Below are 107,953 nucleotides of genomic sequence, written 5' to 3'. Positions count from 1 at the left end.
GTCGTATGCCGAAGTGATCGGCGACCCGATCGCCCATTCCAAATCGCCGCTGATCCACGGCTTCTGGCTCGACGCGCTGGGCATCGACGCCGAATATCGGCGCTGCCACGTCCGCCCCGATGAATTGGCCGGCTATTTCGAATCGCGCAGGACGGACCCGAGCTGGCGCGGCTGCAATGTCACCGTGCCGCACAAGGAAGCGGCGCTCGCGCATGTGCCCGATCCCGGCGGAATTCGCGCGACGATCGGCGCGATCAATACGGTGTTCCGCGACGAATCGGGCGGCATTGCCGGCACCAACACGGACGCGGCGGGATTCTGGTCGCCGATCTCTGCGCTCGACCTTTCCGGCAAGCCCGTCGTCGTGGTCGGCGCGGGCGGCGCGGCGCGCGCGGTGCTGTTCGCGCTGTCGCGAGTCGGCGTCGGCCCGGTCACGATCCTCAATCGCACGCCGCTGAAAGCCGCGGGCCTGCTGGCCGGCTTCGGGCTGAAGGGCGCTGTCGCCCCGCTCGACAGCCCGCTTCCGCCGGCGGCCCTGCTGGTCAATGCGAGCGTCCTAGGAATGACGGGGCAGCCTCCGCTTGAGCTCGACTTGTCGCCGCTGCCGGATGACGCGATCGTCTACGACATCGTCTATGCGCCGCTGCAGACCGCATTGCTGCGCGCGGCCGAGGATCGCGCGCTCGAGACGGTCGACGGGCTGGAGATGCTGATCGGCCAGGCGGCGCTCGCGTTCGAGCTGTTCTTCGATGCCGAACCGCCGCGCGACCGCGACGACGAATTGCGCGCGCTGCTGACCGCATGACGATCCTTGGCCTCACAGGATCGATCGGCATGGGCAAGTCGACCGTCGCGGCGATGTTCGAGGAAGCCGGCGTCCCCGTGTTCGACGCCGACGCCGCGGTGCACGCGCTGCAAGGACCGGGCGGGGCGCTGGTCGAGAGCATCGAAGCCGCGTTTCCGGGCACCACCGGTCCGCAAGGCGTGGATCGTGCCAGGCTGGGCGCGCACGTGCTCGGCGACGCGGACGCGCTCGCCCGGCTGGAATCGATCGTGCATCCCGCCGTGTCGGCGATGCGCCAGCGTTTCCTTGAAGCACATCAGGATGCGCCGTTGATTGTGTTCGATATCCCGCTGCTGTTCGAAAAGGGCGGTGGTGCCGGGCTCGACGCGGTCGCCGTCGTGTCCGCTCCGCCGGAAGTGCAGCGCGAACGCGTGCTTGCCCGGCCGGGCATGACCCTGGAGAAGTTCGAGCGCATCCGCGCGCTGCAAATGCCGGACGCAGAAAAGCGCGCCCGCGCCGACTTCGTAATCGACACCGGAGTCCCGCGCGAGGACACGCGCACCCAGGTGCGGCAACTCGTGTCTTGTCTCTTGGAGCGCAAAGGCCGATAGTCCGGCGCATAATGCGCGAAGTCGTTTTCGATACCGAAACCACCGGAATCCAGGTCTCAGAAGGTCACCGCATGGTCGAGATCGGCTGCGTCGAGCTGATCAACCGTGTCGAGAGCGGCCGCGAATTCCACGCCTATTTCAACCCCGAACGGTCGATGCCGCCCGAAGCCCAGGCGGTGCATGGGCTGTCGGAAGCCTTCCTCTCCGGTCAGCGCCTGTTCCGCGATTGCTGCGAGGAGCTGCTCGATTTCATCGAAGACAGTCCGCTGGTGGCGCACAATGCCGCCTTCGACTTCGCGTTCCTGAATTTCGAGCTCGGCGAGGCCGGGCGGCTGCACATCCCGCGCTCGCGGATGGTCGACACGCTCGCGCTGTCGCGGAGCAAGCATCCCGGCGCGAAGCACAGCCTTGACGCCATGTGCACGCGTTACGGCGTCGATCGCAGCCATCGGATCAAGCATGGCGCGCTGCTCGATGCGCAATTGCTGGCACAATGCTATGTCGAGCTGACCGGCGGTCGCCAGATCGGCCTGTCGCTGGCCGATGCTCCGGCGGCTGCCGAAGCCGCCAGGCAGGACGCGATCGTCTACGACATCACCCGGCCCATCCGGCCGGCGCGACCCCATGCCGCTTCGGCCGAAGAATTGGAGCGTCACGCGCGATTCCTCGCTCAGATCACCGATCCTGTCTGGACGATGGGAACGGCTGCCCCGGCGGCAGGTTGACGCTCGTAGGGGCGCATCCCTAAACGCCCCGCCCTGACGAAGGAGGTTGGGATGGACGTGCGCGTTTCCGGACATCAGGTCGACGTTGGCGAGGCGCTTCGCGCCCATGCGGAAGATCGCGTTCGATCGCTTTCCGACAAGTACGACGCGCGCGCAATCTCCTCGACCGTGACCGTCGGCAAGGGCCCTCATGACCACCGCTTCGACTGCGAGATCGTTCTGTACGTGCCGAACGGCGTGGTCCTGAAGGGCGGCAGCCGCGGCATCGAGGCGCAGCCGGCGTTCGAAGACGCGCTCGGCAAGATCGAAAAGCAGATGCGGCGCTACATGCGCCGGCTGCGGGGCCGCGGCGGTCAACCGGCGGCGGCCGATCTGGCGTTCGACAATGCGGGCTACACGGTCTTCAGCCTGCCGGAGGCGGAAGACGAGGAGATCGAGCCGACCGACAATCCGCCGGTCGTCGCCGAGACCCGGGTCGATGTGCCGGATGCCAGCGTCTCCGATGCGGTGATGATGCTCGATCTTCGGAATACGAACGCGCTGATGTTCAAGAACAGCGCCACCGGCACGCTCAACATGGTCTACCGACGAGGCGACGGCACGATCGGCTGGGTCGAACCGCAACGCGCCTGATCCCGACTGTCTCTGTTTCTCTGGCGCGCGGACAGCTCTCGCGCGCCGCATCGGACCTGCACGAATGGATTTGACTCAATTTCTAGGGGGGGACGCGATCGTCGCGGACCTTGCCGTCGCAAACAAAAAGGCCCTGTTTCAGGCGCTGGGCGGCATCGCCGAACGGAGCATGGGGCTGAACGCGAAGGAGGTGGTCGATCGCCTCGCCGAACGCGAACGGCTCGGCACGACCGGCTTCGGCGGCGGCGTCGCCATCCCGCACGGCCGTCTGGCGGAGCTCGACGGGATCAGGGCGGCGTTCGTGCGGCTCGAACGGCCGATCGATTATGGCGCGATCGACGATTTGCCGATCGATCTGGTGTTCATGTTGCTCTCCCCTGCCGACGCCGGCGCCGACCATCTGAAGGCGCTGGCCCAGGTGAGCCGGCGGCTGCGCGACCGTGCTTTCGTTGCGAACCTGCGCGGGGCGGTCTCTCCGGACGCGCTCTATGCCCTGTTCGCCAGCGCCGAAACGCGCGATGCCGCCTGAAACGGGCGCCGAGGCCCATTTCCGGGCGCTCGAATCGCTCTACGCCTCGGCTCCGATCAACCGACTGTTCGTTTCGCGGCTCGAAATCCCGGAGGAGGGGTTCGCACGAATCCGGTTCGAGATCGGCCCGGAGCATCACCACGCCGCCGGCGCCGCGCACGGCACCAGCTATTTCAAGATGCTGGATGATGCGGCCTTCTATGCTGCCAACAGCCTGGTCACCGACCGTTTCCTGCTGACGACCGCGTTCAACCTGCTGTTCACCCGGCCGATTGTCGCCGGACCGGTCATTGCCGAAGGGCGTTGGGTGAGCGGCCGGCGCCGCGTATTCGTCGCCGACGCGCGCCTGATCGGGCCGGACGGCGAGGAAGCGGCGCGCGGCACCGGCACCTTCATGCGATCGCGAATCCCGCTGTCGTCGCTGAAGGGCTATGCGCCTGCCCTCCCATGACTCCCCGTCTCACCAGCCGGATGACGATCGACGCGCTGATGCGGCGCGTGCAGGCGGCGGGCGGGTTCGCGACGGTGCTGGCGAAAGGCGACGAGACCGCGGGTGCAATCCTGCTCCTTTGCAGCGAGCGCGGCGAGCCGCAGGTGTTGCTGGAGCGTACGATCGACCTGGACGGACATTACCGCTGGACGCCCTGCGGCCCCCAAGATGTTGAGTCTGATGGAAGCCGCGACTCCTACATGCGGCGGCGGCGGGATTCCGATCCGGACTTATGGTTAATAGAACTGGACGTCGCGGACGCTGAACGGTTCGCCGCTGAAACGACCGGGTTCGATTGACTCATTCGCCGCCGGCTCGGAAAGCGTGCGCACCAGCCACGCGCCGGATCGTCGTGAAGCGGAAGCACCGCCACGGGCGATAGCGCAGTCGGGGGGAAGATCAGGGGGAAGCGCGGGTGTTTTGGCGCTCCTTCCATCGATCGACTCACCGCATAGTACGAATGAAGAATGAGCCGCATCTACCGCGCCGCGAGCCTCGCGGCTGTGACGTTTTGCACTGCGTTCGGGATCGCCTTCAGCGCCCCATCCTTCGCGGAAACGGTGTCCAATGCCGTGTCCGTGATCTCCAACGATCAGAATTCTCAACCGGTTCCGGCAGTTGCCGTCGAGCCGCTCCCCGAAGTTCCCGCCACCAGCAGCGACAGCGCCATTTCGGCAGCGCCTGCCGGCGACGATGAGTCGGGACGTATCCAGGCCAAGAGCCTCGACCAGCTCGTTTCCCAGCAGGACATGCCGGAAACGCTCGATCGCGAGACCGAGTGCTTGGCGGCATCCGTCTATTTCGAATCGAAGGGCGAGCCGCTGGAAGGCCAGCTTGCGGTCGCCGAAGTCGTGCTCAATCGCGCCAAGGCCGGCGGCCATTTCCCGCCGTCGGTTTGCTCGGTCGTGTTCCAGAAGGGCCAATTCTCCTTCGTGCACCACGGCCATTTCCCGCCGATCAAGCGGGGCGGCGCGTTCTGGAAGACCGCGGTCGCCATCGCCCAGATCGCGATGGACGACGAATGGGACAGCCGCGCGTCGAAGGCGCTCTACTTCCACGCCGCGCGCGTCTCGCCGGGCTGGAACAAGGTCCGCGTCGCCCAGCTCGGCAACCACGTCTTCTATCGCTGATCCGCTTTTCAGCGTTCTTATGATGTTCTAGAAGGGCGGGGTGGCGAGCCATCCTGCCCTTTTACCGTCCGCAATGACCGCGGCCGACGTCGCCCGCGGCGTATCGCGGCTGCTGCTGCGGCACGATTATGTCGCGCTGTGCGAAGTGCCGCTCGCCAATGGCCGGCGCGCCGACCTGATGGCGGTCGATGCGCGCGGGCGGATTCTGATCGTCGAGATCAAGGTGTCGCGCGCCGACCTGCTCGGCGACGGGAAGTGGCGCGACTATCTCGGCTTTTGCGACCGCTTCTTCTGGGCCGTGCCGCAGGGATTCGACCTGTCGCCGTTCGAGACCGAGGCCTTTCAGCCCGATATCGCGGGCCTGATCGTCGCCGACCGGTATGATGCCGCGATTGCGCGGGAAGCCGGCATCGCCTCCGTGCCTGCACCCCGGCGCAAGGCCGCGACGCTCGATTTCGCCCGCCGCGCCGCCCGGCGGCTGCTCGGAGTCGTGGATCCCGAGTGCGACCTGCTCGGCTAGTTACTTCGGGCCTGAGATTCCGCGCTTCGGCGCCGGCTTGATCTCGTCCATCAGCCGCAGGATCGCGTCTGACCGCCCGTCGCGCACTGCGTAATCGCGCGCCGACATGCCGCTGCTCGTATCCTTCTTCGCCGGATCGGCCCCTTCGGTCAGCAGCAGCCGCGTCATCGGCACGTCGCGCTTCTGGACGGCGATGATCAGCGGCGTCTCGCCGAGCGAGTTGCTGGCATTCACCTGCGCGCCCTTGGCGATCAGCACCCGCACGCCGTCCATGAAGCCCGACCGCACCGCGTCCATCAGCGGCGTATTGCCCTGATTGTCCTTCACGTCGAGGCGCGCGCCCTTCTGGATCAGGAAGGCGAGCCAGCTCAGGTCCGCATCCTTCGCGACCAGATGAATCGCGCGTTCGTTGGTCGAGAAATCGGGCGTGTCGATCAGGTTGGGGCCGCCCTTGCCGAGCAATTCGGTGGCCTTGGCGCCGTCGCGATCCTTGACCGCTTTCAGGAAATTGTAGCTGTCGGAGAATTGAGCGGCGGCCGGAGCCGCGATCGCGACCAGCAACAGGGATAAAAACGCGCTTCGAAGCTTCACTTGCATCCACCTGCACTTGATCGGAACGGGTTAGCACAGCATTTCTGCATGCGCGATGACCTTCCGTTCCTTTCTGCTCGCCCTGCCGCTCCTCCTTGCCGGTTGCGGCCAGAGCGCCGCGCCGCCCGAAGCCCCGCTTGCCGGGGCTTCGATCGGCGGACCCTTCACGCTCGTCAACCAGGACGGTCGCCAGGTCAGCGACCGCGATTTCGCCGGCCGGTACCGCCTGATGTATTTCGGCTACACCTATTGTCCGGACGTCTGCCCGGTCGACCTGCAGAAGCTGATGGCCGGCTACAAGAAGCTGGAAGGCTCCGATCCCGCGCTGGCGGCGAAGATCGCGCCGATCTTCGTCACGATCGATCCCGCGCGCGATACGCCGCCGGTGCTGAAGCAATATGTGACCGCTTTCTCGCCCAAGCTGATCGGCCTGACCGGCACGCCCGACCAGATCGCCAAAGTCGCGAAGGAATATGCGATCACTTACTCCAAGCAGCAGCGGCCGGGCGCGACCGACTATCTGATGAACCACAGCCGCGTCGCCTATCTGTTCGGGCCGAAGGGCGACCCGATCGCGCTGATCCCGCAGGACGGCACGCCCGATGAGATCGCGGCGGAGCTGAAGAAGTGGGTGCGGTGAGCAGCGGACGGTTCTGGGAGGATCTGCCGCTCGAAGCGCTCGACCGCGCGCAATGGGAAGCGCTGTGCGACGGCTGCGGCAAATGCTGCGTCCACAAGCTCGAGGACGATGTGACCGGAGAGCTGTTCCCGACCAACGTCGCCTGCAAGCTGCTCGACCGGCACAGCGGCCGCTGCAGCAATTATCGCCACCGCCGCGCGTTCGTGCCCGAATGCGTGCGGTTGACGCCCAAGCTCGCCGCGACGCTCGACTGGCTGCCCGGCACCTGCGCCTATCGGCTGCGCGCCGAGGGCAAGCCGCTCGCTGACTGGCATCCGCTCAACAGCGGCGATCCGGATTCGGTGCACAAGGCGGGCATGTCGGTGCGCGGCTGGACGATCTCCGAGGTCGATGCGGGCGAACTTGAAGACCATATTCTCGAAGGCTGAACCGCGCTTCGACGGCCGGCCGGTGCAGGTCGTGCGCCACGCCGGCGCGCGCGTGATGCGGCTGCGCGTCGATCCGCGCGACGGTGCCGTCCGGCTGACGCTTCCCCGCCGCGCATCGCTGCGCCACGCCTATGCCTGGGTGGAGGAGCAGCGGCCCTGGGTGGAAGCCCAGCTTGCTGAGCGCCCGTCGGGCCGGCGCTTCGAGCCCGGCCTGAGCATCGCGGTCGGGGGTGAGCCGCTGGTGCTGGTTGCCGCGCCCGGATCGCGCGGCGTCCACCGTCGATCTGCGGAGCTTTGCGTCGGCGGCGACCCCGAGCTGTTCGAAGCACGGGTGCTGCGCTGGCTGAAGGGGGAGGCACGGCGCGTGCTGGACGCGGAGACGCGCGCGCTTGCCGTGCAAGCCGGAGTCAGCATCGGCCGCGTGACCGTCGGCGACACACGCTCGCGCTGGGGCAGCTGCTCAGCGAACGGCGATATCCGCTACAGCTGGCGCCTGATCCTCGCGCCGGCGTTCGTGCGACGGTCAACCGTGGCGCACGAAGTCGCGCATCGCGTGCACATGAATCACGGGCCCGCGTTCAAGGCACTGGAAGAGCAATTGCTCGGCGAAAGTCCGTCTGCCGCACGTGCGTGGCTTCGCGCCAACGGCGCCTCGCTTCACGGATACGGCCGGCCCTGATCCTGCGGCGGGAGGTCGCGCGGGCGGCCTCGAAACTCGCCCGGCGACGGTGGCGGCGGATAGGCGCGGGGATCGCGCGGAGGATAGCGGCCGTCCCGCGGGTCGCCCGGATAACGCGGATCCCGCTGCTGCTGCGGCGGTGGCGCAGAACGATCGCGGCCGAGCGCTCGGTCGAGGAATGCATCGTCGAGCCGTTCCTGGCCGCCCTGACCGGGCTGACCGGCCTGATCGGGCGGAATCCCCTGATTGTCATAGGGCCGCACGTCGGGCGGAATCGGGTTGCCCTGCTCGTCATAGAGCTGTTGTTGCTGCTGCTGAGGCGCCGGCTGGTCGCTGTTGCCGTAATAGGCCTCGGCGTCGGGCTCGAGCTGCCATTGGGGCAGCTTCACTTGCGTTTCGAACGGCTCGACGGGCCTGTCGGCGACGGCGACGCGCATATAGGCTGCGAACGCCCGCGCCGGCGCGGTGCCGCCCTGCAGTCCCGGTACGGGTCGCGCGTCGTCGCGGCCCATCCACACGCCGGTCGTCAGTCCGCTCGAAAAGCCGAGGAACCAGCCATCCTTGTTGCTGCTCGTCGTGCCGGTCTTGCCGGCAACGGGGCGGCCGATCTGCGCAGCACGCCCGGTGCCGGCCGACACCGCGCTCTGCATCAGGTCGGTCATCTCCGCCGCCACCCAGGGCGCGACCAGCACGCGCGAGGTGTCGGTCTCATGCTTGTAGAGCACGCGGCCGCCGGTCGTGGTCACCTTGGTGATGCCGTAAGGCACGATCGCGATGCCCTTGGACCCGACCGAGGCGAAGGCGCGGGTCATGTCGATCAGCCGCACGTCGGACGTGCCGAGCACCATCGACGGCTGGGTGTTGATCGGCGTCGTGATGCCGAACCGCCGCGCCATGTCGGCGATCGTCGTGGTGCCGACGTCCTGACCGATCTTCGCCGCGATCGTGTTGACGGAATAGGTGAAGGCGGTGCGCAGGTTGATCGCGCCGGTATAGCGGCCGTTGCTGTTGCGCGGGCTCCAGCCGCCGATCGTCACCGGCTCGTCGACGACGGTGTCGTCGGGCTTGTAGCCGGCCTCGAGCGCGGAGAGATAGACGAACAGCTTGAACGACGATCCCGGCTGCCGCGTCGCCTGCGTCGCGCGGTTGTAGATCGACTTCACATAATCCTTGCCGCCGATCATCGCGCGGACGGCGCCGTCGCGATCGAGCGAGACGAGCGCGCCCTGCGCCCCGTTCGGCACGTTGGCGCGGATCGCTTCCTGCGCCGCCTTCTGCATGTCGGGGTCAAGCGTGGTCCAGACGTCCAGCGGCTCGACGGTTTCGTCGATCAGCGTTTCGAGCTGCGGCAACGCCCAGTCGGTGAAATAGCGGGCGCTGTTCTCGTTCACGTCCTCGTTGAGCTTCACCTTCGCGCTTTCGGCGTTGGCGGCTTCGGCCGGCGTGATCACGCCGTTTTCGACCATCGAGTTCAGCACGACGCCCGACCGGCCGATCGCGGCCTCTGCATCGGCAGTCGGGGAATAGCGCGAGGGCGCCTTCACCAGGCCGGCGATCACCGCGGCTTCGGACAGGCTGAGATTGCTCGCCGAATGGCCGAAGAAACGGCGCGATGCGGCGTCGATCCCGTAGGAGCCGCCGCCGAAATAGACCTTGTTCAGATAGAGCTCGAGGATCTGGTCCTTGGTGAATTTCCGCTCGAGCGCCAGCGCCAGCAGCCATTCGCGCGCCTTGCGGGCGAAGGTGCGGTTGTTGGTCAGGAAGATGTTGCGCGCGAGCTGCTGGGTGATCGTCGATCCGCCCTGGGCCCAATAGCCGCGCTTCGCCCGCACATAGAGCGACCGCGCAATGCCGATCGGATCCACGCCCAGGTGCGAACGGAAGCGCTTGTCCTCGACCGAGGTCATCGCATCCTTCATCACCTGCGGGATCTGGTCGTAGCTCAGCCATTCGCCATAGCTCGGCCCCAGCGACACCAGCACCGATCCGTCCGCGGCATGGACGCGGATCATCTGCCCGTTGGGCGAGGATTTGAGCTCGGAATAAGTCGGCAGCGTCGACGCCTGCAGATAGACCGCAACGATAAGGGCGATGATCGCGACCAGCGCGCCGGCGCCGCCGATCTTCAGAATGCGGCCAAGCGTGCGCCGACCTTTCGACGGACCGGGTTTGGGCTGGGGAGGGCGCGAAGGGCGCGGAGGAGAAGCCATCGGGGTACGCCGGGTCTACTGGCTAAGCCCGCCTGTCACAAGGATGAACGAATGCCCCTTTCTGGCTTGCATGACCCGTTCACGTGTTCTTTTTCGCTCAGAATTTAGGCGGTCACCCTTGGTTAAAAGGAGAATTTGAAACCTCCGGTATTCGAGATCGTTAGAGTGCCGATTGATAACACGTCCATACCTAGAAGCACGTCGAACTCGGCATCCACCCCGCAATCGAACTCCGGACCTTCAATTTCCCGGTCCAGCAGATGGAAGAAAGGTTGATGATAGCCTAGCTCGCTTTGCTTCAAATCCACAAAGCCAAGCTTGAATATATAGGAATTGTGATAGCTTGGGCCGCCGAACCCTTGGATCCCCACGATCCCAGAAGGTTCGAGATTGAGCTTCTGAGCCGCCTTTTCAGTGATGCTGGTGACCTGCGCACCTGTATCCACGAGCGCACATAGAACCTGCATATTAAGGGATCGTCCGAGTGCGCCCGGTCCGATCGTATCCTCAAACCGAGTAATCGGCAGGAGAACAACGGAGACGAAAACTTGGGACCCGTTATGCGACCCGACAATATCTGGCATACGAGAAGTAGCCCAAGCTAACCGCGCCCTCTTTGATCTTCTGGACCGAAAACAGGCCGTCGTCAAAGCTCCGATGCCCCGTTGCTTGGGCTTCGGCAGCAGTTTGATAAGTTCCAACCAGGGCTTGATCCCTTAAGAGAGCATATTGCCCAGGCGCCTCCAGAAGAAGCCTAGGCAACATTCTTTCGAAAGCTTCGTAGTTGGCTACGAGCGTCTGTGTTTTTTCGATCGTCGCCATCGCTGTCTCCGTTCCCCCGACGAACGAATCGTATCAGGCGAACGATTCGCTGTCACGACGAGCTGAGTAGTTGGCGCGACGAACGGACTCGAAAGCGGGACGGACTCCCGTGCGGCTTTCCTATTGCGGCTTAAAATCCAGCGACACGCTGTTGATGCAGTAGCGCAGCCCGTCGGGGCCGGGGCCGTCGGGGAAAACATGGCCCAGATGCCCGTCGCACTTCGCGCAGCGCACTTCGACGCGGCGCATACCGTGGCTGACGTCCTCGTGCTCGGTCACCGCCCCGGGCGCGAACGGGTGGGTGAAGCTCGGCCAGCCCGATCCCGAATCATATTTGGTGTCGCTCGCGAACAGGTCCGCGCCGCACGCCGCGCAGCGGTACGTGCCTTGCGCCTTATTGTCATACAGCGCGCCGGCGAAGGCGCGTTCGGTGCCGGCTTCGCGCAGCACATGATATTGCTCGGGCGTCAGGCGCTTGCGCCACTCGGATTCGGGAAGGTCGAGCTTTTCCATGGCGGCAATGTGGGCCAATGGGCGCGGCGCTTCAATGGCCGACGCGGGTCGCGCGGGCGAGCAGGGTCGCGAGGCCCGGCGCCAGTCGCATCGTGCGGACCAGCAGTGGCGCTCTGGGCGGCCGCTCCGCAAACGCCAGGATCGCACGCGCGACGGCGATCGGCCGGCCCGTGCGGCGCGCCAGGTCGCGCTGGAACGCCTCGGCCGGGCGACCGGCCAGCACCGCTTCGCCGGCCAGCAGGCCGCTCGTCAGCGCGATCCCCATGCCTTCGCCCGCCAGTGACGGCATGACGCCAGCCTGATCGCCGAGCCGGTAGACGCCCGGCGTGGTTCCGGTCGCGCGCCAGCCATAGGGAACGGAGGCGATCGCATCGATGGCGGCTTGGTCTGCCAGCCAGGCCAGCCGCTCGCCGAGCGCGGGCACGTCGCGACCGATCGCGTGCAGCAGCGCGCGGGGGCCGCCCGCCTCGTTCAGCCGGGACTTGCGCACCGCCAGGCACAGGTTTGCGCTGCCGTCTTCCTGCAGCACCAGCCCGGCATAGCCGCGGTCGAACAGGTGCAGCTCGATCGCGCCGTCGACAAGCCGCGTCAGCGCCGGCGCGGGCCCGAGCCGCACGCGCAGCCCCAGCGCCGGGTCGCCGTCCGGCTTTGGCCGGCCGCCGCCACGCACGTCGTGCTTTCCGGTCGCCAGCAGCAGCCGGTCGGGCGCGAAGGTCTCGCCGTCGGTCCGGATCGTGCAGCCGTCCAGCGCGCGCGCCGTCACCTCGCGTTCGACCCGCGCGCCCAGCGCTTCGGCGTGTGCGAGCAGGCGCGAATCGAGCTGCCGCCGGGAGAGGCCGAGCGCGGGGCGCGGCAGTCGCGCGCTCGCAGAGCCGTTTGGTGAAAACAGCCGCACATGATCGACAGTCGCGCCGCGCAACTTTTCGATGCCCAGCCGCTCCAGCAGCGCCAGGCTATGCCAGCTCAGGAATCCGCCGCACAAGGCGTCGCCGGTTTCGCGCTGGCGTTCGAGCACCAACGGCCGCTCCCCGGCCTTCGCGAGCGTGATCGCGGCGGCCGAGCCGGCCGGCCCGCCGCCCAGGATTATCGTATCTTCTCGACGCACAGCCGGAACGGAAACGCGCGATAGACCCGCGCGCTGACGCCCGCCTCGGCCAGGATCGGCGGCCACTCGGCGGGGCGGTAGGACCGCGCGATCGACAAGGTACCGTCCTCACGGACGACGCGGTGCCAGCGCATCAGGCGGGCGAGGATCGGAAAGCCGAAATGCGGCAAGGCGTGGCGGTGCAGGTCGTTGACCAGCCAGCCCATTTGCGCGGTCGCGTCCATGAAGCGCAGGAACGCGACCAGCTGCGCGTGCGTCATGTGATGCGCGACCAGGCTCGAGACGATCAGGTCCCACGGCTGGCCGGCCAGCTCGACATAGTCGCCGGTCACATAGCGGATCGGGAGAGTGGACGGCGTCGCCGCGCGCGCCGCCGGCTCGCTGCGCGGGTTGAGGTCGATGCCGACCAGCTCGCATGTCTGGGCGCGCCGCTCGGCCCAGCGGGCGATCGTGCGCAGCATGTCGCCATGCCCGAAGCCGACATCGAGCAGGCGGAATGGCCGGCCCTTGGTCGCACGCTCGACGAATGAGAGCGTCGGCCGCGCCGCCATCGTCCACCAATTCGCCTTGGCCAGGTCGCCGATGATCGCCGCATAATCCGATGCGGACAGCTCCTCCGCATCCATCTGCTCATCGGCAAGGCTGCGGACTGCGAGGGTCATGCGCTGCGGAACCGAAATCCCTCGGCGGCGAGGCCGGGCCCGAAGGCGATCGCGACGCCGCGCTCGATCGGCCGGTCGAACAGCCGCGCCAGCACGAACATCAGCGTGGAAGACGACATGTTCCCGAAATCGCGCAGCACCGCGCGCGACTCGGCGAGCGAATCGGGCGGCAGCTGCAGCGAATTCTCGACCGCATCGAGAATCGAGCGGCCGCCGGCGTGCACCGCCCATTGATCGACACCGCCATCGACGATTGCTTCGCGCAGCTCCGGTTCGGCGAGCGCGGCTCCGATTCGGCCCGGCACTTCGCCCGACAGGTGCATCGCGAACCCCTCGTCGGTGATGTCCCAGCGGATCAGCCGGTCGGATTCGGCGAGCGTCGTCGCGAACGGCGTGTCGATCTCGATCCCGTCCGGCTCGGCCGTGACCAGCGCCGCGGCCGCTCCGTCGCCGAACTGCAGGCCGGCCAGCAGCGACTCGACTTCGTGCATCTCGTGCAGGTGCAGCGAGCAGATCTCGACGGTGACGACCAGCACCTTCGCGCTCGGGTCCGACCGCACGATGTGCCGCGCGCTCCTGAGCGCCACCACGGCGGCATAGCAGCCCATATAGCCGACCAGCAGCCGCTCGACCGACGGGCGCAGCCCCAGCCGGCGCGCGACGATCTGGTCGACGCCGGGCGCGACAAAGCCGGTGCAGCTCGCGACCACGATATGGGTGATCTCGGCAGGATCGAATTCGAGGCCGCCGATCGCCTTCAGCGCCAGCGCCGGCGCGACCTCGCCGTAAAGCCGCATCCGGGGCGCCGTGCTCGGCAGCATGTCGCCATGATAGAAGCCGCCGGGCTCGATCGGCGTTCCGCCATTGTCGGCGCGGGGCAGCACCGACCAGCGATGCTCGATCCCGCTGCGCCCGACCATCCGATCGAACAATTTGCGCTGGCGCGGGTCCGGAATCCTGTCCAGCGCCCAGCCGATAAAGGCCTGGTGAATGTCGTGGTCGGGCACGGCAGTCCCGATCGCATTGATGAACGCCTGGGCCACCCGGCTCTTTCTTTCTGTGGATTGCGACTGTGACCGATAACGCACCCGTTGGAAAGCCGGGCGCCGAACGCTAATCGAACCAACATGAACAGCGCCCCAACGCCGATGATGGCGCAATATCTGCGCCTCAAGGCGGAAGCGGACGATTGCCTGCTCTTCTATCGGATGGGCGATTTCTTCGAGCTGTTCTTCGACGATGCGAAAGCCGCCGCCGCCGCGCTCGACATCGCGCTGACGTCGCGGGGGGAACATGACGGCGCGCCGATCCCGATGTGCGGCGTGCCGGTCCATGCCGCCGAATCCTATCTCGCCCGGCTGATCAGGGCTGGCTTCCGGGTTGCCATCGCCGAGCAGACCGAGTCCCCTGCCGAGGCAAAGGCGCGCGGCTCCAAGGCGCTGGTCGAGCGCGCGATCGTCCGCTTCGTGACGGCGGGCACGCTGACCGAAGAGACGCTGCTCGACGCGCGCCGTTCGAACTGGCTGGTGGCGCTCGCGGAGATCGGCGGCATGCTCGGCCTCGCTGCCGCCGACATTTCGACCGGCAGTTTCGAGATCGCGGAGATCGCGCCGGACCTGCTCGATGCCGAGCTCGCCCATTACGCCGCCGCCGAAGTGATCGCGCCTGAAGGCTGGGGCCGAGCGACGGTCGAGCGGCCCCGCGCGTCGTTCGAGAGCACCGGGGCCGAGCGCCGGCTGTGTGGCTTGTTCGGCGTCGCAACGCTTGACGGGCTCGGCCAGTTCGGCCGGCCAGGCATAGCCGCGGCGGGCGGACTGGTCGCGTATCTGGAGCATGTCGGCAAGGGCGCGCTGCCGTTCCTGCAGCGGCCGCAGCATCGCTCCGCTTCGGAGCACATGCTGATCGACGCCGCCACGCGGGAGAGCCTGGAGCTGACTCAGGCGCAGGGCGGCGGCCGCAGCGGCAGCCTGCTCGACGCGATCGACCGCACCGTCACCGGCGCCGGCGCACGGCTGCTTGCCGGCGACCTCGGCGCGCCGCTCACCGATCGCCCCCGCATCCAGGCGCGGCTCGACCTCGTCGCGCTCTTTCACGAAGATGGTCTTCGCCACGCCACCCGCGCCGCGCTGCGGGCGATGCCGGACATCGGCCGCGCGCTCGGGCGGCTGGTCGCGAAGCGCGGCGGCCCGCGCGATCTCGCCCAGCTGCGCGACGGACTGATCGAGGCGCGCCAGCTGCGCGACCGGCTCGCCCGGATCGACCAGCCGCCGGCGCTTCTCGCGCAATTGCTTCCCGCTCTCGAAGGTCATGCCGCGTTCACAGACGTGTTGAGCCGCGCGCTTATTCCGAACCCGCCGCTCGATCCGTCGCAAGGCGGCTATATCGCCGAAGGCTATGATGCGGCGCTCGACGAGCTCCGCAGCCTCGGCGGCGAGGGACGGCGGGCGATCGCCGCGCTGGAGGCGCGCTACCGCGACCAGACCGGGATTCCGGCGCTCAAGATCCGCCACAACGGCGTGCTCGGCTACCATGTCGAAGTGCCCGCGCGCGCCGCCGACAAATTGATGGCGGCGGAATCCGGCTTCACCCACCGGCAGACGCTCGCCGGCGTCGTCCGCTTCAACGCGCCCGAGCTCCACGAGCAGGCGCTGCGCGTGACCCAGGCCGGCGCCCACGCGCTCGCCGCCGAAGCGGCGCATCTTGAGGATTTGAGCGAGCAGGCGCTCGCCCGCCGCGACGCCATTGCAGCCGCCGCGGACGCGATTGCCCGGCTCGACGTCGCCGCCGGCCTCGCCGAACGCGCGGTGGAAGGCGGCTGGTGCCGCCCGACGCTGGTCGAGCATCCGTGCCTGGAGATCGAGGCCGGACGTCACCCGGTCGTCGAGGCCGCGGTCGCCAAGGCCGGCGCGCGCTTCGTCGCCAACGATTGCCGGCTGTCGGAAGACGCGCGCCTGTGGCTGGTCACCGGGCCGAACATGGGTGGCAAGTCGACCTTTCTGCGCCAGAACGCGCTGATCGCCGTGCTGGCCCAGACCGGCAGCTACGTTCCCGCCGCTTCGGCCACGCTGGGCCTGGTCGATCGTCTGTTCAGCCGGGTCGGCGCGTCGGACAATCTGGCGCGCGGTCGCTCGACCTTCATGGTCGAAATGGTCGAGACCGCGGCGATCCTGGCGCAGGCGACCCCGCACAGCTTCGTGATCCTCGACGAAGTCGGCCGCGGCACCTCGACCTATGATGGCCTCGCCATCGCTTGGGCGGTGGTCGAGGCGGTGCACGACCTCAATCGGTGCCGCTGCCTGTTCGCGACCCATTATCACGAACTGACGCGCCTCGCCGGCACGCTCGACGCGCTCTCGCTCCATCACGTCCGCGCGCGCGAATGGAAAGGCGATCTCGTCCTGCTCCACGAAGTGGCGGAAGGCGCCGCCGACCGCAGCTATGGCCTGGCCGTCGCCAAGCTCGCCGGCCTGCCGCCGCCCGTGCTCGGGCGCGCGCGCGACGTGCTGAAGAAGCTGGAATCCGGCCGCGAAAAGACCGGCGGCATCGCCGCGGGCCTGGACGACCTCCCCCTGTTCGCGGCCACGGCGCAGGCCGACGACGCCGAATGCGACGCGATCCGCGCCGAGGTGGAAGGACTGGACGTCGACGCCCTCACGCCACGCGAGGCGCTGGAGGTGCTGTACCGGCTGAAGAGCATGGCGCGGGAATAAGCTCCTCCCCTTAGAGGGGAGGTGGCGCGCGAAGCGCGACGGAGGGGTGTCAGCGCTTCAGACTAGAACTCGGGCTGTGACACCCCTCCACCACTCGCTTCGCGAGCGGTCCCCCTCCCCTTGCAGGGGAGGATCAAGCCTTCGCCAGAACCGTAAACATCATTTCCGCCCGCAGCCGGAACCCCAGCGCTTCGTAAAGCCCGATCGCCCCTGCATTATCCGGGTAAACGTGCAGGAACGCGGCATCGCCTTCGCGCACGATCCGCTCGATCAGCACGCGCATCAGCTTGCCGGCATAGCCGCGGCCGCGAAACTCCGGATGGGTGCACACCGCGCTCACTTCGGTGAACCCGGGCACGCGCATCCGCTGGCCTGCCATCGCGACCAGACGCCCGCCTTCGCGCACGCCGATGAAATATCCCATCCGGTGCGTCTCGGCAAAGAACGGGCCTGGCGCGGTCAGCGTCGCCAGCGCCAGCATCTCCGCCGCATCGGCACCGCCCAGCACCAGATAGTCGAACGCTTCCGCCACGCCCGGGGATGCCGTCGCGACCATCTGGTTGACGATGGCCTGCTTCTCCACGCGCCCGCCCGGGATCGCAGGGAAGGGCGCCGCCTCAACCAGCCCGATCGGCCCGCCATCAGCCAGAAAGCGCCCGATCGCCTCGGCGCAGGCCTCGGAGGGCTCTGCCCCCGCGGCGAACAGATTGATCTCCGGACGATACCGCCGAGCGCGACCATCGCCGACGCTAAGCGCCGCCTGCCGCGTCGTTAGCGCATTCCACACGGGACGGTCGAGTGGATGATCGGTCACAACTCCCCCTTTCGCATCTGTGCTCCTATGTAGTCTGGATGGCCGGCCGCCTCGACTCCGTTCCCAACCGACGCGCGATCATCGATCGGCGGGCGCTGTCGGACTCGATCGCGGCGCTGGAGGGGGACGAAGCGGCCCTGCGGCAACAGGTGGTCGCGCTTTTGAAGGCTGCGCTCGAGGCGGGCCGCGCCGAGATCGCCGACCGGCTGACGCTTAATCCGTCGCGCGGGCTGGAGGCGGCGAGCGCGCAGGCGTTCCTGGTCGACCAGATCCTCCGCCTCACCTTCGATTTCACGACGCAGCGGCTGTACCGGCTCGGCAATCCCACGGCCGGCGAGCGGATCGCGCTGCTGGGCGTCGGCGGCTACGGGCGCGGCGAAATGGCGCCCTATTCGGACGTCGACTTGATGTTTCTGACGCCCTGGAAGCAGACCGGCTGGGTCGAGCAGGTCATCGAGTCGATGCTCTACACCCTCTGGGACCTGGGGCTGAAAGTCGGCCATTCCAGCCGTTCGCTCGACGACATGGTGCGGATGGCGCAAAACGATCTGACCGTCCGCACCGCGCTGCTGGAGAGCCGCTTCATCTGGGGCGACCAGGCGCTCAACGACGAAGGCATTGCGCGCTTCCACCGCGAGGTGGTCGCCGGCACCGACAAGGCATTCGTCGCGGCAAAGCTCGAGGAGCGGAATGAGCGGCACCGGCGCATGGGCGACAGCCGCTACGTCGTCGAGCCGAACGTGAAGGAAGGCAAGGGCGGCCTGCGCGACCTCCACACCCTGTTCTGGATCGGCAAATACGTCCACCGCGTCGATTCGGTCGCCGGCCTTGTCGATGCGGGGCTGCTGACCCGGGAAGAGCTGCATCAATTCCAGCGCGCCGAGAATTTCCTCTGGGCGGTGCGCTGCCACCTGCACATGGTCGCCGGGCGCGCCGAGGAACGGCTGACCTTCGACTATCAGCGCGAGATCGCCGAGCGAATGAGTTACGCGAACCGACCCGGAAAATCGGCGGTCGAGCGGTTCATGCACTATTATTTCCTGCAGGCGAAAACGGTCGGCGATCTGACCGGCCTGTTCCTTGACCATCTCGACGAGCAGTTCGCCCGGCCGGGACGCCGCTTCACGCTCGCCGCGATCCCGCGCCGCCCGCGCAAGCTGAACGGATTCAAGCTGGTCCGGGGCCGGCTGGCCTTGCCGTCCGACGATTTCCTGGAACAGGATCCGGTGCGGCTGATCGAGATGTTTGCGCTGGCGGACAAGCATGGGCTGGAACTCCACCCGGCCGCGGTCCGTGCCGCCCGGCGCGACGCCCGGCTGATCGATGCGAAGGTCCGCCGCGATCCGCGCGCGAACGCGCTGTTCCTCGACGTGCTGACCTCCCCGCGCGATCCGGAGACGGTGCTCAGGTGGATGAACGAGGCCGGGGTGTTCGGCCGCTTCGTGCCGGACTTCGGCCGGGTCGTCGCCCAGACCCAGTTCGATATGTATCATCACTATACGGTCGACGAGCATACGATCCGCGCGATCGGCCTGCTCGCGCAGATCGACCGCGGCGCGCTGAAAGCCGAACATCCGATTTCCACCGCGATCATCCGCCACATCGTCTCGCGGCGCGTGCTCTATGTCGCCGTGCTGCTGCACGACATCGCCAAGGGCCGGGGCGGCGATCACAGCGTGCTGGGGGCGGAGATCGCGCAGCAGCTCTGCCCGAGGCTCGGGCTTTCCCCGGCCGAGACCGAGACCGTCGCCTGGCTGGTGCGTCATCACCTGCTGATGTCGGCGACGGCGTTCAAGCGCGATCTCTCGGACTTCAAGACGATCCTCGATTTCGCCGAGGCGGTGCAGAGTCCGGAACGGCTGAAGCTGCTGCTGGTGCTGACGATCGTCGATATCCGCGCGGTCGGTCCCGGCGTCTGGAACAGCTGGAAGCGCCAGCTGCTGACCGACATCTTCGAGGGCGCAGAGGAAGTGCTGCGGCTCGGCCACAAGCAGACCGGGCGCAAGGAACGGGTCGAGGCGAAGCAGCGCGCGGTGGCGGAAGGGCTCGGCTGGCCGGATGCCGACTTCGCGGCCCTCGCGCGCCGGCTGCCCGAGGCCTATTGGATCGCAGAACCGATCGACATCCTCGAAGCCAACGCCCGGCACGTCGCCGCTGCCGGCGACCAGCAGCTGTCGATTGCCGCCTCCGTCTACCCCGAACGCGGCGCGACGCTGGTGACTGTCTATGCGAGCGACCATCCGGGGCTGTTCTACCGCATCGCCGGCGCCATTCATCTGGCCGGCGGCAGCATCATCGACGCGCGCATTCACACGACGCAGGACGGCATGGCGCTCGACAACTTCCTGGTCCAGGACCCGTTCGGCCGCCCGTTTGACGAAGCCAGCCGGCTGGAGCGGCTGAAGGCGGCGATCGAGGACGCGCTCGCCAACCGCACGCGCCTGCCGGAGCGGCTGGCGGCCAAGCCCTTACCGCGCGTGCGGGCGGAGGCGTTCCCGATCGCGCCCAACGTGCTGATCGACAACCGCGCGTCGAACCGCTTCACGGTCGTCGAGGTCAATGCCCGCGACCGCCCCGCGCTGCTCCACGCGCTCGCCTACGGGCTGTTCCAGTCGAAGATGACGATCCACTCCGCCCATATCGCCACGTATGGCGAGCGCGCGGTCGATACCTTTTACGTCACCGACCTGATCGGCGCTAAGATCACTTCGCCTGCGCGGCTGAAGAGCCTGGAGAAAAGGCTGCTGGAGGCGGCGGAAGGCACCGCGGGAGAGAAAGCGGCGGCGTAAGCAAATCCTCCCCAAGCTCGCTTGGGGAGGGGGACCATGCGAAGCATGGTGGAGGGGCCCGGAGCGAAGCGGAGGGTGTTTCCGCCCGTGCCGCGGTCGGCCCCTCCACCACTCGGCTGGGCCGAGCGGTCCCCCTCCCCTCAGCAGAGCTGAGGGGAGGACCTGATCAGAACCGCGTGCGGACCGTCACGCCGTAGGTGCGCGGCTCCGCCAGGAAGGCCGAGAAAATCTGGGCGGCGCCCGGATATTCCGCGGTCGTGAAGGGCGCGATCGTGCGCCCCGCCTGGAACGGCGTATTGAACGCGACCTGGGCATAGTTCTTGTTGAACATGTTCTGCACGAACACCTCGACCGCCCAGCGCTCATGCGGGCCGCGGATGCCGATGCGGCCGTTGAACACCGCAAAGCCATCCTGGCCTTTCTGCGGGAAGAGGTCGGACCCGGTGTTGTAGTCGCTGGTGACGCGGCCATCGACATAGAGCAGGCCGGTAATGCCGCCGTCGCCGATCGGCGGCGTCCAGGTGAACGAGCCGGTCGCGACCGCTTCCGGTGCGTTCGACAATTTGCGGCCGGGCAGCTCGCGCAGCGCCGGGTCGAGCGGCACGCCGCTCGCATTGCCGACCAGGTTCTGGCGATAGTGCGTATTCGCGACCGTCAGGCCCAGGCCGATCGACACGTCGCGCGTCGGCCGGATCGCGCTTTCGATCTCGACGCCCGTCGACAGCACGCCGGGGCCGACGTCGTTGGCCGGGCAGCTGCCGGTTGCCTTCGCGGCCGCATTGAAGTTGGGCAGCAGCGGCGAGACATCCTGGTCGCGGTCTGCCCCGCCCAGATCCTGGCTGCAGCCGTTGACGTTCTGGACCAGGAAGACCGAGCCGTTGAACGTGTTCAGCTGGAAGTTGGAGAAGCGCTGGTGGAACGCCGCTACGTTCAGCGAGAACATGCGGCTCGAATATTTGAAGCCGAGCTCATAGGCGTCGTTGGTTTCCTGCGCGAACTGCAGGTTGCCGACCAGGGACTGGGCACCGCCCGCCGCGGCGAACGTGGTGGTGGGCACGCCGTTCACGAGGAAGATCGGCGGCTTCAGCGCCGAGCGGTCGAGATTGAACCCGCCCGCCTTGTAGCCGCGCGAATAGCTCGCATACACCAGCCAGTCGGGCGACGGCTTCCATGAAACGACCGCAGTGCCGGTGAACTCGCTCTCGCCGCGCCGGTCGCTGATCGACACGCCGTTAAGCTCGGACGTCGCGTTGCCCTGGCAGCTGAGGTTGATCAGCGCGCCCGCGGCCGCGGACAGCGGCGTCGTCAGCAGCGGCGTCAGGTTGGCCTGCTGCACGGGGCAGATGGTATTGTTGTTATTGAAGGTCGCCCCGAACTTCTTGCGGTCGTGCGTGTATCGCGCGCCCAGGGTGATGTCGAAGGTGTCGGTCAGGTGGAAGATGTTGTGCGTGAAAAACGCGAAATTGGTGTCGCGCTGGCGATAAAGGGCATTGTTATCGCCGACATTGTTGATCGCGTCGAGCCGGTCGAAGCCCGCCACGATCGCCGGGCCGCCGGCGCCGAACGGTGACGGAATGCCCTGGGCGGCCAGCTGTCCGCTCAGGACGGCGCGGCCGGTCGGGCTCAGACACGCCGCGCTGCCCGGGCTGAAGAAGCTGCTCGGAAAGCCGAACGCGCCGACCAGCCGGCATGTCGCGAAGCGGCCATATTGGGTGCCGAATTTCAGATTGTCGGTCAGGTCGAGCTTTTCGTTGGCGAAATAGCCGCCGATCAGCCAGTCGAGCTTCTTGTCGAATGCCGAGCCTTGCAGCCGCAGCTCCTGGCTGAACGTGCGGAATTCACGCTGATAGGCCGCATTGCCGGGCGCGCGGTACAGGATGTCGACGAACGAATAGTCGGTGTCCGATCCCTGGTTCGACTTGTAGTCGCGATAGGCGGTGATCGAGGTCAGGTTCGCCTCGCCAAGCTTCCAATTGACCTCGCCGGAGACGCCCCAATCCTTGGTGATGCCCCGATAGCTGCGGCCCGGCGACGGATAGATGTTGCGCGAAAAGGGATTGCTGAACGCCGCCGCCGGCTCGCCCAGGCCCAGCAGCGCCTGGATGATCGTGTTCTTGGTCGGATCGAGCAGGTTCCGATTGGCGGGGTTCACCGTCTGGTCGATATAGACGGCGCCGCAGCATTTCTCGTCGCGGTGGGTGTAGTCGCCGATGATCCGCACCGACAGGTCATCGCTCGGCTCGTAGAGCAATTGGCCGCGCACGAAATAGCGATCGCGGTCGTTGACGTCGGTGTTGTTGGTGACGTCGTGATAGAAGCCGTCGCGCTTCACATAAACGGCGTCCAATCGCGCAGCGAGCGTCTTGGTGATCGGGCCCGTCACTGCTCCCGCGGCGCGGATGGAGTTATAATTCCCGTAATTGAACTCGCCATAGCCGCCGAAATCGAAGCTCGGCTTCTTGGTGATGATGTGGATCAGGCCGGCCGAGGCGTTGCGGCCGAACAGCGTGCCCTGCGGCCCGCGCAGCACTTCGATGCGGTCGACTTCGCCGAGCTCGTTCAGGCCGATGCCGGAGCGCGAGCGATAGACGCCGTCGACGAACACCGCGACCGAGCTTTCGAGGCCCGGATTGTCACCGACCGTGCCGATGCCGCGGATGCGGGCCGACCCGTTCGCTTCGGAGCCGGTCGACGACACCAGCAGCGACGGCGCGAGCTGGTTCAGCTGGCGGATATCGTTGGCGCCGGAGTTCTGCAGCGATTCCGCCGACACGGCCGAAACCGCGATCGGCACGTCCGACAGCGCCTCGGCGCGGCGGGTGGCGGTGACGATAATGTCGCCGGCATTGGCGACCTGGTCCGAGGCATCGCTCGCGGCCGGTCCGGCCGTCGACGACGCGCTCTGCGTGTCCTGCGCAAATCCCGGCGCCGCGAATGTAAAAAAGGCCGCACCCAGCAGCCAAGCCGACTTCGTCATCCCATCCTCCCCACGAACGTCATGCTCCCGGGGCGGAGTGTAGAGTCACGGCACCGTAACATCCACAACACTGCCGCGCACCGGGAGATTTCCCGACGCGTTGCGGCGTTTTTGCAACAGTCTCTGGACGATGTGACATTGACGCTACGGCATGCTAGCCACGCGTCGGGCGACATGGAGATCGATGATGCCGGTCTTGGGAATCGGGGGCCTGTTCTTCCGTGCAGAAGACCCGGCCGCGCTCAATAGCTGGTATCGCGAGCATCTGGGGGTGGGCGCGGGCTGCTCCGCCGATTCCGGTCCGGCCGACGAATGGACGTGGCGAACCCAGGGCGGCCCGACCGTGTTCGCGCCGTTCAATCACGACACGGACTATTTCGCAGCCGACAAGCAATGGATGCTGAACCTGCGCGTGTCACAGATCGACGCGTTGCTGGGTCGATTGCGCGCCGCCGGGATCGAGGTGATCACCAACGCCGAATGGGATGCGCCGGAAACCGGCCGCTTCGCCCGTATCCACGACCCCGAAGGCAACGCAATCGAACTGTGGGAACCGCCCGTGTGACCCACCTCAGCGTCCGCGCGGCCCGGTTGGCCGATAGCGGACGGATCGGGGAAATCCATGTCGCTGCGTGGCGGGAGGCTTATGCCGATCTGATGCCGCCGGCTCGACTTGCGGCCCTCAACGTCGGCGAGCGAGCAGCGCAATGGCACGGCCAACTGGCGGCAGGAACCGCGCGCGGCATCGCCGTGGCCGAGATGGACGGCGCCATCGTGGGATTTGCCTCCTGCACCCGCCAGCGTGCCGTGGAGCTGGCCGCGGCCGGCTTTTCGGGCGAGGTCGCGGCGATCTACGTGCTTCGCGTGGCGCAGCGACGCGGCGCCGGCCGGCTGCTCATGCAGGCCATGGCCCGCCGCCTGATCGCAGAGGGTTGCCGCAGCATGGCTTTGGGTGCTGACCGCCAACGCTCCGGCCCGCCGCTTTTACGAGCGGCTGGGCGGCGATGTCGTTGCGGAAAGGTCGGACGGAGGCGATGACGAGCTGGCCTATGGCTGGCGCAATCTCACGCCTCTGCTGGGGCCGGCGCGGAAGGGCGCGGCGTAAATACGCGCCGCCGAGCCGCGGATGAGCGCGCGCTCATCCGCTGCGGCTCACTTCGGCGCGAGCACCATCAGCATCTGCCGGCCTTCCATCCGCGGATGGGCTTCGACCTTGGCGATTTCGGCGGTCTGTTCGGCGACTCGCTGCAGCACCGCCATGCCGAGCTGGCCATGGCTCAGCTCGCGGCCGCGGAACCGCATCGTGACCTTCACCTTGTCGCCCTCTTCGATGAACTCGACGACCTTCTTCATCTTGGTGTCGTAATCATGGTCGTCGATGTTCGGACGCATCTTGATCTCCTTGATCTCCTGCGTCTTCTGCGACTTGCGGGCGAGGTTGGCCTTTTTCTGGGCCTCGTATTTGAATTTGCCGACATCGAGGAATTTGGCGACCGGCGGATCGGCGTTGGGCGACACTTCGACAAGGTCGAGACCGACCTCGCGCGCCTGCTCCATCGCTTCGCGGGTGTACATCACGCCGAGATTCTCGCCATTCTCGTCGATCACCCGAACCTTCTGGCTCTGGATGAACTCGTTGAATCGCGGGCCGGAAAGGGCCGGAGGCGCCAGCGGGCGCCGCATCATGGGGGGACGGATAGGTTAGGCTCCTGTTGGTTGTTGCCTGCGCTATATAGTCACGCGGCCCCTGCAACGGAAGCGGGGCCGCGCGGTTCCGTGCCGCCTGTGGCGCGAATGCGTCAGTCGGTCGGTTTCGGCACCGGCCAGAGCGCGTCGGCTGGCCGTTCCAGCACCCGCGCGGCGGCCGGATGAAGCACCGCGGGCGCCAGCCGGCCGGCCCTGGTCGCGGCGCCCAGCCAGGCCTCGATCGAGCCGCCCTTCTCCGCCCAGCCGTCCTGCCGCAACAGCCCGTAGAGTCCCGCCGCCAGCACATGCATGCCGTCATCGGCCTTACGCCAGCGGTCGGCCGGATTGCGCGCGACGCCCAGCGCCTCGCTGATCATCTGGTCGAGCGCTTCGCACATATCCTCGTTCAGCAGGCCCTCCAGCGTGGTGTAGCCCCATTTCGGGTCGTGCTCGCGGACGATGCGGGTGATCAGCGGATCCTTGCCGAGCGTCGCGAGCGCCGCCTTGGCGACAGGCCCATCCATGGGGACGGGCGGGTGCAGCATCTCGTGCGCGGCGATTCTGACCGTCGTCGCGACGTCATAGTCCGCGGCCTGGAGGAACGCCTGGCCCTGCACCTTCACCCCGTGCGGCTTGGAAAATTGCAGCAGGTAGATGTCGATCGCCGGATCGAAGGTGCGGCCGGTCAGCTTGCGCTGCCATTTGATCACGTCATAGCCGGCCAGAGCGCGCTGGACCTCGCCGATCCGCGGCCCGAGCTCGCCGGTGCGCGCCTTGCGGAAGCCGCTGAAGTCCGCTGCCCGCATCGCCTCGAACACTCGGCGGATGCGGGGAGCCGTCTTCGCGAACCAGGCCCAGTTGTCGGCGTCCCAATAGCTGCTCGCCTGGTAGGAGGGCCGCACGGTCCGTTCCGGATCGGCGAGCGCCGCGATCACCGCGTCGATGCTGGTGAGCGGGATTCCGGACAGGAATGTCGTGAGACTCGGCCAGAACAGCCCCACCGCCGGCTCCGCCTCCTGCCACAGCGCGACGATGTCGGTGCGGATGTCCGCCGGCAGCTTGGCGGCGAACGCATCGGCGTCGGCCGCGTAATATCTGCGGTAAAGGTCGCGTCCGGACAGCGGGCCCAGAAAGGCGATCGCGTCGAACCCTTCGGATTCGCGCACGCGCCAGTCGGTCGCGGAGGCGGGCTGGGCCCAGAGCGGGCGAAGGGGGAGGGCAAGGCCCGCGGCAGTGGCGGCGGCAAGGAAGGTGCGACGGTTCATGACCGCCAAGCTAGGCGGACGGCCGCGTCCCGGATTGAACGGACTGCACCTTCAGCCGCTGCGGCGAGGTGCCGGTCATGTCGGAAACAGCGCGCGTGAAATGCGCCTGGTCGGCAAAGCCCGCCTCCGCAGCCAGGCCCGCAAGCGTGCCGTTCCAGCCCGCCATGCGCCTCAGCGCCGCCTGCGTCCGCTGCTCCAGCCGGTAGCGTTTCGGGCTGACGCCAAAGGCCTGGCGGAAACCGCGGCTCAACGATTGCGGGGCAATGCCGATCCGGTTGGCCCAGTCGCCCAGCGCGATCTCCTCATCGCCGGATAGGGCGTCGGCGAGCAGGTCGGGCCAGTCCGTTGGCTGCGCATCCAGCACCGTCATCCTCGCTGCAACCAGCGAGGCCGCCGCGACGGGATCGCGTTCCGCCATCCGGGCGACCAGGTCAGGGTCGTCGACGCGCCCATACCGCGCGATTCCGCCCGTCAGCGGCAGGTTCAGCACGGTGGCACCCGCGCGGCCGAAATCGTCCTGATGGGCGTCATAGCTGCCGTGCAAGATCACGTCGCCGGGCCTGGCGGCGATCCGCGCCCCGGCGCCCGCCTCGACATAGCTCCCCGCCAGCACCAGCGCGACATAGCCTTCGGCATGGCGATGCCGCGCCAGCCGCTCGCCAGCTGCGTGGCGGGTGAGCGAGGTCACCCCCTCCGCAAATCCGGCGGCACCGCTTCGGCGGAAAGCCAGGCGACGGCCTCGTCGAGCGTCATGATCCGCTGGCCTTCCTGGCCAAGCGTGCGGATCGCGACCTTGCCTTCCTCGGCCTCGCGCTTGCCGACGACCAGCAAGTGCGGGACCTTGGCCAGGCTGTGCTCGCGCACCTTGTAGTTGATCTTCTCGTTGCGCAGATCGGCCTCGGCGCGGATGCCGGCTTTCTGCAGCGCATCCAGCACCTGCTGCGCATAATCGTCCGCGTCGGACACGATCGTCGCCACCACCGCCTGCACCGGCGCGAGCCATAGTGGAAAGCGCCCGGCATAATGCTCGATCAGGATGCCGATGAAGCGTTCGAAGCTGCCCAGGATCGCGCGGTGCAGCATCACCGGCCGGTGGCGGTTGCCGTCCTCGCCGACATAGCTCGCGTCCAGCCGCTCGGGCAGCACCGTGTCGGTCTGCATCGTGCCGACCTGCCAGGTCCGTCCGATCGCATCGGTCAGGTGGAACTCAAGCTTCGGCGCGTAAAATGCGCCTTCGCCCGGCAGTTCCTCCCAGCCGAATTCCGGCGTGTTGCGACCGGTGACGGCGACCGCGTCGCGCAGGCTCTGCTCAGACCAGTCCCACATCGCGTCGCTGCCGAAGCGCTTGTCGGGCCTCAGCGCCAGCTTGATCGCGTAATCGGGAAAGCCGAGGTCCTTGTACACGCTGTCGAGCAGGTCGCAGAACAGCGCGACTTCCTCGATCAGCTGATCCTCGCGGCAGAAGATGTGCGCATCGTCCTGCGTGAACTGCCGGACCCGCATCAGGCCGTGCAGCGCGCCGTGCGGTTCGTTCCGGTGGCAGCAGCCGAACTCCGCCATGCGGATCGGCAGGTCGCGGTAGCTCTTGATGCCCTGGCGGAAGATCAGCACGTGCGCCGGGCAGTTCATCGGCTTCAGCGCCATCATGTCGGCATCGCCGGACAGGATCGGCGCGTCGTCCTCGGTGCCCGGAATCTCGTCGGGCACCACGAACATGTTCTCGCGATACTTGCCCCAATGGCCGGACTGCTCCCATTGGCGCGCGTCCATCAGCTGCGGAGTCTTGACCTCGCGATAGCCGGCCGCGTCGAGCCGGCGGCGCATATAGGCCTCCAGCTGCCGCCAGATGATATAGCCCTTGGGATGCCAGAAGATGCTGCCCTGCGCCTCGGGCTGCAGGTGGAACAGGTCCATTTCCTGCCCGATCTTGCGGTGATCGCGCTTGGCGGCTTCCTCCAGCCGGGTCAGATGCTCCTGCAGCTGCTTCTTGTTCAGCCAGCCGGTGCCGTAGATGCGGCTCAGCATCGCGTTCTTCTGGTCGCCGCGCCAATAGGCGCCGGAAACGCGCGTCAGCTTGAACGCCTGCGGGTCGAGCTTGCCCGTCGAGGCCAGATGCGGCCCACGGCACATATCGAGCCACTCGCCCTGGCGATAGACGGTCAGCTCCTCGCCCTCGGGCAGCTCGCCCGCCCATTCCGCCTTGAACGTCTCGCCGTGCGCGCGGAAATGCTGGATCAGCTGGTCGCGCGTCCAGACCTCGCGGACAAGCTTTTCGTCGCGCGCGATCACGCGGCGCATCTCTTCCTCGATCGCCGGCAGATCTTCCTCGGTGAACGGGCCATGCTCCGCGCTCGGCGCGAAATCGTAGTAGAATCCGTCCTCGGTCGCCGGACCGAAGGTGATCTGCGTACCCGGGAACAGGTTCTGCACCGCCTCGGCCAGCACGTGCGCATAATCGTGCCGCACCAGCTCCAGCGCGTCCGCCTCGTCGCGCGCGGTGATCAGCGCCAGTTCGGCGTCGTAATCGATCGGCCGGTTGAGGTCGCGCACCTCGCCGTTCACCTTGGCCGCCAGCGCCGCCTTGGCCAGCCCGGGTCCGATCGCCGCGGCGATGTCGCCCGCGGTCGTCCCCAACGCAACCTCGCGCGCGGAACCGTCGGGAAGGGTGATGCGGATCATCTCGGACATAGAGCGCGCATGTAGCGACGCCGGGGGCGCGCCTCAAGAAGCACCTCTCCCGTGGGGAGAGGTCGAGTCAGCGCGCCAGCGCTGACCGGGTGAGGGGATCGTGAGTATCCGGCAACGGCCGATCCCCTCACTCCGCTCGCGCTGTCGCGCGAGTCGCCCTCTCCGGATGGGGGGGGTCCGTTACTTAACCCATTGCCAGTAAATCCAAATGCAGACAGGATGCCGGCAAACGGGGGAGGGGCATCATGAATATCGAACGGCAGGGCTTCGACGCGGCCGCGCCTGACAGCGCATTCCGGTTCACCGGCACCTGGCGCGAGTTCGCGCCGATCGCCTTCACCAACCTGCTGCTGACCATCGTCACATTGGGCATCTACCGCTTCTGGGCGCGGGCGAGAGAGCGGCGTTACCTATGGAGCCGCACCGAGTTCATCGACGACACGCTCGAATGGACCGGCACCGGCGGCGAGATGTTCAAGGGCTTCGTCGTCGTGATGGCGCTGCTGCTCCCCGGCATCCTGTTCCTGCGCTTCGGCATGCAGGCGATGATCCTGCGCGGTCAGGCCGAAATGGCCGGGCTGATCGCGGCTGTCCTATATATCGGCTTCTTCTATCTGATGGGCGTCGCCCGCTACCGCGCGCTCCGCTATCGCCTGTCCCGCACCTATTGGCACGGCATCCGCGGCGGTGGCGATCCCGGCGGCTGGGGCTATGGCTGGTCCTATCTGTGGAAGAGCGTGGCCGGCTGGTTCGCGCTTGCACTACTCGTGCCCTGGTCGATGACCCAGTTGTGGAACGAGCGTTGGAACCGGATGAGCTTCGGTCCTCACCGGTTCGAGTCCTTCGCCGATACCGACGGCTTGATCGGCCGCTGGATTTTGATCCTGCTGAGCCCCTTTCTGGTAATGCTGGCCATGATCCCGGTGGTTGTTGCGCTGATCTTCCTCGGTGCCCTGGCCGGGTTTGCGGCCGGAGGGTCGGCCGCGAATCCCGGCCTAATGACCTATGTTGCCGTGCTGGCGATCGTCGTTGCCACTTACGGCCTGCTCGCTTTCATCGGTGTCGGCTATTTCGCCGCCTATGCGCGCAAGGTGATTGATCGGTTGGAGCTCGGCGATCTGCGCTTTGCCTTTACGGCAGGCTCGAAGGACTGGCTGAAGCTGTTCCTCGGCCATGTCGCGGTCGTCGTCGGGACGCTCGGGATCGGCTTCGTTTTCCTGTCCTACCGGAATTGGTCGTTCTTCATCCGGCATCTGGAAGCGAGCGGGGACGTGGAACTCGAGTCCCTGACCCAGTCGCCCGATACCAGCGCGACCGACGCAGAGGGGCTTGCCAGCGCGTTCGACATCGGCGCGATCTGAACCATGGCCCGCGCCTATCTCTATGACGGCGCGACCGCGATCCGGCACAAGGTTCGGATCGAACCGGACGAAGAGGGGCTCCTCCTGTCGCAAGAGGATGGCTGGTCCGATGCTGTGCCGCTCGGCCGCCTTGCGGTGTCGGACCACAGCGGATCGGGCTTGTCGTTGGTTCGATCGGACGTGGAGGGGTGGCGGCTGCGCGTCCCCGCGCCGGTGCCGGCGGAGATCGACCGGCTGTTTCCGCGGCGTCAGGGCTATGGCCGCTGGATCGACCGGATCGGTCTGTGGCGGGCGGCCGGGGCATTCGGCCTGATCTCGGCGGTGGTGCTGGCGTCCGGCTATTTCGCACCGACTCTGCTCGCGCCGCTGGTGCCGCCATCGATCGAGCGGGCCTATGGCGAGGCGTTGGTCGGCGATTTCGGCGGCAAATACTGTTCCTCGCCGGCCGGAGACGCTGCCCTCCGCAAGCTGACAGCCGAGCTCGATTCCGATCCGCGGGACCTGAACGTCCGCGTCGTCGACGTGCCGGTCGTCAACGCGGCGGCGTTGCCGGCGGGCAATATCGTGATTTTCGACAAGCTGTTTGAGGAAGTGGACAGCCCTGACCAGCTTGCCGGCATCCTCGCGCACGAGATCGCGCACGTCCGCCGCCGCCACGTCACCGCGGCGATGCTGCGCGAGTTCGGGCTGGGCATGTTCGCCACCGCGCTCGGCGGCAGCACGGCGGGGCGGGTCGACGGATTCGTGTCGCTCAGCTTCACCCGCCGTGCCGAGGCGGAGGCCGATCAGGGTGCGATCGACATGCTCAGGCGCGCGCGCATTTCGCCCGCGCCGACGGCCGCATTCTTCCGCAAGCTGAAGGCCGTCGAAGGGGATGAAAGCCGCCTCGCGCCTGCCCTCGCCTATCTTTCCTCGCATCCGCTGTCGTCAGCGCGAGAGAAGAAGTTCGAACGGGCGGCGCTCAGGAACGCCTCCTATCGTTCCGCCCTCACTCCGCGGGAATGGACCGCGCTCCGCGCGATCTGCTCGGATCGTGCGCCGACCGACGACTGAGGCTGTCCTACAGGCCCGGCCCTGTGTTAGGGCATGGCTGCGCGCCTTCGGGCGCCGCGGCGAGGACGGGAATTTTCGGGATTCCATGTGAATGTCGTCCATGTTGTCCGCGTCGACCAGGTGGATGCTGAGGGAGAGACGATGTTCGCCAAGCTGTTCCGCGATCACCCCGCCGAGGTCGGCGAGACCTATGGCGAACATTTTGCGGCCGCCGGCGGCTTTGGGCTGAAGATGATCGCGGGCGGCGCCGCCTGCGTCGTCCACGCGCTGGTGCCGGGTCTGTTCGTCACCACCGGCAGCGGGACCGTCAAGAAGCTCTACGACCAGATGGTCGCCAAGCGGGCGGCCAAGCGCGCCGCGAATATCGAGATGCGCTCGATCGAATGGGTGATCTGAGCCGATGCGGCCTTGGGAACACGGTTTGGCCTGAGCTTGTCGAAGGCCTCCCTTGTTTTTGAAAATCGCAAAGAATGGAAGGGAGGGCTTCGACAAGCTCAGCCCAAACCGTGTTGGATGAGGCCCGTTGAACACTCCCACACTCCTTGAACGCCCCGATCGCCCGCGCCTGGCCTATCACCTACGCGAAGGCCGCGGTCCCACCTTCGTCTTCCTGCCCGGCTATGCGTCGGACATGGCGGGCACCAAGGCGGTCGCGCTCGATGCCTGGGCGGAAGCGGAGGGCCGGGCCATGCTCCGCTTCGACTATTCGGGGTGCGGCGAGAGCGAGGGCCGTTTCGAGGACGGCACGCTCGCCGTCTGGCGCGACGACGCGCTGGCGCTGATCGACGGCGTGACCGAGGGCCCGCTGGTGCTGGTCGGGTCGTCGATGGGCGGATGGATCACCCTGCTCGTTGCCGAGGCGCGGCCGCATCGCATCGCCGCGTTCATCGGCATCGCCGCCGCCCCCGATTTCACCGACTGGGGCTTTTCCCAGGATGAGAAGATGGCGCTGCTCGCCGAGGGCCGGCTGGAACGCCCGTCCGACTATGGCCCGCCGCTCGTCACTACCCGCGTCTTCTGGCAGTCGGGCGAGGGCTTGCGGATGCTGCACCGGGAGGTCGCGATCGACTGTCCCGTGCGCCTGCTCCATGGCCAGCGCGACCCGGACGTGCCTTGGCATCATTCGACGCATCTTGCCGGCCAGCTTCGTTCAGCCGACGTCCAGACGATCCTGGTCAAGGACGGCGATCATCGCCTGTCGCGTCCGCAGGACCTCGACCTGTTGATCCGGGTGGCCGCCTCGATCGTTGAGATGACGCCATGATCCTGCTCCCTCTCCTGCTCCAGGCCGCTGCGCCCGCGCTGGACTGCGCCCAGCTGCTGAAGACCGATCCCGCCAAGGCGCTCGAAGTCGCGAACGGCCGCATCCTCCAGGGCGGCGGCTTTTCGGCCAAGCAATGCGCCGCGCTCGCCTTTGCGGCGATGGAGAAATGGCCGGCCGCGGCCGTCGCGTTCGAGCAGGCGGCCCGCGAAGCGGAGCATGACAGGATCGCGGTCGCGGCCGATCTGTGGGTGCAGGCCGCAAATGCTCATCTCGCGGCGAACCAGCCGAAAGAGGCGGTCGGCGCGCTCGATGCGGCGCTGCTGACCGGGTCGCTGTCGGGCCAGGCCAGCGGCGAAGCGCATCTGGATCGCGCCCGCGCCGAAGTCGCGCTCGGCAAGCTGCCCGAAGCGCGCAGCGACATGGACGACGCACTGAAACTGGTGCCGGAGGACCCGCTCGCCTGGCTGCTGTCGGCGTCGCTGGCGCGGCGGATGGGCGTGCTCGATCGCGCCCAGGCCGATATCGATCACGCGGCGCAGTTGTCGCCCGACGACTCCTCGGTTGCGCTTGAGGCGGGGCGGATCGCGCTCGCGGCCGGCGCGCCTGCGGCAGCGCGCGTGGCGTTCGAAGGCGCGGTCAAGAACCAGCCCGGCAGCGTCGCGGCTCGTGCCGCCCAGGCAGAGCTTGACCAGCTCGGGCCCGCGGCGCAGCGGAAATGACGCCATGAAATATCTGCACACGATGATCCGCGTCAGCGATCCGCAAGCGACGATCCGCTTCTTCGAGCTGATCGGGCTGAAGGAAGTCCGCCGCTTCGACAATGAGGGCGGCCGGTTCACGCTGATCTTCCTCGCCGCGCCCGGCCAGGAAGGCGTCGCCGAAGTCGAGCTGACTCATAATTGGGACCCGGAGGACTATGGGGGCGGCCGCAATTTCGGCCACCTCGCCTACCGCGTCGACAATATCTACGAGACGTGCCAGCGGCTGATGGACGCCGGCGTGACGATAAACCGCCCGCCGCGCGACGGCCATATGGCCTTCGTGAAGACGCCGGACGGCATTTCGGTCGAGCTGCTGCAGGACGGCCGGCTCGATCCCGCCAAGCCCTGGGCGTCGATGCCGAACGTAGGGACCTGGTGAACGGCTGGCCCGCCAGTCCGCTGCGGGACCGGCTGGGCGTCGCCCACCCCATCATCCTCGCGCCGATGGCCGGCGCTGGCGGCGCGGAGCTGGCTGTCGCCGTCGCGCGCGCCGGCGGGCTTGGATCGCTCCCCTGCGGCATGGCCTCCCTCGATCAGATCGAACGGGAGGTCGCGCAGTTCCGGGAGGCCGTCTCAGCGCCGCTCAACCTCAATTTCTTCTGCCACACCCTCGACGAACAGGTCGACGACGGCACCTGGCGCGCGCTGCTCCAGCCTTATTATGCAGAGTTCGGCGCCCAACCCGCCGCTCCGCCGCCGCTCCGCCGGCCCTTTTCCGCCGAATGGGCCGATCTGGTCGAGCGGCTGCGGCCGGAGGTGGTGAGCTTCCATTTCGGCCTGCCCGCCCCGGACCTGCTCGACCGGGTGCGCGCGACCGGTGCGTTCGTGATCGGCAATGCGACGAGCCTCACGGAGGGGCGCTGGCTGACGGAGCGCGGCGTCGATGCCGTCATCGCGCAGGGCTGGGAGGCAGGCGGTCATAGCGGCTATTTCCTGACCGACGCGCCCGAGCAGATCGGCACCTTCGCGCTGGTCCGCACGCTCGCCGCGTCGCTGGACGCGCCGGTGATCGCCGCGGGCGGCATCGTGGACGGGCGTGGCATCGCCGCCGCTCTGACGCTCGGCGCGTCGGCCGTGCAGCTCGGCACCGCCTTCCTCCGCGCGCCCGAAACCCTGATCGCCGAACCTTATCGCCGGGCTCTGGCGAGCGACCGCGCCGAGCATACGGTGATGACGAACCTCATTTCCGGCCGGCTCGCGCGGGGAATTCCCAATCGGCTGATCGCGGAGCTTGGCGCCGTCCGTGCTGAAGCTCCCGCCTATCCGCACGCCTCCTCGGCGCTTGCCCCGCTCCGGCGCGCGGCAGAGGCGGCGGGTCGAGACGATTTCACCCCGCTCTGGGCCGGACAGGGGGCGCTGCTGACCCGGACTGAAGCTGCCCGTGCGACGGTGGAGCGGCTGGCGGGAGACGCGTTGCAGGAGCTCACTCGATGACGCTGGAGATCGTCCGCATCCCTGTCCTCAGCGACAATTATGTCTGGCTGGTCCACGAGCCCGAATCGGGCGAGACGATGGTCGTCGACCCGGCCGTGGCGGCGCCGGTGCTGGATGCGGCCGATGCGCGCGGCTGGCGCATCACCCAGATCTGGAACACGCATTGGCACCCCGATCACACCGGCGGCAATGCCGAGATCAAGGCGGCGACCGGCTGCACGATCACCGGCCCGGCTGCAGAGGCTGCGCGGATTCCGACGCTGGACCGGCAGGTGCGCGAAGGCGATCGCGTCCGCCTCGGCACGCTCGAGGCCGACGTGCTGGAGATGCCGGCCCACACCGCCGGCCACATCGCCTACCGCTTCGCGCCGGAGCATGTGATCTTCGTCGGCGATACGCTGTTCGCGATGGGGTGCGGCCGGCTGTTCGAAGGCACGGCCGAGCAGATGTTCGCGAACATGCAACGCCTGTCCGCCTTGCCGGAGGATACCCGGGTTTATTGCGCCCACGAATATACGCTGTCGAACGGCCGCTACGCGCTCGTCGCCGAACCGGACAATGAGGCGATCGCCGCGCGCATGGCCGAGGTCTCGGCCGCCCGCCAGCGGGGGGAAGCGACGGTGCCGACGACGATCGCGCAGGAGCGCGCGACCAATCCGTTCATGCGCGCCCGCGACGCCGTTCAGCTTGCCGAAAGGCGCGCCGCCAAAGATACTTTCCGGGGGTGAGGCGTTCTGCTGTTCGACAAGGCAAGGAGGCCCGTCATGCGCAACCTTATCGGTATCGTTCTGATCGGAACCAGCGCGGCCCTGCTGGGCACCGCCGCGCTCAGCCAGACCGGAGACCACGCGGTCGAGCGCGACCTGAAGATCATGGACCAGTGGCTCGCCGGCAAGCAGCCCGGAGAACCAGTCAGCTGCATCCCGCAGCGCCAGATCCGCTCGACCTATTACGTCGGCGGACAGACGATCCTCTACAAGATCAGCAACAATCTGGTCTATCGCAACGACCCGCCGGGCGGCTGCCCGGGGCTCAACAGCAACCTTGCGCTCGAGACGCACACGCCCACCGGCATGCTGTGCAGCGGCGATATCGCGCAGGTGAGGGATTACACGGCGGGCTATTCTCCCGGCGGCTGCGCGCTTGGCCAGTTCGTGCCGTACCGGACGGCCAAATAGCCCTCAGCCCTTGTACAGCGCGTCCAGCCGCGCGCCGTACACGTCCTTCAGCACGTGGCGGCGGATCTTCATCGACGGGGTCAGCTGCTCGTTGTCGATCGCGAACGGCGCGTCCGCGATAACGATGCGGCGGACCTTCTCGATCACCGACAGGTCCTTGTTGACCCGATCGACCGCCGCCATCAGCGCCGCCTTGAACATCGGGTTGTCCGACAGCGCCGCGAAATCGCACTTATAGTCGTTGGCGATCGCCCATTCCGTGCTCCATTCGGGATCGGGCACGATCAGCCCGACCAGATAGGGCCGGCGGTCGCCATAGACCATCGCCTGCAGGATTTCCGGCTGCAGGGTCAGCATGCCCTCGACCTTCTGGGGCGAGACATTGTCGCCCTTGTCGTTGACGATCAGGTCCTTCTTGCGGTCGGTGATGACGATCCGGCCCTTCTGGTCGAGATGGCCGATATCCCCGGTATGCAGCCAGCCGTCCTTCAGCGCGCGCGCGGTTTCGGCCGCATTGTGCCAATAGCCGTGCATCACCAGCTCGCCGCGGACCAGGATTTCGCCATCGTCGGCGATGCGCACTTCGGTCTCGGCGAGCGGCGGCCCCACCGTGTCCATCTTGAGCCCTGCGCTCGGGCGGTTGCACGAAATCACCGGCCCCGCCTCGGTCTGGCCATAGCCTTGCAGCAGCGTGAGCCCGAGAGAGTGGAAGAACACGCCGATTTCCGGATTGAGCGGCGCGCCGCCCGAGACCATCGCCTTCATCCGTCCGCCGAAGCGCTGGCGGATCTTGGGACGGAAAATGCGCTCGAGGAGCAGATCGGCGGGCTTGTCCCAGGCGCGCAGGCCGCCGGCGAGCTGCTTCGCGCCCAGCGCTTCTGCGCGGCGCAACAGTCCTGGCGCGATGCCGCCCTGCTTCTCGATGTTCTTGACGATCCGCGCCCGCAGCACTTCGAACAGGCGGGGAACCACGACCATGATCGTGGGCCGCGTCTCCTCGATATTGCTGGCGAGCTTGTCGAGCCCCTCCGCATAGTAGATCTGCGCGCCCAGCCCGATCGGGAAATGCTGGCCGCCGGTATGCTCATAGGCATGGCTCAAGGGCAGGAACGACAGGAACACCTCGTCGTCCCAGCCGAAATCCTCGGCGATCACGCGGATGCAGCCGTTCACATTGTGCAGGATCGCGCCGTGATGCTGCGGCACGCCGCGCGGGGCGCCGCCGGTCCCGCTCGTGTAGATGATGCAGGCGATGTCCTCGCGCGCGAAGTCGGCGCCCGCCTCGACGGTGGCGAGATCGGCTTCGGTTGCGACCAGGGACGACCAGTCGTGGAATGCGATCGTCCCCGCCTGCTGGATGCGCAGCGGCTCCATCGCTATCACGTGCCGCGCGTCGTTCGATCGCAGCACCGCCGGCAGCAGGGTCCGGGCGAGCTTTTCGGTCGAGACGATCACGGCGGCCGCGCCGCTATTCTCCAGGATATGGAGGTGATCGCGTTCGGTGTTGGTGATGTAGGTCGGCACGGTCACGCAGCCCGCAGCCATGATGCCCAGGTCTGCGATGCACCATTCGGGGCGGTTTTCGGAGACCAGCATCACCCGGTCGCCGCGCTTCAGCCCGAGCCGCTTCAGTCCTTCCGCGACAGCGGCGACCTGCCGGGCCGTCTCCGCCCAGCTGATCGGCTGCCATTCGGCCTCCACCTTGCGCCACAGGAACGGCTTGTCGCCGCCCTGGCGCGCGCGCGTGAAGAACATCGTCACCAGGTTTGGGAAACGTTCGAACTGGCGCATTCTCTCTCCCGCTTCTAGTTTTTGGCGCGCCTCATTCCGGCGGGCGCGCTTCGGTCCTGCGGCGGATGACAGTCACGTGACCGTCTTCGTCGATCGCGACACCCTCGCTGCGCGGATCGGCCGCACCGACCCACTTGCCACCGACCCACTCGATCGCGTTGGCCTTGAGGCCGAGCGGCACGACCCGAACGCGGCCGCCGAGCTGCCGGAGGGCCGGCTCCATATCCTCCGCCTGTGTTCCTTTCTCCAGATAAGCGACCGGTCCCGGCGCGAAGATCAGGCCCAGGCCGATCGCGTCCTGCGCGCTCATCTTCCAGTCGACCACCGCAATGATCGCCTTTGCAACCTGGGCGATGATCGTCGGACCGCCCGCCGCGCCCAGCGCGAGCCGGACGTGCCCGGAGGGGTCGTAGACGATCGTGGGCGCCATCGAGCTGCGCGGCCGTTTGCCGCCCTCGACGCGGTTCGCGACCAGATAGCCGTCCTTCTTCGGCATGATGTCGAAGTCGGTCAGCTCGTTGTTGAGCATGATGCCGTCGACCGACAGGCCCGATCCGAACACGCTCTCGATTGTCGTCGTGACCTCGACGACGTTGCCGGCCCGGTCCACCGCGACCAGGTCGGTCGTTCCGGGCACTTCGCTGGCTGGCACGCGGATGCGCTTCGGCGCACCGGGCGGGACGCCGGGCTCGATCCGGTCCAGGCTCTTGTCGGGCGAGATCAGCGCCGAACGGCTGGCGAGATAGGCCGGGTCGAGCAGGCCCTTGATCGGAACCTGCACGTAATCCGGATCGCCGGTGTACATGTCGCGATCGGCATAGGCGAGGCGCGAGGACTCGGCGAACAGGTGCCAGGCGACCGGGTTCGCGACCCCCAGCTTCGCCATGTCGAAGCGCTCCAGCTGTTTCAGGATCATCAGCACCGTGATGCCGCCTGACGAAGGCGGTCCCATGCTGCAGATGCGGTAGGTGCGATACGTACTGCAGAGCGGCGGCCGCTCCTTCGCTTCGTAGCTGGCGAGGTCGCCGGTCGTCATTTGCGACGGATTGCGCGCCGCACCGTTCACCGTCGCGACCAGCTTCGCGGCCTGAGGCCCCACATAGAACGAGTCCGGCCCCAGCCGTGCGATGCGCTCGAACAAGGCTGCCTGCTCCGGATTGCGCACGGTCGTGCCCGCAGGCAGGATCTTGCCGTCGGGACCGAGGAAGAGGCGCGCCGCGCCCGGATCCAGCTTTCGTGTCGCACCACCGGCCACCTGCGCGAACCGTGCAGAGAGCTGCCATCCATCGCGCGCGGTGCGGATCGCCGGCTCAAACAAGGTGGCCCAGGGCAGCTTGCCCGATTTCGCGTGCGCGAGCGCCATGGCCCTGAGCGCACCCGGCACGCCGACGCTGCGGCCTCCCGGAATCGCCTCTCCGTGACTGAGCGGTTTGCCGTCCGGGCCGTAGAACCACTCCGGTCCCGCCGCATGCGGCGCAGCCTCGCGGCCGTCGATCGTCGTGACTTTCCCCGTCTTCGCGTCATGACTGACGAAGAAGGAGCCGCCGCCGATGCCGGAACTTTGCGGCTCGACCACGTTCAGAACCAGCATGGTCGCGATCGCCGCGTCGGTCGCGGTTCCACCCTTTTTCAGCATCTCGACGCCAGCCGCGGCGGCCCGTGGATCAGCTGCGGAAACCATCCCCTGGGCCGCCAGTGATTGGGGCAGGACGACCAGGAGAAGAGCGAGGAAAAAGCGTGTCATGGCGCGCGACCCTAGTGAGCGGTATCAATTGGGCAAGTGCGACTTCACGCCGGCCCCATAGCCTCCGCGACAGAGACGAAGCCGTCGCGCCGCATCCGGTTCGCCACCCCGCGCGCGATCCGCCGCGCGAGGCCGGGGCCTTCATAGACCAAGGCCGAATAGAGCTGGACCAGCGACGCGCCTGCGCGGATTCGCGCATAGGCCTCGTCGGCACTGTCGATGCCCCCCGCGGAGATCAGCGGCAGCGCACCGCCAGTCGCGGAGCGAAAATCGTGCAGCCGCTCGCGGGCCAGCGCTGCCAGTGGAGCGCCGGACAGGCCCCCCGTCTCTGCGGCGCACGCGGACCTGAGCGGCGGACGCGACACGGTCGTGTTTGCGACGATCAGGGCCGCGACACCGCCGTCGATCGCGACGCGGGCGATCGGGTCGATCTCGTCCCGCTCCAGGTCCGGCGCGACTTTCAGGAACACGGGCTTCGGCGCCGCCAGCGCGCCCATGACGCCATGCAGCAGCTCCTTGAGCGCCGTGGCGCTTTGGAGCGCGCGCAGTCCCGGCGTGTTCGGGGAACTGATGTTGATCGTCAGATAGTCGGCAACCTCGGCCATCGCCCGCGCACCGGTCGCATAGTCCGCGATGCGGTCGGCGGAATCCTTGTTCGCGCCGATGTTCACGCCGATCGGTCCCGCCCGGTGCCGGAGCTTTCTCAGGCGCGAGAGTGCATCCACTTGGCCGCCATTGTTGAATCCCATCCGGTTGATGACGGCGTGGTCCTCGGTCAGCCGGAACAGGCGTGGGCGCGGATTGCCGGCCTGGGGCAGCGGCGTCAGCGTTCCTACCTCGACGAACCCAAAGCCGAAGCCAAGCATCTGCGCCGGTACTTCGGCATCCTTGTCGAACCCGGCGGCGAGTCCGACCGGGTTGGTAAAATGCAGCCCTGCCACTTTGGACGTGAGGACCGGGTCCGCCTCTGGCGTCCCGAGCGGCGGCAGGTGCTTCAGCGTGGCGATGGTCAACCGGTGCGCCTGCTCGGCATCGAGGGCGTGAATCAGCGGGCGGAACAGCGGATAAAGCGGCACGCTTGCGCGATAGCACGTGCAGGCGCACTGGAAAGCCTGAGCATCGGCCTCTAGGGAAGACAAAATGCCGAGCCGTGAGGGGGACAAGCCGATGAGTGAAGGTGCGAACGTTCAATTCTCGGAACGCGAAGCGCTGTTGTTTCACTCGGCCGGCCGACCCGGCAAGATCGAGATCGTCGCCTCCAAGCCGATGGCCACCCAGCGCGATCTGAGCCTCGCTTACTCGCCGGGGGTCGCCGTCCCCGTACGCGCGATCGCCGAGGATCCGGCCACTGCCTACGATTATACCGCCAAGGGAAATCTGGTCGCGGTGATCTCGAACGGCACGGCGATCCTGGGCCTCGGCAATCTGGGCGCGCTCGCCTCCAAGCCGGTGATGGAAGGCAAGGCGGTGCTGTTCAAGCGCTTCGCCGATGTCGATTCGATCGACCTCGAGGTCGCGACCGAGGACGCGGAAGCCTTCATCAACGCCGTCGCCCTGCTCGAACCGAGCTTCGGCGGCATCAATCTCGAGGACATCGCCGCGCCGGCCTGCTTCATCATCGAGCAGGCGCTTAAGGAGCGGATGAAGATCCCGGTCATGCACGACGATCAGCACGGCACCGCGATCATCACCGCGGCCGGGCTGATCAACGCCTGCTATCTGACCGGGCGCGACCTGAAGGACGTGAAGGTGGTCGTGAACGGCGCGGGCGCCGCGGCGATCGCCTGCACGGCGCTGATCAAGGCGATGGGCGTGCGCCACGATCATGTGATCATGTGCGACCGCAAGGGCGTGATCTACCAGGGCCGCACCGAAAGCATGGACCAGTGGAAGTCCGCACACGCGGCGAAGACCGATCGGCGCACGCTCGCCGAAGCGCTGGAGGGCGCCGATATTTTCCTGGGCCTTTCGGCCGCCGGCGCGCTGAAGCCCGAAATGGTGATGGCGATGGCGCCCAAGCCGATCATCTTCGCGATGGCCAATCCCGATCCCGAAATCACTCCGCCCGAGGCCAAGGCCGCGCGGCCCGACGCAATCGTCGCCACCGGCCGGTCGGATTATCCGAACCAGGTCAACAACGTGCTCGGCTTTCCGTTCATCTTCCGCGGGGCGCTCGACGTGCGGGCGACCGCGATCAACGACGAGATGAAGATCGCCGCTGCCCAGGCACTGGCCGAATTGGCGCGGGAGGCCGTGCCGGAGGAAGTCGCGGCGGCCTATGGCGGCAAGGCGCACAGCTTCGGCGCCGACTATATCATTCCCGCCCCATTCGATCCGCGGCTGATGGAGGTCGTTCCCGCCGCGGTCGCCAAGGCCGCTATGGATTCGGGCGTTGCGACCCGGCCTATCCTGGACCTCGACAGCTATCGGCAGGCGCTGAAGGGGCGGCTGAACCCGACCACGTCGGTGTTGACGCTCGCCTATGAAGCCGCGCGCGCGAACCCGAAGCGCGTGCTGTTCGCGGAAGGCGAGGAGGAAGTCGTGCTGCGCGCGGCGATCCAGTTCCGCGACGGCGGTTACGGCATCCCCGTGCTGGTCGGCCGCGACGACGTTTACGACCGGCTGAAGGCGCTGGGCGTCGACGATCCGCAGTCGTTCGAGGTGCACAACAGCCGTAACTCGCCGCTCGTGCCGCAGATGGTCGATCGGCTTTACGAGCGGCTGCAGCGCCGCGGCTATCTGCGCCGCGAATGCGAGCGGATGGTCAATCAGGAGCGGAACATCTTCGGTTCGCTGCTGCTGGATCTCGGCGAGGTCGACGCGATGATTACCGGCGTCACCCGCACCTATGCGCAGTCGATGCGCGAGCTTCGCCGCGTGCTCGATCCGGTCGAGGGCACGATCCCGTTCGGGATTCACGTGCTCGTCGGCCAGACCCATACCGTCTTCATGGCCGACACCACCGTGAACGAGCGGCCCTCGGCGTCCGAACTCGCCGACATCGCCGAACAGACGGCGGCTGTCGCGCGCCGGATGGGGCAGGAGCCGCGAGTCGCCTTCCTGAGCTATTCGACGTTCGGCAATCCGGCCGGCGATTTCCTCGACAATATCCGCGGCGCGGTCGCACTGCTCGATCAGCGCGGCGTCAGCTTCGAATATGAAGGCGAGATGTCGCCCGACGTCGCGCTGAACCCGCGCGTGATGGCCAGCTATCCGTTCAGCCGCCTGTCCGGGCCAGCCAACGTGCTGGTGATGCCGGGCCTCCAGTCGGCCAACATCTCCGCCAAGCTGCTACGCGAGCTCGGCGGCGATTCGGTGATCGGGCCGATGCTGGTCGGCATGGCGAAGCCGGTCCAGGTGGCGACGATGGCGAGTCGCGCGACGGAGCTGGTGACGCTGGCAGTGCTCGCCGCGAGCGGAATCGCGCGGTGACTGAAACACCTCTCCCATAAGGAGAGGGGATCAACCGCCCGTGTTGTCGCTCGGGCCCGTGCCGCCGGGCAAAGTGCCGACGCGGCCGATATTGCCGAACAGATCCTCGAAGAAGCCGTGCTTGCGGCCAAGCGTCGGCGTCTTGTCCTTGATCGGATCGATGCGCGCGACTCGCTCGAGGCCCGTCTGCTCGACCTGCGTGACGTTGCCGGCATCATCGAAGCGGACGTGGAGCACCGTTTCGTCGGTCGGCTTCGGCAATCCGAAGGCGAGCTGCTTCGTCTGGCGCGAGACATAATACCAGTCATTGTCGGTGAACTGGCCGGTGAAGCTGGGCAGCCCCAGCACCTTCTGCACCGACTGTTTGTTGTCGATGCCGGGCTGGACCGTCGCCACCAATTGTTTGTCGACCAGATATCCCTGGTGTCCGACGATGCGCGTGCAACCGGTCGACAGGACCATCGCGCCTGCAAGCGCGGCGCCGGTAATCACGCGCCGCTTCAACGAACTCATTCGACTCTCCCGGACGCCAGACGAGCATTGCGCTCGCCGTCCGCCGCCTCAATATGCTTCGCAAGGCGCGGGCACAAGCGCGTGCGCCTCGGAGTCCCATGTCCTTCATCGACCGGCTGTTCGGCCGACCCAATGCAAACGAAGCGGTGCGGCCGCTTTATAACGAAGTGGTGGCGCAGGGCCGCGCGCCGCACTGGTACCGCGAAGGCGGCGTGCCCGACACGATCGACGGGCGGTTCGAGATGATCGCCGCGATCCTGGCGCTGGTGATCGCACGGCTGGAGCTGGAAGCGGAGCAACGGCAGAATGTCGCCTGGCTGGTCGAGCTGTTCGTCCACGACATGGACAGCCAGCTGCGCGAGATCGGCGTTGGCGACATGGTCGTCGGCAAGCATGTCGGCAAGATGATGGGCGCGCTGGGCGGGCGAATCGGTGCCTATCGCGAAGGGCTGCGTGCCGGCGAGTTCGAGGCGGCGCTGGTGCGCAACCTGTATCGCGGGGTCGAGCCGCCGGCCGCCGCCCTCGAGCACACCGCCGAGCGACTGCGCGCCCTCTACCTTGGCCTGCATGCGGCACCGGCCGAGTCGATCGTCGCCGGGATGTTGCCGTGACCCCGGAGTTCTCTCGCACCGTCGACGCGGACACGATTTCCGAAGCGCCGCGGCAGGTCGAGATTTCGGCCGACGAGGCCGAGCGCCGGCGGCTTGCGGGCCGGTTCGGGCTGAAGGCGATCGACAGCCTGTCGGCCGACGTGCGGCTGGTTCGGCGCGCCGGCATCCTCCACGCCGACGGGCATGTCCGGGCCGATGTGGTGCAAAGCTGCGTCGTGACCGACGAGCCGCTGCCGGCCCATGTCGACGCGCCCTTCAATGTGCGTTTCGTGCCGGATGCCTATGCGCACGCGGCCGACGAGGAGCTGGAGCTGAGCGCTGAGGATTGCGACACGTTGCCCCTCGAAGGCGGTCGGATCGACCTGGGCGAGCTGGCCGCGGAAACGCTGGCGCTGGCGCTCGATCCGTTTCCGCGCTCCGCAAGGGCCGATGCCGCATTGCAGGAGGCCGGAATGGGCGGCGAGGCCGACATGGGGCCGTTCGCCGCGCTGAGAGCGCTCAAGGAGCGGATGCAGAAGGACGATTAGGCGCGGGTGCTGCGCTTCCGCTGCACGTCCGGCCGCGGCCTTGCGACCGTCCAGCCATAGGAGCGTTGCCGCGCCATCACCACCGGGTCGATCCCCAGCCGCTTGTAAAGCCGCCGCCGCTCGGCGGGGGTGAGCTGGCCCGGAGGGCCGGGGGGCTCGGCACGCCGCTTGCGGCCCGCCAGCAGCCAGATCGCCGCCCACATGCTGATCGCAAACAGGGCAGTGATGACGATTCCGGCCATGGGGTCTCTCGCAAGCAAACGACTGCCTGTGAGACGCCCGAATCGGGCCTGCTGTTCCGCGGTTGACCGTCTTAGAAGGGGACGTCGTCGTCCAGATCGCTGTCGAACGGGCTTGGGCCGCCGCGGCCGCCTCCGCCGGCGCCGCCGCTGCTGCCGCGACCGCCGCCGAAACCGCCCGACGGAGTCTGGCCGCCGCCGCCGAAATTGCCGCGATCCTGGCTGCCCCAGTCGCCACCGCCCGAACCGCCGCCTTCACGGCCGCCGAGCAGCACCAGCTCGCCGCGGAAGCGCTGCAGCACCACCTCGGTCGTGTATTTGTCCTGGCCGTTCTGGTCGGTCCATTTGCGGGTCTGCAGCTGGCCTTCCAGATAGACGCTGGAGCCCTTGCGCAGATACTGCTTGGCGACGCGGCCGAGATTTTCGTTGAAGATCACGACGCGGTGCCACTCGGTCTTTTCCTGTTGGTTGCCGTCGCGGTCCTTCCAGCGCTCGCTGGTGGCGACGTTGAAGTTCACCACCTCGCCGCCGCTGTTCATCGCCCGCGATTCCGGATCGGCGCCGAGATTGCCGACCAGAATCACCTTGTTCACGCTGCCTGCCACGTCCTGCTCCTGACTGGGGTTCGGAGTTCTTTAGAGGCCGAGCGCGGTTGCGGTCCAGTAGGTGAGGCCGGCCGCGACATAGGCCACCGCAAAAAGATAGGCGACCATGAAGCCGGGCCATTTCCAGCCGTTGGTCTCCCGCCTGGTGACGGCGATCGTTGAGATGCACTGCGGCGCGAACACGAACCAGGCGAGGAAGGCGAGCGCGGTCGGCAGCGGCCAGGCAGCACCGAGGCGGGTCTCGAGCTGCTGGCTGGCGGCCGCATCGCCATTGGCGTCGATCGCGTAGACGGTCGCGATCGCCGACACCGCCACTTCGCGCGCCGCCATCGCCGGGATCAGGGCGAGGGCGATGTCGTGGTTGAAGCCGATCGGTCTGACCACCGTCTCGACGCCGCTCGCGATGCGTCCGGCAACTGAATATTCGCTTTGCTTTACTCCCGCCGGCGCCTGCGGGAAGGATGCGAGCGCCCAGAGCAGCACGGTCGTGAACAGGATGATGGTGCCGGCGCGCTTCAGGAAGATCTGTGCGCGGGTGACAAGGCCCAGCGCCACGTCCTGCCAGCGCGGCCATTGATATTTGGGCATTTCCATCATGAAGCCCGAGCCGCGGCCTTTGGTGACCGTCCGGCGCAGCACCAGGGCAGCAACGAACGCGCCGCTGACGCCGGCGATGTAGAGGCAGAACAGCACCAGCCCCTGCAGCCCGACGCCGGGAACCACCGCGCGCTCTGGAATGAAGGCGGAGATGATCAGCGTGTAGACCGGAAGCCGCGCCGAGCAGGTCATCAGCGGCGCGATCAGGATCGTCGTCAGCCGGTCCTTCGGATCGTCGATCGTGCGCGTCGCCATGATGCCCGGCACCGCGCAGGCGAAGGACGAGAGGAGCGGGATGAACGCACGGCCCGACAGGCCCACGCGCGCCATCATGCGGTCCATCAGGAACGCGGCGCGAACCATGTAGCCGCTCGCCTCCAGGATCAGGATGAACAGGAACAGGATCAGGATCTGGGGCAGAAAGACGACGACCGCGCCGACGCCGGCGATCACGCCTTCGACCAGCAACGAACGGACAAAGCCTGCCGGCAGCGTCGCGCTGATCCATCCTCCGAGCGCGTCGAATTGCGCCTGCAGCCAATCGGCGGGCACCTGGCTCCAGCTGAACACCGCCTGGAACATCACGAACAGCAGGCCGGCCAGGATCAGCGGCCCGAACACCGGGTGCAGCGCGATGCCGTCGAGCGAATGAGTGATGCGCCGCGCCGGGCTTTCCGACACGATCGCCTTGACGGCGAGCGCGCGCGCGCGGCGCTGCACGGTCGCCAGATCCTCATGGACAAAGCCGTGCCCGGCACGCAGCTTCAGCGTGCCGTCGCCGACCGCTTCGGCAAGCGCAGCCTTCAGCTCCTCGAGCCCGCGGCGGCGCACTGCGACCGTTTCGATCACCGGCACGCCAAGTTCTCTGGCGAGCACGGCGGTGTCGATCTCCAGCCCGTCGCGCTTGGCAAGATCGATCATGTTCAGGGCGATCACGATCGGCAGGCCAAGGCCGATCAGCTGCATCGCAAAGCGCAGATGGTTGTCCAGATTCGACGCGTCGAGCACCACGATCAGCGCGGCGGGCAGGCGTTCGCCGGCCTGCTGGCCCAGGATCACGTCGCGGGTCACCGCCTCGTCGGGGCTGGCGGGCTCGAGGCTATAGGCGCCGGGCAGGTCGACCAGCTCGACCGGGCGGCCATCCTGAAGCGCGAACCGGCCGGAATGGCGCTCAACGGTGACGCCGGGATAATTGCCGACCTTCTGGCGCGCGCCGGTCAATGCGTTGAACAGCGAGGACTTGCCGGCATTGGGATTGCCGACCAGCGCGACCAGCGGCGCGGGGTTCATGCGAGCGCGACGCGGATCGCGCTTGCCTGGGCGCGGCGAATCGCAACCGTCATGCGGCCGACGCGAAAGGCGATCGGATCGCGGCTGAAGAAGCTGCCGCTGTGCAGGGCCTCGATCGCCACGCCCTCGTCGAAGCCGAGCTCGCGCAGCCGCTTTGCCTCGGCCTCGCCGAGCGACGACCAGTCGATCTCGCTGATGTGCGCGGCCTTGCGCAGCGGAAGGTCACTGAGACGCATGAGCCTTCAATAAGCTTGCTGCGATTGATTATCAATAACGCTAAATAGCGGGATAGCGCAGCCGGCCGATGAACCGGGAGAGGCTGGGCCGATGCTCGGCGCGGGCCTTGAAATCCGCCTTGAAGCGCTCGAACCGCATGACGTTCTCGATCCGGCGCTCAAGGAATGCACGGGTGTCGCTCAGGTCCGCCGTTTCATCGTCGAGCAGCGCGAGCACGGTCGAGGCGTAGACCGCGCCCAGCGTGACGCGCTTGGTATAGTGATTAAAGTCGGTCGCCTTGTCGCCGGCCAGCTGCCACATCAGGTCGACCGCCCGCCAGCCCATCCGTGCCGCCCTGGACGCGTTTTGCGGCATCGCCAGAATCGCGAGCGCGCGCCGCAGCGCTTCGCGATCGGGCGCGACAATCGCTATCCGTGCCCAGACCAGCTCCGTGATCCGTTCGCGGATTTTCATCGCGGCGAGCGTCTCGGCCGGAAGCTTCTCGGCCATGCGGTGATCGATCGATCGAAACCAGGCGTCGATCATCTGGACCGCGCCGTCCTTGAAGGCGAGGCGGGCAATGTCCGGATCGACCCCGGCCTGCCCGGCCGCGAGCGTCACCGCCTCCGGGCTCCAGCCGTCAAAGGCGGCGTGGGCAGGCAGCAGCGGCGCGAGATGGGCGCGCACTTCGTCAAGGGTCGGATCGGCGTGCAGATCGGCCATGGGTCTCATCTAGGCCTTCCAGTCGCCGGGGCCAAGCCTGTCCCGAGCGACGCCGCGGCCGTCGAACGGGGCGGTGACAGGATTCGCCGCCCATGCTAATCGTTTCGCGCCATCAACGACATAAGAGGGGCTCGTCATGGCTAAATTCTTTGCCAACCTGAAAGCAGTCATCGCCGTCAGCGTCGTGTTGCTCGTCATCGTCATGTTCGTCCTGCACCGCGACAAGATGGTCGGCGATTATTGGCGAAGCTTTTTCCTGTTCCTGCATGTGCTGGGCGGGATCATGTGGATCGGCCTGCTCTATTATTTCAACTTCGTGCAGACGCCGATCATGCCGAGGGTGCCGGCAGAGCTGAAGCCGGGCGTTTCCAAATATATCGCGCCGGAAGCTTTGTTCTGGTTCCGCTGGGGAGCGATCTGGACGCTGGTCACCGGCCTGATCGTCGCGGGCACGCCCTGGCCGGGGCGCGATCCCTACGTCGCCGAGGCATTGACGTTCCAGCCGCCCTATCGCGTGATCGGCACCGGCATGTGGCTGGCGATCATCATGGCCGCCAATGTCTGGTTCGTGATCTGGCCCAACCAGAAGCGCGTGCTCGGCCTGGTCGCCGCTGATGACGCAAGCAAGGCGCGCTCCGCCACGATCGGGCTGATCGCATCGCGGACCAACACCCTGCTGTCGATCCCGATGCTCTATTGCATGGTGACGCAGGCCTATCTGGCCGTGTGATCCTGGGCGGCCGGCGGCGCAGAGATCGCCGCTGGTCGCCGTACGGCGACGATTGCGGCCGCAACCAGGGCAGCGCCGATCCAGTCGGCCGCGGCCAGCTCTTCGCCATATCCGATCCAGCCGATCGCCGCCGCAATGGCTGGCTGCAGCAGGAAGGTCAATCCGGTCACCAGCGGCCGGACATGGCCCATCGCGTAGACGAGAAGTCCCTGCCCGATCAGCTGGCTGACCAATGCGAGCGCGATCAGCGGGCCCCAGGCATCGGGCCAGATCCGCTCGCCTAGACCCCAGGCGAAGATCAGCAGCGGCAGGACGCCGAAAACCGTCGAGAGCGCGAGCACCGGCCAGGGCTGCAGCCGCCCGCGGGCACGGTCGATCGCGATCAGGTAGAAAGTGTAGAGGATGCCCGCGAGCAGGCACAGCAGGTCGCCGACCAGGTTCTGCGGCGACAGTTCATAAGAGCGGCCCATCATCAGTCCGGCACCCAGCGCGGCGAGCAACAGCGCCAGCGCCTGCCCCCGCGACGGCCAGGCCCGCGCGACCACGAACCCGTAGAGCGGGAACATCAGGCTGGCGCAATTGCCGATCAGCGTCGCGTTGGCGAGCTTGGTCTTGAGGATGCCCAGATGCCAGGTGCCGAGGTCGCCTGCGAAAAAGATGCCGGCCAGCACGACCGTCACCCACATCGCCGGAGCGAGGCGGCCGATCGGCTGGCGGGTCACGCGTGTCATCAACAACAGCAACGGCGCGGCGAGCAGAAGCCGCCAGAACGCGGCGGCAACCGGCCCGATATGCGCGTCGGTGCTCGCCATGCGCACGAACAGCGGGCCGAATGCCAGAGCGACATTGCCGGCCAGCAACGCCACGAACGCGAGGCTGCTTTCGCCGGCAAAACTTTTTTTTGAATGAGCGGACCCGTGCATGCGGCCCCTTAGTCTCCTATCTCCCGCTTGCAAAAGGAGACCGAGCGATGGCGAGTCTTTTCGATCCGATACAGCTTGGGGCGGTCGCCGCCCCCAACCGCATCCTGATGGCGCCGCTGACCCGCGGCCGTTCGAGCCGGGAGCATGTGCCCAGCGCGCTGATGCCCGACTATTATGCGCAACGCGCGGATGCCGGGCTGATCATCACCGAAGCGACCGGGATCAGTCGTGAAGGGCTCGGCTGGCCTTATGCGCCGGGCATTTGGAGCGACGAGCAGGTGGAGGCGTGGAAGCCGGTCACAGACGCCGTGCACAAGGAAGGCGGCCGGATCTTCGTCCAGCTCTGGCATATGGGCCGGATCGTCCATCCGAGCTTCCTGGGCGGCGAAAAGCCGGTCTCCTCTTCGGCGACGACTGCGCCGGCCAATGCCCACACCTATGACGGCAAGCAGCCCTATGCCGAGGCGCGGCCGCTGGACGTGGCCGAAGTGCCGCGATTGCTCGAGGATTATCGCCGCGCGACCCGCAACGCGAAGGCAGCGGGGTTCGACGGCGTCCAGATCCATGCCGCCAATGGTTATCTGATCGACCAATTCCTGCGCGAGAGCGCGAATCTACGCACCGACCGCTATGGCGGCACGCCAGAGAACCGCATTCGCCTGCTCCGTGAGATCGCCGAAGCGGTCGCGGGCGAGATGGGGGCCGATCGCACGGCGGTCCGCTTCTCGCCGAACGGCAACAGCCAGGGCGTCGAGGACAGCGATCCCGCGGCCGTGTTCGTGCCCGCCGCCAGGGCGCTGAACGAGATCGGCATCGCGTTCCTGGAATTGCGTGAGCAGGGCCCGGACGGCACTTTCGGCAAGTCGGACCAGGCCAAAGTCTCGCCCGCGATCCGGCCGGTGTTCGATCGCCCGCTGGTGCTGAACCAGGATTATGACCTGGCGCGCGCCGAAGCGGACCTTGCGGACGGACTTGCGGACGCGATCGCGTTCGGGCGTCCGTTCATCTCGAACCCCGATCTGGTCGAGCGCCTCCGCGTCGGCGCGCCGCTCCAGCCCGACAATATGGCGACCTGGTACAGCCAGGGGCCGGAGGGATACATCGACTATCCGACGCTGGCGAAGGCGGCTTAGCAACTTGGCCTTCTCCCGCAAGCGGGAGAGGGATTAGTTCAACGCGACCATCCGGACCGGCAGCCCATCCTTCGGGCGCGGAATCGGGAAATATTGCCATTTCTCCCCGGCGCCCGGCTCGAGCTCGATCCGGTAGCGGCGCAGCAGGTGCGTCATCAGGATGCGCACCTGCATCGTCGCGAAATGCAGGCCCAGGCACATGTGCGCGCCGCCGCCGAACGGCACCCACGCATATTTGTGCCGTCCCCGCGATGCTTCGGGCGTGAAGCGCATCGGGTCGAACCTGTCCGGATCGGGCCAGTGCTCCGGCATATGGTGCGTGTAGCCGATATTGATGCCGATGAAGGTGCCGGCCGGGATGCGGTAGCCGCGGAACTCGAAGTCTCTCAGCGCCCGGCGTGGCATCGAGGGCACCGGCGGCATGATCCTGAGCGCTTCCTTGAACGCATATTCGGTCAGCACCAGGCGATCCAGCTGGCCATAGGGAATGCCCTCGTCGTCATTGAGGCCGAGCGATGCGATCTCCTCGCGCAGCCGGTCCTGCCATTCCGCGTTGCGACCGAGCAGCATGACCAGGCTGGTCGCGGACGAGGTGATCGTGTCGTGCGCCGCCATCATCAGGAAGTTCATGTGATCGGCGATCGCCTGGTCGGAGAGCGGCTGCCCGTCCTCATCGACCGCCCGGCAGAATTGCGAAAAGAAATCCTGCCCGTCGCCGGTTCGCCGCGCCGGTATCTCGCGCAGGAACAGGTCGATCAGATAGTCGCGCGCCTTGACGCCCCGGTGCATCGCGGTGCCCGGAATCGGCGAGCGGATGGGCGCGATCGAGGCCTGGACCTCGTCGACGAACGCCTTGTTGATGCGCTGGGACTCGGGCCCGAGCGGCATGCCGAGAAAGCTGGTCGCGGCGAGGTCGAGGCTCAACTGCTTGATCGCGTCATAAAAGCGGATCGGGCGGTTGGCCCAGCCCGTGACCGCCTCGGCAATGCCGCTGTTCAGCTGCTCGGCATAATGGCGCATCGGCTCGGGCTTGAACGCGACGGAGAGCGTCCGCCGGTCCGCGCGATGCTTGTCGAAATCCATCAGCATCAGGCCGCGCGGGAACACCAGGTTCAGCGTCGGCCCCCAGCCTTGTTCAGATGAAAACAGCTTGTCGCGGTCGAACAGCACCAGCTCGTTGGCCTCGGGCCCGACCAGGTTCACCTGGCGCCCGCCGAACGCGTTGTTGCGGTAGACGAGACCGTATTTGCCGACCATCCGCCGCGCGAACCCCGGCGGGTCCTTCAGCAGCGGGAAGGTGTTGCCGAAAACCGGCCAGCCATCCTCGCCCGGAATGCGGTCGGTCGCATGCTTCGGGTTGCGCGGCAGCCAATGCGGATTGGCTTCGATCCTGTGGGCAAGCGCCATCGGCGGACTCCGGTGCTACTGACAGGAGTATAAGTTGTGGCGCATCGAGTTCACAACCCGAATCCGTTCGCTTCGAGCGAAGTCGAGAAGCGCTGGCTGCCGTGCCCGGTTTCTCGACTTCGCTCGAAACGAACGGGATTTTTTACCCGCCAAACCGCTCTTTCAGCGCCAGCATCGCAAGCGCCGCCTTGGCCGCTTCGCCGCCTTTGTCCTTCTCCGTCCGGCGCGCGCGGGCGAGGGCCTGGGCTTCGTCCTCGACCGTCAGGATGCCGTTGCCGATCGCGAGGCCGTCGAGGGTCAGGGCCATGATCCCGCGCGCGCTTTCGTTCGAGACGATCTCGAAATGATAGGTTTCGCCGCGGATCACGACGCCCAGCGCGACGAACGCGTCATAACGCCCGGACTCCGCCGCCAGCGCGATCGCCGCAGGCACTTCGAGCGCGCCGGGCACGGTGATCGTCTCATGCTCATGCCCCGCCGCTTCGATCGCCGTGCGCGCGCCTTCGAGCAGCAGGTCGTTCAGATGATCGTAAAACCGCGCTTCGACGATTAGGATTTTCGCCATCAACTCCCTCCGTCATGCCGGACTTGATCCGGCATCCACCTTTTTCTCGCTCCACCCCGCCAAGAAGGTGGACCCCGGATCAAGTCCGGGGTGACGATTGGACCTATTCCCCGCCCGTGCCCGGGATCGGCTGCTCGCCGACGATCGATAGGCCATAGCCTTCAAGGCCGACCAGCGTGTGATGCGTGTTGGTCAGCAGCACCATGTCGTGGACGCCCAGCTCGGCGAGAATTTGGGCGCCGATGCCATAGTCGCGCAATTCCTCGATCTGCGGATCGCCCGCGCCCTTGCCCTCGGCGCGCAGCTGCATGAAGCGGCTGACGATTCCCTTCATCGGCTTGTTGATCACGACCACCACGCCTGCGCCCGCTTCGCCGATCGCCTGCATCGACTGCGGAAGAAGGCCTGAGCGTTCATTCTCCTCGCCGAACACATCGACGAACATCGACATGGTGTGCATCCGCACCAGCGTCGGCTTGGCGGGATCGACCTTGCCCTTCTGAAGCGCGATCAGTTCGTCGCCGGTCACCTTGTTGACGAACGTGATCGCCTTCCAGTCCCCGCCCCAGCGGCTGTGAAAGTTCATCTCCGCGCGGCGTTCGACCAGATGATCGTGGCGGCGGCGGTAGGCGATCAGGTCGCGGATCGTGCCGATCTTCAGGTTGTGGAGCTGGGCGAAGGCGACGAGGTCGTCCAGCCGCGCCATCGTGCCGTCGTCCTTCATGATCTCGCAGATCACGCCGGAGGGGTTGAGGCCGGCCAGCCGCGATACATCCACGGCTGCTTCGGTGTGCCCGGCGCGCACCAGCACGCCGCCTTCGCGCGCGACCAGCGGGAAGACATGGCCGGGAGTCACGATGTCGTCGGCGCCCTTGGTGCCGTCGATCGCGACGGAGATGGTGCGCGCGCGGTCGGCCGCCGAAATGCCGGTGGTGACGCCCTGACGCGCCTCGATCGAAACGGTGAAGGCGGTTTCGTGCCGCGTGCCGTTGTTGCGGCTCATCAGGTTGAGGCCGAGCTGGTCGACCCGGCTTTTGGCGAGTGCGAGGCAGATCAGGCCGCGGCCATGCTTCGCCATGAAATTAACCGCGTCCGGCGTCGCCATCTGCGCGGGAATGACGAGGTCGCCTTCATTCTCCCGGTCCTCATCGTCGACCAGGATGAACATGCGGCCGTTGCGCGCCTCGTCGATGATCTCTTCGGGCGCCGACAGATAGCCGTGGCGGAGCCGGCTGACTTCAGCGTGTGCCACGATAGGCCTCCATGCGTTGCAAATAGCGAGCGAGCACGTCGATTTCGATATTCACCGCCTGGCCCTGCCCGAGCGTGCCCAATGTGGTGACCGCCTGGGTGTGCGGGATCAGGTTCACGGAGAAATGCGTCGAGCCGTCCGCCTGGTCCTGCACCTCGTTGACGGTCAGCGACACGCCGTCGACGGTGATCGAGCCCTTGGGCGCGATGAACGGCGCGAGGTCGGAGGGCACGCGAAAGCCGATCCGCTTCGAATCGCCTTCCGGGCGGATGCCGACCACTTCGGCGATGCCGTCGACATGGCCGGTGACGATGTGGCCGCCCAGTTCCTCGCCCAGCTTCATCGCGCGTTCGAGATTGAGTTTGCGGCCGGCGCCCCACTGGCCCTGGGCGGTGCGGCTGATCGTCTCGCCGGATACATCGACCGCGAACCAGCCCGGTCCCTTGTCGACGACCGTCAGGCACACGCCCGAGCAGGCGATTGATGCGCCGAGGTCGACGGTGCTGGTGTCGTAAGCGGTGCTGATGACGACGCGCGTGTCGCCCCGCGTTTCGACGGAGTCGATCGCTCCGACGTCTGTGATGATCCCGGTGAACATTATCGGCGCCGCTCGTAGACTTCGAGCCGGTCGCTGCCAAGCTGGCGCGCGTCCACCATTTCCCACCACCCGTGCGCGGCGGCGAGGTCCGCAAGACCGATGTCGCCGATCGCGCTCTTGCCGGCGCCGATCAGAATCGGCGCGCGGTAGAGGAGCAGGCGATCGATCAGGTCGGCGCGGAGGAAAGCGGCGGCGGTCTCGGCGCCGCCTTCGACGAGCAGGTGGTCGGCGGGGAGAGTGGCGATTTGGTCGGGCGAACCGATCGCAGTCCAACCCCGTTCGCTTCGAGCGCAGTCGAGAAGCGACTGCTCGGCACCTGACCGTTTCTCGACTTCGCTCGAAACGAACGGACTCGAGGTCAAGACGACGCGCTGAGGCGACCGATCCTCAAGCCCCTCCAACCGCACGTCCAGCTTCGGCGCGTCCGCTTCCCAAGTCCCGCGCCCGACCAGGATCGCTTCGTGGCGGCTGCGCTCCAGATGGGCGTGAGCGCGAGCGGGTTCGCCGGTGATCCAGCGGCTGCTCCCGTCGCAAAGCGCGATGCGGCCGTCGAGCGACAGTGCGATCTTCAGCGTCCCATGCGGCCGCCCATAGCGCCGACGCGCGATAAACCCGGCGAACGATCGCAGCGCTTCGCTCTCGCGCACACCCTTGCTCACCGCGATTCCGGCGTCGCGCAGCTGCTCGAACCCGCCGCCGGCGGTGCGCGGATCGGGGTCCTCGACCGCCGCGATGACCCGCGCCAGCCCGGCTTCGACGATCAGGTCGGCGCAGGCGGGCCCGCGCTCGCTACGGTGCGCGCACGGTTCCAGCGTGACGTACAAAGTCGCGCTGCGCGACTCCGCGCCGGCTTCCGCCAGCGCCATCGCTTCGGCGTGCGGCCGTCCGCCCGGCTGCGTCCAGCCGCGTCCGACGACGCGGCCTTCCCTGACGATTACACAGCCGACATTGGGATTGGGTGCGGTCCGGCCGCGGCCGCGCTCGGCCAGCGCCAGCGCCGCGCCCATCCAGCGCGCGTCGTCCCGATCGCTCAGAAGCCCCACCGGGTCAGCGCGTCGTCGAGCCGCTTCAGCTCCGCATGATTCTTGGCCTGGCGCTCCTTTTCCTTCGCTTCCTCGGCGGCGCGCGTCTTCATGTCGGCCTTTTGCGCGGCGACGATCTCCGCGTCGGTGCGGTTCAGCGGCCAGCTCTGCACATATTGGATGTCGCGTTCATAGGGCGCCTTCAGGTCGTTCGTATCAACCAGGAAGCCGGTGATCACCACGACCGTCGTCAGCACCGCCAGGAATGCGAACACCAACTCGTGCTTCTGGCGCGAATGGAGGAAGAGACGCAGGTCTCTCAAGCCCGACAGCGGGTTGTAGCGGCGGAAGCGGGACATGGGGCCGAAGATAGGCGCCCTCCGTCCCGCTTGCCACCCTTACGCGCGAATCTCGAACCGCACCGTCATCTGCTTCCAGCTTTCGATCGGCACGCCGTCGCGCGTCGCGGGCCTGAAGCGCCAGCGGCGGAGCGCCTGGCGCTCGGACGCGTCGGCGAACAGCGGATCGTCGGCGGAGACGATGACCACCTGCTTCACGCGTCCGTCGGTGCCGATCAGCACTTTTACCACTGCCTTGCCTTCGATGCCGGTGCGCAACAGCTGCGATGGATAAGGGGGTTGGAACTCGCCGGCAAAGCGGCTGTCGGGCGTGGCTTCGACCACAACCGGCTTGGACGGCTCTTTCGGTAGCACGAGGCCTGGATCGACAATGATCGGCCTGATCGGATCGTCAATCTTGACCGGAAACTCGGTCGTATCAGCGATGTCAGGCCTCGTGGGCGCTTCGGCTTTCTCGATCGGCTTGGGCTGGAACACTGGCCGGGTCTCCGGCGCCTGCTGCTTGGGCTTCGGTTGCTCGACATGCTCCGGCGGCGGTGACGGCATCGGCACCGGATAGGCTATGAAGATGTCGGGCGGCAGGTGCACGACACCGGTTTTCGCCAGCATCAGTGCGGTCACCGCTGCAGCGTTGATCGCGATCGCCGCCGTCATCGCCAGCGGGTGGCCGTGTTTTTGGGCAAGGAATCCGTCTGCGGTCATGCATCGCCTCCTTCATGGGCGGCCTCTAAGGGCCGTAGCAATAGGATGTTACAATATAACATTAAACGCAAGCGGGAAGTTGCGTGAGTGCCCGCGCTCGCGCAATGCTGGCGACGATGACATCCCATCCCGAAGAACAATATCTGGACGCAATGGCCCGCGCCTGGGCCGAGGGCAGCGAGCGACGGGACCGCACCGGCGTCGGCACGCGTTCGCTGTTCGGCGTGACGATGCGTTTCGACCTGTCCGACGGCACGGTGCCGCTGCTGACCACCAAGCGCATCTTCTGGAAGTCGGCGGTGAAGGAGCTGATCTGGTTCCTCTCCGGCGACACCAACATCCGGCCCCTGGTCGAGCAGGGCGTCCATATCTGGACCGACTGGCCGCTCGACCGCTATCGCCGTGAGACCGACGAGGCGATCGACCGCGGCGCCTTCGAGGCGCGGATTATTGCCGATGACCAATTCGCGCGCGAATGGGGCGATCTCGGCCCCGTCTACGGCAAGCAATGGGTCGCCTGGCCCGACGGCAAAGGCGGCACGATCAACCAGATCGCACAGCTGGTGGACGGCTTGCGCAACAATCCGGCGTCACGGCGCCACATCTTCACCGGCTGGAATGTGGCGGAGCTGGACCGGATGGCGCTGCCGCCGTGCCACATGACCTATCAATACCACGTCGCGGATGGGCGACTGTCGGGCATTCTCTATCAGCGCTCGTGCGACCTGGGCCTTGGCTTCGGCTTCAACATCTTCGAGGCGGCGTTGCTGCTCCGCATGCTTGCCCAGCAATGCGGCCTTGAGCCGGGCGAGATCGTCTGGATGGGCGCCGACGTGCACGTGTACCTGAACCACGAGCATCTGGTCGCGGAGCAGGTCGCGCGTGCGCCGCGGCCCTTTCCGAAGCTCGATTTCACGCGCCGGCCGGCCAGCATCTTCGACTATCGGCTCGAGGACGTCGCGATCACTGGCTACGACCCACACCCGCACATCGCCGCGCCGGTCGCGGTCTGAGGAGAAGCTGCATGCGCTACAACAAGCTCGGCCGCACCGGCCTCTATGTTTCCGAACTCTGCCTCGGCACGATGACCTTCGGCGGCCAGGGCATGTGGACCGCGATCGGGCAGCTCGACCAATCCGACTCGGACGCGCTGGTGAAGACGGCCATCGATGCGGGTATCAACTTCATCGACACGGCAAATGTCTATTCGGAAGGGCTGTCGGAACGGATCACGGGCCAGGCGCTCCGCAATCTGGGCATCGCGCGCGACCAAGTCGTGATCGCAACCAAGGCGATGGGACCGATGGGGACCGGCCCGAACGACCGCGGCCTGTCGCGCTACCACATCATGAACCAGGTTGAAGCCAGCCTGCAGCGGCTGCAGCTCGACCATATCGATCTCTATCAGGTGCATGGCTGGGACGCGGCGACGCCGATCGAGGAGACGCTTTACGCGCTCGACAATCTCGTCCAGCGCGGCCTGGTCCGCTATATCGGCGTGTCGAACTGGGCGGCCTGGGCGATCATGAAGGCGCTGGGCACGTCCGAACGGCTCGGCCTCGCCCGGTTCGAAAGCCTGCAGGCCTATTACACGATCGCCGGCCGCGACCTGGAGCGCGAGATCGTTCCGTTGCTGCAATCGGAAGGCGTCGGGCTGATGGTCTGGAGCCCGCTCGCCGGCGGACTGCTCTCCGGCAAATACAGCCGCGACGACGAAAAGAGCGGTGAAGGCCGCCGCGCGGTGTTCGACTTCCCGCCGGTGAACAAGGACCGCGCCTATGACGTGATTGACGTCATGAGGCCGATCGCCCAAGCCCGCGGCGTCTCGGTCGCGCAGATCGCGCTGGCCTGGCTGCTCCACCAGCGGGCGGTCAGCAGCGTGATTGTCGGCGCGAAGCGGGTCGATCAGCTGGCCGACAACATCGCCGCGACGCAGATCGACTTCACCGCTGACGAACTGGCGAAGCTGGACGACGCAAGCCGCCCGCCCGCCGAATATCCGGGCTGGATGCTCGAGCGCCAGGGCAGCTACCGGGCCGAACAGCTCGCCCAGAAGCCGCGCGGCGCCTAGCTCCCAGCTCCGTTCGCTTCCAGCGAAGTCGAGAAGCGCTGGCTCGGAGCGGCCGTTTCTCGACTTCGCTCGAAACGAACGGCATGAGGATGGCATGCATGGCCGTCCCGAGATCGTCTTCGTCATTGCCCGCGCCGAGAATGGCGTGATCGGCCGGGATGGCGGCCTGCCGTGGCGGCTTCCGGAGGATCTGAGGCGCTTCAAGGCGCTGACGATGGGCGCGCCGATGATCATGGGGCGCAAGACGTTCGAGAGCCTGCCGAAGCTGCTCCCGGGCCGCCGGCACATCGTGCTGACGCGTCGGCGGTGGCAGGCCGAGGGTGCCGAGGTCGCGCGCACGATTGAGGATGCGCTGGCGTTGGTGGATGGCCCCCGCGTTTCGGTGATCGGCGGGGCCGAGATTTACCGGCTGTTCCTGCCGGTCGCCGACCGGATCGAGTTGACGGAAGTGCATGGCCGCCCCGAAGGTGACACGGTGATGCCGCCCTTTACCGGCTGGCGCGAATCGGCCCGCGAGGATCATGGGGGATACAGCTTTGTCACGCTCGTCCGCTGAGCTGCTGGCTGCAGAGTTCGCCGACCATTCGGACCTGTTCCGCGCGCACGCGGCCGAGCAGCCGGACAAGGTCGCGATTGCCGACGAAGAAGGCCGGATCAGCTGGGGCGAACTCGACGCGCTGGTCGACCGCATCGCCGCGCGCTTGCAGGCGGAAGGCGTCGGGCGGGGCGGCGCGGTCGCGATCGTCGGCAGCAACTCGATCGCCTATGCCGCGGTGTTCCTCGCCGCGGTCCGCACCGGCGCCGCGGCCGCGCCGCTGACCACCTCCGCCACGCCCGAAGCGCTGACGGCAATGCTGGCGGACAGCAGGGCGAAACACCTGTTCGCCGATCCCGGAATCGAGCTGGCCGTGCCGCCCGGTGTCGAACGCATCTCGCTCCATGATCTGGATGCGTGGCTGCCGCCCGAGAGCGCGCGGCCGCAGCCGGTGACCGTCGCACCGGAAGACCCGTTCAACATCATCTATTCGTCCGGCACCACCGGCACACCCAAGGGGATCGTCCAGTCGCACCGGATGCGCTGGAATTATCTCGCGCGGACGGCCGTGTACGGCCCGGAGTCGGTCGCGCTGCTGTCGACGCCGCTCTATTCGAACACGACTTTGGTCAGCTTCCTGCCGTGCCTCGGCGCTGGGGGAACGGCGGTGCTGATGAAGAAGTTCGAGGCGCGCCGCTTCCTTGAGCTGTCTGAGCGCCACCGCGTCACCCACACGATGCTGGTGCCGGTCCAGTACCGGCGGATCATGGCGCTGCCCGATTTCGAGAGCTTCGACCTGTCCAGCTACCGCGCCAAATTCTGCACCAGCGCCCCATTCGCGGCCGAGCTGAAGCGCGACATCCTCGATCGCTGGCCGGGCGGACTGGTCGAATTCTATGGCATGACCGAGGGCGGCGCGTCGTGCGTGCTCGTCGCGCACGAACATCCGGACAAATTGCATACGGTCGGTCAGGTCGCGCCGAACAGCGAGATGAAGCTGATCGACGAAGACGGCAACGAAGTCGCGCCGGGCGGCGTCGGCGAAGTCGTCGGGCGCGGGCCGATGATGATGAACGGCTATAACGGCCGTCCGGAGGCGACCCGCGCCGCCGAATGGTTCGACGCAGGCGGCCGCCGCTTCATCCGCCACGGCGATGTCGGCCGCTTCGACGAGGACGGCTTCCTGATCCTGATGGACCGCACCAAGGACATGATCATCTCGGGCGGGTTCAACATCTTCCCGAGCGATCTGGAAGCCGTGCTCGCCGCCGATCCTGGCGTGATCGAGGCGGCCGTGGTGGGCGTGCCGCACCCGGATTGGGGCGAGACGCCGGTCGGCTTCGTCGTGCTCCGGCCCGGCGCGGACAGGCGCGACGTGCTCACGGCCGCCAACGGCAAGCTCGGCAGGATGCAGCGGCTCTCAGCGCTACACGTGATGGATCAGCTGCCGCGCAGCCCGATCGGCAAAGTGCTGAAACGGGAGCTGCGGGACCGGATCAGCTAGGCGCACCGCGGCGCTTGGACCGATCGCCTCAGATCGGCTCACCGGTCGTGTCGATCAGCACTTCGCGGCGGCCGACATGGTCGGGGCGGCTGACCTTTCCTTCCTGTTCCATGCGCTCGATCAGGCGGGCGGCGCTGTTGTAGCCGACGCGAAGCTGCCGCTGGACGTAGGACGTCGACGCCTTCTGGCTTTCGGCGACGATCTGGACTGCCTTGCGGTACAGCGCGTCCTCGGGGCTGTCGTCGCCCTTGGGCGCGCCGTCGAACTCGAACTGGCCGTCTTCCGGCTCCTCGGTGACGGCCTGGATATAGTCGGGCGTGCCCTGCGCGCGCCAATGGTCGGCGACCGCGCGGACCTCATCGTCCGACACGAAGGGGCCGTGCACGCGGACGATCTGCTTGCCGCCCGGCATATAGAGCATGTCGCCTTTGCCCAGCAGCTGCTCGGCGCCCTGCTCGCCCAGGATCGTGCGGCTGTCGATCTTGGACGTGACCTGGAACGAGATACGGGTCGGCAGGTTCGCCTTGATCACGCCGGTGATCACGTCGACCGACGGGCGCTGCGTCGCCATGATCAGGTGAATGCCGGCCGCGCGCGCCTTTTGCGCAAGGCGCTGGATCAGGAATTCGACTTCCTTCCCCGCCGTCATCATCAGGTCGGCAAGCTCGTCCACGATGACGACGATCTGCGGCAGCGGCTCGAAGCTCAGCTGCTCTTCCTCGTAGATCGGCTGCCCGGTCTCGGCATCGTAACCGGTCTGAACCCGGCGGCCGAGCGGCTGGCCCTTGGCCTTGGCGACGCGCACCTTGTCGTTGAAGCTGGCGAGCGAGCGGACGCTGACGGAGGCCATCATCCGGTAGCGCTCTTCCATCTGCTCGACAGCCCAGCGCAGCGCGCGGATCGCCTTGGGCGGGTCGGTGACGACCGGCGACAGCAGGTGCGGAATGTCGTCGTAGATGCTCAGTTCCAGCATCTTCGGATCGATCATGATCATCCGGCACTGGTCCGGCGTCAGCCGGTAGAGCAGCGACAGGATCATGGCGTTCAAACCGACCGACTTGCCCGAGCCGGTGGTGCCAGCGACGAGCAGATGCGGCATCGGCGCCAGGTCCGCGATCACCGGATCGCCGGCGATGTTCTTGCCCAGGATGATCGGCAGCGATCCACCCTGGTCCTCGAACACGTCGCTGCCGACCAGCTCATGCAAGACCACCGATTCGCGCATCTGGTTCGGCAGCTCGATACCGATCACGCTGCGGCCTGGAATCGTCGCGACGCGCGCGGACAGTGCCGACATGTTGCGGGCAATGTCGTCGGCCAGCTGGATCACGCGGCTGGCCTTGATGCCGGCGGCCGGCTCCAGCTCATACATGGTGACGACCGGACCGGGCCGGACCTCGACGATCGAGCCCTTCACATGGAAATCGTCGAGCACGCTTTCGAGCAGCCGGGCGTTGCGCTCCAGCGCCGCCTTGTCAAGCGGGCCGCCGGTGGACGGCGGTGCCGGCTTCAGCAGGTCCAGCGGCGGCAACGTATAGCGATCGCGCAGGTCGAAGCTGGTCTGGACCGGGCCGTTTGCAGGCTTTCGGGCCGGCGGTGCGCCCTTGCCCTCGGGCACGGAAATGACCGGCGGCGGCCGATCATCGGCTTCGACGCGCGGCCGCTTCTCGGCGACGGGCTTGGGCTGCTTCGGGGCTTTCACCGGTCGCGGCGCGTCCAGGTCCGGCTCGCGGCGGCGGAACAGCCACTCCCGCTCGATCTCGTCCAGCTCCAGGGCGACGGCCCACAGCATTAATCCGCCAAGCCCGACCACGAAGATGACCGCCGCTTCGACCCACCAGCGAATGACGGGATCGGGAATGGCGCTGAGGCCGACGCCCGCCAGCTGCGCACCGAGAAAGCCGATCGCGCCGCCGAGCCCACCGGGAAGGCCCGCGATCGCCGTGTCGCGGATCAGGGCCAGCGCGGTGCCGACCAGCACGATCCCGATCACCGCGAGCGGCAGGTTGCGGCGCCAGCGCCCGACATAGCGGTCATGCCACAGGCGCAGCGCCATGATCAGCAACAGCGGCAGGACCAAGCCGATCGCCGGGCCGAATAGCGACAGCAGCAGGTCCGAGGTCCATGCGCCCGCGCTGCCGACCCAGTTCTGCGGCGTGCCGCCCGCGGCGGTGTTCAGCGCGGCATCGCTCGGGTGATAGCTCACCAGCGCGAGACCGATCAGGAACGTAAAGGCTGCGAGCGCAATCGCCCCAGCCAGTGCCCAGCTTCGTGCAAAGCCGCGCGCGACCGCATCGCGCCAGCCGGCACTGTCTTCAGGTGCGACCCGCGTCGCCATGCGCTCCACCCCGCGTTGTGCGCTAAATGTTCTATTCCGCTAATTCGCTGCTGCCGGACTCCCCGTCAAGCGGTTGCCGCGTTAAGGCACAGATATGCAGAGCGATGTGATCATCCTGGGCGGCGGGCTGGTGGGCCTGACCCTCGCATTGGCGCTCGACGCGCATGGACTGAGTGCGACGGTGATCGATCCCGCCAATCCGGAAACCGTGCTGGCGCCCGGCTTCGACGGACGCGCCTCGGCGATCGCGAGCGCGAGCTGGAAGATGCTGCAGGCGATCGGGCTGGACGAGCGGCTGGAGGGAAAGGGCTGCCCGATCGCGCAGATCCGCGTCAGCGACGGCCTGAAACCCGGCGCCCTCGATTTTGAACCGGCCGCCGACGAGGGCGCGCTCGGCATCATGTTCGAGAACCGGCTGCTCCGGCAGACGCTCCACGCCGCAGCGGTGAAGGCCAAACGGGTCGAACTTTTGATGCCCGCGCGCCCCGTCGAGACAGTGCGCCGCGATCATGGCGTCACAGTGCGCCTGGCGGACGGACGCGAACTGACCGCGCCGTTGCTGATCGCCGCCGAGGGCCGCAACTCGCCCACGCGCGAAGCCGCCGGCATCACGGTCGCACGCTGGCAATATGAGCACAGCGCGATCATCGCCGCGGTCGAGCACGAAAAGCCGCACGAGAATATCGCCTACGAGATCTTCTATCCGACCGGCCCGTTCGCGATCCTGCCGATGCTGCCCGGCAACCGCTCGGCTCTGGTGTGGTCGGTCGCGAAGGAGGATGCGCCGGGCTATCTGAAGCTCGGCCCCCGCGGCTTTGCCGTCGAGCTTGAGGCGAAAATGGGCGGGCTGCTCGGCAAATTGAGCCTGCTCGCGCCGTTGGCCACTTATCCGCTCGGCTTCCATCACGCAGGCCGGATCACGGATCAGCGCTTGGCCCTGGTGGGCGACGCCGCGCACGGCATCCACCCGATCGCCGGGCAAGGCCTGAATCTCGGCCTGCGCGACGCGGCGGCGCTGACCGAAGTGCTGGTCGAAGGCGCGCGCCTCGGCCTCGATCTCGGCGACGCGCAGCTGCTGAAGCGCTACGAACGCTGGCGCAGTCTCGACACGTTCCTGGTCGCGGCCTCGACCGACGGCCTCGCCCGCCTGTTCGGCATCCCGGGCGACGCAGCCTCCGCCGTGCGGCGGTTCGGGCTGTCCGCGGTGCAGCGGATCACGCCGCTGAAAAGCTTCTTCATGGCCGAAGCCCGCGGCGAATATGGCGACAAGCCGAAACTGCTGAGCGGGCTGACGGTGTAATCTCCCCTCCCGCTTGCGGGAGGGGCGGGGGTGGGCCAGCCGTCAATTGGACGGAGCGGAAGAAGTGTTCCCTCCCCTAGCCCCTCCCGCAAGCGGGAGGGGAAGCCAGGTGCCGCGCTTCGTCCGGCAGCATGACGGGCACGCCGTCGCGGATGGGATACGCCAGGCCGGCGGCTTCGGAGATCAGCTCCTGCGCGGCTTCGTCATAGCGCAGCCTGGTGCGCGTGACGGGGCAGACCAGGATGTCGAGCAGCTTTTCGTCGATCATTGCAGCGTCACCGGATCGTCATGGTCGCCGGCGTGGCGGCCGAAGAACTGCATCAGCTGGATGACCAGCTCGGTGCGCTCCTCCAGATTGGCAGCTTCCAGCAGCGCCTGCTTGGCCGCGACGTCGAACGGCGCGATCTGGGCGATCCCGTTGACCAGCGACTCATCGTCCAGGCGCGAGACGGCGTTCCAGTCGACCGCATAGCCCTGGGCGTCGGCGTAGCGGCGCGATTCGGCTTCCAGCGAGGCGCGTTGGGCGAGCGCCAGGGGTTCGGCGGGCACGTCTTCCTCCAGCTCGGCTTCGATCTGGCGGAACGGCGTCGTGACGGCGAGCTCGGAACGGAGGCGGAACTTCGCCACGCCTTCCAGCACGATATTGTAGCGGCCGTCGTCAAGCGCCTCGACATGGGCGATGCGGCCAAGGCAGCCCACGTCGAACAAGGGCGGCGACTCGTCGCCTTCCGGCCCGGGACGTGGCTGGATCATGCCGATGCGGCGGTCGCGCGCCATCGCATCGCTGACCAGGGCGCGGTAGCGCGGCTCGAAAATGTGCAGCGGCAGCTGCATGCGCGGAAACAGCAGCGCACCGCCCAAGGGGAAGATGGACAGGCGCGTGATCTCGCCCATCAGGTGAACAGCAGCGCGGAGAGACGGCGACGGGTGGCGGCGGTCCAGGGGTCTTCCAGGCCGACGACCTCCATCAGCTTCAGCAGCCGGCTGCGCGCGGCGCCTTCGTTCCAGCCCTTGTCCGCCTCGATGATCGCGAGCAGCTGGTCGGCAGCGCCGTCGCGATCGCCCGCCGCCATCAGACCGCCGGCGAGCTCATAGCGCGCGTCGAGATCGGCCGGATTGGCAGTCACGCGCTGTTGCAGCGGCGCGAGATCGTCGACCGGCCGGGCTTCGCGGGCGAGGGCGATCGCGCTTTCCGCGCGCGCCACGGCCGCGTCCTTGCGCGCTGCTTCGGGAAGCGCCTCGACCACGGCGGCGGCCTCGTCGGCCTGGCCGGTGCCGACCAGCGCGCGTGCGAGGCCGGAGATTACCGCCGGGTCCTCGGGCGCCATCTCGCGCAGCTGGCTGAAGATGCCGACGGCGCGCTCCGAATCGCCCTCGGCCAGCACCTGCTCGCCCATCGCGATCAGCGGCTCCAGCTCGGCCTCAAGCGCCTGCGCCTCGCCCTGGATCGGCAGCTGCTTCAGCAGCTGGTCGAGATACTGGCCGAGCTGCTTTTCGGTGCGCGCTGGGGTCAGGTCCGCGACCAGCTGGCCCTGGAACAGCGCATAGACGGTCGGGATCGACTGAACGCGGAATTGCGCCGCGATCATCTGATTCTCATCGACGTTGATCTTCTTCAGCACCACGCCGCGATCGGCATAGTCGGCCGCGACCTTCTCCAGCACCGGCGTCAGCGCCTTGCATGGCCCGCACCATTCCGCCCAGAAATCGAGGATGACGAGCTGCGTCATCGATGGCTCGACGACGTCGCGCTTGAATGCGTCGATCGCTTCCTTCTCGGCGGCGCTCAGTCCCAAACTGGCCATGTCTGCTCCGTTGTTGCCGCCCCTATGTGGTGGAAAGGGGCGCGCTGCCAAGGGGCTTGCGTGGGGGGACGGACCCCGCTATTGGCGCCGCCTCACCCGCCCCGCTTGTCCGGGGCTGACGCCAGAGCGGGCGTAGCTCAGGGGTAGAGCACGACCTTGCCAAGGTCGGGGTCGAGGGTTCGAATCCCTTCGCCCGCTCCAGCGCAGCGCAGGCGAGAAATAGCCTGCAGCTATTTCGACCATGCGCAAGCTCGGCCGGCCTCGCCTCAGCGAGGACCGACGGCGTGGCTCGGCCACGCCGCCCCCTCCCGACCTTCGCCCGACTCCCCATGTCGTTCGTCGAACGGCTCGTGCAGTCCGTTCGCCCGCCGTTAGCGTGCGCCGACACCACAGGGGGGAGGGGCAATGCGTTCGGCAATCATCAAAGGCGGCCTGGTCGCGGGTGCGCTCGATATTTTCTACGCCTTCATCGTCTACGGCATGCCGCCATTCGGGCTGACGCCGGAGCAGGTGCTGCAGTCGGTCGCCGCCGGCTGGCTGGGGCGGCCGGAGGCGATGGCGGGCGGCTGGGCGACTGCGCTGCTGGGCCTCATCACCCATTTCGGCATTGCGATCTGCATGGCCGCGGTGTTCGTGTGGGCCGCCCGGCACTGGCCCGCGCTGATCGCACGGCCGGTTTTGTGGGGGCTGATCTATGGCTTCGGCCTGTATGTGGCGATGAACTATGTCGTCGCACCGCTTTCGGCGGCGCATCCGAGCGGGCAGTTTCCTCCCGAAGGCGGCGAGCTCCTGGCGCGGTTGCGCGACAGCTTCAGCGCGATCAAGCCGAGGAACAATCTGCCGTTGCTGATCGGGACGCTGTTCACCCACATGGTGCTGGTCGGGCTGCCGATCGCGCTGATCGCACGGCGGGACTCGGGCCTCGTCAGGCGATCAGCTTGAGGCCGGCGATGCAGGCGACGATGCCGAAGATCAGCAGGATCCGCACCGGCGTCGCCGCCTCGCCGAAGAACCAGATGCCGACCAGCACCGTGCCGACCGCGCCGATCCCGCCCCAGACCGCATAGGCCGTCCCCATCGGGATCGAGCGCGAGGCGACTTCCAGCAGCCCCATCGACAGGCTGACCGAGACGAGGAAGCCCAAGGTCCAGGGCAGGTTGCGGAACCCCTCGACGAAGCGCAGGCAGGTGGTGAAGCCGACTTCGAACAATCCGCCGAGGATCAGCAGCGCCCAGGCCATCAGCTGTCCGCCAGCTGATCGAGCGCCGCGCCGTGCAGCCGCCATGGTTCCCAACCCGTCTGCCGACGCGCGCCGAGCCGCTCGTAGAAGGCCATTGCATCGACGTTCCAGTCGAGCACGGCCCAGTCCATCCGGGCGCAGTTCCGCGCCTTCGCTTCCTGCGCGAGCCGAGTCATCAGCGCGCGGGCAACGCCGTGCCCGCGCGCGGCACCGTCGACGAACAGATCTTCCAGATACAGGCTCGGCCGGCCGGTCCAGGTCGAATAAGTGAGGAACCACAGCGCCAGGCCGACGACCTTGCCGTCCCGTTCCGCGAGAAAGGCGAACACCTGAGCGCCGGGGCCGAACAGAGTCTCGCGAAGCGTCTCTTCGGTCGCCTCGACCGCGTCGGGTTCGCGCTCATAGGCGGCGAGCGCCTTGATCAGGCGCAGCACCTGCGCTTCGTCGCCGGGCCGAGCAGAACGGATGTCGAGCGTCACAGATTTGCCTCCAGAGCCATTTCCTTGGGGCTGCGCGGCGCGCGGACCGCGATGTAGCAGCCGAAAATGATGAGCGCGGTCCCGGCGAGCACGGCCGGGCGGATCGCCTCGCCGAACACCAGCCAGCCGAAAAAGGCGCCCCAGCCGAAGCCGGTATATTCGACGACCAGCAGCGACTGCGCCTCGGCGCGCGCATAGGCCCAGGACAGGACCAGCAGCGACAGAAGCGCAAGGCTCGCCGCCAGCAGGATCGGCGGCGCATGCTCGATTGCCGGCACAACCGCGAAGAAGGGCGCGGCGAGCAGCAGGAACAGCGCGGTCGTCAGGTTCTGGAAAAAGCCAACTTCGACCGGCGAGGCGACCAGCGCCTGCTTGCGCATCAAAACGAGATTGAAGGCGTAGAGCACGGCCGAGCAGAGAATGGCCCCTGCGCCGGTCAGCGCGTCGGCGCCGTAATGGCCACCGGCGCGCGTCGCCAGCATCACCGAGACGCCGGCGAGGCCAAGCACGGACCCCAGCACGGCCTGCGGCCGGATATTCTCGCCGAGGATCAGGCTGGCGAGATAGAGCGCGATCAACGGCGCGATGAAGGACAGCGCGATCGCCTCTGCCAATGGCACACGGGCGATGCCCCAGAACCATAGGATCGCCATCACCGAGACGATTCCGCCGCGAAGGAAGTGCAGCTTCAGCGTGCTTCGCGGCGGAAGCGGGAGGCCGCGGCCGAAGAACAGGGCGCCGCCGAGCACCGAGCCGGCGACCGTGCGCCAGAAGGTCGCATTATAGGCGCCGATGGAGAGCGAGAGGCCCTTCATCACCGCGTCCATCGCCGTGTAGCTGGCAATGCCCAGGCACGCGGCAGCGAACGGAAGCGCAATGGACCTGGACGACGGCATGATCAGCGGAGCGCTTGCACGGCCGGGCTGTCGAGGCAAGCGGGGCCGAGCGGGTGCGGTGCAGGCGGCGGGGCGTAGGGTGCGATCTCGACCGGACGGCCGATCGCAACCGTGCCGAACAGGCCCGCCGGATAGCCCCGGCAGCGCATCACTTCGCGCAGCAGCTTCGGCGGCGTGTCATAGGCTTCGTAGCTGAGGCGGAACGTGCCCCAATGGATGCCGATCGCGCGGGCGGCGCCGAGGCGCTGGAACACGGTCGCGGCGTCGATCGGGCCGATATGGCTGCCGATCGACATCTGGTGCGGCTCGAACCGGAAGGCGCCGATCGGGATGAGCGCAAGGCGTATCGGGCCGTAGCGTGCAGCCTCCTCGGGCCATTTACCGTCGCCCAGCCCGGTGTCGCCGGCGAAAAACAAATTGCCGCCGCTTGGCAGCCGCACGACGAAGCTCGACCAGAGCGCACGGTTGCGATCGGTGAACCAGCGGCTATCCCAATGGTGGTTGCGGGTGACCACCACGTCGATCCCGCCATGGCCGCGAACGCGTCCGGCCCAATCCCGCTCCAAGCTTGCTATGCCGCGGCTGCGCAGGATCGCGTCGTTGCCGAGCGGCGTGACGATCAGCGGCCGGTCGCGTTTCCACAGCCGCTCGAGCGTCGCCAGGTCGAAATGATCGTAGTGATTGTGGCTGAGGAGGACGAGGTCGATCCTGGGCAGGTCCTCGAAGCGCACGCCCGGCCGGGTCACGCGGCGGGGGCCGAAGCCGAACGGGCCTGCGGTTTCGCTCCACACCGGGTCGGTCAGGATATTGAGGCCGGCGGTCTGCACCAGGACTGACGAATGACCGATCCAGGTGACGAGCATCCGTTCGCCCTCTACGCGGGCCGGCGGGCGGCTTGGCGTCACCGGAACGCTGTCGGGCCAGGCCGGGCGGTCGTCGCTGCCGGTCACGAACCGCAGCAGGAAGCCGCCGCGGCTCCGTCCTGCTGGTGGCCGGAAGGTGTCGTCGCCGTCCGGATTGAAGAAGCGCTGGCCGTCGAAATGGCTGCTGACGGGCCCGCGATAATAGACGCGGTCGAGGAAGGGCGGCACCAGCACGATCGCGAGGCACGCCGCGATGATCGCGAACAGCACGCTTGTGCCAAGCCACTTCAACACCCGACCGATTGCGCGCCCCATGCTCTGTCGCCATTCTCCGCCCGAAATGATGCGCATAAGGCTCCTGATCCTCGCCGCAACCGCTTTGCTGTCGGCCTGCGCCTCGCTGCCGCGGCCGAGCCCGGCCAGCGTCGCCGTGCGGGTCGCGTTTGACCGGGACCGCATCACCGGAGTCAGCGCGCGCGGCGCGGGCGCTGACGATCCGGTTCGGGTCGCGTCGATTTCGAAGCTGATCACCGCGCTGGGCGTGATGCGACTCGTCGAGGCAGGGACGCTCGACCTCGACAGCGACGTGTCGCGCTGGCTCGGCTGGAGCCTGCACAACCCGAACTTTCCCGATCGGCCGATCACGCTTCGGCTGTTGCTGTCGCACCGCTCCAGCCTGAAGGACGATGTCGATTACGCGATTCCGCTCGGAAAGACCATCCGCGAGGCGCTGGCCGACCCAAAGGCCTGGGATGCCGAACATCCCCCCGGCAGCTTCTTTCGATACGGCAATATCAATTTCCCGGTGGTCGCCTCGGTGATGGAGGCGGCAACGGGCGAGCGGTTCGATGCCTTGATGGCGCGGCTGGTGTTCGAGCCGCTCGCGATCGACGCCTGCTTCAACTGGACGACATGCAGCGACACCGCCGTCGCGCACGCGGTGGTGCTGCGCGACGGCCACGGCGCGGTCGTCCGCGACGATCTGAACGGCACACGTCCGGATTGCCCGGTGCTGTCGCCTGATCCGGCGTGCGACCTTACCCGCTACGTTCCCGGCAGCAATGGCGCGCTGTTCAGCCCGCAGGGCGGCGCGCGTATTTCGGCGGCGGGACTCGCGCGGATCGGGCAGATGCTGCTGAAGGACGGCGATGGCTTCCTGTCGCCCGCGTCGGTCGCGCTGCTGATCGGGCCGGAGTGGCGGTTCGACGGCCGCAATGGCGAGACCGAGAAGGGCTATTACTGCACCTATGGCCTCGCCGTGCATAGCCTTGCGACGCCTGGCTGCCGGGACGATCCGTTCGGTGATGGGATCAGGCGTGTCGGGCATTCAGGCGATGCCTATGGTCTGCGCTCCGGCCTCTGGATCGATCGGCAGAGTGGGCGCGGCGTCGCCTATTTCGTGACCGCCGTTCCCGACAATGCGCCGAAGGGCCGCTCTGCCTTCACCGCCGCCGAAGAGGCGCTCGCCCGCTAAGGGCTTGCTTTGTCGGTCAAAGCTCGTGATGACCCCGTAACGAAGCAGGGGGATCGGCATGGGGGCTGCCGAAGGAGCCGTCTGGGCAATCGCCCAGGCGACGCATGAACTGGCGCTGTTCGCGGCGGTGGGAATCGCGCTGGGCGGGGTCGACGATCTTGCGATCGACCTGATCTGGCTGGCGCGGACGCTGTGGCGCCGCCTCGCCGTCTACACGCGCCACAAACGCGCCGATGCTGAACGGCTCTCGGGTCGCGGAACCGTCGCGGTGTTCGTGCCGGCGTGGAAGGAAGGGGCGGTGATCGGACCGATGCTGGAAACAGCGCTCGCCCGGTGGGCCGACGCCGATTGCCGCATCTATGTCGGTTGCTATCCCAATGACTCGGAGACCTGGGCGGCCGTCCAGCACGTTGCCGCGGGCGACGCGAAGGTCCGCCCCGTGCTCAATTCGCGGCCGGGCCCCACGACCAAGGCGGATAACCTCAACGCGGTGTGGCGCGCGCTGCTCGACGACGAGATCGACGTCGTCGCGGTCGCGCTGCACGACGCCGAAGATGTGGTCCATGCGGCCGAGATCGGCATCTATGCCGCGCTCTGCGGGCGCTTCGACCTGGTGCAGCTACCAGTGCTGCCGCTGATCGAGCGCGGGCGCGGATGGTGGGCGCGCGCGGTGTCCTCCACCTATGCCGACGAGTTTGCAGAGAGCCACGGCAAACAGCTGATCGTGCGCGAGGCGATTGGGGCAGCCGTGCCGTCGGCGGGCGTGGGGTGTGGCTTCGCGCGCGCTGCGCTCGACCGAATCGCGGAAGCCCATGGCGCACCGTTCGACGAGGGCAGCGTCACCGAGGATTACGAGCTGGGGTTGCGCATCCGCGAGATGGGCGGGCGCGGTATTTTCGTGCGGTTGCCGGGCAGGAAGGGCGGCGCCGCGGTCGCGGTGCGCGCGCATTTTCCCGATACGGTTCCAGCCGCCGTTCGACAGAAAGCGCGGTGGCAGGCGGGCATCGCGCTCTCCGGCTGGACGCGGCTCGGCTGGCGCGGCAACCTTGCCGAGCATTGGATGCGTTTCCGAGACCGGCGCGCGATCCTCGCTGCTTTGGTTCTGCTCTGCGCTTATCTCTCGGGCGCAAGCTGGGCGGTATTGAACTGGACGGGCCAGGCGCCGGCTTTCGGCCCCGTTGAAGAGATGTTGTTCGGTCTCTGCACCGGCTTGATGCTCTGGCGCCTGCTCATCCGTGCCGCTTTTGTCGCCCATGCTTATGGTGTTGGCGAAGGGTTGCGCTCGATCCCGCGCGTGCTGCTCGGGAACTTCATTGCGATGGCGTCGGCCCGACGGGCGCTGCAATCCTATTTGCGTCTCGCGCGCGGCGCGCCTTTGGTCTGGGACAAGACCGACCATCGCTTTCCCAAGGCGATGCCCGCCGAATGAAGCTCGGCCCGGTCGCATTCCTGTTCGCCGTCGCGGCCGGCTGGGCGGCGGTGCGGACGGTGATGCTGTGGCCGGAGCGGAGCGCCCCCGACAGGCCACGGCAGATCGCCTGGCAGCCTGCGCTGACGTCGGTCCCGGCGCCGCCCCCGGCTGAGCTGTCGCCGCCCGCAATGCTGGTGCTTGACCGACAGGAAGCGACCGCTGTTCTGGCAGCGGTGGTGACGTCATCCCAGCAGCCACTCGCGGCCGCATCGCCAGCCCGTCCGATTCAGCCGGATGTGCCGCGACAGCAGCTGGCGCCGATCTATCTTCCGCAACCGTTGCCGGCACCGAAACAGCAGCATCGCGTCAGTGTCTCGGCCTGGGCAATCCTGCGCGGCACGGCTGGGCCGGGGCTCGCCTCTGCCGGGCAGTTAGGCGGCAGCCAGACCGGCGTGCGCGTGCGCTACGACCTCGGATCGGGATTGGCGGCGGCGGTCCGGGTCTCCGGCCCGCTGCGTTCGCGGTTCGGCAAGGAAGCGGCGGTGGCGCTGGACTGGCGGCCGATCCGGCGCGTGCCGCTGACCTTCACGATCGAGCGGCGCGCAGGCCTGGATCGCGGCGGGCGGGGTGCGTTTGCCGCAGGGCTGTTCGGCGGCATCGACGTGGCGCTGCCCCTGGACGCCCGGATCGACGGCTATGGACAGGCGGGCCTGGTCGGGCTGCGGCGGCGCGATCCTTACGTTGACGGCGCGCTCCGGGTCGAGCGGGCCTTGTTGGGAACCGGCAGGTTGAGGATCGCGGCGGGCGCCGGCGCCTGGGGCGGCGCCCAGCCGGGCGCGGCGCGGCTCGATATCGGCCCGCAGCTCGTTGCGCATGTGCCGGTCGGGAACGGCGGCCTGCGCGTCGGCGCCGAGTGGCGCGCGCGCATTGCGGGTCACGCACTGCCGGGCTCCGGGCCGGCGCTGTCGATCGGCGCGGATTTCTGATCGCGCTTCCGCTTGGGCGTTCGGCCCGATAGGACGAAGCAGCCGTAACGGGGAGCGCATGGACCTTTACCTGCCGATCGCGAACCTGTCCGTGAACGCGCTCGTCATCGTCGCGCTGGGATTGGGCGTGGGCGTGCTCTCCGGCCTGTTCGGTGTCGGCGGCGGATTCCTGACGACGCCGCTCCTGATCTTCTACGGCATCCCGCCGACCGTCGCTGCGGCATCGGCGGCAAGCCAGGTGACCGGCGCCAGCGTCTCCGGCGTGTTCGCACATTTCCGTCGCGGCGGGGTCGACACGCAGATGGGCTGGGTGCTGGTCGGGGGCGGCCTGATCGGCTCGCTGCTGGGCGCCTTCCTGTTCCGCCTGCTGCAGGCGACGGGACAGATCGATACCGTCATCAACCTGCTTTACGTCGTGCTGCTGGGCGGCATCGGCGGTCTGATGATGCGCGATGCGATCCGCACCTTGCGCGCCGTGCGCCGGGAGGATGCCCCCCCCGCGTTGAAGCGTCGCCACCACGCTTTAGTCGCCGCACTGCCGCTGCGCTGGCGCTTCTACGCGTCCGGCCTCTACATTTCTCCGCTCGCGCCGATGCTGCTCGGCGTCGTCACGGGTATCATGACGGTGCTGCTGGGCATCGGCGGCGGGTTCATCATGGTCCCGGCGATGATCTATCTGCTCGGCATGGGCACGCGGGTGGTGGTCGGCACATCCTTGTTCCAGATCCTGTTCGTGACGGCGGCGACGACGCTGATCCATTCGATCACGACCCACGCGGTCGATATCGTGCTGGCGGCGCTGCTGCTGATCGGCTCGGTGGTCGGCGCGCAATTGGGCGCGATCCTGGCCCAGCGGGTCAAGCCCGACTTCCTGCGCCTGCTGCTCGCGGCGCTGGTGCTGGTCGTGGCGATCCGGATGGCGATCGGGCTCGGCTGGCGGCCGGACGAGATCTACACGGTGCAGGCGTCGTGAAGCGGATCGCGGCGCTTGCGCTGTTCGCGCCAACCCTGCTCGGCGCGGCAAAGCCGGTGCTGGTGCCCGACGTGTCGCAGCGCGACATCCAGATCGTCTATAGCTTTACCGGGGCGGAGCTGCTGCTGTTCGGCGCGATCGTCTATCCGGGCGGCCGGACGCCCGATCGGCCGGCCGATATCGCCGTTGTCGTCAAAGGCCCGGTCGAGCCGATCCGGGTGCGCGAAAAGCAGAAGGTCGCCGGCATCTGGGTCAACGCCGACAGCGCGAGCTTCCGCTCGGCGCCGTCCTTCTACGCTGTCGCGACGTCGCGTCCGCTGGAACAGCTGGTCGATGAGCGCACCGCGGCGATCTACGAGCTCGGCATTCGCAACCTGCAGCTCTCGCCCGCCGACGCCGACACGCCGGACAAGGCCAACCGGTTCGAGAATGGCCTGGTCGATCTGCGCCAGCGCAACAATCTCTACGACCAGCAGCCGGGGGCGGTTCGGATCACCGACGGCGTTCTCTACCGCGCGCGCATCCGCATTCCGGCGCGGGTGCCCGTCGGCACCTACACGGCGGAAACCTTCCTGATCCAGGACGGCCGCGTGATCGCAGCGGCGGTCCGCGACATCAACATCCAGAAGTCGGGGTTCGAGCAATATGTCGCACGTGCGGCCGCGGACCATGGCTTCATCTATGGAATCGTTGCCGTCGCGCTTTCGATCGGGCTCGGCTGGGCTGCGGGGGCGCTGTTCCGGCGGTTCTGATTTTCTTTACCGCCACGAAGTAAGTGCGACGGGTCATTTGCCCCAAGGACCCGATCATGGATCTCACACCCAGCCCGGCCCAGTTCCAGGACGACGCCAGCAACGAAGCCGCGGGTCATGCCGCGGCGGCCAGCACGGCGATCGGATCGGTGTTCGAGATCGCCGGGTCCAATTCGCAGATCCTGCTTCACAAGCACGTGATCGACGGACTGGCCGGGCATCCGGACCCAAGCGTCGCGATGAGCGGTCAGGTCGGGGCGCAGGTCAAGATCAAGGTCGGCGCGGTATGGCTGGTGGCGAGCGTGCGCTCGCTGCGGCTCGATCCGCCCAGCGGCGCGATCATGGCGCAGGTCGACTTTCTAGGCGAAGGCGATGAGGAGCGGCTGACCGGGCGATTGTACAAATTCCGGCGCGGCGTCACCCGCTATCCCGCGCCAGGCGCCGAGGTCCATCCGGTCAGCAGCCTCGACATGAAGGAAATGTACGCCGCGGCGGAGCGCCCGCACATCGAGGTCGGCACCGTGTTCCCGACCCGCGACATCCGCGGCGCGCTGTTCGTCGACGCGCTGCTCGGCAAGCATTTCGCGCTGCTGGGCTCGACCGGCACTGGCAAGTCGACCTCCGCCGCGCTGATCCTCCACCGGATCTGCGACATGGCGCCCGAGGGCCATATCGTGATGATCGACCCGCACGGCGAATATTCGGCAGCGTTCGAAGGCAATGGCGCGATCTACGACGTCAGCAATTTGGCGATGCCCTATTGGCTGATGAACTTCGAAGAACATTGCGAGGTGTTCGTCACCTCGTCGGGCTCGAATCGCCAGATGGACGCGGACATTCTCGCCAAGTGCATTCTCGCGGCCAAGTCGAAGAACCGTGCGGCCGAGGGCGTCGCCAAGCTGACGGTCGATTCGCCGATTCCCTATTTGCTGAGCGACCTCACCAACCTGATCCAGCTCGAAATGGGTAAGCTGGACAAGGCGGGCGACAGCGCCCCCTATCTCAGGCTCAAGACCAAGATCGACGAGATCAAGGCCGATCCACGCTACAGCTTCATGTTCTCCGGCATGCTGGTGGCGGACACGATGGCCGAGTTCATCTCGCGCGTGTTCCGCCTGCCCGGCAACGGCAAGCCGATCTCGATCATCGACGTGTCGGGCGTCCCGTCCGAAATCACGTCCGTGGTGGTCGCCGTGCTCAGCCGGATGGTGTTCGATCACGCGATCTGGTCGCGCGGAGAGCAGCAGCGGCCGGTGTTGCTGGTGTGCGAGGAAGCGCACCGCTATGTGCCGAGCGAGCGCAATGCCGACGGCTCGTCGGTCGGCCGCATCCTCAGCCGGATCGCGAAGGAAGGCCGCAAATACGGCGTCTCGCTGGGCCTGATCACGCAACGGCCGTCGGATCTGGCCGAAGGCGTGCTGTCGCAGTGCGGCACGATCATCGCGATGCGCCTCAACAACGAACGCGACCAGGCGTTCGTGAAGGCGGCGATGCCCGAAGGGTCGCGCGGCTTCCTCGATTCGATTCCGGCGCTCCGCAACCGCGAGGCAGTCATCTGCGGCGAAGGCGTGTCGATCCCGATCCGTGTCGCGCTCGACACGCTGGAGGAGCATAAGCGGCCGGCATCGGGCGATCCGCTGTTCTCGGAACTGTGGAAGCGGACCGGCGGCGAGGAAGACAGCGTCGCCCGCACGATCAAGCGCTGGCGCAGCCAGGGACGCTGACGCGCGGCACCGATTCTCAAGATATGCGTTGCACAGGCGTTACGACCGATCGGACGCCTGCAAAATGGACAAGATTTTCACGCATATCGCCACCCGGATCGCGAACGCTTCGGGTCAGCCAATCACGTTCGTCTTCGCGCTGGGGCTCATCATCGTCTGGGCCGCGACGGGCCCGGTCTTCCACTATTCGGACACGTGGCAGCTGATCGTGAACACGGCGACGACGGTCGTCACCTTCCTGATGGTGTTCCTGATCCAGAACAGCCAGAATCGCGACGCCTCGGCCATGCAGGCGAAGCTCGACGAACTGATCCGCTCTGTCGACAAGGCGCGCGAGCAGTTCATCGGCATCGAGCATCTGACCGATCTGGAAATCTGCGAAATCCGGGACGCGCTGGAAAAGGAAGTCGGCGATGCGCAGGACAAGCAGAAGACTGCCGACGACAGCGTGGACCGTTTGCTGAAACGCCATTACCGCATTCGCCGAATGGAGGCGAGGAAGGCCAATGCCGGTTGACGCGACGGTCGCTTACGATCCCGAAAACATTTTCGCGCGCATCCTGCGCGGCGAGATTCCCTGCAGCAAAGTCTATGAAGACGAGCACGCGCTCGCCTTTCACGACATCAACCCGCAGGCGCCGCAGCACATCCTGGTGATCCCGAAAGGCGCCTATGTGTCGTGGGACGATTTCTCCTCGAAGGCGAGCGAGGCGGAGATTGCCGGTTTCGTGCGTGCGGTCGGCCGGATCGCCCGCGATGCCGGCCTGGTCGAACCGGGGTATCGGCTGCTGGCGAATACCGGCCCGGACAGCCATCAGGAAGTGCCGCACCTGCATGTGCACATCTTCGGTGGCCGGCCGCTTGGACCGATGCTGGCTCGTTAGAAGGCGCTTCAGCGCCGATAAATGTTGCGTGTGCCCAAATAGCCTCTAGGTTTCTCCGCCACAAACGCGCGGCGCCTCCGGCGCGCGACTAGGGGATCGTAAGGCATGTTATTCGGGCGCACCAAGTCACTCGACGCCATTCTCGCAACCGCCGAAAAGAAAGGCCTGCACCGCTCGCTCGGCGCTTTCCAGCTGACCTTGCTCGGCATCGGTGCGGTGATCGGCACCGGTATTTTCGTGCTCACTGCCGAAGCCGCGCAAAAGGCCGGCCCGGCGATGATGATCAGCTTCGTGATCGCGGGTGCGGTCTGCGCAGTCGCGGCGCTCTGCTATTCCGAGCTTGCCTCGATGGTGCCGGTCGCGGGATCGGCCTACACCTACACCTATGCGGTGATGGGCGAGCTGCTCGCCTGGATGGTCGGCTGGGCGCTGATCCTCGAATATGCGGTCGGCGCCAGCGCGGTCGCGGTCGGCTGGTCCGGCTATTTCGTCGGCCTGATGAAGAGTTGGGGATTGGACATTCCCCTCGCACTGGCCGCGGGCCCAGACGGCGGCGGCATCCTCAATCTCCCGGCCGTCGTGATCTCGCTGCTGATCACCGGCCTGCTGATCGTAGGCACGCAGGAAAGCGCCCGCGTCACCGCCATTCTCGTGCTGGTGAAGGTGGTCGCGCTGACGGTGTTCGTCGCGCTCACATTGCCGGTGCTGAACGGCGCCCATTTCGAACCGTTCATTCCGAACGGATGGGGCACCTATGGCGTGGTCGGCGCCGCGGCCTCGATCTTCTTCGCCTATGTCGGCTTCGACGCGGTCTCGACCGCTGCCGAAGAGACCGTGAATCCGCAGCGCAACGTGCCGATCGGCTTGATCGGATCGCTGCTGTTCTGCACCGTCTTCTATCTGCTGGTCGCGGCCGGCGCGATCGGCTCGCCGCTGGGCGCGCAGCCGCTTCGGGATGCAGCCGGCGCGGTCCTCGCGCCGGGGACCAGCGAACTGACCGCAAAGTGCCAGTCGGTGGTGGCCACCGGCCTGGCAGAGCCGCTCGTCTGCTCGAAGGAAGCGCTGGCGCACGTGCTGCGCTCGGTCGGATACCAGCGGATTGGCGATCTGATGGGCATCGCGGCCTTCGTCGCGTTGCCGTCCGTCGTGCTGATGATGATGTTCGGCCAGACCCGCATTTTCTTCGTCATGGCGCGCGACGGTCTGCTCCCGGGCAAGCTCGCCAGCGTCCACCCGAAGTTCAAGACCCCGCACGTCGTGACCGCCTTCACCGGCATCGTCGTGACATTGGCGGCGGCGTTCCTGCCGGTCGGCAAGCTCGCGGACTATTCGAATTCGGGCACGCTGTTCGCGTTCGCGATGGTCGCGCTGGCAGTGATGGTCCTCCGGCGCAGGGATCCTGCCCGCCATCGGCCGTTCCGCACGCCGGCCGTCAACATCGTCGCGCCGCTGGCGATTATCGGCTGCATCGGCCTGTACCTGAACCTGCCGACCCTGGCCAAGCTGGTCCTGATCGTGTGGGGTGCCGTCGGCCTCGTAATCTATTTCGCCTACAGCCGGAGCCGCAGCCACGTCGGCCGCGGCATCGTCGAGGTGGATTCCGATCCGAACCTGCAGCCGGAACTGGCGCAGAAGCCGGCGGAGTAAGCCAAAACTAGCCCCTCCCCTGAAGGGGAGGGGCTTACACTGGATCAGCCCAGCCGCGCTTCCACCATCGCCTTGATGTCGGCCTGCGGGCGCGGGCCGACATGGCTGATCACTTCGGCCGCACAGATGGCGCCGATCGTCAGGCTGTCCTCAAGCGAGCGCCCGCGGGCCTGACCGGCGAGAAAGCCCGCCGCGAACAGATCACCCGCGCCCGTCGTGTCGACGACCGCGTCGATCGGCTCGGCGGGAACCGCGGCGCGCTCGCCATTCTTCACCGCGATCGCGCCATGCTCGCTGCGCGTCACGACCAGCAGCGGCACGCGCGCCGACAGGGAAGCGACCGCGCCCTCGAAATCCTCGCTTTCCTCAAGCGAAAGCAATTCGTTCTCGTTGGCGAACAGGATGTCGATCGATCCGTCGGCGATCAGGCTCAGGAAGTCGGCGCGGTGCCGCTCGATGCAGAACACGTCTGACAGGGTGAAGGCCACGCGGCGGCCGGCCTGCTTGGCGGTCTCGATCGCCCGCCGCATCGCGCCGCGGGGTTCTTCCGGATCCCAGAGATAGCCTTCCAGGTAGAGGATCGCCGCGTCCGAGATCAGATCGTGGCTGAGCGCGCCTGCCGGCAGGAACTGCGATGCGCCCAAAAAGGTGTTCATCGTCCGCTGGCCGTCGGGCGTCACGACGATCAGGCAGCGCGCGGTCGGCGGGTCGCCCGGTCGCGGGCTCGTGTCGAAGCGGACGCCCTGGGCGCGCATGTCGTGGGTGAAGACGGTGCCCAGCTGATCGTCGGCGACCTGGCCGATGAACCCGCAGTTCAACCCCAGCGCGGCCAGGCCCGCGAGCGTGTTCGCGGCCGATCCGCCGCTGGTCTCGATCCCCGGCCCCATCCGCTCGTACAGCGCCTCGGCTTCGTCGGTCGAAAACAGCAGCTGCATCGAGCCTTTGCGCAAGCCGTTTTCGGCAATGAAAGCATCGTCGGCGCGGGCGATCACGTCGACGATCGCGTTGCCGATCGCGACGACATCATAGGTGGCGGGGGTCACTCGTTTCTCCGGATATGGACTTGGGCGTGCGCATAATGCGGATTGGCGGCAGGTCAAACCGCTTGGTCATGCAGGCCCTTGCGCCCGCCGGTCGCTCGTGGTGATCGGGGGAATGCGTAGCGCGATCACAATCGGAGGTTCGGCCCTGCTGCTCGCGGGCTGCGTTTCGGCGCCCCAGGCGATCCAGGGGCCCGAGCCGACGCCGCCGGTGATCTCGACCGCAGGCCTCGAACGGGTGCTAGGGCATGATGCGCGCAGCCTGGAGGCCCTGTTCGGCGAGCCCGACCTCGACGTGCGCGAAGGCCCGGGCCGCAAGCTCCAGTTCGCCGGACCGATCTGCGTGCTCGATGCCTATCTTTACCCCAAGGGGCGGCACGAGCCGGTCGTCACCTATGTCGATGCCCGCCAGCCCGACGGCCGCGATATCGACCGCGCAAGCTGCGTCGCCGCCCTGATCGCGGCGAAGAAGAGGTAAGCCGGCGCCGTTCGTTTCGAGCGAAGTCGAGAAACGGCTGCTCCGGGATCTCGCTTCTCGACTGCGCTCGAAGCGAACGGATTTTGGGGGCCAACTAGCCTTGGTGGCGCTTCAGCTCGTCGCCGACGATCCGGGCGACGTGGAGAACGTTGGTCGATCCCGGCGTCCCGAACGGCACGCCGGCCATGACGATCACGCGGTCGCCGGCCTTCGCCATGTTGTGACGGAGCGCCATGCGTTTAGACTTGGCGATCATGTCTTCGAACGAGACGACGTCCTTGGTGCGCACCGCGTGCACGCCCCAGAGGATGCCAAGGCGCCGCGCCGTCTCCAGCTTCGGGGTGAGCACCAGCAGCGGCACCGACGGCCGCTCGCGCGCGATCCGCCGCGCGGTCGAGCCTGAGGAGGTGAAGCAGATGATCGCCGCCGCCGACACCGTCTTGGCGATCGCGCCGGCGGCTTCCGCCAGCGCGTCGGCGGTGGTCGGGTCCGGCCGGGTTTCGGTGAAATGGACGCGCGCGGCATAGCCGGGATCGCGCTCGACCGCGTTCGCGATCGAATTCATCATCGCGACCGATTCCTCGGGCCAGTCGCCGGCCGCGCTTTCGGCCGACAGCATCACCGCGTCGGCGCCGTCGTAAATCGCGGTCGCAACGTCCGACACTTCGGCGCGGGTCGGCGTCGGCGACTTGATCATCGATTCGAGCATCTGCGTCGCGACCACGACCGGGCGGCCCATCCGCCTTGCGCATTCGACGATCCGCTTTTGCATCGGCGGCACGTCCTGCGGCGGCAGCTCCACGCCCAGATCGCCGCGCGCGACCATCACGGCGTCGGCGAGTTCCAGGATCGGCTCCAGCCGTTCCAGCGCCGCCGGCTTCTCGATCTTCGCGAGCAAGGCCGCCCGGCCCTGAATCATGCGCCGCGCCTCGGCCACATCCTCGGGCCGCTGCACGAAGCTCAGCGCCACCCAGTCGATATCGTGATCGAGCGCGAAGGCGAGGTCGGAGCGGTCCTTTTCCGTCAACGCCGCGAGCGGCACCACCACGTCGGGGACGTTCAGTCCCTTGTTGTTGCTGAGCGCGCCGCCGACTTCGACCTTTGTCTCGATCCGGTCATGCGTGGCGCTGGTCACGCGCAGCACGAGCTTGCCGTCGTCGAGCAGCAGGCGCGATCCGGCTTCCAGCGCGATGAACAGCTCGCGGTGGGGCAGGCATACCCGGTTCGCATCGCCCGGTGCAGTGTCGCGGTCGAGCACGAACTCCTGCCCCGTCTTCAGCATCGCCATGCCATCGGCGAACGTGCCGACGCGCAGCTTCGGTCCCTGCAGGTCGACCAGGATCGTCGTCGGTCGGCCCAGCGTCTTTTCGAGCGCGCGGATGTTGGCGATCGTCTGCGCGTGATCGGCCTGGGCACCGTGGCTCATGTTCACGCGGAACGCATCGGCGCCGGCGCGGAACAGCCGCTCGATCATCTCCGGACTGCGGCTGGCAGGGCCCAGCGTCGCCAGGATGCGGACCTTGCGGGACCGGGGTTCGACGCTTGTCGCCATGTGTTCTCGCTTCCCGTTGGACAGCGGCGTCCTACCGGCTATCCGCCGCGGATCAACCCGGAGGAGGATCGGATGGTCGAATATAGCGATGCGGCGGCCGCCGCTGCGTTCCGAAGGCTGGTCCATCACCTGCAGCAGCGTACCGACGCCCAGAACGTCGATCTGATGGGCCTGGCCGGCTTCTGCCGCAATTGCCTGGGCGATTGGCTGTCCGAAGCGAGCGAGGGCGCGCTGACCCGGGACCAGGGACGCGAGGCGGTCTACGGAATGCCATATACGGAGTGGAAAGCGGCGCATCAGAGCGCCGCGACACCGGAGCAGCTGGCGCGGATGGAGGAGAGCCTGAGGCGGAACCGGGAACTGGGGTTGTGATCCTCCACCCGGTTCGGCCTGAGCTTGTCGAAGGCCTCCCTTCTTCTTAGGGCGCGGGAGAAATCAAAGGGAGGGCTTCGACAGGCTCAGCCCGAACCGAGGAGGGGGACTTATTAATGAAGCCGTTCGTCACCGCCGCGTTGGCCGTTCTACTCGCGAGCGCCGCGCCTGCGCAGGTCGCGCCGCGCGTCACCTATATCCAGGCCGGCGCCGTGCTCGCCACGCCGGGAACCGCGCCCCGCGGTGCGACCACGATCATCGTGCGCGGAGACAAGATTGCCGAGCTGCGCGACGGCTTCGTCGCGCCGGAGGCGGGCGCCACTTTGGTCGATCTGCGCAACGGCTTCGTGCTGCCGGGCCTGATCGACATGCACGTCCATTTCTATTCGGACGGCGATCCGCTGCACGAGCGCCTGACCGCGGCCAATCGCGACTATGAGGACAATGTGCTGCTCGCCGCCAACCATGCGCGCGAGACGGTCGAGGCGGGCTTCACCACCGTGCGCGATCTGGGCGGGGAGCCGCGCGGCATCCGCGCGCTCCGCGATGCGATCGACCGCGGCGATCTGGAAGGACCGTCGATCGTCAATGCCGGGCAGATGATCTCCGTCTCGGGCGGGCACGGCGACATCAACGGCGTCAATCGCGACCTCTACGAAGCCGAGCATCAGCATCAGGTGAATGTCTGCAACGGCCCGGACGATTGCCGGCGGGCGGTGCGGGACCAGATCCGGATGGGCGCGCTGGTGATCAAGTTCGCCGCGACCGGCGGCGTGCTCTCGAACGTGGCCGGCGGGCTCGGCCGGCAGATGACGCCGGAGGAAATGAAGGCGATCGTCGAGACCGCGCACAGCTTCGGCCGCAGGGTCGCGGTCCATGCCCACGCCAAGGAAGGCATCGAGGCGGCCATCGAAGCCGGCGCCGATTCGATCGAGCACGGCACATTCCAGGACGAAAATACAGTCAAGCTGTTCAAGGCGCACGGCACCTATCTGGTGCCGACGATGCTCGCGCCGGTCGCCGCACTCGCCCAGGCGCGGTCGGGCGCGCTGCCGCCTGCCTCGATCCCGAAGGCCGAGGAAGCGGCGGCGGCGGCCCTGGCGAGCCACAAGCGCGCGATCGCGTCCGGCGTGAAGATCGCCTTCGGCACCGACACCGGCGTGTCGAAACACGGCGAGAATGCGAAGGAGTTCGCGCTGATGGTCCAGGCCGGGATGACGCCGATGCAGGCGATCCGCGCGGCGACCGTCAGCGCCGCCGATCTGCTGGGCCAGTCCGATCGGATCGGCACGCTCGAACCCGGCAAATTCGCCGACGTGATCGCCGTCTCGGCAAGTCCGCTCGACGATGTGCGGCGGCTCGAGCACGTCGATTTCGTGATGCGCCACGGCGTGGTCGAAAAGCTGGGCGGACAGCGGCAGCCTTTGCCTTGAGGCGAAGGCCCGGTTCGCCTAAGGCCGCGCCTTCACCGTAACCCCCGAGGATTCGCAGAATGAGTGACAACGTCGCCGCCGATCAATTGCGCCTGTTCATCGAGCGCATCGAGCGGCTGGAAGAAGAGAAGAAGGGCATCGCCGACGACGTGAAGGACGTCTATCTGGAGGCGAAGGCCAACGGCTACGACACCAAGACGATGCGCGCGATCGTGCGGCTGCGGCGCATGGAAAAGAATGCACGGCAGGAAGCCGACGCGTTGCTGGAAACCTATCGCAGCGCGCTGGGGCTCGACTGAGGGAGGCTCACATGAAGGTCTATGGTTCGATCGCGTCGCCATTCGTTCAGCGTGTGCTGATGGCCGGGCGCATCAAGGGCCATGACCTTCCCGTCGAGCTGCCTCCGGGCGGATCGATGCAGGCGCCCGAATTCCTGGCGATCAGTCCGATGGGCCGCGTGCCCGTGCTCGATGATGACGGCTGGACGCTGGCCGAATCGGCCGCGATCGTCGGCTATCTCGACGACGTGCTCGACGGGCCGCCTCTGCTGCCGGAGAACCCGCGCGATCGCGCCCGTGCGCGGACGATCGAGACGCTCGCCAGCCACGAACTCGCCGGCCTGCGTCCGATCATGGTCTGCAAGGTATTCGGGATGCGGAACGAGCCGGTGCTGGTCGACGAGGCGATCAGCACCATCCGCACCGGGCTCGCGGCGCTTGAGAAGGCGCGCGACGCGAACCATGTCTGGGCCGCGGGCGACAGCCCCACGGTCGCGGACTGCATCCTGGTGCCGCTCTTCTCGCTGATGGACGTGATCGATCCGATCGCCGGCACCAGCGCACTGGTTGCCGAGCAGCCGGGGCTCGCAGGATATCGTGAACGGGCCTTTGCAAGCGAACTCGGCGGCCGCACCGTGCGCGAGATGCGGGATACGTTCGCCGCGATCCTCGAACGCCGCCGCCAGCCGGCGCAACAATCAAGCTGAAGGAAACGACAGGCCATGGCCGGCCATTCCAAATTCAAGAACATCATGCACCGCAAGGGTGCGCAGGATAAAAAGCGGTCCGCCGCCTTTTCCAAGCTCAGCCGCGAAATCACCGTCGCGGCGAAGATGGGCACGCCCGATCCGGACATGAACCCGCGCCTGCGCGCCGCCGTCAACGCGGCCAAGGCCGTGTCGATGCCCAAGGACAATATCCAGCGCTCGATCGACAAGGCGAGCCGGGGCGATGCCGAGAATTACGAGGAAGTGCGCTATGAGGCGTTCGGCCCCGGCGGCACCTCGCTGATCGTCGAGGCGTTGACCGATAACCGCAACCGCACCGCGACCAACGTCCGCACCGCCGTCACCAAGAATGGCGGCAACATGGCGACGGTGTCGCATGGCTTCGACCGGCTGGGGCTGATCACCTACCCGGCCAAGGCGGGCGACGCGGAAAAAGTATTCGAGGCGGCGCTGGAAGCGGGCGCAGAGGACGTGGAGTCGGACGAGGAAGAGCACCGCATCTGGACGGCGATCGACTCGCTCCACGAAGTCGTTCGCGCGCTGGAGCCGGCTCTGGGCGAGGCCGAAGGCGCTAAGCTCGCCTGGCGCCCGCATATGCAGGTCGGCGTCGCCGAAGACGATGCGCGCCAGCTGCTGAAGATGATCGATGCGCTCGACGACGACGACGATGTGCAGACCGTCTGGGGCAATTACGACGTGCCCGACGAGGTGATGGAGCGGCTGGGGTGATCTTGATCCTCCCCGGGACGGGGAGGGGGACCGCCGGGCGGAGCCCGGTGGTGGAGGGGCCCCCACGCTCGTACCGGGTGGCGGGCCCCCTCCACCAGCCTTCGGCTGGTCCCCCTCCCCGTCCCGGGGAGGATTTTCTATGATCATCCTCGGTCTCGACCCCGGCCTCGGCACCACGGGCTGGGGCGTCATCCGCGCCGAGGGGAATCGGCTGGCGCATGTCGCGAACGGCCGGATCGCCACGGACGCGAAGGCGGACCTCGGCGCCCGGCTGGTGGCGCTGGATGGCGCCTTGGCGTCACTTCTCGCCGAATACGCACCCCAAGCTGCGGCGGTCGAGGACGTATTCGTCAACAAGAACCCGCAATCTACGCTGAAGCTCGGCCAGGCGCGCGGCGTCGTGCTGCTCGGCGCGGCCAAGGCGGGCCTGACCGTCGGCGAATACGCACCGACGCTGGTCAAGAAGGCGGTGGTCGGCACCGGCACCGCCGAAAAGGCGCAGGTGCACGCGATGGTCGCGCGCCTGCTGCCGGGCGTCAGGATCGACGGCCCCGATGCCGCCGACGCGCTGGCGGTCGCGATCTGCCACGCGCATCATTTGAGCTTTGCGCGGAATAGCCGCGCCGGTTTGGCCTGAGCCTGTCGAAGGCCTCCCTTCTTCCTTCTAGACTAGCACAGGGGAAAGGGAGGGCTTCGACAGGCTCAGCCCAAACCGGTTTGTGTTTCGGTTTCGTTCCTTTAGGGTGCCCTCATGATCGCAAGGTTGGCAGGACAATTGGCGGAGGCGGGGGCGGATCACGCGGTGATCGACGTCGCCGGCGTCGGCTATCTGGTGCAGGCGTCGAGCCGCACCCTGTCCGTGATCGGCCCGGTCGGCGGTCAGGTGACCTTGTTCACCGAGCTGCAGGTCCGCGAGGATTCGATGACGCTGTTCGGCTTCGGCTCGGCGGCTGAGCGGGACTGGTTCCGGCTGCTGACCGGCGTGCAGGGCGTCGGCGGCCGCGTCGCGCTCGCGATCCTGTCGGCACTGTCGGCGGACGAGCTGCAAAAATCGGTCGCGAGCGGCGACAAGGCAATGGTCGCCCGCGCGCAGGGCGTCGGCCCGAAGCTCGCCGAACGCATCGTCCGCGAGCTGAAGGACAAGGTCGGCGGCATCGCCCTCGGCCCCGGCGCCCCCGCCGCGATCCCGGCCGGCAGCGCGGCCGACGATGCCATCTCCGCCCTCACCAATCTCGGCTTTCGACCTGCGGAGGCGAATGCGGCGGTGGCGGCGGCGAACGATGAGCTCGGGGATGGAGCGACGTTGGACGCGCTGGTTCGGCTGGCCTTAAAGAAGGCGGCGCGGTAGATGTCAGGCGAAAGGACCCGTTCATGCAAGTGACTGCTGTGCTTACGCCTGACGAGGACGGGGGCTATGTCGCCTATAATCCGGAGACTGGAACCGCGACCCAGGGCGACAGCTTGGAGGAGGCGCTAGCTAATCTCCGTGAAGCTGTGGAACTCTATCTTGAGGAGTTTCCTTTGAAGCCGACCGGCGCACCGATCGTGACGATGCTCGACGTCAAGGAGCATGCCTAGGCTTCCGCGCCTGTCCGGGCGCGAGCTTATCAAAGCACTCGAACAACTTGGGTTCCGGCAAATGCGTCAGCGCGGCAGCCACGTCGTCCTACGACGCGGCGACCGGGGCTGCGTCGTTCCGATGCACAAGGAAATTCGGCTGGGCACGCTTGCCGCTATTCTCAATCAATCGGGCCTGACTGCGGATGAGCTTATGGCGGCGCTCAAATGACCGACACCGACCGCCTTCTCGCCGCCGGGCGCAAGCCGGAGGATATTGACGCGGCGCTGCGGCCGAAGCGGCTCGACGAGTTCGTCGGGCAGAAGGCGGCGCGGGAGAATCTGCGGGTGTTCATCGCGGCCGCCAAGGCGCGCGGCGATGCGCTCGATCATGTGCTGTTCTTCGGGCCGCCCGGGCTCGGCAAGACGACGCTGGCGCAGATCGTCGCGCGAGAAATGGGCGTCGGCTTTCGCGCCACGTCCGGGCCGGTGATCGCCAAGTCGGGCGACCTTGCCGCGCTGCTCACCAATCTGGAGGACGGCGACGTCCTGTTCATCGACGAGATCCACCGCCTCGCGCCCGCCGTCGAGGAAGTGCTGTATCCGGCGATGGAGGATCGCGCGCTCGACCTGATGATCGGCGAGGGGCCCTCGGCCCGCTCAGTCCGGATCGAGCTGCCGCGCTTCACGCTGGTGGGCGCGACGACGCGGCAGGGGCTGCTGACGACGCCGCTCCGTGACCGGTTCGGTATCCCGATCCGCCTCAATTTCTACACCGTGGACGAGCTGGAGCAGGTGGTGAGGCGGGCTGCGAGCCTGCTCGACCTCGGCATTGCCGAAGACGGCGCGCACGAGATCGCCAAGCGCTCGCGCGGCACGCCGCGCATCGCCGGGCGGCTGCTGCGCCGGGTGCGCGATTTTGCCAATGTCGCGGGCGAGGGCGTCGTGCACGCCGATGTTGCGGACAAGGCGCTCAACCGGCTGGAGGTTGATCACCTGGGCCTCGACGCGATGGACCGTCGCTACCTCAACATGATCGCCGACATCTACAAGGGCGGCCCGGTCGGCGTGGAGACGCTTGCCGCCGGCCTCAGCGAGCCGCGCGATACGATCGAGGAAGTGATCGAGCCTTACCTGATCCAGCTCGGTCTGATCGCCCGGACCGCCCGCGGGCGCTGCCTGAACGGGCCCGGCTGGAAGCATCTGGGCCTCAACCCGCCCTCGAACGGGCAGGACGGGCTGTTCGATTAGCCGGTCCAAACGAGTTGGATGCCGAGTCTGCATCCGTTAGGGCCGTTCATATGACGTTGGACACGCCTCAGCGGGGCCGCTTCGTCGGCCGCGAGCATCGCTTTCCGGTGCGGGTGTTCTTCGAGGACACCGACCTGTCCGGTGTCGTCTATCACGCAAACTATCTGCGCTTCATGGAACGGGCCCGGTCGGACATGCTGGCCGCGTCCGGGATCGACCAGCGCCAGGCCTGGGAAGCGGGCGAGGGCGTCTATGTGGTCGCCGATCTGCGCATCCGGTTCCGTCGCCCGGCCAGGCTGGATGACGCGCTGATCGTGGTCAGCACGCTCGGCGGTTTCACGGCCGCGAGTGCAACCATTCATCAGCGAGTCATGTTGGAGCGGGAAGTTCTGACCGAGGCGGAGGTGCTCGCGGCGTTCGTGGCACCGAACGGAGGCAAGCCGCGCCGCCAGCCCCGCGCCTGGCTCACCATTTTCGAGGGATTGCTGGAGGACGTTTAGACTTGGATCAGCTTTTCGTGAATGCGGACGCGGCGACCCTGTCGCCGATCGGCCTTTTCCTCCAGGCCGACTGGGTGGTGAAGTTCGTCATGCTGGGCCTGTTGCTCGCCAGCATCTGGACCTGGACGATCATCATTGGCTTCGGCTTCCGGTTGCGGCGCAATGTCGCCCAGTCCGACGCGTTCGAGCGCGACTTCTGGACTGCGCAGGACATCGACCGTTTTCACGACAAGCGTGGCAATGAAAATGTGCCGACTGCGCGCGTTCTGGATGCCGGCCTCAAGGAATGGCGGCGATCGACCAATGCGAAGAAGGTCGATGCCGAAGGCGTGCGCTCCCGCCTGGCGACGCTGATGGCGAGCGCAAGCGCGGCCGAGATCGACGCCTTGTCCGGCCGGCTGAACGTGCTGGCGACGATCGGCAGCGTGGCGCCCTTTGTCGGGCTGTTCGGCACTGTCTGGGGCATCATGCGCAGCTTCACCTCGATCGCGGCGGAGCAGAATTCGTCGCTCGCCGTCGTGGCGCCCGGCATTGCCGAGGCGCTGTTCGCGACCGCGATCGGCCTGTTCGCGGCGATCCCGGCGGTGATCGCGTACAACCGCTTCAGCCACGGCCTGAACCGGCTGGAGGCGCGGCTGCTGCGCTTTGCCGACAAATTCCACGCGACCCTGTCGCGCGAGCTGGACGCAGAGGCCTGATGGCGGGCAAGCTTCCCTCAGCCAGCCGGGGTCGCGGCCGCGCGCCGATGGCGGAAATCAACGTGACGCCCCTGGTCGACGTCATGCTGGTGCTGCTGATCATCTTCATGGTGACGGCGCCGCTGCTGACCACCGGCGTGCCGGTGAACCTGCCCAAGTCGAAGGCCGGCGCGCTGAAGCAGGACAAGGAGCCGGTGACCGTCTCGATCGAGAAATCGGGCCAGATCTTCATCGACAAGGACGAGGTCACGGAAGACGCATTGGCCGATCGCCTCGCGGCTCTGGCGAAGGGCGAGCCGCCGCAGGTCTATCTGCGCGCGGATCGTGGGCTCGACTACGGCGCCGTCATGCATGTGCTTGGTGAGCTCAATCGCGCCGGCCTGAACAAGGTCGCGCTGGTCTCGGTCGGAGATCAGAAGTGAGAAATTCCCTCCCACCGTTCGCTTCGAGCGAAGTCGAGAAGCCGGCAGGGACGCACGCGCGTTTCTCGACTGCGCTCGAAACGAACGGATTCTAGAGATGGACCGGGCGGAGAAACTCGGGCTGGGGGCTGCGACCGCGGGACATGTCGTCCTGTTCGGGCTGCTCTCGGTCGGCTTTCTCGCGACGCCCAATCCGCTGAAGATCGAGCGGCACCCCGTCGAGGTGACCTTCACCGACGAGGTCGGGCTGGAGGCGACCGCGCCACGCGCATCGCAGCAGCCGCCCGCGACCAGTGTCGCGCCCGAATTCGGCCGGCCGGAGGAAGCCGCTCCCGCCGAGGCACAAAACCAGCCGGAGCCCGCGCCGGCGCCCGCCGAACCGGCTCCGGCCCCGGTGCCGACGCCCACGCCAAAGCCGAACAAGCCGCCGGTGCGCGAGCGGGCGGAGGCGTCGAAGCCCGCGCCCTCCAAGCCCGCGGAGCATAAGGCGCGGGGCGCCCGGCTCGGCCCCGATTTCCTGAAGGGCATTACTGAGGCGGCAAGCACCAGCCGCACCGCCGAAGCGTCGGCCGCCAATATCGGCCCGAAGGTGCAGGCGTCGCTCGCCGCCGAGCTGAAGCGGCAGCTGAAGCCGCATTGGCGCCCGCCGAGCGGGGCGGATGTCGAAAAATTGCGGGTAACGATCGTCGCGAACCTGGCGCTGGACGGCACGATCGTTGGCCAGCCGCGCGTGATCGGCCCAACCGGCGTGACGCCCAGCAATCGGGCGCAGGCCAGCCTGTTCGCCGAACGTGCGCTGGCAGCAGTGAAGCTCGCCGCGCCGTACAATTTCCCCAAGGATTATTACGCGGCCTGGAAGACCATAAAGCCGCAGCTCTACGAGGGCCTTTAGATGAAGTATTTCGCTTTTCCTCTTGTCGTCATCGCGTCCGCAGCTGTCGCGCAGCAGAGTGTGCCGCAGCAGCCGGTGACGCCGCCGCCGGTGGCACAGCCGTCCGGCCTCAGCGTCGATGTCACCGCAGAAGCGGGTGACGATCTGAAGATCGCGGTGCCGGTGCTCGCGACCGACGATATCCGCCAGACGGTCGCCGGCCCCACCGACGCGCTCGGCCGCCAGATCGCCGATGTGATCGCGGCGGACCTGCGCGGCAGCGGCCTGTTCCGGCCGATGGGGCCGTCGGGCATTCCGACCGTCACCTTTGCCGAGGCGAACGCGCCCAATTTCTCGATCTGGCCGCAGACCGGGGCGGAGGCTTTGGTCAGCGGCTTCGTCCGCGCGGGAGGCGACGGCAACCTGACCGTCGGTTGCTATCTCTACGACGTGAACCTGAAGTCGGAGCTGAAGCGCACCGGCTTCGTCGTCGCTCCGCGCGATTGGCGGCGCGCGGCGCACAAATGCGCGGACATGATCTATTCCCGCCTGTCCGGCGAAAGCCCCTTCTTCGACAGCCGCATCGCCTATATCGCCGAAACCGGGCCCAAGGATCACCGCGTCAAGCGGCTGGCGATCATGGATTCGGACGGCGCCAACCACCGCTTCCTCACCAACGGCCAGAACCTGGTGCTGACGCCGCGCTTTTCGCCCGACTACAAGTCGATCGTCTATGTGAGCTATCAGGACCGCCGGCCGCACGTGTTCGTCTACGATATCGGGACGGGCAGGCAGCGGCTGGTGCTCTCGACGCCCAACCAGGTGATCGCGCCGCGTTTCTCTCCAGACGGGCGGACGCTGCTCTTCTCGATGAGCCAGGGCGGCAACACCGACATTTACAAGATGCCCGCGGGCGGCGGCACGCCCGTCCGGCTGACCAACTCCCCGGGGATCGACGTCGGCGGCAGCTTCTCGCCTGACGGCAGCCGGATCGTGTTCGAGAGCGACCGGTCGGGCAAGCAGCAGCTCTACGTGATGAATGCCGATGGCTCCGACCAGCACCGGATCAGCTTCGGCGGCGGCTCCTACGCGACGCCGGAATGGAGCCCGCGCGGCGACCTGATCGCTTATACCCGGCTGGGCAGCTTCAATATCGGCGTGATGTCGCCCTCCGGTGGCGGCGAGCGGGCGCTGACCAGTGGCGGCTGGCAGGACGAAAGCCCGACCTGGTCGCCCAACGGCCGCGTGATCCAGTTCTTCCGCTCGACTCCGGGCCGCTCGGGCACGTCGAGCGTGTGGCAGGTCGATCTGACCGGCCGCAACATTCGCAAGATTCCAACCCCGGTCGATGGATCGGATCCGACCTGGGGACCGTTGCTCCCCTGAAACGACGTCAAAAAGGAGGATGATATGAAACTTGGCCACACGTTGATGGTCGCGACTGCGCTGATCGCCGTGGCAGGCTGCGCCAAGAAGCCGCCCAAGGAACTGCCGCCCGCGCCGCAGGAAACGCCCGCGGCCGAAGCCCCGCCGCCGGCCCAGATGGGCCCGGTTCCGGGCAGCGAGGCGCATTTCCTCGCCAATGTCGCGTCCGACCGCGTCTTCTTCGACACCGACAAGTCCGACATCGACGCGCCGAGCCAGGCGACGCTCAGAAGCCAGGCGGCGTATCTGCGCCAATATCCGAACGTCCGGGTGACGATCGAAGGACATTGCGACGAACGCGGCACGCGCGAATACAACCTAGCGCTCGGCGAGCGGCGCGCGAACGCGGCGAAGAACTATCTCGCGTCGCTCGGCATCGATCCGTCGCGGCTGAACACCATCAGCTACGGCAAGGAACGGCCCGAAGCGCTCGGTTCCGATGAAGCGAGCTGGGCAAAGAACCGCCGCGCGGTCACGGTGGTGATCCAGTAAAAGTCTCGGCGGGACCCGGTGGACGGGGCTATTCTTCCCCGAACAGTGCCACCACCGGGTCCTGGTCGTTCGAGACTTTCCCGCGGTACATGCCCTTCGAGTTGAAGGCCCAGCCGCCGCGGCCGTCCGGGCCGACGACGATCACGCCGCCGGTCCCGCCCAGAGCGCCCATATCGGCGATGGTCGCGCGGGCGGCGCTCAGCACATCCTGGCCGGCGAGCCGGGCGCGGGCGCAAATCTCGTGCGCGACGACCGCGCGGATGAAGAACTCGCCTGAGCCTGTGGCCGAGACCGCGCCGGCACGGTCGTCCGCATAGGTGCCGGCCCCAATCAGCGGCGAATCGCCGATCCGGCCCCAGCGCTTGCCGGTGATGCCGCCGGTCGAGGTCGCCGCGGCGACGTGCCCCGCCTTGTCGCGCGCGACCGCGCCGACCGTCCCGTATTTCATGTCCACGTCGAAGTGATCGGCGCCCCGCGCCTTCAGCTCCTCGAGCTGGCGGCGGCGCTCGGCAATCTCGAGCCAGTCGGCGCCGGCTTGCTCAAGCTCCCGCTCGCGCGAAAACCGGTCGGCGCCTTCGCGGCTCAGCAGAACATGCGGGCTGTCCTCCATCACCCGGCGGGCAAGGCTGACCGGGTTGCGTGTCGCCGTGACGCCGGTGACCGCGCCGGCGTCGCGCGTGCGGCCGTCCATCACCGCCGCGTCCATCTCGATCCGGCCTTCATAGGTGAAGACCGATCCGCGGCCGGAGTTGAAATGAGGATCGTCCTCCAGCACTTTGACGGCCGCTTCCACGGCATCAAGCGCCGCGCCGCCGACGCGCAGGATCGCCGCGCCCGCGTCCAGCGCCCGCGCCAGGGCGTCGCGGATCGCCGCTTCCTGCTCGGGCGCCAGCGTGCCCTGCTCGATGATCCCGGCACCGCCATGAACGACCAGAGTCCAGTCGGCACCGCTCACCATGGCAGCTCCTGCCCGTCATAATTGAGGAAGCTGCCGGTGCGGTCGCGCGTCAGCCCGGCGATCGTCGCCGGCATCCCCGATACGCTGGTCGTCGGGTCGATGGCCGCGCCCGCCCCGCCCATATCTGTCTGCACCCAGCCCGGATGGAGCATCGCGAGGGCAATGTCGTCCCCACGCCAGTCGATCGACAAGGACCGCCACGCGGCATTCAGCGCCGCCTTGGACGAGCGATAGGCGATCGCCCCGCCGGACTCATTGTCGGCGATGCTGCCCATCTTGCTGGTAATCGCGATCATCTTTCCGCCGGCGGCCATGTGGGCCTTGAATGCCTTTGCCAGCAGCGTCGGGCCGATGCAGTTGGTCGCGAACGCCTTCGTCCATTCTGCCGTGTCGACACCGCGCGGCAGCACGCCGGCATTGGCGATCAGCACGTCGATCGCGCGGCCCTTCAAACGGTCGGCAAGAGCATGGATGCTTGCCCCCTCCGCCGCGTCGAGCTGCTCGACTTCGACTCCCAGCTGCTTCAGCTCCTCCGCCTCGCCCGGCCGGCGTGCGGCGGCGATGACTCGCCAGCCATCTGCCGCATATTGACGCGCGAACTCAAGGCCGATGCCGCGGTTCGCGCCGGTGATCAGGATTGTGGGCATCGCTTCTCCTTGGGCGTGCAGGGCGCTTAGCGGTTCCGATTTGGTGCCGCCACCGCTATATGGGGCCGAGCAGCAACGCAGAGAGTCCCATGTCGGTTCGTCCCTGGCGCGATATCGTGCGCCGCCAATCGCGTCAGATCATGGTCGGAAATGTGCCCGTTGGCGGCAATGCGCCCGTGACGGTCCAGACCATGACCAACACGCCGACCGCGGACGCGAAGGCGACGATCGACCAGATCCGCCGCTGCGAGGAAGCGGGCGCCGACATCATCCGCGTTTCCTGTCCCGACGTCGAGAGCACGACGGCGTTCCGCCAGATCGCCCGCGCGGCCCGCGTGCCGCTCGTTGCCGACATCCATTTCCACTACAAGCGAGCGCTCGAAGCCGCCGATGCGGGCGCCGCGTGCCTGCGCATCAATCCGGGCAATATCGGTTCATCCGAACGCGTTGCCGAAGTGGTGCGTGCGGCAAAGGCGAACGGCTGCGCGATCCGGATCGGGGTCAACGCCGGCAGTCTCGAAAAAGACCTGCTCGAAAAATATGGCGAGCCGTGCCCCGAGGCTCTGGTCGAGTCGGCGCTCGATCACATCAAGCTGCTGCAGGATCATGATTTCCACGAATACAAGGTCGCGGTGAAGGCGTCGGACGTGTTCCTGGCGGTCGCGGCCTATCAGCAGCTTGCGGACGCGGTCGATTGTCCGCTGCATCTGGGCATCACCGAAGCCGGCGGCCTGATCGGCGGCACGGTCAAGAGCGCGATCGGCATCGGCTCGCTGCTCTGGTACGGCATCGGCGACACCATTCGCGTCAGCCTCTCCGCCGAGCCGGAAGAGGAAGTGAGGGTCGGCTTCGAGATCCTGAAAGGCCTCGGCATCCGCAACCGCGGCGTGCGCATTGTCTCCTGCCCGTCCTGCGCGCGACAGGGTTTCGACGTGATCCGCACGGTCGAGAAGCTGGAGGCGCGGCTGCAGCACATCCGCACGCCGATGTCATTGAGCGTGCTCGGCTGCGTCGTCAATGGCCCCGGCGAGGCGCGCGAGACCGATATCGGCCTGACCGGCGGCGGCGCCGGCAAGCACATGGTTTATCTGTCGGGCGTCACCGATCATCATGTGAACGACGCCGACATGATCGATCACATCGTCAAGCTGGTCGAAGCGAAAGCGGCCGAGATCGAGGCGACCAATCAGGCCGAGGCCGCCTAAACCAGCGACTCGACGCTCTCGACAAAGCGCATCACCGAGATCGGTTTCGACACATAGGCCTCCGCCCCCGCGGCGCGGATGCGTTCTTCGTCGCCTTTCGCGGCATAGGCGGTGACGGCCATGATCGGGATCGGCTTCAGCTGCGCGTCGGCCTTCAACGTCTCGATCAGCTCCAGGCCGCTGACGTTTGGCAACTGGATGTCCATGATGACGAGGTCGGGCTCGAACGCGCGGGCCCGTTCGACCGCTTCCCGTCCGTCGCGGACCGGCTCGGCGATATAGTCATGGGCGCGCAGGAGGTCGCAGAACAGCTTCAGATTGAGTTCGTTGTCCTCGACAACGAGCACTTTCTTACTCACAAGCGACACATCCTCGCTGCCCCCAGCCTTATCCACAATAGAGCATGCACGGTCCCGAAACAAATAACGACCCTTCGACGCTGGCCTTGCTTGCGCTGGCCTGGTCCCTGGAAGACTCGCGGCGCGCCGAGAGGTTGCTTGCGCTCACGGGGTTAACCACGAATGACCTTCGCGCCCGCGCGGCCGAGCCGGGGCTGCAGGCGGCAGTGCTCGGCTTCCTGGAAGCGCACGAGCCGGACCTGCTCGCCTGCGCCGACCATCTGGGCGTGAACCCCAAGGCGCTGGTGGCCGCGCGCGCGGAGCTCGAGGCATGAGCCGACCGCTTCTCATCACCGATTGCGACGAAGTGCTGCTGCACATGGTCAGCCATTTCCGCGACTGGCTGGACGAGGCGCATGGCGTCGACTTCGATCTGTCCGCGGGCGACTATTCGCGCGCGGTGCGGCGGCGCGAGACCGGCGAGCCGCTGCCGCGCGAGGAAACCTGGCCGCTCCTGAACGGCTTTTTCGAGACCGAGATGCACCGCCAGACGCTGGTGCCGCACGCCCGCGAGGCGCTGACGGAGCTGGCGAGTATCGCCGACATCGTGGTGCTCACCAACCTGCTCGATGAACATCAGGAGCGGCGGATCGCGCAGCTGGAGGCCGTCGGCATCCAGCATCGGGTGTTGTGCAACCAGGGCGGCAAGGGCACGCCGGTCGTCCAGCTGCTCGACGAATATGCCCCGAGCGCGGCGGTGTTCGTCGACGATCTGGCGCTGCATCACGCCTCGGTCGAAAAGGCGGCGCCCCAGGTGTTCCGGCTGCACATGGTCGCCGAGCCCGAGCTTGCGGCGATCATGCCGCCAGCGCCGGCCGCTCACGCCCGGATCGACGATTGGGCGGACGCAAAGGGCTGGATCCGCGCCCGGCTGACCTCCGGGCTTGACGCGCGGACCCTGCCGATGATTGGGGAGAGCGCATGAGCATCGAACAACGCTTGGCAGAGCTCGGCATCGAGCTTCCCGCCCCCGCCGCCCCCGTCGCCGCCTATGTGCCTGCCGTAGAGGCCGGCGGGCTGCTCTATATCTCCGGCCAGGTCAGCCAGAAGGACGGCCAGCGCATCACCGGCCGGCTCGGCGGGGACGTGGATCTGGACGCCGGCCGTGAGGCAGCGCGCAGCTGCGGCATCATGCTGCTCGCGCAGATGAAGGCGGCGCTGGGCTCGCTCGATCGCGTCGCGCGCGTGGTGAAGCTGGGCGCCTTCGTGAACTCGACTGCCGATTTCACCGATCAGCCGAAGGTCGCCGATGGCTGCTCGACCCTGATGGCCGAAGTGTTCGGCGACGCGGGCAAGCATGCGCGGAGCGCCGTCGGCGTGCCTTCGCTGCCCCTGGGCGTCGCGGTCGAGATCGACGCGGTGGTGGCGGTCAGGCCTTAAAGGAAAGCCGTTCGCTTCGAGCGAAGTCGAGAAGCGCAGGCTCGGAGCTGTCGTTTCTCGACTTCGCTCGAAACGAACGGATCTCTTACCTAGACCCCTTCCACTTCTTCACGGCATCCAGTGTCCCGGACACATGCCCCTCGGGGTTCATCGCCGTATAGGCGAAGACGATCTTGCCGTTGGGCGCGATCACGTACGAGGTGCGGTTGGACCGGCTCGACATCACCGGCAGTGTGACGTCGTAGCTCTTGATCACCTCGGGGCTCGCCGCGGCGACCGCGAATTTGTTGCGGCATTCCTCGGTCGAAAAGCGCTTCAGCGTGTCGATATCGTCGCCGGACATGCCGATCACGGTCGCGCCGAGCTTGTTGAACTCGGGCGTTGCCTCCGCGAAGTCGTGCGCCTCGATCGTGCAGCCGGTCGTGAAGGATTTGGGATAGAAATAGAGGACCACCGGGCCCTTCTTGAGCGCCTGCTTCAGCGAGAAGCTGAACGGCTTGCCGGCCAGCGCGCCCTGGGTCGAGAAATCGGGCGCGGTGGCGCCGGGGCTGAGGGCGGCAAAGGCGGGAGCGGTCGACATCAGCAGCGACAGGGCAAGGGCAGTACGAAGCATGGATCGGCTCCTCAGGCGTGGGGCGCCCCTGTCTTAAGCGCCCCTTGCCCGGATGCCAAATCTCAGTTCGCAGCCCAGGCCGCGACGAAATAGCCGAGGATCATCACCGGCCCCAACACCAGCGTGAGGACGAACAGCGCGAGACGGATCAGCAGCGGGTCGATACCGGTTGCATTGCCCACTCCCGCGCACACGCCCATCAGCTTGGCGTTGCCGCGATCGAGACGGAATGCAGACATTGGCATTACTCCTGGATACGGTTGCGGTTACGCGAACGGCAGCGCGGCGGGGCCGACGGCGGCGACAACGAACATCGTGGCGACGGCAACAGCGGCGACGACCGAAGCGACGGTGTCGAACATGGAAGTAAAGCGGGTCATCTCTCAAACTCCCTGACTGGCCGGTCGGACCATCCGGCCGGACATCAGGGGCAATGCATCGCCCGTGCCAGTTGCGATTCAGGAGAGAAAGCGCCTCGCGGGCGAGGCCGAATGTGGTGATCTTTGCCAAATAGGCCGAAGATGCGCCAAGGTCAGGCGGCTCTTCCCATTTCGGCGAGCGGGAAGAGATTGGCTTCTTCCGACTCCATGCGGGCGCGCAGCAGGGCGATCAGCGCCTTGGACGACCGGCGATAGCCGGCCCAATCGTCCGCAATTGCGTTCACTGTCCATTCCCGGACATGACTCTGCAGCTTCGCGCCCAGCTCCGTCATCTCCGATGCCATTTTGCGGCCCGTCTCCGTCGCCTGGCCGCCGCTCCGGGCCAGCGCGGGATAGAGATGGGCGCCTTCATAGGCGAGATGCGTGCTGATCAGCCGCGCCAGCGTCCAGCGGCACTTCGACAGAGCCGTCGTGTCGGGCTGCGCCTTGTCCAGCTCGCGCTCATACTGCGTTGCCAGCGCGCGCAGCTCATCGTGCTGGCGGCAAAGCGTTTCGACATGCTCTTTCATTCGGCGACCTCTTTTGCCTCTGCATGGCGGAAAAGAGGTGAGCAAAGCCTTAAGAAGATTGCAGCAGGTCGATCGCTTCGGCCATCCGCACGTCGCGCCGCGACAAGCCTCCGGCATCATGCGTGGTGAGGAGGATGTCGACCCGGTTCCAGACGTTCGACCATTCGGGATGGTGGTCGGCCTTTTCCGCCAGCAGCGCGACCCGCGTGATGAACGCGAACGCTTCGGAGAAATCCGCGAACAGGAAGCTGCGGGTCAGCGCGTCGCGCGCATCATCATAGTCCCACTCGTCCAGCCGATCGAGCGCGGCGGCACGCTCGTCCTCGTTCAGTTGCTCGACCATTGTCCGCGTCCTCCCATTCGCCCTATGTCACCGCCATGGCCGACCCGGCAACCTACGCGCCCGACCTGGCGCAGATCGAGCAGCTTGCGCGCGCGGCGCTGGAGCGGCTGCCGCCGGCCTTTCGCGCGCATCTGGCGGACGTCGTGATCCGCATCGACGATTTTGCCGACGACGCCACGCTCGACGAGATGGGAATCGACGACCCGTTCGCCCTGACCGGGCTCTATTCGGGCCGCCCGATCGGCGACAAATCATCCAGCGACAGCGGTGCGCTGCCGGACATCATCCACCTCTATCGCCGGCCGATCCTCGACGAGTGGGCGGAAACCGGCGTGTCGCTGGAAGCGCTGGTCACGCATGTGCTGGTGCACGAGGTCGGCCATCATTTCGGCCTGTCCGATGCCGATATGCACGCGCTCGAAGACTCCGCCGGGTGAGTTCTCTCCGCTTCGATGACGTGGCCTGCTGGCGCGGCGGGCGGCTGCTGTTCGAGGGCGTGTCGTTTGCACTCGGCCCCGGCGAAGCGGCGATCGTCACCGGTCCGAACGGCGCGGGCAAGTCGAGCCTGTTGCGCGTGGCTGCGGGCTTGCTCGAAGCGGCGGCCGGAACAGTCGTGCGCGAGGGTATGGTCGCGCTGGCGGATGAGAATGTGGCGCTCGACCGCGATCTCCCGCTGAAAAAGGCGCTGCGCTTCTGGGCCCGGCTGGACCGGCGTGGCGATACGCTTCCCGCGGCAATGGAGGCGATGGGAATCGCCCATCTGGCGCCGGTGCCGGTCCGGATGCTGTCGACCGGGCAACGCAAGCGCGCCGCCCTCGCCCGCGTGATCGCGAGCGGCGCGGACATCTGGCTGCTCGATGAGCCGACCAATGGGCTCGACGCCGAATCGGTGGGGCGGCTGGAGCAGGCGTGCGCCGCGCACCAGACCGCGGGCGGGATTGTGCTGGCGGCAACGCATCAGGGTTTCGCGCTCGCGTCCTCACGGTCGGTCAACCTGAGTCCGTTCGTGTCGAGCGAAGTCGAGACACGCTTCTCGACTTCGCTCGAAGCGAACGGCTTTGGGGGGCTGTGACATGTGGGCGCTGATCCGCCGCGATGTCGCGCAGGCCTGGCGCGCGGGCGGGGCGATGCTGCCGGTCGTGTTCTTTCTGCTGGTCGCGACGCTGTTCGCCTTCGCGGTGGGGCCCGACGCGCAACTGCTCGGCCGCACCGGTGGCGGGGTGCTGTGGATGGCGGCGCTGCTGGCGGCGCTGCTGCCGGTCGATCGCCTGATCGAGCCCGACCGGCTGAGCGGCGTCCTCGACCAGCTTGCGGTGCGCGGACATTCGGACGAGAGCGTCGCCGCCGCCAAGCTCGTTGCGCACTGGCTGAGCTTCGGCCCGACGCTGATGCTGTCGGTGCTGCCCGCCGCCGCGCTGCTGCGGATCGATGCCGATGCGCTGCTCCGGCTCGAAGCGGGGCTGGCGATCGGCACGCCGGCGCTCGCCGCGCTTGGCCTGACCGTCAGTGCGCTGACAGCGGGCCTGCGCGGCGCGGGTGCGCTCGGGGGACTGCTGATGCTGCCGATCGCGGTGCCGGTGCTGATCTTCGGCGCCAGCGTCCTGAATGACGGCAGCGGCTCGGCGTTGAAGCTGCTCGCTGCGGTATCGCTGCTGCTGACCGCCGGCGCGCCATTCGCGGCGGGGGCGGCGCTCAGGGCGGCCCGAACCTAGTCGTTCCGCCAGCGCGCCCAGATCGCAGTCGGCAACAACAAGCCGCGCGCTTCTTCGCGGACGGCGAGCTCGCCCATTTCGACGCGGCCGGGCAGGTCGGCAAAGGCCTGGGATACCAGCTCCCCGATCGCCAGCGCAGACATGCGGACCGCATAGACGGTCAGGAACAGGAAGCGGCTGTCCTGGTCGAGCAGCTTGCGGCAATCGCCGATCAGCGGGGCCAAGCCCTCTTCCAGCCGCCACACCTCCCCTTCCGGGCCGCGCCCGAACTTCGGCGGGTCGAGGACGATGCCGTCATAGCGCTTGCCCCGCCGCACCTCGCGCGCGACGAATTTCGAAGCGTCGTCGACGATCCAGCGCACCGGCCGGTCGGCCATTCCCGACAGGGCTGCATTGGCGCGCGCGGCCTCGACCGATTTCTTCGACGCATCGACATGCACCATGTCGGCGCCCGCGGCCGACAGCGCGAGCGTGCCGACCCCGGTATAGCCGAACAGGTTCAGCGCGGATTTGGGCGCCATGTCCCGCATCCACGTCCAGACCGGCGCCATGTCCGGAAAGAAGCCGAGGTGGCGGAACGGCGTGCACGAGGCGGTGAAGCGCACCTTTTCCCAGCGGACCGGCCAGCCTTCACGCGGGACGAGCTGGTCGAAACGCCAGCGTCCACCGCCTTCCTCGTCCGATCCGGGCACGAATTCCGCGTCCGCCCGCCAGTCCTCGCCCGCCGGCGCCCACATCGCCTGCGGCTCCGGCCGGATGAAACGGAACCGGCCGTAGCGCTCGAGCTTGCGGCCATGCCCCGAATCGAGCAGCCCGTAATCGGCCCAGGGCTCGGCGATCAGGGTGTCGAGTTCAGGCACCGGGCGTGGCGCGTTCCGAAATATAGGTCGTCACTGCTCCCAGCTCGGCCGGCAGCACGTCGTAGCGTTCCTCGCGCTCGAACAGCGATCCGACCCGCGAGGGCAGGGCCGGCCGCACGCCGGTCGCGCGCTCGACGGCATCGCGGAATTTGCCGGGGTGGGCGGTCGCGAGCGTGACCACCGGAATCTCGGCCGGAAGCTCCGTCGCCCGCGCCGCGGCAAGGCCGATCGCGGTATGCGGATCGATCACCTGGCCCGATCCCTCGCAGGCCCAGCGCATCGCCAGCGCCATTTCATCCGCGTCGACGCGGACGCCGGCAAAGAGCGCGCCTGCGCCACCCCGTTGCACATCGGTCAGCTGCATGGCGCGGTCGCGCGCGAAGGCCGCCATCTGCGCGGGCACGGCTTCGGCGTCCAGGTCGAACAGCAGCCGCTCGAAATTCGAGCTGACCTGGATATCCATCGACGGCGCCGCGGTGGCCGTGACCTCGCCGGCCGAATAGTCGCCCGCCGACAGCGCGCGCGCGACGATGTCGTTGACGTTGGTTGCGACGATCAGCTTCGCGATCGGCAGTCCCATCTTCGCCGCCGCATAGCCCGCGAACACGTCGCCGAAATTGCCGGTCGGGACCGAGAAGGCGACCGGCCGCTCGGGCGCGCCGAGCCGGACCGCGGCGTAGAAATAATAGACGATCTGGGCCATCAGCCGCGCCCAGTTGATCGAGTTGACCGCGGACAGGGTGAAGCGCCCGGCAAATCCCTGGTCCGCGAACATCGCCTTCACCAGCGCCTGGGCGTCGTCGAATGTCCCCTCGATCGCGATGTTGTGGACGTTGGGCGCCTTCACCGTCGTCATCTGCCGCCGCTGCACGTCCGACACGCGGCCGAGCGGATGGAGCATGAAGATGTCAACCTTGGCGCGCCCGGCGAGCGCGTCGATCGCGGCAGAGCCGGTATCGCCCGAGGTCGCGCCGATCACGGTCAGGTGGGTGTCGCGGTCGCTTAGAAAACGCTCGAACAGCAGCCCCAGCAGCTGCAGCGCCACGTCCTTGAACGCGAGCGTGGGCCCGTGGAACAGTTCCAGCAGCCAGTGCCGCTCGTCGAGCTGGACGAGCGGCGTCACCGCCTTATGCGCGAAGCGGCCATAGGCCTGGGTGCAGAGAGTGCGGAGCTCGTCGTCGGACAGCGCGCCGCCCACGAACGGCCGCATCACCCGCACCGCCGTTTCGACATAGGACAGGCCGGCGAGCGCGGCGATCTCCGCGCGCGACAGCTGCGGCCAGGCCTCCGGCACATAAAGGCCGCCGTCCGGTGCCAGTCCGGTCAGCGTCACCTGTTCGAAATCGAGCGTCGCGCCCGTTCCCCGCGTGCTCCGATACCGCATCGCGGGCGGCCTTAACGGCTGCGCTTGCGAAGCGCCAGCAAGTAGATCACCGCCGCTGCGGCCGCAAAGAAGAACCACTGGATCGCGTAGAACAGGTGGTTGTTGGGCACGTCGTCGAGCGACGGCGGCTTGGCGGGCTTCAGGCCCGGCGCGGGATCGGCCGCGATCAGGCGGATAACATGCACCCGATCGGCGCCGATGATTCCGGTCACGGGGCCGCCGCGCCACGCCGGCTTGTCAGGCTTGGCCGACCAGCCCATTTCCGCCTGGAAGCCGGGGCCCTCCGCGCCCGTCCGGCACGCGGCGATGTGGATCCAGCCGGGCTCGTCCTGCAGGTTTCGCCCGCTTTGAGCGCGCCAGCTGGCGACGGACTGACACATGGCCGACGCGCGGCGGAACAGCGGCGGGTTGTTGGCGTCTGGCACGGCCGGAAAGGCGATCGGCGGCAGGCCCTGCGCGGCGGCGTAGCGGGCGAGCAGCCCCTCTTTCCAGTGCAGCCGCTGAATCTGCCAGACGCCGAGGCCGATCATCACCGCGACCGCGGCGGCGACCAGCACGGTGGGGACGAGCGGGATTCGTCTCACGCCCGTCCCCTCAACCAATGTCCTCAGCCGGCGTGCGGCGCGCCCCAGCCACCCCAGACATAGATCGAGATGAACAGGAACAGCCACACCACGTCGACGAAGTGCCAGTACCAGGCCGCGGCTTCGAAGCCGAAATGCTGGCGCGGGGTGAAGTCGCCGCGATAGGCACGGACCAGGCACACGCTCAGGAAGATCGTGCCGACGATCACGTGGAAGCCGTGGAAGCCGGTCGCCATGAAGAAGGACGAGCCGTAGTTCAGGCCCTTAAAGGGGAACGGCGCATGGGCGTATTCGAACGCCTGGATCGAGGTGAACAGCAGGCCCAGGATGATCGTCAGCCACAGGCCCTTCTTCAGCCCCTCGCGGTCGCCATGGATCAGCGCATGGTGCGCCCAGGTGACGGTGGTGCCCGAGCAGAGCAGGATCATCGTGTTCAACAGCGGGAAGGCGAACGGGTCGATGACCGCCAGACCCTTGGGCGGCCACTGCGCGGCGCCCTCGACCAGCGAGACGACGCCGTCCTTCACTTCGACCGGCGAGGGGAAGAGCGCGAAGTCGAACCACGCCCAGAACCAGCCGACGAAGAACATCACCTCCGAGGCGATGAACAGGATCATGCCATAGCGCAGGTGCAGCGACACGACCGGCGTGTGATCGCCGGCATGCGCCTCGCGAATCACGTTCGACCACCATTGGTACATGGTGAACAGCACGCAGGCGACGCCGAGGAAGAAGATCCAGCCGCCATAGGCATAGCTGTGCATCCACATGATGCCGCCCGCGGCCATGATCAGCGCCGAAAAAGCGCCGATGATCGGCATCGGGTCGGGCGGAAGGATGTGATATTCGTGATTCTTGGCGCCGGCCATGGTCTGTCCCTGATTGATCCCTGATCGCCCTCTAGCTTCCCTTTGCCGGCGAATCCACCGGGTAGAAAGTGTAGCTGAGCGTGATCTGCTGAATGTCCTTCGCGTCGGGGTCCTGGCGCATGCCGGGCTCGACGAAGAAGATGACCGGCATGCGTACGCGCTCGCCGGGCTTGAGCGTCTGCTCGGTGAAGCAGAAGCACTGGATTTTCTTGAAGAAGCGGCCCGCCTGGTCGGGCTGGACGTTGAAGGCGGCGCGGCCGGTGATTTCCGTCTTGCCGAGATTCTCGGCGATGAAGAACGCCATGTTGCGCTCGCCGATCCGCACCTGCTGGAGCGGCTTTTCCGGGCGGAACACCCAGGGCAGGTCCGGCTGCGTATTCGCGTCGAAGCGGACCATCACCGTCTCGCCCGAAATCTGCTTCGGCAGATCGGCTTCGGAGACGCGGCTGGTGGTGCCGTTCAGGCCGGTCGCCTGGCAGAAGACGCGGTACAGCGGCACCGATGCGAAGCCGAGCCCGAGGGTGCCGAGCGCGATCAGCCCGGCAATGGCCGCCGCGCGGCGGTTTCGGACGGCAAGTTCTGTCATGCGCCGTGCATCCCTTTGATCTTGGCGATGGTGACGAAGAAGAACAGCACGGCCAGGCACGCGAGGATCAGCGCCATCATGCGCGCCCGCGAACGCTGCCGCGCGCGAATCTCGTCCTGGCGATCGGGGTCGATCATGCGAGCAGCAATCGGTCGGCAACCAGCGCGCCGAACAGGATGAAGAGATACAGGATCGAAAAGCCGAACAGCGACTTTTCCGGCCGCATCTCTGCGGCATCGGTTGCCCGGTTGCGCCAGACACGCACCGCCAGAACCACGAACACGGCGCTCAGCACCGCCGCCGTCAGGCCATAGATCGCGCCCGTCAGCCCCAGCGCCCAGGGCGCGACCGCCGCGGCGGCCAGCACCAGGCTGTAGAGCAGGATCTGCTGCCGCGTCGCCCGCACGCCGGCGGTCACCGGCAGCATCGGGATGCCGGCTGCGGCATAATCGGTGCGCACGAACAGCGCGAGCGCCCAGAAATGGGGCGGCGTCCACAGGAAGATGATCGCGAACAGCAGGGCCGGCAGCGTCGTGACATGGCCGCTGGCCGCCGCCCAGCCGAGCAACGGCGGAAACGCACCGGCGGCGCCGCCGATGACGATGTTCTGCGGCGTGTTCGGCTTCAGCCAGACGGTGTAGACGACGGCGTAGAAAAAGATCGAAAAAGCCAGGATCGCCGCCGCCAGCCAGTTGGTCGCCAGCCCCAGCATCAGCACCGAAAAAGCGGCCAGCCCGACGCCGAAGTGCAGCGCCGTCTGCCGGTCGACCCGGCCGGCGGGAAGCGGCCGCTTGGCGGTGCGCTTCATCTTCGCGTCGAGATCGGCCTCGTACCACTGGTTGAGCGCGCCGGATGCACCGGCGCCCAGCGCGATGCACAGGATCGCGGTAAAGCCCAGCACCGGATCGATGGCCGCGCGCGACGCCAGCAATCCGCACAACGCCGTGAACACGACAAGCGACATCACGCGCGGCTTCGTCAGCGCAAACAGATCACGCCAATCGGCGGGCAAGGGAACGGAAGACTCGGCCACGATCATGGAGTTGGCCGCCCTATAAGCGGCTGCGCGCCGAAGGGAAAGCTTTGCCGCACCCACGGCGCTCCGAACCCGCGAAAAGCTGGGCGATGGCAGTGTCGCGGATGAGGTCCGGGTGGAAACAGGGAGCTGCCCATGTAATCTGCTCCGGTGCTTTCGCTTGTCGCCCTTGTCGCCGCAGCTGCCCTAATCGCATCGGACGAACCGCTGGCAAGGCAGCTGAGGGCGTCAATATGGAATGATCTGCAGCTCAACGCCTGGATCGGCAACGGCGCCTGGATAGCATCGCTTTGGTACAATGCTGGGAGCGATGACCCCGCGAACCCGGACCTGCACATCCAGAACCTTGCCTGCCGCAGCCGCACTGAAGGCTACCGCTGCACCTTCGTTCTTTCGCGGGATGGAGGCGTGAAAACAATTCTCGGCGAGCCCGCGCCAGACCGGCTGACGTGCGATGCGATCTTCGTTCGCGCACAGGATGGCCAAGGCTGGGCGGTGAAACACCTGCCGCCGCGCCATTCGGGACACAGCAGGACGTCAATGAGATGCAAGTCCGCTCCGGCATAGCCCGAACGGCGGCTATGGGTGGTTAGCGGACGCAGCCCCTCTCCCCGACGGGGAGAGGGCGACTCGCGCGCCAGCGCGAGCGGGGTGAGGGGGCCAGAGCTAAGCGCAGCGAGCGTGAGAGTC

General features: G+C 67.2%; 125 protein-coding genes and 1 tRNA gene (1 of these 126 cut by a window edge). 70 read left to right on the top strand and 56 right to left on the bottom strand.

Annotation, left to right across the window (positions count from 1 at the left end):
- From SCH01S_RS11125 to SCH01S_RS11085, 9 genes are all read left to right on the top strand, one after another.
- Window positions 1–805, top strand: partial view of a shikimate dehydrogenase family protein gene (locus SCH01S_RS11125; protein WP_046348874.1) — the 3' portion only. Its footprint begins 5 nt before the window's first position; only the last 805 of its 810 coding nucleotides appear in the window; its start codon lies beyond the left edge, outside the window; its stop codon occupies window positions 803–805.
- Complete coding sequence (gene coaE / locus SCH01S_RS11120; RefSeq protein ID WP_046348873.1) at window positions 802–1,395, top strand: dephospho-CoA kinase; 594 nt, start codon at window positions 802–804, stop codon at window positions 1,393–1,395. Before SCH01S_RS11125 ends, coaE begins: the two co-directional genes overlap by 4 nt.
- An 11-nt stretch (window positions 1,396–1,406) precedes the next feature.
- Window positions 1,407–2,120, top strand: a complete 714-nt coding sequence (gene dnaQ / locus SCH01S_RS11115) for a DNA polymerase III subunit epsilon (protein WP_046348872.1) — start codon at window positions 1,407–1,409, stop codon at window positions 2,118–2,120.
- Window positions 2,121–2,171: 51 nt separating this feature from the next.
- Complete coding sequence (hpf, locus tag SCH01S_RS11110) at window positions 2,172–2,753, top strand: ribosome hibernation-promoting factor, HPF/YfiA family (protein ID WP_046348871.1); 582 nt, start codon at window positions 2,172–2,174, stop codon at window positions 2,751–2,753.
- Between the two features lie 64 nt (window positions 2,754–2,817).
- Window positions 2,818–3,282 carry a PTS sugar transporter subunit IIA gene (locus tag SCH01S_RS11105; protein WP_046348870.1) on the top strand — a complete coding sequence of 155 codons (465 nt, stop codon included), beginning with the start codon at window positions 2,818–2,820 and terminating at the stop codon, window positions 3,280–3,282.
- The gene (locus tag SCH01S_RS11100; RefSeq protein ID WP_046348869.1) at window positions 3,272–3,733 is read left to right on the top strand and encodes a PaaI family thioesterase; all 462 of its coding nucleotides are present in this window, start codon (window positions 3,272–3,274) and stop codon (window positions 3,731–3,733) included. Before SCH01S_RS11105 ends, SCH01S_RS11100 begins: the two co-directional genes overlap by 11 nt.
- On the top strand, window positions 3,730–4,071 hold the full coding sequence (locus tag SCH01S_RS11095; protein ID WP_245612239.1) for a DUF1491 family protein: 342 nt from the start codon (window positions 3,730–3,732) through the stop codon (window positions 4,069–4,071). The genes SCH01S_RS11100 and SCH01S_RS11095 overlap by 4 nt, the downstream gene beginning before the upstream one ends.
- Window positions 4,072–4,239: 168 nt before the next feature.
- On the top strand, window positions 4,240–4,902 hold the full coding sequence (locus tag SCH01S_RS11090; RefSeq protein ID WP_046348868.1) for a cell wall hydrolase: 663 nt from the start codon (window positions 4,240–4,242) through the stop codon (window positions 4,900–4,902).
- Window positions 4,903–4,975: 73 nt separating this feature from the next.
- Window positions 4,976–5,422, top strand: coding sequence for an MmcB family DNA repair protein (locus SCH01S_RS11085; protein WP_046348867.1), 447 nt, complete (start codon window positions 4,976–4,978; stop codon window positions 5,420–5,422).
- Here SCH01S_RS11085 and SCH01S_RS11080 read toward each other — a convergent pair whose 3' ends face one another.
- On the bottom strand, window positions 5,423–5,983 hold the full coding sequence (locus SCH01S_RS11080; RefSeq protein WP_245612238.1) for an ankyrin repeat domain-containing protein: 561 nt from the start codon (window positions 5,981–5,983) through the stop codon (window positions 5,423–5,425). It abuts the gene before it with no gap.
- A gap of 85 nt (window positions 5,984–6,068) precedes the next feature.
- Here SCH01S_RS11080 and SCH01S_RS11075 point away from each other — a divergent pair, with 85 nt between their 5' ends.
- Genes SCH01S_RS11075 through SCH01S_RS11065 form a run of 3 tightly spaced genes read left to right on the top strand, consistent with a single transcriptional unit; the run spans window position 6,069 to window position 7,760 of the window.
- Complete coding sequence (locus SCH01S_RS11075; protein ID WP_046348865.1) at window positions 6,069–6,653, top strand: SCO family protein; 585 nt, start codon at window positions 6,069–6,071, stop codon at window positions 6,651–6,653.
- Window positions 6,641–7,081 carry a YcgN family cysteine cluster protein gene (locus SCH01S_RS11070; protein WP_046348864.1) on the top strand — a complete coding sequence of 147 codons (441 nt, stop codon included), beginning with the start codon at window positions 6,641–6,643 and terminating at the stop codon, window positions 7,079–7,081. The genes SCH01S_RS11075 and SCH01S_RS11070 overlap by 13 nt, the downstream gene beginning before the upstream one ends.
- Window positions 7,056–7,760 carry a M48 family metallopeptidase gene (locus SCH01S_RS11065; RefSeq protein ID WP_245612237.1) on the top strand — a complete coding sequence of 235 codons (705 nt, stop codon included), beginning with the start codon at window positions 7,056–7,058 and terminating at the stop codon, window positions 7,758–7,760. The genes SCH01S_RS11070 and SCH01S_RS11065 overlap by 26 nt, the downstream gene beginning before the upstream one ends.
- Here the strand turns inward: SCH01S_RS11065 and SCH01S_RS11060 are convergent.
- From SCH01S_RS11060 to SCH01S_RS11030, 7 genes are all read right to left on the bottom strand, one after another.
- Complete coding sequence (locus tag SCH01S_RS11060; RefSeq protein WP_084689521.1) at window positions 7,739–9,970, bottom strand: transglycosylase domain-containing protein; 2,232 nt, start codon at window positions 9,968–9,970, stop codon at window positions 7,739–7,741. The two genes, SCH01S_RS11065 and SCH01S_RS11060, sit on opposite strands and share 22 nt — an antisense overlap.
- Window positions 9,971–10,092: 122 nt before the next feature.
- The gene (locus SCH01S_RS11055) at window positions 10,093–10,554 is read right to left on the bottom strand and encodes an aspartyl protease family protein (protein WP_084689520.1); all 462 of its coding nucleotides are present in this window, start codon (window positions 10,552–10,554) and stop codon (window positions 10,093–10,095) included.
- Window positions 10,529–10,792 carry a hypothetical protein gene (locus SCH01S_RS16485; protein ID WP_046348861.1) on the bottom strand — a complete coding sequence of 88 codons (264 nt, stop codon included), beginning with the start codon at window positions 10,790–10,792 and terminating at the stop codon, window positions 10,529–10,531. The genes SCH01S_RS11055 and SCH01S_RS16485 overlap by 26 nt, the downstream gene beginning before the upstream one ends.
- Window positions 10,793–10,912: 120 nt before the next feature.
- The gene (msrB, locus tag SCH01S_RS11045; RefSeq protein ID WP_046348860.1) at window positions 10,913–11,305 is read right to left on the bottom strand and encodes a peptide-methionine (R)-S-oxide reductase MsrB; all 393 of its coding nucleotides are present in this window, start codon (window positions 11,303–11,305) and stop codon (window positions 10,913–10,915) included.
- Between the two features lie 31 nt (window positions 11,306–11,336).
- On the bottom strand, window positions 11,337–12,410 hold the full coding sequence (locus SCH01S_RS11040; RefSeq protein WP_046348859.1) for an NAD(P)/FAD-dependent oxidoreductase: 1,074 nt from the start codon (window positions 12,408–12,410) through the stop codon (window positions 11,337–11,339).
- A complete protein-coding gene (locus tag SCH01S_RS11035; protein WP_046348858.1) occupies window positions 12,389–13,072 on the bottom strand; it encodes a methyltransferase domain-containing protein in 684 nt (227 codons plus the stop codon). The genes SCH01S_RS11040 and SCH01S_RS11035 overlap by 22 nt, the downstream gene beginning before the upstream one ends.
- Complete coding sequence (locus SCH01S_RS11030; protein WP_084689519.1) at window positions 13,069–14,160, bottom strand: type III polyketide synthase; 1,092 nt, start codon at window positions 14,158–14,160, stop codon at window positions 13,069–13,071. Before SCH01S_RS11030 ends, SCH01S_RS11035 begins: the two co-directional genes overlap by 4 nt.
- 60 nt (window positions 14,161–14,220) lie before the next feature.
- Between SCH01S_RS11030 and mutS the strand changes: the two genes are divergently transcribed.
- Window positions 14,221–16,782 carry a DNA mismatch repair protein MutS gene (gene mutS, locus SCH01S_RS11025; RefSeq protein ID WP_046348906.1) on the top strand — a complete coding sequence of 854 codons (2,562 nt, stop codon included), beginning with the start codon at window positions 14,221–14,223 and terminating at the stop codon, window positions 16,780–16,782.
- 133 nt (window positions 16,783–16,915) lie between these two features.
- On the opposite strand, the gene SCH01S_RS11020 is transcribed toward mutS, so the two are convergent.
- Window positions 16,916–17,596, bottom strand: a complete 681-nt coding sequence (locus SCH01S_RS11020) for a GNAT family N-acetyltransferase (protein ID WP_046348856.1) — start codon at window positions 17,594–17,596, stop codon at window positions 16,916–16,918.
- A gap of 38 nt (window positions 17,597–17,634) precedes the next feature.
- On the opposite strand from SCH01S_RS11020, the gene SCH01S_RS11015 reads away from it, so the two are divergent.
- Window positions 17,635–20,385: a [protein-PII] uridylyltransferase gene (locus tag SCH01S_RS11015; protein ID WP_046348855.1), complete on the top strand. Its 2,751-nt coding sequence runs from the start codon at window positions 17,635–17,637 to the stop codon at window positions 20,383–20,385.
- A 166-nt stretch (window positions 20,386–20,551) separates the two neighbouring features.
- On the opposite strand, the gene SCH01S_RS11010 is transcribed toward SCH01S_RS11015, so the two are convergent.
- A complete protein-coding gene (locus SCH01S_RS11010) occupies window positions 20,552–23,362 on the bottom strand; it encodes a TonB-dependent receptor (RefSeq protein WP_046348854.1) in 2,811 nt (936 codons plus the stop codon).
- Between the two features lie 187 nt (window positions 23,363–23,549).
- Between SCH01S_RS11010 and SCH01S_RS11005 the strand changes: the two genes are divergently transcribed.
- Both SCH01S_RS11005 and SCH01S_RS16170 read left to right on the top strand, forming a co-directional pair.
- Complete coding sequence (locus SCH01S_RS11005) at window positions 23,550–23,927, top strand: VOC family protein (protein ID WP_046348905.1); 378 nt, start codon at window positions 23,550–23,552, stop codon at window positions 23,925–23,927.
- Window positions 23,924–24,400, top strand: a complete 477-nt coding sequence (locus SCH01S_RS16170) for a GNAT family N-acetyltransferase (RefSeq protein ID WP_169746390.1) — start codon at window positions 23,924–23,926, stop codon at window positions 24,398–24,400. The genes SCH01S_RS11005 and SCH01S_RS16170 overlap by 4 nt, the downstream gene beginning before the upstream one ends.
- 114 nt (window positions 24,401–24,514) lie before the next feature.
- Here the strand turns inward: SCH01S_RS16170 and infC are convergent, their stop codons facing one another.
- From infC to thrS, 4 genes are all read right to left on the bottom strand, one after another.
- Window positions 24,515–25,048: a translation initiation factor IF-3 gene (gene infC, locus SCH01S_RS11000; protein WP_046348853.1), complete on the bottom strand. Its 534-nt coding sequence runs from the start codon at window positions 25,046–25,048 to the stop codon at window positions 24,515–24,517.
- Window positions 25,049–25,161: 113 nt separating this feature from the next.
- On the bottom strand, window positions 25,162–26,313 hold the full coding sequence (locus SCH01S_RS10995) for a twin-arginine translocation signal domain-containing protein (protein ID WP_157032901.1): 1,152 nt from the start codon (window positions 26,311–26,313) through the stop codon (window positions 25,162–25,164).
- 10 nt (window positions 26,314–26,323) lie between these two features.
- A complete protein-coding gene (locus SCH01S_RS10990) occupies window positions 26,324–27,001 on the bottom strand; it encodes a helix-turn-helix domain-containing protein (RefSeq protein WP_046348851.1) in 678 nt (225 codons plus the stop codon).
- Window positions 26,998–29,001: a threonine--tRNA ligase gene (gene thrS, locus SCH01S_RS10985; protein WP_174436037.1), complete on the bottom strand. Its 2,004-nt coding sequence runs from the start codon at window positions 28,999–29,001 to the stop codon at window positions 26,998–27,000. Before thrS ends, SCH01S_RS10990 begins: the two co-directional genes overlap by 4 nt.
- A 245-nt stretch (window positions 29,002–29,246) precedes the next feature.
- Between thrS and SCH01S_RS10980 the strand changes: the two genes are divergently transcribed.
- From SCH01S_RS10980 to SCH01S_RS10940, 9 genes are all read left to right on the top strand, one after another.
- Complete coding sequence (locus SCH01S_RS10980; RefSeq protein WP_046348850.1) at window positions 29,247–30,362, top strand: YjgN family protein; 1,116 nt, start codon at window positions 29,247–29,249, stop codon at window positions 30,360–30,362.
- Window positions 30,363–30,365: 3 nt separating this feature from the next.
- The gene (locus tag SCH01S_RS10975; protein ID WP_046348849.1) at window positions 30,366–31,415 is read left to right on the top strand and encodes a M48 family metallopeptidase; all 1,050 of its coding nucleotides are present in this window, start codon (window positions 30,366–30,368) and stop codon (window positions 31,413–31,415) included.
- An 87-nt stretch (window positions 31,416–31,502) separates the two neighbouring features.
- Window positions 31,503–31,811, top strand: coding sequence for a DUF6356 family protein (locus tag SCH01S_RS10970; RefSeq protein WP_369385548.1), 309 nt, complete (start codon window positions 31,503–31,505; stop codon window positions 31,809–31,811).
- A 127-nt stretch (window positions 31,812–31,938) separates the two neighbouring features.
- Entirely contained in the window at window positions 31,939–32,679 is a 741-nt protein-coding gene (locus SCH01S_RS10965) for an alpha/beta fold hydrolase (protein WP_046348848.1), read from the top strand.
- Window positions 32,676–33,398, top strand: a complete 723-nt coding sequence (locus SCH01S_RS10960) for a tetratricopeptide repeat protein (protein ID WP_046348847.1) — start codon at window positions 32,676–32,678, stop codon at window positions 33,396–33,398. Before SCH01S_RS10965 ends, SCH01S_RS10960 begins: the two co-directional genes overlap by 4 nt.
- Before the next feature lie 4 nt (window positions 33,399–33,402).
- Window positions 33,403–33,819 carry a VOC family protein gene (locus tag SCH01S_RS10955; RefSeq protein WP_046348846.1) on the top strand — a complete coding sequence of 139 codons (417 nt, stop codon included), beginning with the start codon at window positions 33,403–33,405 and terminating at the stop codon, window positions 33,817–33,819.
- Window positions 33,816–34,874: an NAD(P)H-dependent flavin oxidoreductase gene (locus tag SCH01S_RS10950; protein ID WP_046348845.1), complete on the top strand. Its 1,059-nt coding sequence runs from the start codon at window positions 33,816–33,818 to the stop codon at window positions 34,872–34,874. Before SCH01S_RS10955 ends, SCH01S_RS10950 begins: the two co-directional genes overlap by 4 nt.
- Window positions 34,871–35,602, top strand: a complete 732-nt coding sequence (gene gloB / locus SCH01S_RS10945; RefSeq protein ID WP_046348844.1) for a hydroxyacylglutathione hydrolase — start codon at window positions 34,871–34,873, stop codon at window positions 35,600–35,602. Before SCH01S_RS10950 ends, gloB begins: the two co-directional genes overlap by 4 nt.
- A gap of 36 nt (window positions 35,603–35,638) precedes the next feature.
- On the top strand, window positions 35,639–36,052 hold the full coding sequence (locus tag SCH01S_RS10940) for a hypothetical protein (protein WP_052733905.1): 414 nt from the start codon (window positions 35,639–35,641) through the stop codon (window positions 36,050–36,052).
- Between the two features lie 3 nt (window positions 36,053–36,055).
- Here the strand turns inward: SCH01S_RS10940 and SCH01S_RS10935 are convergent, their stop codons facing one another.
- From SCH01S_RS10935 to SCH01S_RS10925, 3 genes are read right to left on the bottom strand one after another with little or no spacing between them, the layout of a single operon-like run.
- Window positions 36,056–37,843, bottom strand: a complete 1,788-nt coding sequence (locus tag SCH01S_RS10935) for an AMP-dependent synthetase/ligase (RefSeq protein WP_046348843.1) — start codon at window positions 37,841–37,843, stop codon at window positions 36,056–36,058.
- A 31-nt stretch (window positions 37,844–37,874) separates the two neighbouring features.
- Window positions 37,875–39,587, bottom strand: coding sequence for a gamma-glutamyltransferase (gene ggt / locus SCH01S_RS10930; protein WP_046348842.1), 1,713 nt, complete (start codon window positions 39,585–39,587; stop codon window positions 37,875–37,877).
- A 44-nt stretch (window positions 39,588–39,631) separates the two neighbouring features.
- Window positions 39,632–40,663, bottom strand: a complete 1,032-nt coding sequence (locus tag SCH01S_RS10925) for a quinone-dependent dihydroorotate dehydrogenase (protein WP_046348841.1) — start codon at window positions 40,661–40,663, stop codon at window positions 39,632–39,634.
- 91 nt (window positions 40,664–40,754) lie between these two features.
- Here SCH01S_RS10925 and SCH01S_RS10920 point away from each other — a divergent pair, with 91 nt between their 5' ends.
- Complete coding sequence (locus tag SCH01S_RS10920) at window positions 40,755–43,019, top strand: NADP-dependent malic enzyme (protein ID WP_046348901.1); 2,265 nt, start codon at window positions 40,755–40,757, stop codon at window positions 43,017–43,019.
- A gap of 30 nt (window positions 43,020–43,049) precedes the next feature.
- Here SCH01S_RS10920 and SCH01S_RS10915 read toward each other — a convergent pair whose 3' ends face one another.
- The gene (locus SCH01S_RS10915) at window positions 43,050–43,532 is read right to left on the bottom strand and encodes an outer membrane protein assembly factor BamE (RefSeq protein WP_046348840.1); all 483 of its coding nucleotides are present in this window, start codon (window positions 43,530–43,532) and stop codon (window positions 43,050–43,052) included.
- Window positions 43,533–43,630: 98 nt separating this feature from the next.
- On the opposite strand from SCH01S_RS10915, the gene SCH01S_RS10910 reads away from it, so the two are divergent.
- Both SCH01S_RS10910 and SCH01S_RS10905 read left to right on the top strand, forming a co-directional pair.
- Window positions 43,631–44,143: a ubiquinol-cytochrome C chaperone family protein gene (locus tag SCH01S_RS10910; protein ID WP_046348839.1), complete on the top strand. Its 513-nt coding sequence runs from the start codon at window positions 43,631–43,633 to the stop codon at window positions 44,141–44,143.
- A complete protein-coding gene (locus SCH01S_RS10905) occupies window positions 44,140–44,670 on the top strand; it encodes a YceD family protein (protein WP_046348838.1) in 531 nt (176 codons plus the stop codon). The genes SCH01S_RS10910 and SCH01S_RS10905 overlap by 4 nt, the downstream gene beginning before the upstream one ends.
- Here the strand turns inward: SCH01S_RS10905 and SCH01S_RS10900 are convergent.
- The 5 genes from SCH01S_RS10900 to SCH01S_RS10880 all read right to left on the bottom strand — a co-directional run bounded on the left by SCH01S_RS10900 (window position 44,667) and on the right by SCH01S_RS10880 (window position 48,340).
- Window positions 44,667–44,912 (bottom strand): hypothetical protein, encoded by a 246-nt coding sequence (locus SCH01S_RS10900; protein WP_046348837.1) that lies wholly within the window; start codon window positions 44,910–44,912, stop codon window positions 44,667–44,669. The genes SCH01S_RS10905 and SCH01S_RS10900 overlap by 4 nt on opposite strands.
- Window positions 44,913–44,983: 71 nt before the next feature.
- A complete protein-coding gene (ssb, locus tag SCH01S_RS10895) occupies window positions 44,984–45,514 on the bottom strand; it encodes a single-stranded DNA-binding protein (RefSeq protein ID WP_046348836.1) in 531 nt (176 codons plus the stop codon).
- A 30-nt stretch (window positions 45,515–45,544) separates the two neighbouring features.
- Entirely contained in the window at window positions 45,545–47,401 is a 1,857-nt protein-coding gene (gene feoB / locus SCH01S_RS10890; RefSeq protein ID WP_046348835.1) for a ferrous iron transporter B, read from the bottom strand.
- Window positions 47,398–47,637, bottom strand: a complete 240-nt coding sequence (locus tag SCH01S_RS10885; protein ID WP_046348834.1) for a FeoA family protein — start codon at window positions 47,635–47,637, stop codon at window positions 47,398–47,400. Before SCH01S_RS10885 ends, feoB begins: the two co-directional genes overlap by 4 nt.
- Window positions 47,638–47,677: 40 nt before the next feature.
- Window positions 47,678–48,340, bottom strand: a complete 663-nt coding sequence (locus tag SCH01S_RS10880; protein WP_046348833.1) for a COQ9 family protein — start codon at window positions 48,338–48,340, stop codon at window positions 47,678–47,680.
- 136 nt (window positions 48,341–48,476) lie between these two features.
- Between SCH01S_RS10880 and SCH01S_RS10875 the strand changes: the two genes are divergently transcribed.
- Window positions 48,477–49,070: a urate hydroxylase PuuD gene (locus SCH01S_RS10875; protein WP_046348832.1), complete on the top strand. Its 594-nt coding sequence runs from the start codon at window positions 48,477–48,479 to the stop codon at window positions 49,068–49,070.
- Here SCH01S_RS10875 and SCH01S_RS10870 read toward each other — a convergent pair.
- Window positions 49,055–49,993: a DMT family transporter gene (locus SCH01S_RS10870; protein ID WP_046348831.1), complete on the bottom strand. Its 939-nt coding sequence runs from the start codon at window positions 49,991–49,993 to the stop codon at window positions 49,055–49,057. The genes SCH01S_RS10875 and SCH01S_RS10870 overlap by 16 nt on opposite strands.
- Before the next feature lie 47 nt (window positions 49,994–50,040).
- Between SCH01S_RS10870 and SCH01S_RS10865 the strand changes: the two genes are divergently transcribed.
- Window positions 50,041–51,126, top strand: coding sequence for an alkene reductase (locus tag SCH01S_RS10865; protein WP_046348830.1), 1,086 nt, complete (start codon window positions 50,041–50,043; stop codon window positions 51,124–51,126).
- 33 nt (window positions 51,127–51,159) lie between these two features.
- Here the strand turns inward: SCH01S_RS10865 and SCH01S_RS10860 are convergent, their stop codons facing one another.
- The 7 genes from SCH01S_RS10860 to SCH01S_RS10830 all read right to left on the bottom strand — a co-directional run bounded on the left by SCH01S_RS10860 (window position 51,160) and on the right by SCH01S_RS10830 (window position 57,031).
- Window positions 51,160–52,533 (bottom strand): cytochrome P450, encoded by a 1,374-nt coding sequence (locus SCH01S_RS10860; protein WP_046348829.1) that lies wholly within the window; start codon window positions 52,531–52,533, stop codon window positions 51,160–51,162.
- 142 nt (window positions 52,534–52,675) lie between these two features.
- Window positions 52,676–53,098: a 6,7-dimethyl-8-ribityllumazine synthase gene (gene ribH / locus SCH01S_RS10855; RefSeq protein ID WP_046348828.1), complete on the bottom strand. Its 423-nt coding sequence runs from the start codon at window positions 53,096–53,098 to the stop codon at window positions 52,676–52,678.
- A 103-nt stretch (window positions 53,099–53,201) separates the two neighbouring features.
- Window positions 53,202–54,350 (bottom strand): 3,4-dihydroxy-2-butanone-4-phosphate synthase, encoded by a 1,149-nt coding sequence (gene ribB, locus SCH01S_RS10850; protein ID WP_439645809.1) that lies wholly within the window; start codon window positions 54,348–54,350, stop codon window positions 53,202–53,204.
- Window positions 54,337–54,948 (bottom strand): riboflavin synthase, encoded by a 612-nt coding sequence (locus SCH01S_RS10845; protein WP_046348826.1) that lies wholly within the window; start codon window positions 54,946–54,948, stop codon window positions 54,337–54,339. Before SCH01S_RS10845 ends, ribB begins: the two co-directional genes overlap by 14 nt.
- Entirely contained in the window at window positions 54,948–55,955 is a 1,008-nt protein-coding gene (ribD, locus tag SCH01S_RS10840; protein ID WP_046348900.1) for a bifunctional diaminohydroxyphosphoribosylaminopyrimidine deaminase/5-amino-6-(5-phosphoribosylamino)uracil reductase RibD, read from the bottom strand. The genes SCH01S_RS10845 and ribD overlap by 1 nt, the downstream gene beginning before the upstream one ends.
- 23 nt (window positions 55,956–55,978) lie before the next feature.
- Window positions 55,979–56,329 (bottom strand): hypothetical protein, encoded by a 351-nt coding sequence (locus SCH01S_RS10835; RefSeq protein WP_046348825.1) that lies wholly within the window; start codon window positions 56,327–56,329, stop codon window positions 55,979–55,981.
- Window positions 56,330–56,368: 39 nt separating this feature from the next.
- The gene (locus SCH01S_RS10830) at window positions 56,369–57,031 is read right to left on the bottom strand and encodes an energy transducer TonB (RefSeq protein ID WP_046348824.1); all 663 of its coding nucleotides are present in this window, start codon (window positions 57,029–57,031) and stop codon (window positions 56,369–56,371) included.
- A gap of 116 nt (window positions 57,032–57,147) precedes the next feature.
- Between SCH01S_RS10830 and thyA the strand changes: the two genes are divergently transcribed.
- The 4 genes from thyA to SCH01S_RS10810 all read left to right on the top strand — a co-directional run bounded on the left by thyA (window position 57,148) and on the right by SCH01S_RS10810 (window position 61,141).
- A complete protein-coding gene (gene thyA, locus SCH01S_RS10825; protein WP_046348899.1) occupies window positions 57,148–58,044 on the top strand; it encodes a thymidylate synthase in 897 nt (298 codons plus the stop codon).
- Between the two features lie 11 nt (window positions 58,045–58,055).
- Window positions 58,056–59,102, top strand: a complete 1,047-nt coding sequence (locus tag SCH01S_RS10820; protein WP_046348823.1) for an aldo/keto reductase — start codon at window positions 58,056–58,058, stop codon at window positions 59,100–59,102.
- Between the two features lie 94 nt (window positions 59,103–59,196).
- Window positions 59,197–59,658, top strand: coding sequence for a dihydrofolate reductase (locus tag SCH01S_RS10815; RefSeq protein ID WP_046348822.1), 462 nt, complete (start codon window positions 59,197–59,199; stop codon window positions 59,656–59,658).
- Window positions 59,624–61,141: a class I adenylate-forming enzyme family protein gene (locus SCH01S_RS10810; RefSeq protein WP_046348821.1), complete on the top strand. Its 1,518-nt coding sequence runs from the start codon at window positions 59,624–59,626 to the stop codon at window positions 61,139–61,141. Before SCH01S_RS10815 ends, SCH01S_RS10810 begins: the two co-directional genes overlap by 35 nt.
- Window positions 61,142–61,169: 28 nt before the next feature.
- Here SCH01S_RS10810 and SCH01S_RS10805 read toward each other — a convergent pair whose 3' ends face one another.
- Window positions 61,170–63,479, bottom strand: a complete 2,310-nt coding sequence (locus tag SCH01S_RS10805; RefSeq protein ID WP_046348820.1) for an FtsK/SpoIIIE family DNA translocase — start codon at window positions 63,477–63,479, stop codon at window positions 61,170–61,172.
- Window positions 63,480–63,573: 94 nt separating this feature from the next.
- On the opposite strand from SCH01S_RS10805, the gene SCH01S_RS10800 reads away from it, so the two are divergent.
- Window positions 63,574–64,779: an FAD-dependent monooxygenase gene (locus SCH01S_RS10800; protein WP_046348819.1), complete on the top strand. Its 1,206-nt coding sequence runs from the start codon at window positions 63,574–63,576 to the stop codon at window positions 64,777–64,779.
- 76 nt (window positions 64,780–64,855) lie between these two features.
- Here the strand turns inward: SCH01S_RS10800 and SCH01S_RS10795 are convergent, their stop codons facing one another.
- Genes SCH01S_RS10795 through SCH01S_RS10785 form a run of 3 tightly spaced genes read right to left on the bottom strand, consistent with a single transcriptional unit; the run spans window position 64,856 to window position 66,569 of the window.
- The gene (locus SCH01S_RS10795) at window positions 64,856–65,047 is read right to left on the bottom strand and encodes a Trm112 family protein (RefSeq protein ID WP_046348818.1); all 192 of its coding nucleotides are present in this window, start codon (window positions 65,045–65,047) and stop codon (window positions 64,856–64,858) included.
- Complete coding sequence (locus SCH01S_RS10790) at window positions 65,044–65,673, bottom strand: LON peptidase substrate-binding domain-containing protein (protein ID WP_046348817.1); 630 nt, start codon at window positions 65,671–65,673, stop codon at window positions 65,044–65,046. The genes SCH01S_RS10795 and SCH01S_RS10790 overlap by 4 nt, the downstream gene beginning before the upstream one ends.
- Window positions 65,673–66,569 (bottom strand): tetratricopeptide repeat protein, encoded by an 897-nt coding sequence (locus SCH01S_RS10785; RefSeq protein ID WP_046348898.1) that lies wholly within the window; start codon window positions 66,567–66,569, stop codon window positions 65,673–65,675. Before SCH01S_RS10785 ends, SCH01S_RS10790 begins: the two co-directional genes overlap by 1 nt.
- A gap of 141 nt (window positions 66,570–66,710) precedes the next feature.
- On the opposite strand from SCH01S_RS10785, the gene SCH01S_RS10780 reads away from it, so the two are divergent.
- A tRNA-Gly gene (locus SCH01S_RS10780) sits at window positions 66,711–66,785 on the top strand.
- A 204-nt stretch (window positions 66,786–66,989) separates the two neighbouring features.
- Window positions 66,990–67,526: a hypothetical protein gene (locus SCH01S_RS15895; RefSeq protein ID WP_052733903.1), complete on the top strand. Its 537-nt coding sequence runs from the start codon at window positions 66,990–66,992 to the stop codon at window positions 67,524–67,526.
- On the opposite strand, the gene SCH01S_RS10770 is transcribed toward SCH01S_RS15895, so the two are convergent.
- The 4 genes from SCH01S_RS10770 to SCH01S_RS10755 are packed head-to-tail and all read right to left on the bottom strand — an operon-like array spanning window position 67,510 to window position 70,377.
- Window positions 67,510–67,824 carry a DMT family transporter gene (locus SCH01S_RS10770; protein WP_046348816.1) on the bottom strand — a complete coding sequence of 105 codons (315 nt, stop codon included), beginning with the start codon at window positions 67,822–67,824 and terminating at the stop codon, window positions 67,510–67,512. The two genes, SCH01S_RS15895 and SCH01S_RS10770, sit on opposite strands and share 17 nt — an antisense overlap.
- Complete coding sequence (locus SCH01S_RS10765; protein ID WP_046348815.1) at window positions 67,824–68,303, bottom strand: GNAT family N-acetyltransferase; 480 nt, start codon at window positions 68,301–68,303, stop codon at window positions 67,824–67,826. Before SCH01S_RS10765 ends, SCH01S_RS10770 begins: the two co-directional genes overlap by 1 nt.
- Window positions 68,300–69,199 (bottom strand): DMT family transporter, encoded by a 900-nt coding sequence (locus SCH01S_RS10760; RefSeq protein ID WP_046348814.1) that lies wholly within the window; start codon window positions 69,197–69,199, stop codon window positions 68,300–68,302. The genes SCH01S_RS10765 and SCH01S_RS10760 overlap by 4 nt, the downstream gene beginning before the upstream one ends.
- A gap of 2 nt (window positions 69,200–69,201) precedes the next feature.
- On the bottom strand, window positions 69,202–70,377 hold the full coding sequence (locus SCH01S_RS10755; RefSeq protein ID WP_046348813.1) for an MBL fold metallo-hydrolase: 1,176 nt from the start codon (window positions 70,375–70,377) through the stop codon (window positions 69,202–69,204).
- Between the two features lie 25 nt (window positions 70,378–70,402).
- On the opposite strand from SCH01S_RS10755, the gene SCH01S_RS10750 reads away from it, so the two are divergent.
- The 9 genes from SCH01S_RS10750 (at window position 70,403) to SCH01S_RS10710 (ending at window position 79,913) form a co-directional block, all read left to right on the top strand.
- Window positions 70,403–71,536 (top strand): serine hydrolase domain-containing protein, encoded by a 1,134-nt coding sequence (locus SCH01S_RS10750; protein WP_157032900.1) that lies wholly within the window; start codon window positions 70,403–70,405, stop codon window positions 71,534–71,536.
- Between the two features lie 58 nt (window positions 71,537–71,594).
- Complete coding sequence (locus SCH01S_RS10745; protein ID WP_046348812.1) at window positions 71,595–72,965, top strand: glycosyl transferase family protein; 1,371 nt, start codon at window positions 71,595–71,597, stop codon at window positions 72,963–72,965.
- The gene (locus tag SCH01S_RS10740; RefSeq protein WP_046348811.1) at window positions 72,962–73,933 is read left to right on the top strand and encodes a hypothetical protein; all 972 of its coding nucleotides are present in this window, start codon (window positions 72,962–72,964) and stop codon (window positions 73,931–73,933) included. Before SCH01S_RS10745 ends, SCH01S_RS10740 begins: the two co-directional genes overlap by 4 nt.
- Window positions 73,934–73,991: 58 nt before the next feature.
- Window positions 73,992–74,906 carry a sulfite exporter TauE/SafE family protein gene (locus tag SCH01S_RS10735; RefSeq protein WP_046348810.1) on the top strand — a complete coding sequence of 305 codons (915 nt, stop codon included), beginning with the start codon at window positions 73,992–73,994 and terminating at the stop codon, window positions 74,904–74,906.
- On the top strand, window positions 74,903–75,658 hold the full coding sequence (locus SCH01S_RS10730; RefSeq protein ID WP_046348809.1) for a TIGR02186 family protein: 756 nt from the start codon (window positions 74,903–74,905) through the stop codon (window positions 75,656–75,658). The genes SCH01S_RS10735 and SCH01S_RS10730 overlap by 4 nt, the downstream gene beginning before the upstream one ends.
- 56 nt (window positions 75,659–75,714) lie before the next feature.
- Window positions 75,715–77,382 carry an ATP-binding protein gene (locus SCH01S_RS10725; RefSeq protein WP_046348808.1) on the top strand — a complete coding sequence of 556 codons (1,668 nt, stop codon included), beginning with the start codon at window positions 75,715–75,717 and terminating at the stop codon, window positions 77,380–77,382.
- Window positions 77,383–77,446: 64 nt separating this feature from the next.
- On the top strand, window positions 77,447–77,899 hold the full coding sequence (locus SCH01S_RS10720; RefSeq protein WP_046348807.1) for a low affinity iron permease family protein: 453 nt from the start codon (window positions 77,447–77,449) through the stop codon (window positions 77,897–77,899).
- On the top strand, window positions 77,889–78,266 hold the full coding sequence (locus SCH01S_RS10715; protein ID WP_046348806.1) for a histidine triad nucleotide-binding protein: 378 nt from the start codon (window positions 77,889–77,891) through the stop codon (window positions 78,264–78,266). The genes SCH01S_RS10720 and SCH01S_RS10715 overlap by 11 nt, the downstream gene beginning before the upstream one ends.
- Window positions 78,267–78,371: 105 nt before the next feature.
- Window positions 78,372–79,913 (top strand): amino acid permease, encoded by a 1,542-nt coding sequence (locus SCH01S_RS10710; protein ID WP_046348805.1) that lies wholly within the window; start codon window positions 78,372–78,374, stop codon window positions 79,911–79,913.
- 44 nt (window positions 79,914–79,957) lie between these two features.
- Here SCH01S_RS10710 and SCH01S_RS10705 read toward each other — a convergent pair whose 3' ends face one another.
- Window positions 79,958–80,956 (bottom strand): adenosine kinase, encoded by a 999-nt coding sequence (locus SCH01S_RS10705; protein WP_046348804.1) that lies wholly within the window; start codon window positions 80,954–80,956, stop codon window positions 79,958–79,960.
- A gap of 112 nt (window positions 80,957–81,068) precedes the next feature.
- Between SCH01S_RS10705 and SCH01S_RS10700 the strand changes: the two genes are divergently transcribed.
- Window positions 81,069–81,431 (top strand): hypothetical protein, encoded by a 363-nt coding sequence (locus tag SCH01S_RS10700; protein ID WP_046348895.1) that lies wholly within the window; start codon window positions 81,069–81,071, stop codon window positions 81,429–81,431.
- A 94-nt stretch (window positions 81,432–81,525) separates the two neighbouring features.
- Here SCH01S_RS10700 and pyk read toward each other — a convergent pair whose 3' ends face one another.
- A complete protein-coding gene (gene pyk / locus SCH01S_RS10695; protein WP_046348803.1) occupies window positions 81,526–82,983 on the bottom strand; it encodes a pyruvate kinase in 1,458 nt (485 codons plus the stop codon).
- Between the two features lie 72 nt (window positions 82,984–83,055).
- Between pyk and SCH01S_RS10690 the strand changes: the two genes are divergently transcribed.
- The 16 genes from SCH01S_RS10690 to pal all read left to right on the top strand — a co-directional run bounded on the left by SCH01S_RS10690 (window position 83,056) and on the right by pal (window position 93,739).
- Window positions 83,056–83,355 carry a DUF1244 domain-containing protein gene (locus SCH01S_RS10690; protein WP_046348894.1) on the top strand — a complete coding sequence of 100 codons (300 nt, stop codon included), beginning with the start codon at window positions 83,056–83,058 and terminating at the stop codon, window positions 83,353–83,355.
- Between the two features lie 116 nt (window positions 83,356–83,471).
- A complete protein-coding gene (locus SCH01S_RS10685) occupies window positions 83,472–84,788 on the top strand; it encodes a metal-dependent hydrolase family protein (protein WP_046348802.1) in 1,317 nt (438 codons plus the stop codon).
- A 59-nt stretch (window positions 84,789–84,847) separates the two neighbouring features.
- On the top strand, window positions 84,848–85,087 hold the full coding sequence (locus SCH01S_RS10680; protein WP_046348801.1) for a DUF2312 domain-containing protein: 240 nt from the start codon (window positions 84,848–84,850) through the stop codon (window positions 85,085–85,087).
- An 11-nt stretch (window positions 85,088–85,098) separates the two neighbouring features.
- Window positions 85,099–85,773, top strand: a complete 675-nt coding sequence (locus SCH01S_RS10675; protein WP_046348800.1) for a glutathione S-transferase family protein — start codon at window positions 85,099–85,101, stop codon at window positions 85,771–85,773.
- 15 nt (window positions 85,774–85,788) lie between these two features.
- On the top strand, window positions 85,789–86,523 hold the full coding sequence (locus SCH01S_RS10670) for a YebC/PmpR family DNA-binding transcriptional regulator (protein ID WP_046348799.1): 735 nt from the start codon (window positions 85,789–85,791) through the stop codon (window positions 86,521–86,523).
- A gap of 139 nt (window positions 86,524–86,662) precedes the next feature.
- Window positions 86,663–87,160: a crossover junction endodeoxyribonuclease RuvC gene (gene ruvC, locus SCH01S_RS10665; protein ID WP_046348798.1), complete on the top strand. Its 498-nt coding sequence runs from the start codon at window positions 86,663–86,665 to the stop codon at window positions 87,158–87,160.
- A gap of 114 nt (window positions 87,161–87,274) precedes the next feature.
- Entirely contained in the window at window positions 87,275–87,871 is a 597-nt protein-coding gene (gene ruvA / locus SCH01S_RS10660) for a Holliday junction branch migration protein RuvA (protein WP_046348797.1), read from the top strand.
- A gap of 23 nt (window positions 87,872–87,894) precedes the next feature.
- Complete coding sequence (locus SCH01S_RS10655) at window positions 87,895–88,101, top strand: type II toxin-antitoxin system HicB family antitoxin (RefSeq protein ID WP_046348796.1); 207 nt, start codon at window positions 87,895–87,897, stop codon at window positions 88,099–88,101.
- Window positions 88,094–88,312, top strand: a complete 219-nt coding sequence (locus tag SCH01S_RS10650; RefSeq protein WP_046348795.1) for a type II toxin-antitoxin system HicA family toxin — start codon at window positions 88,094–88,096, stop codon at window positions 88,310–88,312. Before SCH01S_RS10655 ends, SCH01S_RS10650 begins: the two co-directional genes overlap by 8 nt.
- Complete coding sequence (gene ruvB, locus SCH01S_RS10645; protein WP_046348794.1) at window positions 88,309–89,331, top strand: Holliday junction branch migration DNA helicase RuvB; 1,023 nt, start codon at window positions 88,309–88,311, stop codon at window positions 89,329–89,331. Before SCH01S_RS10650 ends, ruvB begins: the two co-directional genes overlap by 4 nt.
- A 50-nt stretch (window positions 89,332–89,381) precedes the next feature.
- Window positions 89,382–89,831, top strand: a complete 450-nt coding sequence (locus SCH01S_RS10640) for a YbgC/FadM family acyl-CoA thioesterase (protein WP_046348793.1) — start codon at window positions 89,382–89,384, stop codon at window positions 89,829–89,831.
- 2 nt (window positions 89,832–89,833) lie between these two features.
- A complete protein-coding gene (gene tolQ, locus SCH01S_RS10635; protein ID WP_084689517.1) occupies window positions 89,834–90,529 on the top strand; it encodes a protein TolQ in 696 nt (231 codons plus the stop codon).
- Window positions 90,529–90,951, top strand: coding sequence for a protein TolR (tolR, locus tag SCH01S_RS10630; RefSeq protein ID WP_046348791.1), 423 nt, complete (start codon window positions 90,529–90,531; stop codon window positions 90,949–90,951). Before tolQ ends, tolR begins: the two co-directional genes overlap by 1 nt.
- Window positions 90,952–91,048: 97 nt before the next feature.
- Window positions 91,049–91,843, top strand: coding sequence for a cell envelope integrity protein TolA (gene tolA, locus SCH01S_RS10625; RefSeq protein WP_046348790.1), 795 nt, complete (start codon window positions 91,049–91,051; stop codon window positions 91,841–91,843).
- A complete protein-coding gene (gene tolB, locus SCH01S_RS10620) occupies window positions 91,844–93,208 on the top strand; it encodes a Tol-Pal system beta propeller repeat protein TolB (protein WP_084689516.1) in 1,365 nt (454 codons plus the stop codon).
- A gap of 24 nt (window positions 93,209–93,232) precedes the next feature.
- A complete protein-coding gene (pal, locus tag SCH01S_RS10615) occupies window positions 93,233–93,739 on the top strand; it encodes a peptidoglycan-associated lipoprotein Pal (RefSeq protein ID WP_046348789.1) in 507 nt (168 codons plus the stop codon).
- A 28-nt stretch (window positions 93,740–93,767) separates the two neighbouring features.
- Here pal and SCH01S_RS10610 read toward each other — a convergent pair whose 3' ends face one another.
- Both SCH01S_RS10610 and SCH01S_RS10605 read right to left on the bottom strand, forming a co-directional pair.
- Window positions 93,768–94,697, bottom strand: a complete 930-nt coding sequence (locus SCH01S_RS10610) for an isoaspartyl peptidase/L-asparaginase family protein (RefSeq protein WP_046348788.1) — start codon at window positions 94,695–94,697, stop codon at window positions 93,768–93,770.
- Window positions 94,691–95,344 (bottom strand): SDR family oxidoreductase, encoded by a 654-nt coding sequence (locus SCH01S_RS10605; protein WP_046348787.1) that lies wholly within the window; start codon window positions 95,342–95,344, stop codon window positions 94,691–94,693. The genes SCH01S_RS10610 and SCH01S_RS10605 overlap by 7 nt, the downstream gene beginning before the upstream one ends.
- 89 nt (window positions 95,345–95,433) lie before the next feature.
- Here SCH01S_RS10605 and ispG point away from each other — a divergent pair, with 89 nt between their 5' ends.
- Window positions 95,434–96,549: a flavodoxin-dependent (E)-4-hydroxy-3-methylbut-2-enyl-diphosphate synthase gene (gene ispG, locus SCH01S_RS10600; RefSeq protein ID WP_046348892.1), complete on the top strand. Its 1,116-nt coding sequence runs from the start codon at window positions 95,434–95,436 to the stop codon at window positions 96,547–96,549.
- Here the strand turns inward: ispG and SCH01S_RS10595 are convergent.
- A complete protein-coding gene (locus SCH01S_RS10595; RefSeq protein WP_046348891.1) occupies window positions 96,546–96,908 on the bottom strand; it encodes a response regulator in 363 nt (120 codons plus the stop codon). The genes ispG and SCH01S_RS10595 overlap by 4 nt on opposite strands.
- 44 nt (window positions 96,909–96,952) lie before the next feature.
- Here SCH01S_RS10595 and SCH01S_RS10590 point away from each other — a divergent pair, with 44 nt between their 5' ends.
- The 3 genes from SCH01S_RS10590 to SCH01S_RS10580 are packed head-to-tail and all read left to right on the top strand — an operon-like array spanning window position 96,953 to window position 98,327.
- Complete coding sequence (locus tag SCH01S_RS10590) at window positions 96,953–97,222, top strand: DUF3572 family protein (RefSeq protein ID WP_046348786.1); 270 nt, start codon at window positions 96,953–96,955, stop codon at window positions 97,220–97,222.
- Window positions 97,219–97,872: an HAD family hydrolase gene (locus SCH01S_RS10585; RefSeq protein WP_046348785.1), complete on the top strand. Its 654-nt coding sequence runs from the start codon at window positions 97,219–97,221 to the stop codon at window positions 97,870–97,872. Before SCH01S_RS10590 ends, SCH01S_RS10585 begins: the two co-directional genes overlap by 4 nt.
- Window positions 97,869–98,327 (top strand): RidA family protein, encoded by a 459-nt coding sequence (locus tag SCH01S_RS10580; RefSeq protein ID WP_046348784.1) that lies wholly within the window; start codon window positions 97,869–97,871, stop codon window positions 98,325–98,327. The genes SCH01S_RS10585 and SCH01S_RS10580 overlap by 4 nt, the downstream gene beginning before the upstream one ends.
- Window positions 98,328–98,412: 85 nt before the next feature.
- Here SCH01S_RS10580 and SCH01S_RS10575 read toward each other — a convergent pair whose 3' ends face one another.
- The 4 genes from SCH01S_RS10575 to SCH01S_RS10565 all read right to left on the bottom strand — a co-directional run bounded on the left by SCH01S_RS10575 (window position 98,413) and on the right by SCH01S_RS10565 (window position 100,232).
- Complete coding sequence (locus SCH01S_RS10575) at window positions 98,413–98,940, bottom strand: peroxiredoxin (protein ID WP_046348783.1); 528 nt, start codon at window positions 98,938–98,940, stop codon at window positions 98,413–98,415.
- 62 nt (window positions 98,941–99,002) lie between these two features.
- Window positions 99,003–99,179, bottom strand: coding sequence for a PspC domain-containing protein (locus SCH01S_RS16165; RefSeq protein ID WP_084689515.1), 177 nt, complete (start codon window positions 99,177–99,179; stop codon window positions 99,003–99,005).
- A 293-nt stretch (window positions 99,180–99,472) separates the two neighbouring features.
- Window positions 99,473–99,889 (bottom strand): hemerythrin domain-containing protein, encoded by a 417-nt coding sequence (locus SCH01S_RS15890; protein ID WP_052733902.1) that lies wholly within the window; start codon window positions 99,887–99,889, stop codon window positions 99,473–99,475.
- A gap of 49 nt (window positions 99,890–99,938) precedes the next feature.
- Window positions 99,939–100,232, bottom strand: a complete 294-nt coding sequence (locus SCH01S_RS10565; RefSeq protein ID WP_046348782.1) for a 4a-hydroxytetrahydrobiopterin dehydratase — start codon at window positions 100,230–100,232, stop codon at window positions 99,939–99,941.
- Window positions 100,233–100,267: 35 nt separating this feature from the next.
- On the opposite strand from SCH01S_RS10565, the gene SCH01S_RS10560 reads away from it, so the two are divergent.
- Genes SCH01S_RS10560 through SCH01S_RS10550 form a run of 3 tightly spaced genes read left to right on the top strand, consistent with a single transcriptional unit; the run spans window position 100,268 to window position 101,944 of the window.
- On the top strand, window positions 100,268–100,669 hold the full coding sequence (locus SCH01S_RS10560; protein ID WP_046348781.1) for a metallopeptidase family protein: 402 nt from the start codon (window positions 100,268–100,270) through the stop codon (window positions 100,667–100,669).
- Window positions 100,666–101,304 (top strand): heme ABC exporter ATP-binding protein CcmA, encoded by a 639-nt coding sequence (gene ccmA, locus SCH01S_RS10555; protein WP_046348780.1) that lies wholly within the window; start codon window positions 100,666–100,668, stop codon window positions 101,302–101,304. The genes SCH01S_RS10560 and ccmA overlap by 4 nt, the downstream gene beginning before the upstream one ends.
- Window position 101,305: 1 nt before the next feature.
- Window positions 101,306–101,944, top strand: coding sequence for a heme exporter protein CcmB (locus SCH01S_RS10550; protein ID WP_046348779.1), 639 nt, complete (start codon window positions 101,306–101,308; stop codon window positions 101,942–101,944).
- Here SCH01S_RS10550 and SCH01S_RS10545 read toward each other — a convergent pair.
- From SCH01S_RS10545 to SCH01S_RS16795, 8 genes are all read right to left on the bottom strand, one after another.
- Window positions 101,941–102,804, bottom strand: a complete 864-nt coding sequence (locus tag SCH01S_RS10545; protein WP_046348778.1) for a class I SAM-dependent methyltransferase — start codon at window positions 102,802–102,804, stop codon at window positions 101,941–101,943. The genes SCH01S_RS10550 and SCH01S_RS10545 overlap by 4 nt on opposite strands.
- Window positions 102,797–104,188, bottom strand: a complete 1,392-nt coding sequence (gene thrC / locus SCH01S_RS10540) for a threonine synthase (protein ID WP_046348777.1) — start codon at window positions 104,186–104,188, stop codon at window positions 102,797–102,799. The genes SCH01S_RS10545 and thrC overlap by 8 nt, the downstream gene beginning before the upstream one ends.
- An 11-nt stretch (window positions 104,189–104,199) precedes the next feature.
- The gene (locus SCH01S_RS10535) at window positions 104,200–104,772 is read right to left on the bottom strand and encodes an SURF1 family cytochrome oxidase biogenesis protein (RefSeq protein WP_046348776.1); all 573 of its coding nucleotides are present in this window, start codon (window positions 104,770–104,772) and stop codon (window positions 104,200–104,202) included.
- A gap of 23 nt (window positions 104,773–104,795) precedes the next feature.
- Window positions 104,796–105,641, bottom strand: coding sequence for a cytochrome c oxidase subunit 3 (locus tag SCH01S_RS10530; protein ID WP_046348775.1), 846 nt, complete (start codon window positions 105,639–105,641; stop codon window positions 104,796–104,798).
- A gap of 31 nt (window positions 105,642–105,672) precedes the next feature.
- The gene (locus SCH01S_RS10525) at window positions 105,673–106,227 is read right to left on the bottom strand and encodes a cytochrome c oxidase assembly protein (protein WP_046348774.1); all 555 of its coding nucleotides are present in this window, start codon (window positions 106,225–106,227) and stop codon (window positions 105,673–105,675) included.
- The gene (locus SCH01S_RS16800) at window positions 106,224–106,364 is read right to left on the bottom strand and encodes a cytochrome c oxidase system small membrane protein (RefSeq protein ID WP_169746389.1); all 141 of its coding nucleotides are present in this window, start codon (window positions 106,362–106,364) and stop codon (window positions 106,224–106,226) included. Before SCH01S_RS16800 ends, SCH01S_RS10525 begins: the two co-directional genes overlap by 4 nt.
- Window positions 106,361–107,266 (bottom strand): heme o synthase, encoded by a 906-nt coding sequence (locus SCH01S_RS10520; RefSeq protein WP_046348773.1) that lies wholly within the window; start codon window positions 107,264–107,266, stop codon window positions 106,361–106,363. The genes SCH01S_RS16800 and SCH01S_RS10520 overlap by 4 nt, the downstream gene beginning before the upstream one ends.
- Window positions 107,267–107,491: 225 nt before the next feature.
- Window positions 107,492–107,749 carry a hypothetical protein gene (locus tag SCH01S_RS16795; protein ID WP_169746388.1) on the bottom strand — a complete coding sequence of 86 codons (258 nt, stop codon included), beginning with the start codon at window positions 107,747–107,749 and terminating at the stop codon, window positions 107,492–107,494.
- Window positions 107,750–107,953 lie beyond the last annotated feature (204 nt).

Source organism: Sphingomonas changbaiensis NBRC 104936 (assembly GCF_000974765.1).
GTDB classification, from domain to species: domain Bacteria; phylum Pseudomonadota; class Alphaproteobacteria; order Sphingomonadales; family Sphingomonadaceae; genus Sphingomonas_B; species Sphingomonas_B changbaiensis.
Note: the sequence above shows the minus strand (reverse complement) of the source record. Positions and strands in the feature narration are given on the sequence as shown.

Coding starts and splice junctions, on each gene's coding strand:
- SCH01S_RS10580 (WP_046348784.1), top strand. CDS start 97,869: ATGAGCATCGAACAACGCTTGGCAGAGCTCGGCATCGAGCTTCCCGCC.
- SCH01S_RS10820 (WP_046348823.1), top strand. CDS start 58,056: ATGCGCTACAACAAGCTCGGCCGCACCGGCCTCTATGTTTCCGAACTC.
- SCH01S_RS10550 (WP_046348779.1), top strand. CDS start 101,306: ATGTGGGCGCTGATCCGCCGCGATGTCGCGCAGGCCTGGCGCGCGGGC.
- SCH01S_RS10685 (WP_046348802.1), top strand. CDS start 83,472: ATGAAGCCGTTCGTCACCGCCGCGTTGGCCGTTCTACTCGCGAGCGCC.
- SCH01S_RS10680 (WP_046348801.1), top strand. CDS start 84,848: ATGAGTGACAACGTCGCCGCCGATCAATTGCGCCTGTTCATCGAGCGC.
- SCH01S_RS11075 (WP_046348865.1), top strand. CDS start 6,069: ATGACCTTCCGTTCCTTTCTGCTCGCCCTGCCGCTCCTCCTTGCCGGT.
- SCH01S_RS11005 (WP_046348905.1), top strand. CDS start 23,550: ATGCCGGTCTTGGGAATCGGGGGCCTGTTCTTCCGTGCAGAAGACCCG.
- infC (WP_046348853.1), bottom strand. CDS start 25,048: ATGATGCGGCGCCCGCTGGCGCCTCCGGCCCTTTCCGGCCCGCGATTC.
- SCH01S_RS10745 (WP_046348812.1), top strand. CDS start 71,595: ATGGGGGCTGCCGAAGGAGCCGTCTGGGCAATCGCCCAGGCGACGCAT.
- thyA (WP_046348899.1), top strand. CDS start 57,148: ATGACATCCCATCCCGAAGAACAATATCTGGACGCAATGGCCCGCGCC.
- SCH01S_RS11060 (WP_084689521.1), bottom strand. CDS start 9,970: ATGGCTTCTCCTCCGCGCCCTTCGCGCCCTCCCCAGCCCAAACCCGGT.
- pyk (WP_046348803.1), bottom strand. CDS start 82,983: ATGGCGACAAGCGTCGAACCCCGGTCCCGCAAGGTCCGCATCCTGGCG.
- SCH01S_RS10940 (WP_052733905.1), top strand. CDS start 35,639: ATGCGCAACCTTATCGGTATCGTTCTGATCGGAACCAGCGCGGCCCTG.
- ruvA (WP_046348797.1), top strand. CDS start 87,275: ATGATCGCAAGGTTGGCAGGACAATTGGCGGAGGCGGGGGCGGATCAC.
- feoB (WP_046348835.1), bottom strand. CDS start 47,401: ATGAACCCCGCGCCGCTGGTCGCGCTGGTCGGCAATCCCAATGCCGGC.
- SCH01S_RS10720 (WP_046348807.1), top strand. CDS start 77,447: ATGGACAAGATTTTCACGCATATCGCCACCCGGATCGCGAACGCTTCG.
- SCH01S_RS11095 (WP_245612239.1), top strand. CDS start 3,730: ATGACTCCCCGTCTCACCAGCCGGATGACGATCGACGCGCTGATGCGG.
- SCH01S_RS10740 (WP_046348811.1), top strand. CDS start 72,962: ATGAAGCTCGGCCCGGTCGCATTCCTGTTCGCCGTCGCGGCCGGCTGG.
- SCH01S_RS11015 (WP_046348855.1), top strand. CDS start 17,635: ATGGCCGGCCGCCTCGACTCCGTTCCCAACCGACGCGCGATCATCGAT.
- SCH01S_RS10605 (WP_046348787.1), bottom strand. CDS start 95,344: ATGCCCACAATCCTGATCACCGGCGCGAACCGCGGCATCGGCCTTGAG.
- SCH01S_RS10835 (WP_046348825.1), bottom strand. CDS start 56,329: ATGTCCCGCTTCCGCCGCTACAACCCGCTGTCGGGCTTGAGAGACCTG.
- SCH01S_RS10650 (WP_046348795.1), top strand. CDS start 88,094: ATGCCTAGGCTTCCGCGCCTGTCCGGGCGCGAGCTTATCAAAGCACTC.
- SCH01S_RS10795 (WP_046348818.1), bottom strand. CDS start 65,047: ATGATCGACGAAAAGCTGCTCGACATCCTGGTCTGCCCCGTCACGCGC.
- SCH01S_RS10575 (WP_046348783.1), bottom strand. CDS start 98,940: ATGCTTCGTACTGCCCTTGCCCTGTCGCTGCTGATGTCGACCGCTCCC.
- SCH01S_RS11100 (WP_046348869.1), top strand. CDS start 3,272: ATGCCGCCTGAAACGGGCGCCGAGGCCCATTTCCGGGCGCTCGAATCG.
- SCH01S_RS10710 (WP_046348805.1), top strand. CDS start 78,372: ATGTTATTCGGGCGCACCAAGTCACTCGACGCCATTCTCGCAACCGCC.
- SCH01S_RS10530 (WP_046348775.1), bottom strand. CDS start 105,641: ATGGCCGGCGCCAAGAATCACGAATATCACATCCTTCCGCCCGACCCG.
- dnaQ (WP_046348872.1), top strand. CDS start 1,407: ATGCGCGAAGTCGTTTTCGATACCGAAACCACCGGAATCCAGGTCTCA.
- coaE (WP_046348873.1), top strand. CDS start 802: ATGACGATCCTTGGCCTCACAGGATCGATCGGCATGGGCAAGTCGACC.
- SCH01S_RS10995 (WP_157032901.1), bottom strand. CDS start 26,313: ATGAACCGTCGCACCTTCCTTGCCGCCGCCACTGCCGCGGGCCTTGCC.
- SCH01S_RS10770 (WP_046348816.1), bottom strand. CDS start 67,824: ATGGCCTGGGCGCTGCTGATCCTCGGCGGATTGTTCGAAGTCGGCTTC.
- SCH01S_RS10610 (WP_046348788.1), bottom strand. CDS start 94,697: ATGGTGAGCGGTGCCGACTGGACTCTGGTCGTTCATGGCGGTGCCGGG.
- gloB (WP_046348844.1), top strand. CDS start 34,871: ATGACGCTGGAGATCGTCCGCATCCCTGTCCTCAGCGACAATTATGTC.
- SCH01S_RS10860 (WP_046348829.1), bottom strand. CDS start 52,533: ATGGCGCTTGCCCACAGGATCGAAGCCAATCCGCATTGGCTGCCGCGC.
- SCH01S_RS11085 (WP_046348867.1), top strand. CDS start 4,976: ATGACCGCGGCCGACGTCGCCCGCGGCGTATCGCGGCTGCTGCTGCGG.
- SCH01S_RS16165 (WP_084689515.1), bottom strand. CDS start 99,179: ATGTCTGCATTCCGTCTCGATCGCGGCAACGCCAAGCTGATGGGCGTG.
- ribD (WP_046348900.1), bottom strand. CDS start 55,955: ATGGGCGCGGCGCTGGCGCTGGCCGAGCGCGGCCGCGGCCGGACCGCA.
- SCH01S_RS10675 (WP_046348800.1), top strand. CDS start 85,099: ATGAAGGTCTATGGTTCGATCGCGTCGCCATTCGTTCAGCGTGTGCTG.
- SCH01S_RS10755 (WP_046348813.1), bottom strand. CDS start 70,377: ATGGGGCGCGCAATCGGTCGGGTGTTGAAGTGGCTTGGCACAAGCGTG.
- SCH01S_RS10640 (WP_046348793.1), top strand. CDS start 89,382: ATGACGTTGGACACGCCTCAGCGGGGCCGCTTCGTCGGCCGCGAGCAT.
- ruvC (WP_046348798.1), top strand. CDS start 86,663: ATGATCATCCTCGGTCTCGACCCCGGCCTCGGCACCACGGGCTGGGGC.
- ribH (WP_046348828.1), bottom strand. CDS start 53,098: ATGGCGAAAATCCTAATCGTCGAAGCGCGGTTTTACGATCATCTGAAC.
- SCH01S_RS10880 (WP_046348833.1), bottom strand. CDS start 48,340: ATGGCCGATCTGCACGCCGATCCGACCCTTGACGAAGTGCGCGCCCAT.
- SCH01S_RS11105 (WP_046348870.1), top strand. CDS start 2,818: ATGGATTTGACTCAATTTCTAGGGGGGGACGCGATCGTCGCGGACCTT.
- SCH01S_RS10715 (WP_046348806.1), top strand. CDS start 77,889: ATGCCGGTTGACGCGACGGTCGCTTACGATCCCGAAAACATTTTCGCG.
- SCH01S_RS10790 (WP_046348817.1), bottom strand. CDS start 65,673: ATGGGCGAGATCACGCGCCTGTCCATCTTCCCCTTGGGCGGTGCGCTG.
- SCH01S_RS10915 (WP_046348840.1), bottom strand. CDS start 43,532: ATGAGTTCGTTGAAGCGGCGCGTGATTACCGGCGCCGCGCTTGCAGGC.
- thrS (WP_174436037.1), bottom strand. CDS start 29,001: ATGTCCGAGATGATCCGCATCACCCTTCCCGACGGTTCCGCGCGCGAG.
- SCH01S_RS10760 (WP_046348814.1), bottom strand. CDS start 69,199: ATGCCGTCGTCCAGGTCCATTGCGCTTCCGTTCGCTGCCGCGTGCCTG.
- thrC (WP_046348777.1), bottom strand. CDS start 104,188: ATGCGGTATCGGAGCACGCGGGGAACGGGCGCGACGCTCGATTTCGAA.
- ruvB (WP_046348794.1), top strand. CDS start 88,309: ATGACCGACACCGACCGCCTTCTCGCCGCCGGGCGCAAGCCGGAGGAT.
- SCH01S_RS10900 (WP_046348837.1), bottom strand. CDS start 44,912: ATGGCCGGAATCGTCATCACTGCCCTGTTTGCGATCAGCATGTGGGCG.
- SCH01S_RS10520 (WP_046348773.1), bottom strand. CDS start 107,266: ATGATCGTGGCCGAGTCTTCCGTTCCCTTGCCCGCCGATTGGCGTGAT.
- msrB (WP_046348860.1), bottom strand. CDS start 11,305: ATGGAAAAGCTCGACCTTCCCGAATCCGAGTGGCGCAAGCGCCTGACG.
- SCH01S_RS15890 (WP_052733902.1), bottom strand. CDS start 99,889: ATGAAAGAGCATGTCGAAACGCTTTGCCGCCAGCACGATGAGCTGCGC.
- SCH01S_RS10700 (WP_046348895.1), top strand. CDS start 81,069: ATGCGTAGCGCGATCACAATCGGAGGTTCGGCCCTGCTGCTCGCGGGC.
- SCH01S_RS10750 (WP_157032900.1), top strand. CDS start 70,403: ATGATGCGCATAAGGCTCCTGATCCTCGCCGCAACCGCTTTGCTGTCG.
- SCH01S_RS10815 (WP_046348822.1), top strand. CDS start 59,197: ATGCATGGCCGTCCCGAGATCGTCTTCGTCATTGCCCGCGCCGAGAAT.
- SCH01S_RS16800 (WP_169746389.1), bottom strand. CDS start 106,364: ATGATCGACCCCGATCGCCAGGACGAGATTCGCGCGCGGCAGCGTTCG.
- SCH01S_RS10955 (WP_046348846.1), top strand. CDS start 33,403: ATGAAATATCTGCACACGATGATCCGCGTCAGCGATCCGCAAGCGACG.
- tolA (WP_046348790.1), top strand. CDS start 91,049: ATGGACCGGGCGGAGAAACTCGGGCTGGGGGCTGCGACCGCGGGACAT.
- SCH01S_RS10590 (WP_046348786.1), top strand. CDS start 96,953: ATGCACGGTCCCGAAACAAATAACGACCCTTCGACGCTGGCCTTGCTT.
- hpf (WP_046348871.1), top strand. CDS start 2,172: ATGGACGTGCGCGTTTCCGGACATCAGGTCGACGTTGGCGAGGCGCTT.
- SCH01S_RS10805 (WP_046348820.1), bottom strand. CDS start 63,479: ATGGCGACGCGGGTCGCACCTGAAGACAGTGCCGGCTGGCGCGATGCG.
- SCH01S_RS10585 (WP_046348785.1), top strand. CDS start 97,219: ATGAGCCGACCGCTTCTCATCACCGATTGCGACGAAGTGCTGCTGCAC.
- SCH01S_RS11055 (WP_084689520.1), bottom strand. CDS start 10,554: ATGCCAGATATTGTCGGGTCGCATAACGGGTCCCAAGTTTTCGTCTCC.
- SCH01S_RS10885 (WP_046348834.1), bottom strand. CDS start 47,637: ATGCGTCTCAGTGACCTTCCGCTGCGCAAGGCCGCGCACATCAGCGAG.
- SCH01S_RS10655 (WP_046348796.1), top strand. CDS start 87,895: ATGCAAGTGACTGCTGTGCTTACGCCTGACGAGGACGGGGGCTATGTC.
- SCH01S_RS10725 (WP_046348808.1), top strand. CDS start 75,715: ATGGATCTCACACCCAGCCCGGCCCAGTTCCAGGACGACGCCAGCAAC.
- SCH01S_RS10865 (WP_046348830.1), top strand. CDS start 50,041: ATGGCGAGTCTTTTCGATCCGATACAGCTTGGGGCGGTCGCCGCCCCC.
- SCH01S_RS10875 (WP_046348832.1), top strand. CDS start 48,477: ATGGCTAAATTCTTTGCCAACCTGAAAGCAGTCATCGCCGTCAGCGTC.
- SCH01S_RS10560 (WP_046348781.1), top strand. CDS start 100,268: ATGGCCGACCCGGCAACCTACGCGCCCGACCTGGCGCAGATCGAGCAG.
- SCH01S_RS10845 (WP_046348826.1), bottom strand. CDS start 54,948: ATGTTCACCGGGATCATCACAGACGTCGGAGCGATCGACTCCGTCGAA.
- SCH01S_RS10910 (WP_046348839.1), top strand. CDS start 43,631: ATGTCCTTCATCGACCGGCTGTTCGGCCGACCCAATGCAAACGAAGCG.
- SCH01S_RS10670 (WP_046348799.1), top strand. CDS start 85,789: ATGGCCGGCCATTCCAAATTCAAGAACATCATGCACCGCAAGGGTGCG.
- SCH01S_RS11035 (WP_046348858.1), bottom strand. CDS start 13,072: ATGACCCTCGCAGTCCGCAGCCTTGCCGATGAGCAGATGGATGCGGAG.
- mutS (WP_046348906.1), top strand. CDS start 14,221: ATGATGGCGCAATATCTGCGCCTCAAGGCGGAAGCGGACGATTGCCTG.
- tolB (WP_084689516.1), top strand. CDS start 91,844: ATGAAGTATTTCGCTTTTCCTCTTGTCGTCATCGCGTCCGCAGCTGTC.
- ggt (WP_046348842.1), bottom strand. CDS start 39,587: ATGACACGCTTTTTCCTCGCTCTTCTCCTGGTCGTCCTGCCCCAATCA.
- SCH01S_RS15895 (WP_052733903.1), top strand. CDS start 66,990: ATGCGTTCGGCAATCATCAAAGGCGGCCTGGTCGCGGGTGCGCTCGAT.
- SCH01S_RS10920 (WP_046348901.1), top strand. CDS start 40,755: ATGAGTGAAGGTGCGAACGTTCAATTCTCGGAACGCGAAGCGCTGTTG.
- SCH01S_RS10960 (WP_046348847.1), top strand. CDS start 32,676: ATGATCCTGCTCCCTCTCCTGCTCCAGGCCGCTGCGCCCGCGCTGGAC.
- tolR (WP_046348791.1), top strand. CDS start 90,529: ATGGCGGGCAAGCTTCCCTCAGCCAGCCGGGGTCGCGGCCGCGCGCCG.
- SCH01S_RS10935 (WP_046348843.1), bottom strand. CDS start 37,843: ATGCGCCAGTTCGAACGTTTCCCAAACCTGGTGACGATGTTCTTCACG.
- SCH01S_RS10735 (WP_046348810.1), top strand. CDS start 73,992: ATGGACCTTTACCTGCCGATCGCGAACCTGTCCGTGAACGCGCTCGTC.
- SCH01S_RS10690 (WP_046348894.1), top strand. CDS start 83,056: ATGGTCGAATATAGCGATGCGGCGGCCGCCGCTGCGTTCCGAAGGCTG.
- SCH01S_RS10830 (WP_046348824.1), bottom strand. CDS start 57,031: ATGACCGCAGACGGATTCCTTGCCCAAAAACACGGCCACCCGCTGGCG.
- SCH01S_RS10810 (WP_046348821.1), top strand. CDS start 59,624: ATGGGGGATACAGCTTTGTCACGCTCGTCCGCTGAGCTGCTGGCTGCA.
- SCH01S_RS10800 (WP_046348819.1), top strand. CDS start 63,574: ATGCAGAGCGATGTGATCATCCTGGGCGGCGGGCTGGTGGGCCTGACC.
- pal (WP_046348789.1), top strand. CDS start 93,233: ATGAAACTTGGCCACACGTTGATGGTCGCGACTGCGCTGATCGCCGTG.
- SCH01S_RS10525 (WP_046348774.1), bottom strand. CDS start 106,227: ATGACAGAACTTGCCGTCCGAAACCGCCGCGCGGCGGCCATTGCCGGG.
- SCH01S_RS10975 (WP_046348849.1), top strand. CDS start 30,366: ATGGCCCGCGCCTATCTCTATGACGGCGCGACCGCGATCCGGCACAAG.
- SCH01S_RS10980 (WP_046348850.1), top strand. CDS start 29,247: ATGAATATCGAACGGCAGGGCTTCGACGCGGCCGCGCCTGACAGCGCA.
- SCH01S_RS11090 (WP_046348868.1), top strand. CDS start 4,240: ATGAGCCGCATCTACCGCGCCGCGAGCCTCGCGGCTGTGACGTTTTGC.
- SCH01S_RS10565 (WP_046348782.1), bottom strand. CDS start 100,232: ATGGTCGAGCAACTGAACGAGGACGAGCGTGCCGCCGCGCTCGATCGG.
- SCH01S_RS10870 (WP_046348831.1), bottom strand. CDS start 49,993: ATGCACGGGTCCGCTCATTCAAAAAAAAGTTTTGCCGGCGAAAGCAGC.
- SCH01S_RS11010 (WP_046348854.1), bottom strand. CDS start 23,362: ATGACGAAGTCGGCTTGGCTGCTGGGTGCGGCCTTTTTTACATTCGCG.
- ispG (WP_046348892.1), top strand. CDS start 95,434: ATGTCGGTTCGTCCCTGGCGCGATATCGTGCGCCGCCAATCGCGTCAG.
- SCH01S_RS16485 (WP_046348861.1), bottom strand. CDS start 10,792: ATGGCGACGATCGAAAAAACACAGACGCTCGTAGCCAACTACGAAGCT.